Below are 114323 nucleotides of genomic sequence, written 5' to 3'. Positions count from 1 at the left end.
CGAATCCGTTCTCGACCTTCAGCTTGAGCGTGGCCGCCTCAAGGTCTAGCGTGCCCCCGACAAGGGCATCGAAGAGGCCGAGGTCCTCCTCCGTAGGGCCGGTGCTCACTTCGCGCTGCCCGAAGAAACCGCGCGCGAATTCCGGCACGAGGCCGAAGTAGCGCGCCTCAAGGATCAGGCTGTCCTGATCGGTAACGGTGGCGCCCTGCCCATTGGGATCGAGCTGCGCGCCGACTATGGTCTCCAGGGTGTTCACGGCATTCAGCTGCGGCCCACGCAGGTCGAATCGGGCGCCTGCCAGCTCGCGCGTGGCATAGGAGATGGTGGGTTGCGCGGGCGTACCGGCATCCGCTTCGGTGTTAAGCGTGTTGCTGCCGTTGGCGAACTGCGCCGCCGGGATCTGGATCGAGCCCAGGATCCTGCTCTGCACCATGTTGGTCATCTTCAGCTCGAGGGTTCCTTCACGCAGGATCAGCTCACGCAGCGCAAGGTCCTCCAGGTCGAATTCCTGCACATCAGCCTGGTTGAAGAAATTCACGCCAGCCGGGAAATCGAGCGGTCCAGGGAACGGAAGCGCATACCGGTAGAAGAAGGTGGTATCAGGGGCCGTGAGCACCGTATCCAGGTTCAGGTCGAAGAGCTCGCCGCTGTACACGAGCGTCACCGATCCATCGGGGTCGGTGACCAGGAGTGAATCGGGCAGCAAGTCGCGCAGGGTGAAGGTGGTGCGCACCAGCGGGGCCAGGAGGTCGATATCCCACGTGGGCTCCTCACTCACCTTGCGGCAGCCCGGTACGGCGGTGAGGAAAACTGCCCCCAGCAACAAGGCAACCGTCCCGGTCCTGCGCTCGTTCTCCATGCGTGTGGCAAGGTAGGACTAGCATCCGTCAACCCCGTGGCGGAGCGCTTCCGTAACATTGCCTGTGGCCTAGACGCATGAATCCGCTCCAACGCTTCATCCTGTTGCCCACGTTGCTCGCTGCGGTGGTCATGTACGGGCTGTCGTACCTGTGGCATGGAGTAGTCTTGAGCGATATGGACGATCTCTCGATACCGAAGTGGCTCTACTTCACGCTCGCGGCCGTGGTCTATCTGGTGCTCGGATTCGGTCTGACGATGGCCACGCATAAGGCTGTCCAGTACGAATGGATTTCCTTGAAGAAGGCCTTCCCTTTGATGGCCATGCTGCTCTCGGCCGTCATCGGATTCTTCGTATACCTCGTGATCTTTGTGCTGGGTATGAGCTTCGCGAAGCATGGCATGGCGCACGTGGTGGTGGACATCATCTGGCAGATGCTCGAACAGGCCATTGGCGGATTGATGGTGAGCCTCGGCATCATCTACGACATGCACCAGCGCTTCATAGAGCAGGAGCGGGCAGGGTGAGCCAGCTCAAGCAAATGCAAAGGCTGAAAGTCGAAAGCTGGAACAAAGCCTCGGGCCAACCGGCGATTCAACTTTCAGGTTTCAAGTTTCAGCTTTCATGTTTCAGATTTCCCCAAGTACTTGCCTTTCCACAGCCGTTCCAGCATGCGCGCGTATTCCTGCTCCTTCGGATTGTCCCCCGGTGCATAGAATGACTTCCCGCTGATCGCTTCGGGCAGGAATTCCTGATTCACGAAGTTGCCGGCTCCGTCGTGGCTGTATTGGTAGTCCGAGCCGTAGCCGAGGTCCTTCATCAGCTTGGTTGGTGCATTGCGAAGGTGCAAGGGCACAGGCAGGTCGCCGCTGCGACGCACCTCGGACTGTGCCGCACCGATGGCCATGTAGCTCGCATTGCTCTTCGGCGAGCAGGCCAGGTACACCGCGCATTGGCTCAGGATGATGCGGCCCTCCGGCCAGCCGATCATCTGCACAGCCTGCATGGCGGTGGTGGCCATGAGCAGCGCGTTGGGATTGGCATTGCCGATGTCCTCGCTGGCCAGGATCACCATGCGGCGCGCGATGAAGAGCGGGTCCTCGCCGCCCTCGACCATGCGCGCTAGCCAGTACACCGCCGCGTTGGGATCGCTGCCGCGCATGCTCTTGATGAAGGCGCTCACGATGTCGTAGTGCTGCTCACCTTGCTTGTCGTAGCGGGCGGAGGTGCGTGCCACCTCGGCCACCAGCGCATCCGTGATCACGGCCGGATCACCGGCGGCCTTCACGCAGAGCTCGAAGGTGTTGAGCAGCCGCCGTGCGTCGCCGCCGCTGGCGCGCATCAGCGCCGCTGTCTCGCGGAGCTCGATGCTGCGCGCTTTCAGTTCCGCATCGGTTGCCATGGCGCGCTGCAAGAGTTCCATGAGCTGCTCTTCGGCCAACGGCTCCAGCACGTACACCTGGCAGCGCGAGAGCAGCGCGCCGATCACCTCGAAGCTCGGGTTCTCGGTGGTGGCGCCGATCAAGGTGATGGTGCCTTTCTCCACGGCGCCGAGCAGGCTGTCCTGCTGCGCCTTGCTGAAGCGGTGGATCTCGTCGATGAAGAGCACGGCGCTGCGCGCGAAGAGGCCCGCACCGCCGGCCTGCTCGATCACCTCGCGCACATCCTTCACGCCGCTGTTGATCGCGCTCAGCGTGTGGAAGGGCCGCTTCAGCCCTTGGGCGATCAACCGGGCGAGCGTTGTCTTGCCCACGCCTGGCGGACCCCACAGGATCATGCTCGGCAGCATGCCGCCCGCCAATGCCTTGCGCAGCACGCCATCCCGCCCGATCAGGTGCGACTGGCCCACCACCTCATCGAGGGTGCGCGGGCGCATGCGCTCGGCCAAGGGCGTGTTCTCCTGCATGCGGCGAAGTTGCGACGTGATCGGCCTCTCTCGAAATGCAGGATGGATCCGGCTGGCGCTTGAGCCCGACTGAATCAGCAATCAGGAATCAACAATCACGATCTACAAGTCGGGCCCTCTGTTTCGCGCGCCATCAAGCCTCCTCCAACGAATACACGACCATCCCGCTCCGCAGTTTCGGCTCGATGTAGGTGCTCTTCGGCGGCATCGTCCCGCCCTCATCCGAGACGGCCTTCAGTTGCTCGAAGCTCACGGGATGCAGGTGGAAGGCGACTGCAGCCTCACCCTGCTCCACGCGCCGGTCCAGTTCGGTGGTACCAGCGGTGCCGGGCACGAAGCCCACGCGGGGATCGGTGCGCAGGTCGTGGATGCCGAGCACCGGGCCGAGCACCAGCGAGCTGAGGCGTGCGGCATCCAGGCAATCGGCCGCTGCGCATGGCGCGGCCTGTGGCGGGAGCGTGAGCGCGTGCCAGCCGCTGGCCGTGCGCACCCCGATGATGCCCGGCGCGGCGAAGGGGCCTCGTGCGGGTGCGAGGGCGCCGATCCGTGATAAGGACATGAGGAATGCGCGCTCATCCGATCCGCCGAAGTCATTCACCACGCGATCGAAATTGAACACGTAGAGTTGCTTGCGCGGGACGATGAACGCCAGGCACCAATAGGCGGGATCCACATCCGTGAGGCCGCGCGACTCGGCCAGGCGCGCGCTGCTCGCCAGGCGGTGGTGGCCATCGGCGATGTAGAGCGCGGGCACTTCAGCGAAGGCGCGCTGCAATCGCTCGTGCATGGTCCGGTCGGTGATGGGCCAGAGGCGGTGGCTCACGAGGTCGCGCGTGCGATGGGCATAGGCGGACCGTGTGTTCAGCAGGGGGTCGAGCAGCGCCTCCCAGGCGGTGCCATCGGGCGTGGCCAGCAGCACCGGCTCGGCGTTCATGCCCGTGCTGCCCAGGTACTCGGCGAAGAGCTGTTCGCGTGCCGTAAGCGTTTGCTCATGCACCTTGATCCGGCCATCGCGGTACGCCTGCGTGCTCACGCCGCAGACGATGCCGCGCGTGATATTGCCGCGCGATTCCTGCTCATAGAGGTAGATCGCGGGCTGCTCTTCGCGCACCATGGTGCCCGCGTCGCAAAAGCCCTTGAAGGCCATGCGCACGCGATGGAAGCGCTCGGCGCGAGGGAGCTTCACGGTGCTGTCATCATCGGGGCGCAGCACGTGCAGGAAACTATGCGGGTTATCCGCGAGGCGCTGCGCGAGTTCTTGCTGCGGATACGTGACGTAGCTGCGGGAGCCCACGAGGTGCGCCTTCTCCGGCACCGGCCGCCAGGCGCGGAATGGCCGCAGCTCGATCATGGCCTTCAGATCACCGTGGCAGCGCTGCGCCAGGCGAGGATCCGTTCCACCAGCTCATCGCCCACGCGGCCCTGGGCTTCGGCCGTTGCGGCACCGATGTGCGGGCTCAGGCTCAAGCCGGGCTCGGCGAGCACATCAGCGCGCGGTTCGGGCTCGTTCACGAATACGTCGAGCGCGGCTCCGCGAAGGCGGCCTTCCTTGATCGCCGCGAGCAGTTCATCCTCATCCGCGCTGCCGCCTCGCGCGGTGTTCACCAGCACGGCACCGGCTTTCATCAGGCCCAGCTCGCGCTTGCCAAGCACCGGGCGGCCATCCTTCTGGGCGGGCACGTGCAGGCTCACGGCATCGCTCTGCTTCAGCAGCTCATCCAGCGGCACCATCTTCACCGGGACACGCACGGGCACGCCGCCTACCTCGAGCTCGATCGCATCGGCGGTGGCGTGGTTGTCGGCGTAGATCACCTTCATGCCGCAGCCCAGCGCATAACGTGCGGTCCACTGGCCGATGCGCCCGAAGCCGATGATGCCGAGCGTCTTGCCGCGCAGCTCGAAGCCCTTCTCGTACTCCTTCTTCAGCTCCTTGAACTTCGACATGCCCTCGCCCGGCATGCGGCGGTTGCTCTTGTGCAGCGAGCGCATAAGCGTGAAGAGGTGCGCGATGACCAGTTCGGCCACGCTGATGCTCGAGGAGGCCGGGGTGTTCACCACCGGGATGTTCTTGTTGCGGGCATGCGCCACATCGATGTTGTCGAGGCCCACGCCGCCGCGGCCGATGAGCCGGATGCCCGGGCAGGCGTCGATCAGGTCCCGACGCGCCTTGGTGGCGCTGCGCACGAGCAGCACATCAACCTTCTCCTTGTTCAGGTAATCGGCGAGCTGCTCCTGCGGCACATGCTCGGTGGTCACGTTGAAACCCTCCTCCTGCAAGCGGGCCTTGGCTGCTGCCGAGATGCCGTCGTTGGCGTGTATGCGCATGGTATCTGCCGAAGCCTTCGGCGAAGGTTGATGGTCTATCCGTTCTTCTGTGCGAAATGCTCCATCACGTCCACCAGCACCTGCACGCTCTCGATGGGCAGGGCATTGTACATGCTGGCGCGGTAGCCGCCCACGCTCCGGTGCCCACGGATCCCGCTGATGCCGGCTTCCTTCCAAAGGGCATCGAAGGCGGGTTCCAGCGCAGCGTCGCTCATCACGAAGCACGCGTTCATGGTGCTGCGGTCCTCGGCGGCGGCGGTGCCTTTGAAGAGCGGCAGTCGGTCCACCGCATCGTAGAGGAGCCTGGCCTTCGCGTTGTTGCGCCGCTCGATCTCGGCCACGCCGCCAATCTTCTTCATCCACTCCAGGGTGAGCATGCTCACGTACACCGCGAACACCGGTGGGGTGTTATACATGCTCTCCTTGCTGCCGTGGTTCTTCAGGTCGAGCATGGGGCTCAGCTTGCGACCGGTATTGCCGGTGCGCTCCGGGTCGAAGAGGTACACCGTGGCGCCTGCAGGGCCCATGTTCTTCTGCGCGCCTCCGTAGATCAGAGCGAAGTCGGCCACGTTCACCGGACGGCTGAAGATGTCACTGCTCATGTCGCAGACAACCGGCACGGGCGACTCGGGGAATCGCTTCCACTGCGTGCCGAATATGGTGTTGTTGCTGGTGAGGTGGAAGTAGTCCGCGTCCGATGGGATCCCGAAGCCCTTGGGGATGTAGCTGAAGTTCCTATCCTCGCTGCTGGCCACCACGAGGGTCTCGCCTGCGAGCTTGCTCTCCTTGATGGCGCGCGAGGCCCACTCACCGGTGTTCGCGTAGGCACTCTTGCCGCCGGGCTTCATGTAGTTGAGCGGCACCATGTGGAAGCCCAAGCTGGCGCCTCCGCCGAGGAAGACCACTTGGTAATGGTCCGGCGCGCCGAGCAATTCCTTCACCAGCGCTTGCGCTTTGGCCATCACGGCTTCGAAGGGCTTGCTGCGGTGGCTGATCTCCAGGATGCTGAGCCCGCTGCCCTCGAAGTCGAGCACCGCTTGCGCGGCTTGCTCAAAGACCTCTTGCGGCAGGATGCAGGGGCCGGGGCTGTAGTTGTGGACCTTCTTCTTGGTGGCTACGGTCATGGCGTTGGGATTCGGCGGCCAAATGTATTGGCGCTAGGGGAGCCGAACATGACAAAGCTCGCCTACAGCATACCCCTCGCCTTGATCTCCAGATACCGGTTGATCACGTTCACGGTGAGGTCCTGCGGGCGGCAGAGTCTGTGAGCGTCATTCCAACACCAGCTTCCCACCCGTTAGCCACTTGCCCTCATCGGCCACATGAACATAGTACATGCCCGATGGTTGCCTATCCAAGGCCAGCCTATGCTCGACATTGCCCGCGATGCGTTCGCGGCGCACCACGCGCCCATCGGTGGCCATAAGTGTTAGCTCGAATGGCCCATTACCAACGCCCGGCGGAAGCGTGAGCTGCAAGGTGGCTTGCCCCTGCGCGGGGTTGGGGAAGATGTGGAGCGCTCCCAGCAGGTTGGTGGCCTGCTCGGTGATGCCCACGTTGTTGCAGCCAGGCACGATGCAGCCCATGCTATCCACCTTCACCACCCACGTGTCTTGGCTGATGCCCGGCGGGTTGTTGCCGCTGGCGCTGAAGTAGGCCGCGCCCGCTGCGATGAAGCCGCCATCGGCGGTGGGCAGCACATCGTAGAAGCGGCCGGTACCGTCGGTGAGGCCATCGGCCACCGAGAAGTAGGCGAACATCCACAGGCTATCGCCCTCGCTGGTGGTGCGGCACAGCAGACCCTTCTGCCCGCTGCCCATGCCCATATTGGCATAAGTGGCACCGGTTGCGATCAAATCCCCGTTGGGACATTCTTTCCCGGCAAGGAAGAGCGTGGATGGTGCTGTTGGTCCGAATTCATTTTCCCAAATGATGCTGCCATCTGTGCTGTCGAGCTTGGCGATGTAGCAGCGCATGGCTTGGCTGTTGGCGGCATAGCCCCTGGCACTGAAGACCAGCACGTGCCCATCGGCTGCGGTGATGATCTGGGTGCCGGCATCTGAAAATGGGCCGCCCCATCGCACACGCCATTTCAAGTTTCCCAAACTATCGGTGCGCTGCACCCAATGATCCGTATTGCTGATGGTGATGTTATGCGAACCCGCCATGAACAATTCGCCAGCACCTGCAAGCGAGGAACTCAAGAAGCCGCAGAACGGATTTCCCGGCCAAGAGTAGGTTCGGCGCCAAAGCTCATTGCCGTTCTCGTCCGTGCGAATGGCGAATGCCTGATAGGAGGCCAGCCCTTCCGTTCCGGTGAAGCCGACAATGAGGAAATCACCATCGGTGGTGCGCTTCACTTGATAGCCGATCCAGAAGTCATTTCCATTGGGATCACCGAACACCTTGGTCCAGAGCGTATCGCCGTTGGCATCGAAGCGCATGAGATAGACCTCATCGAAGCCGGTGGTGTCCTCGCTGGCGCCGCCCACCACGTAGCCCCCGCCGGGAATGGTGTCGCAGCAGTTGCTCCAGCCTGCGGTTGTGCCATGATATGGCCTGTAAGCGCGCTTCTCCCATTGCTTTGCACCATTGAAGTCGAGCTTGGTAAGCAGCACAGAATAATGGCTGAGCCAAAAGTCCGGGCCAAGACTGTCCACATCCGCACTCGTTGAGGTTACCATGTAACCATCCTCAAGCAGTTCAATGTTGAATGCACCCTGGGCGAATCCCCACCCAAACGCATCGTAGCGTTCATTGAATCCCTGGCCCATTGCCAAGGATTCAATGAACGCTGCCGCTCCAAACAATAGCGAGCGCATGGCCGCTTATTGCACTACCAAACGCGCTTGCTGGCTCGGCTGGTCTGGTCGCAACACCTCGATGAGATATAGACCACTGCCTAATCCATCAAGTGGTATGGTAGCGATGCCTTGGTTACCGCTGAGCACAAAGCTGCTGAGTTGGCGACCATGCACGTCGAGGACACGAAGCTGTGCTTGGTCGCTCCCTCCAAGATCGAATGCCACATAAGCGGCGTTCCGCGCAGGGTTCGGGAAGACTTCGAGAAGTTCATCATCATGCCATTGTACAGGTTGCACCTGTAGTGCGCGACTCGCAGACTTCGGTCCGGTTTCCGGTAGCACAATCACTTCTTCTGGCAATTCTTCGCCTAAAGCGTGCAGCCAGGCATTCGCCCAAGTGCTGCCTTGTACATCGCGCTGTTGGCCCAAGTTGGCCAACCAAGTGCGCAGGGCCTCATCGGGTTCTGCCAAACCTTCTTGCTGTTCCAGTTGTGCGTAGCGCTTCAGCAGGGTGTAGCGCTCCGGGGAATCGCTGGCGCTCTCTTCGGCCAAGGCCAGGGTTTCCAAAGCACTGTAGTCGCCCTTGGCCGTGAGCACACCGCTCACGGCGAGCGCATGGTTCTCAGCGGGCAATTCTCCGTGCAATGCGAGCAAGGCATCCAACGATGCGGCCAGATCCTCTTCGTCCAACCAGCTCATGCGGCCCAGATCGGCGAGGGCCTCGGCTTTGTTGCCGCCGTGCTTGGCCATGGCGCTTTCTAGTAGTGTTAGCACGTTCAATCCGTTCTGCGCGGCATGCACCAGGCTCGCATAACCTGCGGGCAGGCCGTAGTCATCAACCATCAGCAAGGCTTCTGTTTGCAGCGGGCTGTTGCTCAGCAGGGCTTGCGTGATGTGCCAGGCGCTCATGGCGGGGCTGCGCTCGAAGGCGGCTTGCCATACATCCAGGCTCACCTTGGGCGCTACGCTCTGCAGCGCATTGCGCACTTGCGTGCTGCTCTTGGTTGGGTCGTCCACGTAACCCAGCAGGCTGTAGGTATCGCCGTTGTCCTTGGTGGCGTCGTAGGCGTCTTTGCTGCTCTCGTAGTCGGCATGCTCGCCTTCGGCCAGGAGGCGCTTCACTTCCTTGCCACCATCGTCGAGCAAACTGGGGCAGTGTTGTTCTTTGCTCGTCCAGCCGACAAGTTGATCACTCGTGATGATCTCAATAGGATTATCCGCGTAATTCGGTTTGGTGCGATCGGTCGCTGTTGGGAAATGATGGAAATACTCTACCACCGTCGCCGTCACCTGCACGTGCCAATCCTCTTCGGGGTCTCCCGCACCGGTATGATCCAAGCTGAAGCGGTTGCCGGCGGGGTTCTTCCATTCCGTTTGGTCAAGGGGATTGTTAATCGGACCACCCTGTGTCTTCTGCACTCGCACATCGCCACCTGTGAGAGCATTGTCGAAGAAGTTGGCATCGGCTAGGCCGTAGTCGTTGCACTTCACCTCCAGGCCAAGGGCATCGTCCTCACCGGCGTTCTGGCCTTGTATGATGCTGCCGGTGTAGAGGTTGTCGAACGTGTTGTTGTAGAACGTGTTGTAGTCGGGGCCGCTATCCTTGATCACCAGACCCACCTTGCGCGGCGCGCCGGGCTGGGTGGTACGGAAGCTGTTCTCCTGGATGCGGTAGCCGGTGCATTGGTCACTGTACACGCCGTAGGTGGCGCCCACGATGCCGGGCGTGAAAGGTGTGGGCACATCGAAGCTGCACCGTGTGATGCTGGCGTCTTGGGCGCCCTCCATGCGGATGCCGAAGTTGGTGCCGGTGAAGGTGGCGTTATCCACGCTGAAGGTGCGATCGGTCTTGTAGGTAACGGCAAGGATACCCCTGTGCAGATTTGTGAAGCTGCTGGTGGTGACGTCTTGCGGCGGGCATGGCGTGCCTAGGGGCACTAGGCTGGCACAATCATCGGCCACGGTGAAACTGCTGCTGTTGTTGCTGATGCCGGCGCCTTGGTGGTAGGGCATTTCCAGCTGTTGGCCAAGTAGCGTATTGCGCCAGGAGCAGCCCCGGAAGGGGATTCCGCGCACTCCTTCCATGGCCACGTGGCTGTTGGGATAGAGCCCCTCCACCGGTATGCCGCCGTCGGTGACGAAATCGCAGCGCTTGAAGATGCTCACGTTGGGTATCACATCGCCGTTGCTCAAGCGGTTCTCGAAGGGTCGGAACACCACATCGTGGATGTTGTTGAGGAAGCGCGAATCCTGCGCACTGACGATGCCGCCGGTGCTCTCCTTGATGATGGCGCCCAGTGGATCGTTGAAATCGCCACGCGCGGTGAACACGCCGGTGCGCGCGTTGGAGATGGTGCTGTTATTCAAATCCAGGTAGCCTTGGTTCGCTTGAGTTTGCTGTGCGAAGTAGTTGCCACGCAGTTCAATGCCGTCCCACAGGCTGTTGGGGCATTCGTCGATGCTGGTAAGCGTGGCATCCTCTACGATGAGCTTGCCGCCACGCTCCACCACGATGCGCGTGGGCCACGCCAGCTGCTCGGTATCGGCGAAGCGGATGGTGCAGTTGGAGATGGTGAGGGTGATGCCGTCGGGGATGAGGATCGTGCCTACGATGTTCTTGTCAGAGTTCCATGTTTCATCGCCTTGCAGAGTGTAGGTGTGCGTGTCGTCGCTGAGCGCTTCCATCACGGTGAAGTCGTAATCGATGCGGCTTTGGCAATCTGGGAGGAGCTTCACGAGATAAGCGTCGTCGAAGTTGTGGCTGGTGTTGCCGGATACCACCAAGCCGCCGTCGGCGGATTCGGTGATTCGGTACATGCACTCTTGCTTTCGGATGTCACCCGGGAAGCAGGTGCCTTCGTCACCGGGCTCAGAATCGAATTTGGTCTTCCACATTATACTGCCATCTGCCAAGCTCAATTTATTGACGTAGGTGTCCGTACTCCAATAGTCGTATTGATTGGTATTCGGCCAATCATGATTGAACTGTTCCAAACAGGTCTGCAAGGTGCCAGAGAGGTCGGAATAGCCGAAAGCGTTGGAAATGGAATAAGGGTCTGGCCAGGATGAACTGACGATGGCTAGGTTTCCATCGCTGGTTTGGATGACGCCTGCTTGCAGATCATAGGCGCGGACCTCGCCCAATGGGCTTACCCAATCCGGCACTGAATTGTTCAGCGAGAGTCGGTAAACACGCAGATCCGCAATGCTTCGTCCACTATAGGTCTCCGTGGTGATCTCGTAGTCGCTGAGCACCGGCCAGGCAATGCCTATGACTCCTTGGTCATCAACTAATGTCGCATTCGTGGAGAACTGATGCAAAGCGCTCGAGTGGGTCTGCGCGAACCAAGGGTCAGCGGTAGTCCAGGATTGAGATATGGTGAAAGGCGCGCTTTCGGCATCCTCCACATGCGCGACAAAGGCGCCCTGCTTGCCATTCGGGTATGTTGTCCCGGCGAGGACCGCGTGCGTGAGTCCGTTGATGACCTTGGTGCGCACCGAAAGCGTGCGCATACCTGCGTTGGGCTGCACCCCTGGAATGTTCGCCCTATCCACCACATGTCCATCGCTTCCACGAACGCGCATGTACATCTGACCTCCGGCGTCCATTGCCACATAGAACCCGCTCCCCTGGCCGCCCGGCAGCATCATGGGAGCTAAGCTCCAGATGCGCGAGGTTTGCCCCCATGCTGTATAGGCATCAGGAGGGTTGCCATAGGCGTTCTGCCAAATCAAGTTAGCATCAAGGTCAACTTTCACCATGTATCCCTTAAGGCCAATTTCGCCATAAGGCGGCAGCCCTCCACCCGGCGAATCATCGCAGTCAATCCCAGAAATGTCCTGGCTTAATCCAACACCCGGATTGTATGGCAACGACGTGTATGGGCCTTGTGCGCTAGTGCCCTTCCGAGGTGCACCAACCTCTCCTGCCGCAACAATGTTCCCGTCGATGTCCTGCGCGACATCGTAGAACGTCCCGATCAAGTAGCTGCGGCACCAGAGCTGCTGCCCATTCATGTCGTACCGAGCAAGCCAGCAGCGTGGTTGGCCCTTTCGCTCCTCTAAAGTTTCCAGTTCATTCCAGCCAGGTGTGTTGCCCGGCACGTAGCCAAAACAGCCCGTTTCATCAAGAGGGAACCAGTTGCGCGCCTTGTTGTAACCGGCTGCGGCATACCCGATCTGCTGGCCGTTCTCATCGTACAGATTGCAGTGTGAGTACCACCAATCCTCACTGCTCTCCTCCCTGCTAATGGCACCACCGCTTTCCGGGCCTTCAACCAGCGTATTGCCGATCCAGGTGTATCGGCTTCCATAATCCGGCCTGAATGGTGGATGCATGAAGTCGCGCCATTCCACGGTTGGTGGCGGCTGTTGTGCCTGCGCGTTCGCTCTCATCCCTCCGAAACCCTTATCAGACAAGGGGTTCAGTAGGGGGGGGGGGAATGAATGCCTCGACCAGCACAAGCTTCAGAAGGTATTTGGTGAACATGGCAGGGAGTTTTGGTGAGGTGAACCTAGCATGCCTTTATCCTCCTTCTTCAACAATGATCTAACAAAACGAGGAGCGGTATTTGGAGGGCTTCGCCACCTCTACAGCATCCCCCTCGCCTTGATCTCCAGATACCGGTTGATCACGTTCACGGTGAGGTCCTGCGGGCGGCAGAGGATCGCGGGCAGGCCGTGCTGCTCCAACTCGCGCGCGATGAGGCGCTTCTCGTGCACCATTTTCTCGGCGATGGCGCGCACGTACACCTGCTCCGTATCGGTGGGCAGGTGGCGCAGGTCCTCTTCGAGATCGGTGTTGAGGAAGAAGATGGGCACCACCAGGTGCTGGCGCGCCAGCCGCTGCAGATAGGGCAGCTGGCGGTGCATGGCCTGCGCGCTCTCGTAGTTGGTGTAGAGCAGCAGCAGGCTGCGCTGGTGCAGTTCGCGGCGTACGGCCATGAACAGCGCCTCGAAGTCGGTCTCCTTGTAGTCGGTGCCTTGGGCGTAGAGGGCTTGCAGGATGTGCTGCATGTGGCCGCGCTGCCGGCTGGCGCGCACGAAGTCGTGGGGTGTATTGCTGAAGGTGAGCAGGCCCGCGCGGTCCTCCTTGCGCATGGCGATGCTGCTGATCACCAGTGAGGCATTGATAGCGTAATCCAGCAGGCTCAGTCCCTCGAAGGGCATCTTCATCACGCGGCCGGTGTCGATCAGTGAGAAGACCTGCTGCGCCTTCTCGTCCTGGTACTGGTTCACCATCAAGCGGCCGCGGCGCGCGCTGGCCTTCCAGTTCACGGTGCGGCGGTCGTCGCCGGGCACGTATTCCTTGATCCGCTCGAATTCGCTCTGGTGCGCCACGCGGCGGATGCGCTTGATGCCCGCGAGCGTGAGCCGGTTGCTGATGGCGAGCAACTCGTACTTGCGCAGTTGCAGGTAGCTCGGGTACACGGCCACTTCCTTATCCGCATCGAGCACGAAGCGGCGCTCCATCAGCCCGAGCACGCTGCTCACCAAAATGTTGATGTCGCCGTAGCGGTAAACGCCCCGCTGCACAGGACGCACATCGTACCTGAATGCGCGCTTCGACCAGGCGCCGATGCTTCCTGTGAATTCAAGGTCGCGCTTCTGGAACTGGTGCGGCAGCTCATCCAGCACGCGCAGCCGCATGGGGATGCCGTAGCCGCTCTCGAGTTCGATGGTCACCGGATTCTGATCGCCGTTGCTCCAGCGGTCGTAGGTGCGCCGCGCGCCGTGCAGGCCGGAGCGGGGGCCGAACAAGAGGAAGAGCTCGGCAACCAGCGCGAGCGTGAAGGTCAGCGCGCAGAGTTTCGCCGCCACCAGCAGTGGATCCCACGCCCAGCCCAGCACGAAGAGCAGCACCAAGGCCCAGCTGATCCCGAAGAAGCGGCGGGTGAGGAAGATGCTGCGCAGCCGATGGAGCATTCTAGCGCGGCACTTCAATCTGCTTCACGAGCTGCTGCACCACCTGGTCGGGGCTGAGCCCTTCCATCTCGCGCTCGGGCGTGAGCTGCACGCGGTGACGGAGCACATGGGGGGCCATGGCCTGCACATCCTCTGGCGTCACGAAGTCACGGCCCGAAACGGCAGCGCTGGAGCGTGATGCACTGAGGATGGCGAGCGATGCACGCGGCGATGCGCCGAGCATCAAGGAGCCATCGTGGCGCGTGCGATCGACGATGGCGGCGATGTAACGCAAGAGTTTCTCCTCGCAGCGCACCTGGCGCGTGAGCCAGCGTGCGCGTTCCAGTTCATCGGGGCCGATCACCGGGATGATGGCATCGGCGCTGAGCAGTTCACGGCCTTGCTGCGCACGCATGAGGATCGCGGTCTCGTCCTCCACGGTCGGATAGCCGACATTCAGCTTGAAGAAGAAACGGTCGAGCTGCGCTTCCGGCAAGCGGTAGGTGCCTTCCTGCTCGATGGGATTCTGCGTGGCCACTACCATGAAGGGCGGTGCCAACGGATAGGTGCGGCCGTCCACGGTGACCTGCCGTTCCTCCATCGCCTCGAAGAGCGCGCTCTGCGTCTTGGCAGGCGCGCGGTTGATCTCATCCACGAGCACGATGTTGCTGAAGATGGGGCCGGGACGGAACTCGAAGGCGGTGGTTCGCGGGTCGAAGACGCTGGTGCCGATCAGGTCGCTGGGCATGAGATCAGGGGTGAACTGCACACGCGAGAAACCGGTGCGCACGCAGCGCGCGAGCAGTTTCGCCATCAGCGTCTTCGCCAGTCCTGGCGCGCCCTCGATGAGCACGTGTCCATCGCTGAGCAGCGCGATCAGCAACAGCTCAACGACTTCTTCCTGGCCCACGATCACCTTGCGCACCTCCTGGCGCAGGCGGTCGGTGGCGAGCTGCAATTCGGTGAGCGGCACATGCGGGGCGAAGGAGGCGGGCGCGCTGCCATCGGCGCTGGCAGTGATCGGGCCGGGATCGGCCGGCGGCAGGTAGGGGGCGTGTTCGTCGGTCATGGTTCAGGGGATGCGTTTGCGGAGATCGTGAAGTTCGTTGCTCAAGGCGAGGAGATCGGCTTCGCTCAGGTGCGGCGCGGCCTCGACGCGCTCAAGCGCTCTCAGGCGACGGCCCATCTCATCCGTGGGCATGCCGGCCTTGGTGGCCAGGTGCCGGATGGACTCATCATCGTACGTGAAGGCGCGCAGGTAGGTGCGCGCGCGCATGTCCTCCTTGAAATGCTGGATGAGCGAGCGCGCGATGCCGGCATGATCGCCCTTGTGCCAGTACAAGCGGCCGATGGTATCCGCGAGCTCGCGGCTGGCGTTGCGCGGCGGCTCGATCACCGGAATGGCACGCTGCTGGCGGCGCACATACACCAGTGCGAAGAGCAGGAGCAGGATGAGCGCGAGGTAGTAGGCCCATTTGAGCCCTGGCTGGCTCAGGATGAAGCGGAAAAGCGAGGTGTTCTCCCTGCGGCCGGCCTTCTGATACTCATCCCACCACAGCGGACGCGGCGGCAACAGGCTCAGCGCCGCAGCAGCGAACTGCGCGTTGCGGTCCTTCAGCAGGTTGTAGTTGGTGAAGGCGAGCGGTGCGCTGCAGAGCACGATGCGGCCATCGCCCCAGGTCATGTGCAGCAGCACGGGACGAGAGGCGCCATCGACGGCCACCACGCGCGTGCGTGCCGTGTCGTAGCTGGTGAAGTGCGCGCCGGGAAAGCCGCGCGCGAAGCGGAACACGCCGTTAGCCATGCGGTGCTCGCCCACGAAGCGGATGTCGCAGGTATCCTCCCGGATGCCGAAATCCTGCGCCACCCCGACTCGGAGCGTATCAGCCAGGTCATTGCCGAACCAATGCGCTGACAGGAACATGTGATCGCCCAGTTCCACCATGGCCAGCAATCGCTCAGCGGCGTATCCATCGATGGCGATGTGGTCGTTGATCAGCACATGATTCACCGGTTCACTCACTGGAAGCTCATCGTACAAGCGGCCATCCGCCGTGGTCACGAGCGGGTCGGTGAGGGCGCGAACCTCGGGGAAGAGGTCGGGCAGGCGCTCGTAGAGATGCTTGGCGCCGTATGGCGACTTGTGGTGCCTCGAGAACGACCATGACCAATCCATCGGCTTGGGGGCGAGCGATTCGAGCACGGCCAGCAGCAGGATCAGCGTTCCCAGCCCGATCAGCAGCCGTTTCTCGAATCGGTTCATCGCGCCGGTGCTTGCTCGAATTCAACGAAGGGCCGCCGGAACGAGGCGTAGCGCTCGCGGTCCACTTCGGCATGGCCGTACCAAACCCATTGGAAGATGAGCGCGGCATTCGCGAAGCGCGCGCGCATCGCAGGATCCTTCAGCTGCCGCATGTAATCGCGGTCGGTGCGCTCAGGGCTCCAGTTGAGCAGGCCCTGATCCACCAGCTTGCGCAGCACCTGCAGGTAATGCAGGCGGATGGCGCCGCGCCAGTCCGCCGCTTCCTCGGCCTGAGCGATCAGCGCCGGAAGGTCCATCTCCCTGATGTCCTCATCGGCACTGGTCACCTGCCCAACGCTTCGCGGCGCGCCGTGGAAGATGTTGCGCAGGCCGTTGCGGCTCAGCACCACGATGGCGGTGATGATGGCCAGGAGGCTGATCAGGTAGATGAGGTTATCGATGACGAAGCCGCCGGCCTTGGTGCCCAGGATGCGCTGCAGCCAGTCGAAGAGCCATTGCTTGAAGCGGTCCCAGAGGCTCGGTGCCCGGCGCAGGTCGGTGTCGTAGTCGATCTCGGCGCGCAGCGCATCGATCCGCTCAGCGCTGAATGACCGCATCTCCGGGCGCTCATCGGGTGCCAGGCTGTCGGCAGGCGCGTTGGCGAAGGCCGGGGCAACCGCCAGCAAGAGCCCGATGAGCAGCGAGAGCGCCCGCATCCGCTACACCTGATCGAAGCCCGCGATCTTCTCCTTGAGCCCGATGCCCTCGGTCTCTTCCACGCGGCTGAAGTACTTCAGCATATAGGCGACCGCGATCACCGGGTAGGTGAGCATCTGCACGCACCATTGCACCGCCGTGCTGACCGCATTGAAGGCGCTGATCCACGCCGGCAATTCCAAAGGGCCGCCGCCCGTGGCCGATTCCAGTCCGGCATTCACGCCGATCACCAGGCCTGCGATGGTGAAGGGCAGGACCAGCACTTGATCAATGATGGACTTGATGATGACCATCACGATCGCGAGCCCCAGCGTGGGCCAGAAATCACCGCTCACCAATTGATTCGACCGGCTCAGCGACCCTGCCCCTCCGGTGCGCTCAATGGCATGCGCGGCCAAGACGAGCGAGAGCACGGTGGCTGGATAGATCGCAGGCAGCACGCACAGGATCAGGCCGAGCAGCACGAGCAGCCCGGAGAGCGGGCTCGCGCCGAGGTAGGGGCCGATCTGCGCGAGGCCGCGTTTGATGATGTCGCCTGAACTGAGCACCTGATGCTCGCCGAGGTGGTACGCGCGCAGGTATTCATGCGCCATCGCTACCACGAGGGCCCAAGCGGCCATCAAGAGCAGCATGCCGGGCACCAGGCCGATCATGCTGGATCCGAGCAAGGCCAATGCGCCTTCCGGATCGCTTTCGGCCCTGATCTGGAAATGCTGCACGCCAGCAAGCGCATCGCCGGACAGGAAGCCGCCGATCAATCCAACAGGCAATCCGATCAGTGCGATGGCACGAAGCAGCGGCCGCCACTCCTGCCGCAGGAAAGCGAAGGTGTCCGAGAAGATCTGTCCGAAATCACGCGCCTTGCGCAGCTGAAAGGGTTCGCCGGTGTGCATGGTAAGGAAGGATGATGAAATACCAGATCACCCACGCGAGCGATCCTAGGATGATGGTACTGGCCACCCAAGGCCGCAGGGTGAGCGCATGCCGGGTGACGAAGCTCTCGAGGAATCCGGCGAGGATGAAGACCGGCACCAGGCCCAGCACCACCTTCAATCCGGTCTTCGCACCGCGCCGGAAGCTCTCGCCGCGCGTGTAGGTGCCGGGGAAGAGCCAGGCGTTGCCGATGCAGAGACCCGCTCCGCCCGCGATGATGATGGCCGAGATCTCCAGCGTGCCATGCACCCAGATGGTGAGCACGCTCTCGCGCAGCACCCCTTGCTCGTGGAAGAAATACTGGAATGCGCCGAGCATGATGCCGTTGCGCAGCAGGATGAAGATGGCCCCGACGCTCAGGAAGATCCCGGCCACGAAGGCCGTGAGAGAGACCTTGATGTTGTTGATGGTGATGTAGATGAACATCAGCGATCCGTCCTCATCGGCATATACGTGCATCGGGCGGCCTTGGCGGATGTTATCGAGGGTCATGTCCACGTAGTAGTCGCCGAGGATCAAGCGCGGGAAGGTCTCATCGTGCGCCGTGCTCACCGCGCCGATCAGCACCGCCACGGCGAATACCGCGAAGGAAAGCAGGAGCTCGCGCCGTGCCGCGTACACGGCTGAAGGCACTTCCTCGGTCCAGAAGGTGATGAAGCGCCCGCGCGGCACGCGCTTGTTGCGATAGATGTGGTGGTGCAGCCGCAGGGCGAGCCCATTGAGGTAGCCCACCACGGCGCTGCGCGGATAGAAGGTGCGCGCGTAGCTCAGGTCGTCGCTCAGCTCGATGTATAGCGCGCTGGCCTCATCGCCGCTGAGCTGCGCAAGGCCATTGACGCTCTGCTCCAAGCGTTGCCATTTCGCCTGGTTGCGCTTGATGAATGCCGCTTCGCGCATGGGTGGGCGAACATACGGGGAGCCGGGCATGGGATGGACTGCCGACCAGGCGACCGCTGCACCATCGAGGACCATTCGTGCCTTCGCATGCGCCAACTTTGCACCGTGCTCCAGCGTGCTCCTCTCCTACCCCTGTCCCTGCTTCTCACCCTGGCCGCGAGCACGCCATCCAAGGCCCAATCGAGCGACACCCTCTCCTGGCGCCATCGGCACTCGCCGCGCACGGCGAGCATCCTCAGCGCGGTGGCCCCCGGCGCCGGGCAGATCTACAACCGCAAATACTGGAAGGCCCCGATCGCTTGGGCCGGGCTGGGCACCTGCGTGTATTTCATCCAGGAGAACACCCGTGAGTACCGCCGGTACAAGGATGCCTACATCGCCATCGTGGACGGCGACCCCACAACCACCGACGAATTCAACGGCCGCTTCAGCTCCAGCCAAGTGCTGAAGGTCAGCGATACCTACCGCCGCTGGCGCGACCTCAGCTACATCGCCTTCGGGGCGGTCTATCTGCTCAACGTGGTGGACGCCAGCGTTGATGCCCACTTCGTGCGCTTCGACGTGGGGCGGGACTTGAGCGCGAGCATCAGCCCCTCGCTCTCCACAGCGGCTATGGGCGCTCCGGGCATCAGCCTTTCCCTGGCCCTGCGCTGAAGCTGGGCACCGTTCACACTTGTTTGGCATGGCCTCGCCTGCGTCCGGTTACTTTCGGCGCCTGACCATGCGCATCGCACTCTACGGCTACGGGAAGATGGGCAAGGCCATTGAGGCCGCCGCTCATGCACGTGGGCATGAGGTGGTGCTGCGCGTGACCAAGGCGAGTTCGGGTGCGGCGCCGAGCGGTGCCGATATGGCCATCGAGTTCAGCAAGCCCGACCAGGCGTTGGCGAACATGCGGCTCTGCTTGGAGATGGGCGTGCCCGTGATCGTGGGCACCACAGGCTGGTACGACAAGCTCCCTGAGGTGCGCCGCCTCGTGGATGAATACCAAGGCTCCTTGCTATGGGCCAGCAACTTCAGCATCGGCGTCAACCTCTTCTTCCGCGTGAACCGGCAGCTGGCCGCACTCATGGATAAGCAGTCGGGCTACGCCGCCCGTATCGACGAGGTGCACCACATCCACAAGCTCGACGCGCCCAGCGGCACGGCCATCACCCTCGCCACCGACATCGACCTGCGCACGCAGCGCTACAGCGGTTGGGAGCTCGATGGCAATCACGCTCACCGCGAGCCTGCCTTGCCGAAGAACAGGCAGAGCGAATCGGTCTCGCCAGCCCCGCTCCTTATTTCCAGCGAACGCACCGGCGAGGTCCCCGGCAAGCACAGCGTGACATGGGCCAGCGCCAACGACCGTATCACCATCACGCATGAGGCCTTCAACCGCAACGGCTTCGCCTCGGGCGCGGTGATCGCGGCTGAATGGCTCCGGGATCGCAAGGGCCTCTTCACCATGGACGATGCGCTGGATCTGAAACAATGATCGGAATACGGCAGTTCGGCCCGGAAGGCCAACGCTTGATTTCACGACCCGCAACCATCAGTAAACCTTCAACCTCTCCACATTGATCCCCTACCTCTTCCTCTACGGCTATTTCCTGGTGCTGATGGCCAGCCTGTGGAAGCTCTTCCAGAAGGCCGGTAAGCCTGCGTGGGCCGGATTCGTCCCGGGATACAACATCCTTGTGTGGCTGAAGATCACGGGCAAGCCCTGGTGGTGGATCGTGCTCTTCATCGTGCCGGGCGTGAACCTGCTCATGTTCATCATCATGAACGTGAACATCTCCATCGTGCTCGGCCGGCGCAATTACAAGGAGTATGCGCTCATGACCTTCCTGCCCTGGTGGAAGGTGCCGGAGACCATCTTCTCGAAGGACGCCTACATCGGCCCGATACCGCCGGAGAAGCGCAAGCGGAATCTCTTCGAGCAATGGGGCGATGCCATCCTCTTCGCGGTGATCGTGGCCACGGTGTTCCGCACCTACACCTTCGAGGCCTTCACCATCCCCACGCCATCGATGGAGAAGAGCCTGCTGGTGGGCGACTATCTCTTCGTGAGCAAGCTCAGCTACGGCCCACGCCTGCCCATGACGCCGCTCACCTTCCCTTTCACGCACCACACCATGCCGCTCACCGCGAGCACGCCCTCATTCGTGAACTGGTTCTCGCAGCCCTACCGCAGGCTGCCGGGCTTCGGCAAGCCCCAGCGCGGCGATGCCATGGTGTTCAACTTCCCCGAAGGGGACACCGTGGTGGCCAACGTGCAGAACCAGAGCTATTACCAGCTCGTGCGCGACATGGGGCGCAAGAAGGTGAGCGACCCGAACACTCGGATCGCGAACCGCGTGGATGGCGGCGTGGTGAACATGCCCATGGGCGGCCTGCTCGTGCGGCCCATAGACAAGCGCGAGAACTATATCAAGCGCTGCGTGGCCATCGCCGGAGATTCACTGGAGGTGCGCAATGGATTCGTGCACGTGAATGGCGTGAAGGAGACCTGGCCCGAGCAGGCGCAGTTCAGCTACAACACCACCTTCAAGGTGAACTACGGTGAGCGCACCCAGACGATGATGAAGGAGCGCGACGACATCGGCATCGGCGACATGGGATCGTTCTCCTTGCAGAATGGCGAGCGGCCCGTGGCTGGTGAACCCGTGAACGTGGCCCTCTCCAACGCACAGGTGAAAGCGCTAGAGGCCAACAACCCCTACTTCACAGCCCTGGAGCGGCAGGACAATCCGCGCGGTGCCGCACGCGGGAACAAGCTGCCCATCTTCCCGAACGATAAGCGCTTTGACTGGAGCGAGGACAACTTCGGCCCGATCTGGATCCCGAAGCAAGGCGCCACCGTGCAGCTCACGCTGGAGAACCTGCCGATCTACCGCCGCATCATCGATGTGTATGAAGGCCACGACCTCGAGGTGAGCGGTGGCCGGATCCTCATCGACGGCCAGCCCGCCAGCAGCTACACCTTCGCCCAGGACTACTACTGGCTCATGGGCGACAACCGGCACCGTAGCCAGGACAGCCGATTCTGGGGCTTCGTGCCCTTCGATCACGTGGTGGGCAAGGCGGTGCTGGTGTGGTTCACCAAGGATCCCGAGACGGGCATACGCTGGAAGCGGCTGTTCTCGGGTGTGCGGTAGCATCGACGCATCACGGTGACCGATGATTGAGGGGTTGAGGCTCGCAGGTTGAATGCAATGCAGGCTAAGGGCTGAAGAGATCCGGCAGCGCATGTTGCGGAATGAATGGTCCCGCGCATTCCTCCTCGCGCTTGGCGTGCTCATCCTGCTGCACCTCTTCGTCATCCGGTTCGTCACGGTGCGCAGCACGAGCATGTTCGCCACGCTGCGGCCCGGCGACCTGCTGCTGGTGCAATGCTGGACACGCTGGACCGGGCTTCACCGGGGAGACATCGTGGTATTCCGCGACCCGCTGAAGGATGCGGAGCCCATGATGCGCAGGCCCCTGCTGGTGAAGCGCCTCGTGGGAAGGCCAGGCGATACCGTGGAGATCGAGGCAGGCCGCGTTGCGGTGAACCGTGAGCCCTTCACCGAAGCACCAGGAGTGACCATGAGCCACTTGGTGCACCTCCGCGAGGGCGCCGACCCGAGGGCATTCGCCGAAAGGCACGGACTGCCCGTTGCGCTCATCATCCCCGGAAGGACCAATCTGGAGACCGCGCTGAACGAGGTGCTCGCCGAGGCCATCGCAGATGACGAAGAAGCAGTGAGCATCACCCCGATGCGCCTTGCCGATGGAGCGCGCCTTCATGTGTTCCCCTTCAGCCCGCGCTATCCGTGGAACGGCGATGCCTATGGCCCCGTCACCGTGCCTCGACGCGGTGATACGCTCCGCATCAACGCGGACAACCTGCCCCTCTTCGACCGCATCCTCACGGCCTACGAGGGGCACCGCCTCAGCAACAGCGGTGACACCCTGCTGATCGATGGTCGGCCCTTGACCACCTATGTGGTGGAGCAGGACTACTGCTTCGTGCTGGGCGATTGCCGCCACTTCAGCGCCGACTCGCGCTACTGGGGATTCGTGCCGATGGATCACGTGGTCGGCCGGGCGGTAAGGCTCTTCTGACCGTATGGCACAGCCTTTGGCAACGGCGACCGAACTTCGCACCGACATGAAGAACGCCTTGATACTCGCCACCGCGCTCCTGCTCGCACCATCCGCTTCCACGGCACAGGACGACCCCAAATCGAAAGCCATCGTTGACCGGCTGATGGCTCAGGCCAAGGGCTGGACCAGCTTCGAGGCCGACTTCACCAGCCGCCTGCAGAGCACCAAAGACAAGCTCGATGTGAAGCAGGAGGGCAACATGAAGGTGAAGGGCAAGCGCTTCCGGCTGGTGCTCGACAAGAACACCATCATCAACGATGGCAAGGTGCTCTACACGTACAGCAAGGAAACCAACGAGGTCACCCTGAACGATCCCGCTGAGATGGATCAGGAGCTCGACCCGAGCACCATGTTCACCCAGTACGAGAAGGGCTTCAAGAGCCAGTTCGTGGAGGAGAAGGCCGATGCCAGCGGCGCCATGACCCAAGTGGTGAAGCTCTTCCCCATCGACCCCGCGAAGAAGCCCTTCCACACCGTGCTGCTCACCGTTGAGAAGGCCAAGGGAGACCCGCGCAGCGTGCAGGTGCTATACAAGGACGGCAACGTGGTCACCTACACCGTGAAGAAGTTCACGGCCAACCCTGAACTGGCTGACGCGCTATTCACCTTCGACAAGAGCAAGTACCCCGGCGTTGAGGTGAACGACCTTCGTTAGGCGGCTGCGTTACGCCTCGGAGCGCCATGCATTCACGCGCCATGCGCACGCTCCTCGCCCCCGCCCTGCTCGCTTGCCATTCACTCCTCGCCCAGCAACCGCGCGTGGCGCACGTGCTCGTGGCCCTCTGCGACAACGAGTACCAAGGCATCGTGAAAGTGCCCGCCGGCATCGGCAATGGGCAGAATGCAGGGACCAACCTGTACTGGGGCGCCGGTTATGGCGTGAAGACGCACTTCGACCGCTCCGCGGAATGGCTGCGTGTTCCATGCGAAGCGGCCAACGAGCCGCATATCCTTGACCGCGCCGTTTGGAAGCACCGTGATAGCGCCGTTTTCATCGTGGCCGAGGCCTACGATGGGCGCAACATCCGTGAAGCCACCGTTGATCTGCTCCGCTATTCCAGTGGACAGGTGCCGCGCACAATAAAGGCCGGTAACACCTCGATCCGCGCGGGTGGCGATGCCGCACTGGTGGCTTACGCCGGCCACGATGGCCTCATGGACTTCAGCATCGAGGAGCGGTTCACCTCATCCAGCCGGAACAGTCGAGAGGCCATCATCCTAGCGTGCATCAGCAAGCGCTTCTTTACGGAGCATCTTCGCCCAACCGGTGCCTATCCGCTGGTTTGGACCACCGGGTTGATGGCCCCGGAAGCGTACACCTTGAAGGCCGCGCTCGATGGTTGGGTGCTCCGGGAGGGCCGGGATGCTATCCGTGTGCGCGCGGCCGCAGCCTACAACAAATACCAGAAGTGCGGGATCAACGGGGCGCGTCGCCTGCTGGTGACGGGCTGGTAGCCCGTTCGCCCTTGAAATGCCCGGTGCCAGCCCCTTGCCGCCCGGTGATGTGCACGTAATCGCGCAGCACCGCCTGCAGGAACTCCACATCGCGCATGCCATCGCCGGTCACGCTCATCGCGGCGCGCACCTTGGCAGCCACCTCGCTGATCATCGCGTGCCGGTTGGTGACACGTGTGCTTCCGAGCACCTCCTTCACCAGCGCGGCCTGCGCATCGGTGAGGCGCGCAGCCTGCGGGAAGCGCACCACATGCGTATCGCGAACTTCTGTGAGCAAGGTATCGGAGAGCCTTGTCCGTTGCTTGAGCGATACCACCGTGGTGCCGCCGGCCAGATCGCCAAGGCGCTGCCCCTTGCCGTTGATGAGCACCACCACAAGGCCGAGCCCATAGAGGCTGTCAAGCGGGCGTATCAGCCAGCGCAAGAGGAATTGGCCCAAGGTGGGCTGTCCGCCATCCAGGCGAGCCACCTTCACCTTCATCACGTTCTTACCCACGCTCCTGCCGTCCATGAGAAGCTCGCTGGCCAGGTGGTAGAAGGACATGGGCAGTTGCACCATCGTGATGTAGATGTACACGGCGATGTCGTCCCACTCATCCGGCTCGAGGATGAACAGCAGCATGAACCAGAACACGTACCACGCGAATTTCACGAGGCCGTCGATGAGCCAGGCCACCAGGCGGTCGCCAAGGCTGGCCACTTCGTGGTGGATGACGACGTTCTGCGCCGTCTCGATGTGGATGCTGCTCATGCCCGCTCGACCTGATCGCTCCCTTAGCCCTCAGTTTCGCGCGTCCAGATGGCCTCGGTGATGCTCTGGCCATTCTTGAAGTAGTAGATGCCCCACTTCGCGATCACCTTGCTGTATTCATCGGCGCGGTTGCCGTTGACCACGATGCGGCGGATGATCACCTTGTTGCCTTCGGTGTAGCTCTCCTCCGTGACGCCGGGCGGGTACTCTTGGGCGAGCTTGTTCCGGTTGTAATTGGCGAAGTCGCGCGGTTGGTCCACTGGGGTTGCATCGAGCAGCGCCTTGTTCCGCGCGCGGGCGGCTTCACTGGTCTGTGTGTAGCCAGCCTCACGCGCAATGTTGCTACGTTTCTGGTCCTCGATGGCTCTGAGCCGCTCTTCATTGAGCGCGGCACCCTTGAGTTGGCGTTCGGCCTCCTGGTCGATTACCTGCTCTACCTGGCCCCGTTGCTCGCTTGAGCGCTGCGCACTGGCCACGGCCCTTTGTGCATCGGCGGCGCGGATACGCTCGGTCTGCTGTGCCACGGATCCCGCGGCCTGCACCTGCTGCTGGGCGAGAGCCTGCTCCTTCTGGATCACGCGTTCCTCCGTGGCCACCTTGAGGTCGTATTGCTGGGCGATCACCTGTCCGGACCGGTCGCGCCTTCGCCCTTCCTCATCCGCGAGGCGCTCTTTCATGGCCTGCATCTCCGAAGCGCTGAGCTCGCGGCGGGTCTCATCCCCTCGATAGAGCCCAGCTTGCGCCTCCTGGACCTTCTCCTTGCTGCCCACCACGCCGTCGCGCCGCTTGGCAGCATCGGCGGCCTTGGCCGCCTCTTCCGCCATCAGGTCGTCGCGATGCTTGCGGATGCGCTCCCACTTCTCCCGCTCCTCTCGCTCACGCGCCTTGCGCATGAACTCCTCGGCCTGTTGCTCATTGCTGCGGTCGATCGTGGTTGATGTCCGCGCGCGCTGGGCGGTGTCGTCCTCTCGGGATTTGCGTGCTGCGATCTCAGCCTCCTGCCGTTGCCGCTCCAGTTCAGCAAGCAGCATATCGATCTGGCCGATCTTGGCCAGCGGATAGGTCTCCTCAGGCCTCAGGTCGCTGGCTTCGGCATAGAGACCTCGTGCCAGGGTGTAACCCTTTGTGGCCATCGCCTCATCAGCGTCAACGATCGCCTTCCGGTAGCGCTCTTCGAGGGCCTTGGCGCTTTCCCGCTCCAAGCGGTCGCGCTCGGCCGCGAGCCTGCGGGCCTCCTCCTCCTGTGCTTCCCGCGCCAAGCGTTCAGCCTCCAGGCGGTCACGCTCTTCCATGGCGGCTAATCGCGCACGCTCGGCTTCCTCATCGGCGAGTCGCTTGCGCTCCTCTTCTTCACGGCGGCGCTGCTCCGCCAAGCGCTCAGCCTCACTGCGGTCCTTGTCCCTTCTCTCCAATTCGGCATCGATGGCAGCCAGGCGGTCCTTCGGGTACTTCTCTGAAGGCTTAATGCCGAGGGCTTCGGTGAACTTCTGCCGTGCGCGATCGAAATTCTCCTGACTGAAGGCGAGGTCGGCGGCAGCAACGGCTTCCCGGTACTGGCGGTTGACCTCTTCTTCCTCGGCTTTGAGCCTGCGGGCCTCTTCCTCCGCTTTGGCCTTCTCGGCTGCCGCGAGCTCTGCGGCGAGCCTGTCGGCGGCTTCCTTGGCTGCGCGCTCTGCGGCAGCGCGTTCAGCGGCCTCACGGTCGGCGGCATCCTTCGCGGCGAGGTCCGCGAGGATCCTTTCAATTTCGGTCAATCGGTCCTTGGGCCGCTGCTCATCGGGCTTCATGCCCAAGGCATCCGCGTAGGCGGTGCGTGCAGCATCGTACTTCCTCGCACCGAAATCGCGGTCGGCGGCAGCCATGAAATCGTTGTAACGCTTGTCGCGATCCGCCATCTCGCGAGCGAGCCGTTCCTCCTCGGCCTTGGCCTTTGCGGCGGCGCCGAGCCGTGATTCGATGTCGGCGATGCGCTCACGCGGATGCGCTTCGCTCGGCTTGATCGCAGCGGCGTCCTTGTAGTCGCTGAGCGCGGCCGAGAGCTTCTCAGCGGCATAGGCCTTGTCCGCGCGAACGATCAACTCCGCGTAAGTGGCCTCCAACTCGCGCGCCTTGCGCTCTTCTTCCTCGCGCTTGGCCTTCTCCGCGAAGCGCGCATCGCATTCGGCCATGCGGTCCTTGGGGTAGCGCTCGGCAGGCTTGTGCCCGGATGCCTCCTCATACTTCGCCTTGGCACCGGTGAAATCATCGCTGCTGAAGGCGGCATCCGCATCGGCGATGGCCTTGTCGTACTTGGCCTGTATTTCCTGCTGCTTGACGCGCTCCGCAGCCTCGGCCTTGCGCTGGGCCACCACCGCGAGCTGGTCCTTCGGGTACTTTTCCGCGGGTTTCAGCGCGCTTGCTTCCGTGTACTTGGCCGTGGCGCCATCGAACTCCTCCTTGCCCAGTGCCGCATCGCCTGCCTGGATGGCCGCATCGTACTTGTCCTGCAGTTCTTTCGCCTTGCGCGCCTCTTCGTCCTTCTTCGCCAACTCCTCCTTCTTCTTGTTGATGAGCGCGATCTGATCCTTGGGGTATTGCTCCTTCGGCTTCAGGTTGCCTGCCTCGGTGTACTTCGCGATGGCTTCATCGTACTGCTCACCGGTGAAGGCCTTCATGGCGTCGGCGAGCAGCGCTTTGTACTGCTCATCGAGTTCCCTGGACTTGCGCTCTTCCTCGGCCTTCTGGGCCAACTCATCACGCTTGCGGGCGATCGCGGCCAATTGGTCCTTCGGGTATTTTTCCTCGGGCTTCAGGGCGCTGGCCTCGTTGTACTTGCCCTCGGCCTCATCGTAGCGGGCGGCGGCGAAGGCCACGTCGGCGGCAGCAATTGCGGCTTGGTATCTCTGCTGAAGCTCCTTGGCCAGCTTCTCCTCGTCGGCCTTGCGCTTCTCCTCCTCCTTCTTGGCGGCGATGGCGGCGAGCTGGTCCTTCGGGTACTTCTCCTCGGGCTTGTGCCCGCTGGCCTCGCCATACTTCGCGGCGGCGATGTCCCAGTTGCTGGCCTTGAATGCTGCATCGCCCGCCGCGATAGCGGCATCGTACTTCTGCTGAAGCTCCTTGGCCTTCTTCTCTTCCTCGGCCTTCTTCGCCAATTCTTCCTTCTTCTTGGCGATGGCGGCGATCTGGTCCTTCGGATAGCGCTCCTCGGGCTTGATGCCGCTGGCCTCGTTGTACTTGCCCGAGGCCTGGTCCCAGTTCTCGGCCTTGAAGGCGGCATCTGCGGCGGCAACGGCCGCATCGTACTTCTGCTGTTTCTCCTTGGCCAGGCGCTCTTCCTCGGCTTTCTTGGCCAGTTCGGCCAGGATTCCATCGATCTCCTTGATGCGCGCCTTGGGGTGCGCTTCGTCCTCTTTGATGTCCAGCGCCGCTTCATACTTGGGCTTGGCGGCCTCGTAATTCTTCTTGCCGAAGAGCGCATCGGCCTCCTTGATCAGCGCGGCGTACTCCTCCGTTCGCTTCTTCTCGCCATCGGCGGCTTCGAGCCGCATGCGGGCATCGCTCAGCTTGGCGGTGGCCACCGGGTCGTTGGCCTTCAAGGTGAGCGCCTCGGTGAAGCTGGCGACGGCTTTCTTGAAGTCATTGGCCGTCATGGCGGCGTTGCCCGCCGTCATCAGCTTCGCGAACTCGGCCTCGGCGTTGGCCTCACGCTTCTTGCGCTCCTCATACTCCTTCATCAACTGCACCTGCGCTTCGCGCATGCGGTTGGTGTACTCCATGTCCCATTCGAAGTTGCCCGTGGCTCCCACGTACTTGGCCTTGCCGAAAGCCTCTTGAAGGATGCTGAAATCGATGCCCTGCAGTTCCTGGAGCATGGTGAAGTCGATGTTCATGCCGTGGCCGCCCTGCCGCTCCTCTTCCGGGATGTTGCGGGTATCGATGACGATGTTCTTGCTCACATAGCCCTTCTTGGAGCACATCACCTTGTACTCCGCGCTGTAGTCCAGATTCACCTCGTACTTGCCGCTGGCGTTGGTGGGAACCTCCACGAGCTTCGCTCCGTTCTTGAACACGGTGACGGAGACCCCATCGATCTTCTTCGAGGTTGATAGGTCCTTCACAGTGCCGTAAACCATCACCACATCGACCTGGGCCGAGGATGTTGAGGAAGCGAGCGCGAAAAGGACCACCGCGAGGAGCCGAGTGGCGATGGTGCGCAAGGTGCTGATCATCAGGCTGTGCAAAGCAATGGCCGGTTCCAAGCCGCGGCAATTTAGGACATCTTTGCCGCCCGCTCCACGCCCCGCATGCAGAGCATTTGGGAACGCTCCTCTTTCGCCAACCAAGCGGACCTCGTGGTGGTCGGTTCGGGTATTGTTGGGCTCTTTGCCGCGATCTTTTACCAGCGCAGGAAACCGAAGCAGCGCGTTGTGGTGCTGGAGCGCGGCCCCCATCCGATCGGCGCCACGGTGCGCAACGCGGGATTCGCATGTTTCGGCAGTCCGAGCGAATTGCTGCATGATATCGAGGCAGAAGGAGTGGACCATGCCATGCACCGGGTGGAAGAGCGCTGGCGCGGCCTGCTGGAACTGCGCGCTGAAATGGGCGACGCCGGCATCGGATTCGAGGCGACAGGCGGGCATGAGGCGTTCCGGACAGGCGATGCGCTGTACCCGCGGGTAGCCGAAAGGTTCGATCAGCTGAACGATCTGCTGCGCGCCATCACCGGACAAGTGACCTTTCGCTGGGACGATTCACGGATAAGGGCCTTCGGGCTGCAGGGCATCAGCCATCTTGCACGAACCGACCTCGAAGGCGCCATCGACAGCGGCAAGCTGATCAAAGGCATGCTGCGAATGGCGGCTGAGAGCGGGGTTGAAGTACGATTCCATTCCGAGGTGTCCCGTCTCGATGATGCACCTGATCACATGGGGCTGCTCATGAAAGAGGGCGCACCTTGGAGGGCGCAGCGCGTGCTGGTGGCCACCAACGGATTCACGCCAGCCCTGCTCCCGAAGCTCGATGTGGTGCCTGCGCGCGGTCAGGTACTGGTCACCGGACCTGTTGACGGGCTTGCGCTGCGCGGCACCTTCCACTTGGAGGAGGGCTTCTACTACTTCCGCGATTGCGCCGGCGGCGTGCTCCTGGGCGGCGGGCGCCACCTGGATCTTGAAGCCGAGCGCACGGCCGCCGATGGCCTGAACCCCATGATACAGGCCGAACTGGAACGCCTGCTGCATGAGGTCATCCTTCCTGGAAGGTCGTACACCATAGAGCAGCGGTGGAGCGGCACCATGGCATTCGGCCGGACCAGCAAAGAGCCATTGCTCGAACGGATGAGCGATCGCGTGGCCGTAGCGGTGCGTTTGGGCGGCATGGGGGTGGCCATCGGGATCCGGATAGCGCGCAAGGCCGTGGATTTGCTTGCTTAGCGCCATCGATCGACCAGGAGCTTCTGACCGTCGTCAGCGCATCAACCACCGGGCCGTCGTCAATTCGCGCATCAACCAACCGTCCCCATGAGCACCACCACCGCATCCACCACGAAAGCCCGTATCGGCGACCTCCACTTCGACCATATGGAATGGATCAATTCCTTGGGATTCTACAAGGACGAGATCAGCATCTTCGAGCACCGTTTAGAGGATATCGTGCGCAGGAACACCAAGCAGGAGGTCATGGCCGAACTGGAGCATTTCCAGAATCAGTTCATCCGTGAAAAGGAGGTCATTGACGAACTGCGGCACGACATCAAGCAGGCCGAGAACGAATTGGAGCGGGAATCGAAGGACCACCCGGTGGCCATTGACCATCGCTGGTTCGCGGACCACACCTCCCTGCGTGAGCGCTTCCTGACCTTCGAGAAACTCCATCGGGACCTCAAAGGAGAGTTTCACCAGTGGTTGGTGAAACGCATGTGATGCCCCACGGTCCGGCGTTCGGACCGGCGTTTACCTTTCGCCCGCAATAAACCCATGCACATGAAGAAGATCATCGGCCTTGCGCTCTGGCTCCTCGCCTTCCTCATCCCATTCCGTTTCGCGATCCTGGATACGGACGATGTGATCGTGCAGGAGACCGGAAGGGCGAACAACACCTTGGGCCTGATCAGTTTCATTGCCATGCTGGCCCTGCTCTTCATCGGGTACTGGATGGTTGACAGCGCCGCCAAGCAGCCCGGCAGCGAGGGGCACGGCCATTGACCACAACCATGGCGCGGATCCTCATACCAACGGATTTCAGCTCCGGAGCGCTGCGCGCCGCGGCGCATGCCGTCCGTCTTTTCGGCCCGGAAGGCAATCGGTTCGTGCTGCTCAATACCTACATGATGCCGGCCGGCGGTACGAGCACCATGTGGAACATGAATGAATTGCTCGCACGCGAGTCCCTGGCAGGGCTGGCGCAATTCGAGTCCGAACTGCGCAAAACCCTGCCCGGGCTGGATCCGGTGTTCGACACCATCAGCGAGCACGGCGATCTGCCCAACGTGATCGACCGATACCTCACCGACGACGAGAAACCGGCCTGCGTAGTGATGGGCACACAGGGCGCTAGCGGATTGAAGGAGACGCTCTTCGGCAGTAACACGGCCAGCGTAATCAAGCACGGCAGTTTCCCGGTGCTCGCGGTCCCCGCCGGTGCCGATTACCGGGTGCCCAAGCGCATCGTGCTGGCCGACGATGGAGGTCCGGCTTCGAAGGAATCGCTGACGCTGCTGCTGGACATCGCGCGCTGGAGCCAGAGCGAGGTGCGCGTGGCCCGCGTGGTGAACGAGCAGGTCACCACCGACGATGCCGGGCACAACGCCTACGATGATCTGCTCGGCGCCATCCCGCACAGCCAGCAATACCTCAGCGCCGAGAACGTGGGGGCGGCTTTGAACGACCTGGCCGAACAGGGTGATGCGGACATGCTCGCCATGCTGCACCGCAAGCGCGGCCTATTCAACGGGCTCTTCCACCGCAGCACCGCCGCCAAGCTGGCCATGCATACGCACCTGCCGCTGCTGGTGCTGCAGCAAGCCGAGCGCTGATGGCCGGCCTGCTCGATCGCGGATCCCTCCCGCTCTTCGTATTCAAGGGCATCGCGGTGCGGCTGCACTGGAGCTTCGTGCTGCTGCCGGCGTACATCCTGATCTCGGGCCTATCCGACGGGCATTCCTGGGAGATGATCGGCCTTCGCCTCGGTATGGTGGCCATCGCCTTCGTCTGTGTGGTGCTGCACGAGTACGGCCATGCCCTCACGGCGCGCCGCTTCGGTGTGGGCACGCGCGACATCACCCTGCTCCCGATCGGCGGCGTGGCCTCGTTGGAGCGCATGCCCGAGGAGCCGCGCCATGAGTTCTGGATCACCGTGGCCGGCCCCGCGGTGAACCTGGTGATCGCCGTGCTGGCCATCATCGCCATGGCGGCTCTGGGACTCATGGGCTTCTTCACGGACCTGCTGCTCGGCGGCGCCTCGCTTTTCAGCAACGCGCTTCTCTTCCTCGCGGGCCTCAACATCTGGCTCTTCCTCTTCAACCTGATCCCCGCCTTCCCGATGGATGGCGGCCGCATCCTGCGCTCTTTGCTGGCCATGCGCATGCCGCGTTGGAAGGCCACGCGGATCGCAGCCGGCCTGGGCCGTGGAGTGGCCATCATCGGCATCGGATACGGATTGATGTCGGGCCAACCCTTCCTCGCGCTCATCGGCTTCTTCATCTTCATGGCAGCGGGCGCTGAAGCGCGCAACGTGGAGCAGCGCGAGCAGCTGCGAGGGATCGCCGTGGGGCAGGTGATGCGCACGCGGTTCTGGAGCATGAGTGTGGCCACCACGGTGCGGCACGCCACTCAAGAGCTATTGCAGGGCGGTGATACCGCCCTGGTGGTGATCGGCCTGGACGGGCTCCCGATTGGCGTGCTCAACAAGCACGATCTGATAGGGGCCGTGGAGAGCGGCCGTGCCGATGCACGACTCGTGGACCTTCCGCCGCGAGAGGCACCGATGCTCTCACCAGATGCCGACGCGCACGAATGCACGCAGCAGATGATGATGCTGGGCCTGCCCTTGCTGCCGGTGGTGCAGGACAAGCGGCTGATCGGGGTGCTCGAGGCGGCCAACCTTCAGGAGTTCATCGCGCTCAAGCGAGCGGAGGCTGCCCGGCCCAGCGGCACAGTCGGCTAGCCTTTCGGGCGCTTCGGCTCGTGCAGCGTGAACACGCGCGAGATGTTGAAGCCGAAGTGCACGCCAGCTCCATCCTGGGCGGGTGAGAAGGCCTTGGCCCAATCCCCGGTGCTCTCCGTGATGAAGGCCCGATCGAACATGCCCGCGCTGTTGCTGAAGTGAAGCTGGAACACGTGGCCGCCGGTCTCGATGTCGAATCCTACGGAGAGGGATTGCTTGAAGCCCTCATCAAGTCCATCAGGCAGCACATGGAAATACTCGGCGTTGAAGGTGAGCCGCTTGGTGAGCTTCACGCGGCCGGCGCCGCTCACGTGGAACACATCATTCGGCGTGCTGGCAGCAGCCACCAGGTTGCGGTGCACCACGCCCGGATTCAATTGCAGGCTGATGGCCTCGTTGAACTTGCGTCCCACGATCACGGTCCAGGCGTACGAGAGGCGGTGGGTGAAGTAATCCGTGCGGTCCGGGTTGTACCAAGGCACTTGATCGGCAGCCAAGGTGGTCATGGATGACGCAGCCACCACCGCCACGGTGAGCGGCGCCTTGCATCCCGCATCGCATTGGCGCACGAGCTTGTACTTCACGAATCCATCCACGGTCTTCTGGTAGCCGCTGCGCCCGATGCCCACCATCAAGCGATCGCTCACGCCGTAGTCGAATCCAAGGCGGACCGTGGCGCCATCGAGGCCGAAGGCTTCGCGCGCGCCGCCATTTGCGGGCCCGAAGCGATGCCCGATGCGGAAGTCGAGCACGCCAAGCGCAGTGTTCTCCAGGCTGTGGCCGTTGATCACACGCGTGGTCTTGAAAGCTGCGCTGGTGTACTCTGGTCCTTGTTCCTCCGCACCCAGCAGCCCGAGCAGATCATCTTGCGCATGAGCGTTTGGGGGCAGCAATAGTGCTGTGAAGAGGATCGGGACGAAGCGCATGAATCAAGGGGGATTGTCGGAATGGCAGAAGGACTGCAACGGGAATTTCAGGGCATCTTGGTGAAGTCCATCCGCACCGAGACTTCCATGGCCTCAGCGATGTTCTTGCGCACCGCTCCGGGGATCTTGACGCCGTGATCCTCGGGCTTCACTTGGAAGTTGCTCTCCGCACGGATGCCGCCTTTGCCATCGATGGTGATGGTGCCCGCAGCCTTGGCCGGTTGATCCACACCATGTATGCTGATCGTGCCGTCCACCGTAACCGGATAGGTGCCCGCCATCGATAATTGATCGGCGGTAACGCCCTTGAGCGTGCCCTTGAACGTCGCCTTAGGGAATTTACTGCTCTCCATGTAGTTCTCGTTGAAGTGCTCCTGCATCAGAGCTTTCTCGAACGTGAACGCCTTGATCAGGACGGAGAACTCGATGGCGCCGGTGGTGACGTCCCACACGCTGGTCACCTTGTCGTTATCTGCGTGGATATCCTCCAAAGGCGTGGAGGAATGGAAGTCGATGTGGCCCGTGCGCGTCATGTAGCGGTCTTGCGCGGCGAGGGCGAGCGGTGAGAGCGCGAGGCTCAGCAGGGAGATTGTCAGCAGGTTCATGGTTGTTCGTTTCAATGGGTCAGGCAAGCATCATTCCACCGCTACGCATCGCTGCAGGATCACGTTGCCGGGGAGAAGTTCGCCACCGAGGTAGCCAGCGCAGATGCCCTTCACGGTCACGGCGGCGCCAGCTGCCCAATCCTTCGGCAAATCCGCTTCGTTGAATTCGCAAAGGATGCCGGCCATGGGGTCACCGCTATCGAGCATGAGGTTCACGGGAGCGTCGCCAGCACCGGTTTCAATGCCGGCGATCACGCCCTTCACCTGCAGCACCTTCTCCACGTACTGCGCGTTGGCGGCGGTTTCATCATTCACGAAGGCTGCAAGGAGCTCGGGAGCTGCAATGGCATGATCCGCCTTGCTCGAAGCGAGATCGTCATGGCCGCGATTGAATTCCCGGAGGCCGTATGCGCCACCTGCCGCGAGGGCAACGACCCCAATGATGATCCACGAGCGTGCTTTCATCGTCTTCAGTTCTGCGGCGCACCGGCATCGAGCCACGTCTGCACCTTGTTCTGGTCACATGCGGGCAGCTTGCCGCTGGGCGGCATGAAGTAAGGCGACCCGGCGACTACGACCCCGAGCAATTTCCCTTCATCGGCAATGGCCTTTACGGCGGAATAACTCGTCAAGGCAGGCGACTGAGCGCCTGGAACATGGCACCCAGGGATCGCGCAATTCCCTTGCACCATAGGTTCAATGGTACCGCTCCACGTAACGGCGGAGGTATCACAGAATGTGTCCGGATAAAGCTCCTCTTCATTATCGTAATAGCAGCCAGGCAGCAGCAAGAGCGCAGCCAGTGCCAAGAGGAATGCGAATGCGCGGTGATCCATGCCCTTGCGATGTGAATGCCCCGTTCCAATCACGGCGCCTTCGCGAACATACGGGCTAACCGGGCGTCCGGCATGCTTGGAGCGGAAGTTCACCGAAGATCAATTGTTAGGTGCGCCCTGCGCGATCCAGAGTTGAACCTGGCGGATGCGGCAATCGGAGAGTTGCGGTCCCGAGGGCGGCATGGGTTCGAAGGTGGGCAGGCGGCGGATGGCGCCCTCCAAGGTGCCATCGGCCGCGCGCTGATTCACCACGCTCCATTGCGTGAGGTTGATTCCGCCTGATGGCGTGGAGCCGCTGTGGCAGCTGGTGCAGCGCGATTGGAGAAGCGGCGCGATGGTGCCGCTGTAGGTGACATTGAGCGTGTCGCAGGCCGAAGGCTCGCAGCTGTTGTTCTGCGCGCCCTGGTTGATCCACTGCTGGATCAGCGCGATCTGATCGGCCGTGAGCGGGGCGAAGGGCGGACGCGGCATGATCTTGTCCGGGTCATCGTCCGTAAGGGCCTCCATCAGGTCACCATCCTGCACGATGCCGCTGGCCATCAGCGTCTCGTAATTGGTGATCTGGATCTCGTCGTTGTCGTCGTTGGCTGTGTGGTGGCAGTTGAGGCCCTCCCCAGGATTGGTGCAGCTGCTGGTGAGGATGGGCAGCACTTGCTGCTGGAACCAGATCGTATTGGGGTCGCACACGGTGCCTTCGTCGGGGTCGTCTCCGCCCCCACCATTCTGCCCATTGTCAAAACCGGGCCCAACAAGAGGTTCATGCTTGCAGGAATCGGCGAGCAGCATCGCCATGACCAAGGCCGAGCCCCAGGCTACCCACCTTGCCAAACCCTTGGTTCCCTTCCTGATCATGGCGATGCTTGCTTGCTGGTCCAAATGAAACGCGCGTTCCATGCACTCCTCCTTACGAAGCTGACAAGCCGGGAGAAAAGGGTGATGAATCGGACTTCGCATTCTTCTCGGAGAGGTCAGCCAAGGCTACCATCAACTCCACCACGTTGAGCCTGTTGCCATACCGGGCAGCGCCATTCAGCCGGATGATCATGCCCAAGCGCTCCTCGGGAGGCAGGGCCAGCAGGCGTTGCCGATCAAAGCGGCTGAGCAGGTTGAGTGATGGCATGGCTGGTGATTTTCTCGCTCGTTGCGCAGGTCTCGCGAACTGTACCGTTACCTGACAACTATGACCGGACGAACGTGGATAGGAACCCCCTCGTGGTGCACACTGCACACGTAACGGCCAGGAGCAATATCGGTGAAGCGAGCCGAATCCTGGATCAACCCTGTTCGGCGCACTAAGCGGCCTTGGGCATCCAACAGGTCTGCCGTCAGAAGGCCGGCAAGTGCGGCATCGGTGAGCGTCAGCACCAATTCGCCGTTACACGGAACCGGCCCGAACCGGATGGCCTCTTCAGCCACCAGATCCCCCACCCCGGTGGTGCTGGTGCCCAAGCGGATGATGGTGCCCGTTGCTCCTACCGCGAAACCCGTGCTACCCGCCAGCATGAGGTCAGTGAGCTCCGCGAGCACCGGCGTGGTCATCGCCGTCCAAGTCAAGCCCGCGTCGGCGCTGGTGCGCACGATACCGCCCACACCGCACGCAAAGACCGATGTCGCATTAGTTGACCAAAGCGCGTTGAGCTCATTGCCCGTTCCGCTTGCAACAGGCAGCCAGTTCTGGCCGCCATCGGTGCTGCGCAGCATCACGCCCTCCTCGCCGCAGATGAGCCCTGTTGCCGCACTCGGCAAAGCCACGTCGTTCAGGTCGGCCGTAGTGCCCGATGCCGCAGGAGACCATGACATGCCACCATCCATGCTGCGCAACACGGTCCCGCTCTTGCCCACCGCTATCCAGGTATCAGCATCCAGGGCTGCAACGGCCTGCAGGTCCTGCAACGCGCCGGACGCCACCACGCTCCAAGCAATGCCCAGGTCGGTGCTTCGGATGATGGTGCCCTCCTCCCCTACGGCCACGATCACATTCGCATGGCGAGCTGCGCTGATGAGCTCGCTAACCGTGGCGGTCGCGTTCATGGACCAGCTTGTTCCGCCATTCACGGAACGGAGCACCACACCACCATCGGCGAAGACCAAGAAGGTGCCCGCATCCAATTGCATGATCTCATTGAGGTCGTCGCCATAGCCGGAAACGAGCGGCGCCCAGGAGGTGCCTCCATTCACGGAATGCACGAGCTCACCGTCCTTTCCGCAAGCAAGGATGTTCTGCGCGTCGATGATATGCACGGCTTCCAGCTGGGTGATGGTGCCGCTGACCACCGAGGCCCACTGCGCCGAAATCGCACCGCTGAGCAGGTAACCGATACTGAGGAGTGTTGATCGCATGGCGTTTTGTGTTTGTGCATCGAAGGTGGATGAACGGCCAGGCGGAGAACCAATCGATTCGGACGGAACGGGCAACGGATGCGACCAGGCGGCAAAGCAGCTTACTCGCCTGCCAGCCAGCGCTTGAAGGCCGCGCTGCGCTCACTGCTCACGATGGCATCATCGCCGTAGGGCGGATCGAGCACCACCTTCACGCGGCTCTTGCTGTAGGCCAGCAGTTCCTTGATGCTGTGCAGATGCACGATCAATTGCCGATTGAGACGGATGAAGCGCTGCGGGTCGAGCTGCTTCTCCAAGCGGTCGAGGCTCTCTTCCATGGGCAGGTCGCGTCCTTCCCGCGTCCGCAGGAAGGTGTTCTTCAGCAGCGAATGGAAATAGGCGATCTGCTCAGGCTCCACCACCTTGAAGTGCTCACCATAGCGGATGAGGAAGCGCTTGGCATAGGCCTGCGGATGACCTTGAGATTGGGTCGAGGCCAAAGAGGCGTGATCGCGCACAAGGCCCAGCTTGCGCACCCGTTCGATCGCGGCCTTCAGCTCGTCCGAATTCACCGGCTTCAGGAGATAATCGATCGCGTTCACCTTGAAGGCCTGCAGGGCGTGCTGATCATAGGCCGTGGTGAAGATCACCGGGCAAGCGACCTCCACGCGCTTGAACACCTCGAAGCCATCGCCATCGGCCAGCTGCACATCGAACAGGGCTAAGTCGGGCGCTGCATTCGCCTTGAACCAATCCACGGCCGCAACGATGCTCGGCACATCGGCCACCACCTCAACACCGCCATCGATGCCTGAAAGGATCTTCCGCAGCCGCTGCACGGCGGAGCCCTCGTCTTCGACAATGAGGATCTTCATGGTTGGGGATCGATCAAAGGTATCCGCACACGAAAGACCCCATCCGTTGCACTCACCACGATGGGACGACTGGTGAGCGCGGCATAGCGCTTCGTGATGCTCTCCAATCCGAAGCCCGTGGACCGTGCCGGCGTAGTGCGTGGACGGATCGGGTTGGTCACCACCAGCGATTCGCCTTCGGATGCAATGGTGATCGTGAATGGCTCGCACCCGATCACCACATTGTGCTTGAGCGCATTCTCAACGAGCAATTGCAAGGTGAGCGGTACAATGGCCCGTGTGCCGCAGGCGCCATCCACATCGACCTCCAGCGCGATGCTGCTGCCGAACCTTCGTTGCTCCAGCGCGAAGTAGGTATCCAGCAAGCGCAGCTCCTCCTCTACGGCGATCCGTTCCCGTTCGCGCACCTGCAGGATGTTTCGGAAGAAGGTGCTCAACTGTTCCACATGCCCCACGGCTTTGGTCGGCTCGCTCTCGATCAGCTCAACGAGCGCATTGAAGCTGTTGAAGAGGAAGTGCGGATCGACCTGTGAGCGCAGCGCCTCGAGCTGGAAGCGCACCTTCTCCTGCTCCATGCGGTCGCGGAAGCGCAGCCGACGGTCTCTCGCGCGCAGGAGCGAGAATGCCAATGCGATCACGGCCAGCGTGATCAGCCCGATCACCCACGATATCTGCCACCAAGGCGGATCAACAGTGACGGCCAACTCGGTCCAAGGCGCATCGGGGCTAGGGGCCCCCACTGCTGCGCGCACCTGGAAGGTGTAATGCCCGGGAGGCAGCGCGGGGAATGCGGCCTGCCGGTCGCGCGTATCCACGATTCCATCGCTGAACCCCAGGAGCCGGTATTGGAAGCGCACGGCACCGGGATCGGGCCAATGCGGGGCTGCGAAGCGGAAGGCGAGCGCGCTCCGGTCGTGCCCGAGTTTCATGCGTTGCCCGTGATCGATCGTTATGCCCGCCGCCTGTGCCAGGACAATCGCCACCTGCAAGGACTTTCGGAAGTGGGCGGGTTTGGGCCTGAGGCGTGCCAAGCCCTTGCTGCAAGCGAACCACAAGGCGCCCTGCTGATCCGAGGCAGCGCAATTCAGTTCGGCGGTGATGTCGTCGAGCCCGAATGCCCGCGTGACATCGATTAGCTCGCCGCGTTCCGGATCAAGGGCAAGCACGCCCGTGCTGCCGAAGGCGATCACATGGCCCGCGGCCTCGCCGAGCGCGTGCACGTCGCCGTCGAAAGGCGGGAGCTCCATGCCCACGCACGGTTGCGAAGCATCGTCGGCGCGGCAGAATCCGGTGCCCGGTCCCACCGCCCAGCAGCGTCCCTTCGAATCGCGCAGCAAGCTGTAGAAGGTCCCTGGCCGCATCTCGGCGCTTGCTAGCTCCCGGCTTCCGCCTGAACGAACGCCCTTTCCATCGGTGGCCACCACAAGCTCATCTCCGCGCAGGAGCGCATCGAAGGTGAACCCCGCGTCATCTGCGGCCTGGTGCAAGGCGCCCCGGCTCGAAAAGGTGACGCCCTGGAGCGTAGCGAACACGGCCCCGTCGGCGGTGGCGCGCACACCGAGCACATTGTTGTTCGAGAGGCCGTTGGCCGTGCTATAGCGCGATAGCGATCCGCCAGGCCCCAGCACGAGCACGCCTGCTCCAAAGGTGGCGGCCCATACCGTGCCATCGGAGGATGCCGCGAGCGACACCACGGGTGCGCGTGGATCAGGCTCCAGCGGAAGCCGCTCCACGGTGCGCTCCTCGGAGAACCAAGCCGCATGCTGGTACACGCCTTCTGCGGTCGCGAACCAGATGCTCTGGCGGGCATCGGCGCATAGCGCCGAGATGTGCCGCAGGTCAAGCCCCTCGTGCTCGGGGACGAAAAGGATCGATGGGTCGGCTCGATGCAGCGCCTCACTGCCGTCGCACCACCAAACGGCGCCATCCGCATCGCGCATCATCCTCAGCGCCGGCATCGACATTCCACCCCGCCGATAGGTGCCATGATCAAGCGCCAGATCGATGACCACCGGCCCGTGCTCTTGGGTGCCGGCCCAGACCATGCCCGTGCTCACCGCCATCTGCGTGACCGCGCCGAAGATCCAAGGCTGCGCCACCTGATCAACAGCCTCCCCCGGCTTCCAACGGAACACCCCCTTGCGATCGGTGCCGGCCCAAACTGCACCGTCCTCATCGGCAGCGATGGAGAGCACGAGATTGTCCGGTGCGCCTTCTGCCTCACCCAGCACGGACACGATGCGCGTGCCGTCGCAGATCGCCAGGCCTTGATCGGTGGCCACGGCCACACCGCCTTGAGGAAGTCCTGCAACCGCATTCACATGGTCATCGGGCATGCCTGAAAGCTGGTCCCATTTCACGGTGCCTTCGGTGCTCCAATGCCACAGGCCCAAGCCGTGCGTTCCGATCCAGACGCCACCACCCGGATCGGCGCAAAGGCCGGTGACGCGCACGCGGGCGAGCACCGTGTCGACCACGAGCGTATCGCAGCCGCGATCACCGCATCGCAGCAGCAAGCCGTTGCTCAATGCCGCGATCGCATGCGCCCCATCCGTTGCAAGTGCGCTCACGCGCTGGCCTTCCAGTCGGGCCATCACATCAACCACTTCGCCATCGGTGCGCATCAGCGCGGTCGCGCTCGCGGCCCAGATCATTCCGCGCGCATCCTGGGCGATCAGGCTGATGCGCGGGCGCTGCTGTCCGGGCCGCACATCGATGGACCGCACCAAGGGGTATTGGGCAACCGCGGCGCAGGCGTGCAACAGGGCCAGGCTGCCCATGATCGTCCGGCGCATCTCAGGGGACCAGCTTGAGTTCAATAACCACCAGGGTGACGGCCGCGACCTTCTGCTGCACCACGCGCGGGATCCGGATGCCGTGGTCGGCCAGCGGCACCTCGAAGCGTGCGCGCACCGTGACCCCTTCGCCGTCCACGTCGATCGCGCACGGAATCACACGCTCCACCGGCTCGCCGCGGATGGTGAGCACGCCTTTGGCCCGCACCTCGTGCGAGCCGTGCTCGCGCAGGTCGATGCCTTCGATGATGCGGCCCGTGAAGATGGCGTTGGGCCAGTTCCGGCTCACCAGGTAATTCTCGTTGAAATGCTCGCGCTGCAGCGGGGCATTGAAGCCCGTGAACTCCGCGATCGGCACTTGCACGGCGAAGCTGCGGTCGTTGCGGTCCAGCACCCCTCGCGCACGGTCGTTCACGGCAGTGATGGTCTCGAGCGGAGCTGAGCTCGTGAACCGCACCTCCGAGCGTGACACGCGGAGCAGGTCCCGATCCTGCGCCGCCACGATCGCGGACACGAGTCCGGCGATCAAGAGCAGGGAAGTCCGACGCATGGCGTCGAAGGTAGTTGGGCGCTAGCGCGCAATCACCAACCGGTGGGCCCGTCGCAGGCCATCCGGATCGACCACTACGCAATACGTGCCGGGCGGAAGCGCATCCACAGCAATGGCTTCTCCAGTCGATCGCAGGCTCATGCTCATCACGCGCTTGCCATCTGCGCTATGGATATCGACCCTCGCGGGCGCCGGAATGCGCAGGTGGAAGCGATCATCGGCGACCGTGGGCCAAAGGGCCGGCTCAACGGTCCGCGAATCGGCCATCGATGTGGTAAGGGCACAGGTGGTGGTGCCGGTCACGCGCGTGCTCATCGACACGCTGTCGATGAAGGCCGTGAGCGCGGGCTCATCGCCCTTGAGGAAGTGATCGAGCCAGAGGGAGGCGAAATCGTTCACGGCGTCGTGCTGTTCCGCGCGCGAGATCGCTGGAGCGGGCGTGCAGGTGAGCTCACCGAACGAACAATTGAAATTGCTCTCCGCGAAGTAGCAATGGCCGCCGCCGGTGATGCTGACGAATGCGCGGCAAGGCACCGTAAGGGCATCATACATGGGCAGCTGATGCTGCGGTATCGGCGTCACGCAATCGTTGCTCCCAGCGAACACGAGGGTGGGCACCTGCACCTGCGCGCAGGCGGCCACTGCGCTGGGGTTGGTCTCCGCAGCTGCGAAATTCACCACAGTGGTGATGGCGGTGTTATCCGCCGCTCCGAGGAAGCTTGCGCCGCCGCCCATGCTATGCCCCATGAGCGCGCTGGTGGGCGCCACGCGCTGGAAGAATGGCGACGCACCATCGTCATTCGCCGCTTGCAATGCAGTGGCCACGAAGGCGATATCGAGCCCGAAACTGCCGTGGTTGGGCGCGAAGCCGCCTTCGGTGGCGGGCAGGGCAACGATGTACCCGCGCGGGACGAAGTGATTCCACAGGTTCGCGTAGGCATCGGTGCCCATCACGAAGCCATGCCCGATCACGAGCACCGGCCATTCACCGGCCAGCACCGCTGCATTGCTGCCCGCCGTCTCGCCCGGGTAATACAGGTTGGTGGCGATGTTGCGGTTGCGGCTCGCATCGAAGAAGGTGATCGAGCGGTTGCCGATGAGGTAAGGCTGCGCCTCGGAAACCAGGGGCAACAGAGCAAGGGCTAGCAGGAGTTGGCGCATGGGTGCAAGCTAATCGACGGCAGAACAAGCTTCCGCCACGGTGGTTCGCACGATTCCAGCAAAAGCGCGCCCGGCTATCTTCGCCGCCCTGCCGACGGCAGGAAATCCCTGTTCGGAGAGGTGCCAGAGTGGTCGATCGGGTCTGTCTCGAAAACAGATGTGCCTTCACGGGTACCGGGGGTTCGAATCCCTCCCTCTCCGCCAACGCAACAGCCCGGCTGCGAAAGCAGCCGGGTTCTTCATTCAAGGCCAAGCCGAGCAGCGCTCGGGCGCAGGCCGAGGAATGAAGAACCCGATCGCGCGAGCGATCCGGGTGATGCGTTGAAGCCCTCCCGCAATGGGAAAGGCCGACGTAGGAGGCCAATCCCGACCTTGATACCGTAAAGCGCTCGGGCGCAAGCCGAGGAATGAAGACCGATCGCGCGAGCGATCCGGATGATGCGTTCGGGCCCTCGATGCCGCAAGGCGCAAAGGCCGATAGGAGGCCGCTCCTTGTGTCGCTGCACAGCACCTGTCGTTGGGGGGAAGCAAGTTGTTCATGCCCCCTCCCCTTAGTTCCACGGACCCTGCTTACCCACCGCCGTGAACTGGGATGTCTTCCGGTCGAATCGGAAGAGCCCACCGAAACCGCCGAACCAGAACCGGCCTTCCCGGTCCTCGTTGATGGCCAGGATCCCGCCCGAACTCATGCCGTCCTTTGGACCGTAGTTCGTGAAGCTCGTTCCATCGTAGCGGAAAACGCCCTGGTGCTCCGCGGCGAACCAGATGTGGCCCGTCCGGTCTTCATAGAACGCACCTGCTTCAACCCCTTGGATCACGCCGTCCTTCGTGAAGTTGGTGAACGCCTTGGTCCCTTTTTCTTCCACCGCTGAGGGATCGAAGAGGCTCACACCGCCGAACATGCTCCCCAGCCAGAGCCTGCCCTTGCTGTCCTCCATCAGGCCGGAGACGCTGCTGTCGGGCAGGCCATCTTCCACCGTGTAGTGCTTGAGTATCCTGCGGGGTCCGGTCTCCTTCGGATCGATCATCAATAGCCCATCCCCTTCGCGCCCGAACCAGATCTTTCCTTGACTGTCCGCCAGGACGCACGTGATGCGTGTGGGCGATAGTCCGCTCACAGAGTCCACCGCACTGTTCGGCGGCAGGTCGATCGCTGTGAATGTGCGGCCGTCGTAGGTGCACAGCCCGTTCATCGTTCCCACCCACAGCAAGCCATCGCGGCCCATGGCCATGTTACCGACCTCGTTGTGCAGCAGGCCATCCTTCGTGGTCAACTGACTGAACCCATGGCGCGCGTTGTAGCGCGTCGATGGATCGTACTTGAACAGCCCTTCACCATCCGTGGCAATCCACAAGATCCCGTTCGCGCCTTCCACGATCCCGTTGATGCGGCCCGTGGTGATGCCAGCGCTATCCGCCAGGTACTCCAGCGTATCGTTCGCGTAGCGGATCAGTCCGTAGTGGTTGGTGCCGAACCACAGCGTTCCGCTCCTGTCCTCGCGCATGTGACGCACCCAGTGGCAGAGTTGCTCTGGGTAGTCGAGTTTCAAGAACCATTCGGTCGGGATCGGCACCGTATCGTTCATGATCAGCACGGGTGCCTTGCTCGTGGGTTGGCCGTTGCACGAGAGGAGCAGGGTGAGCGCTCCCAGCGTAAGGAGGGTGGGGGGCGCACAAGGGGTGTGGGAGCTCAGGGGCCGGGGTATGTGTGTCGATCGGTGGTGATCGTACACTGCAAAGGTGCTGAACGAACTGGTTGGTGGTCGCCAATGCCAAGAGGTGTTTTACGGATATTTTGCGGCTATTTGCGGATATTCACGGATATCACCTGACGCGCAGATCGAAGTGGATGTGCGGTCACTTCTTCCGGCCTTTAGCGATCGCCTTCTTACCGCTCTTGTCCTGTGCGGTCCTCTTCGGTGGCAGAAAGTTGCTCCCTGATACTACCGACTTTCCGGTCTTCTCCTCCAACTCCAGCCGCGCCTTCTTTGCAATGCCGCCACCTTTGCGTGCGGCCACCTTGTTCTTCGGCATGCCCACGGCCTGCTCGGTCTCCGCGATCTGCCGCGTACTCATCTCCGCTAGGGCGGTGAAGATCAGTTCGGCCTCTGTCATATGATCCCGCAGGTTCTGGGTCTTCAGGCCCTTGATGGCCTTGTGGTCCTTCACCGTCACCTCGCTCCACTCCTGGTGGATGATGTTCGTAAGGATCGCGAACTCGTCACCTTCCTGCACGCCGTGGTTCTTCCAATAGTCGGTGAGTTTGTTGCGTGTCTCCTGACCCATCATCCGCTGTTGGATCCACTTCTCGCTGCGGCCGTGCTTGCGCCAGAGCTCGCGGGCGCGGTCCAGACCCAAGCTGGGATCGGCCATTTCTTGCATACGCTGGTAGCCCACCTTCGCCAACCAGAGTTTAATGGGTTCAGCCTTCGGGCTGGGCACCGCCTGAACGAGGCGCAACAGGGTCTCGGCGGTCGCTACATCGGTGAGGCGCATTTTGCCGTCTTCAGCCGGCATTTTCAACTGGTGACAGTTTGTCACCAGTTGACTTCCTTCCTTGGCCAGCCGCTCTTTCAGTTTGTTCCAATACTTGCGCGCGGTCTGGTAGTCCGGCTGCTGGGTCAGGGCTTGGATGATGTCGTTGATGGAGAACCACCACGTCTCCGTCGCTTCATCGTAGAGTCTGCGAATGTGATGCTGTTCAAACAGGGTGGAAGAGGGAAGCAGGGCGCTCATGGTCTTGGCCTTTGACGGTTTCCCCGTCGCTTGGCATTTTACAACATACAACAGGAAGACGAAAGGTGGAGCGCCTTACTCCACCAGCCCCTCCATCCACCGCACCAACTCCCGCTCATCCACGATGCTCCACGCATGCGGATGCCGGTTGCCATGCTGCACGCCGCGCCCTACCGTAGTGATGTATTCAGCCCGCACATTCCCCGCCGCCACCAGCGTGTCGTGGATCCGCTTCAGGCCGTAGGCGTTCAGCTCCTCGTAGCGGTCGTCGCGGTTGGTGCGCCACCAGGCCGTGTCCGGCTCGGTGTAGAAGCGGATGGGCAGGTCCTTCAGCGACGCCACGCTCGCGGACGAGTTGAGCAGGGGAGCAGCGCGTTCGTAGTTGGCCAGACTGTCCGCGGGCGAACCGAGGGCGCTGTCCAGGAGTGCGATCAGGTAGCGCGCTTCGTCCTTGTATTCGGGGAAGCTGGTCTTCGCCAGGTCGCGTTGCGCGCTTTCGTACAGGAGCACCAGGTCCAGCGGACTGTCCACGGCGAACACGCCTTTCAACTGCACCGGTGGCTCGGCCGACCGCAGCAGCGCCTTCGCCAGCAGCACGCTCACGTTACCGCCAGAGGAGAAACCGCCGATGACCGTGTTCGACGCATCCACGCCGTGCTCCTGCACCGCGCCCGCGATCGTGCCTATCACCTCCTGCTGCTCGGCCTCGCTCATCAGGATGTGCTGGTTGAAGTTCAGCATCAGCACCGCGATGCTGTTCGCCGCGGCCGTGTCCGCAATGCGCGACTCCGCCCGGGTGTCCGCCGCATCGCAGGGGAAGCAGGGGAAGAGGATCAGCAGGGCTTTCTGCTCAGCGGGGAGGAGGAGGTCGTAGGCGGGGGTGTGGATCTCTTTCGGCCTTAGGTTCTTGATGGGAGCGGGCGGCTGACAAGCGCTTAGGAGCAAGATCGGCACGCACGCGAATGCGAGATTGGTGGAGGAGTTCATGGCACGATCATCACTTTCTGCGATGCATGGATGACCGTACCGTCGACATGCAGGAGGTAACTGCCAGAGGCGAGATTTCGAAAATCGATTGTCATTGAGCCACAAGGAACGGCGCGGCCTTTCATCAAAACTCGTCCAATAGGGTCAAGTAATGTCCAGTCGAACATTCCTGAACATGGGACATCCACGTGAATGAGGTTCCTTGCAGGATTCGGGAATAGGCCAAAAGAACTCGTTGAGCGGTCTTCGATCGATGTATTTGTTCCATAGCACAGCAGCACGAGAGCGCCAGTTCCTCCGATCCCGCTGTTCTCTTGCGCCCCGGCCACCAACAACTTGCCTTCGACTTCTCTCGAAGCGGAATTTCTCCAGTTGGGCCGATACCATCCAGCGCCATCCTCATTGTACACATCACTCCACGTCAGGTTGCCCTCTGTATCGTATTGAAGTGTGGCGATCGAAGCCAGCACGGAAGATGAATTCTGTCTGCTCCTACCTGCGACGAATACGTTTCCTTGTTCGTCAACGGCAACACCATACCCGTCATCGTGACCTGTACTTCCATTGTAGCTCCTTGCCCAAAGCAGTTCACCGGTCGAACTGTATTTCACTGTCAGGTAGTCGTCAAGTATGCCGCTACCGTTGAACTGCGTCCCGGTGAGCAGGACTGTTCCGTCCTCCCCAACAGCAATGTCACGGAACCAATCTGTTCCCTGCCAATCGCCCGGAGCGTTGTAGGTAGCTGACCATTGGAGTGCGCCTGTAGTGTCTAGCACATCGCACAATAGATCCCCTTGACCATCCAAATAGTAGGCGCCGCCTATCGCTATGGTCCCATCCGGACGCCATTTAGCGCGGCGGCCATCGGTGAAGGTTTCTCCGGGGTGGAGGTATTCCCACAGCAATGCTCCACTGCTCGAGTACTTAAGGGCGAAGAGATAGTACTGCTCAGCCGAGAGTTCATGTGTTTGACCGATTACATAGACGTTACCTGAAGCATCGGTAAGTAGGTCGTTGCCTTGCTCGCTTGTGCCAGCGCCTTGCACATGATCATAGTATACATACCAAAGTTCATTTCCTAGGCTATCGTACTTCAGAGTGACCGCGTTGTGCTGGAAGGGCACCACCTCCGACCATCCCGTAACGAATACAGAGTTGTCGGGGCCGACAGCGATCGCATACGGACGATCCCAGCCATCTGGAATTAGCCCTCCGTCGAAATCTGCTGTCCAAAGTACCACCCCGTCGGGACTGATTTTCATTGTCCGATAGTGCTCGCCGATGGATGGAGCACTTCCGGAGGTTGCGATCAGAATGTTCCCCGAATGATCCACGCTCATGGATCCGTAGATGTTCTGAACCGGAAGTTCCAATGACCAGACCCACTCCCTTTCGACATTCTTGAGTAACACACCTGTATTCACGCCTGCATCACTGCGTGAGTATCCATAGAGGTAAACGGTGCCGTTAGGATCTACATGCATATCCAAGCCGGTGTGTATCTGTTCGGGGGCATGGACATATTCCGCAGTCCATTCCATTTGGAATTGGCCTAATGACAATAGAGGAGCCGCGGACAGGACCAGGATGATTGCGGCGTGAAAGAATGTGCAACGTGGTAAGTGTTGCACGCCATTAATTATGTCACGCCACCAGTTCATGGCTCAATTCAACAACTCAAAAACACTCGCCGCCCCCTGCCCCGTCCCCACACACATCGTCACCACCCCATACTTCTGCTTCCTTCTCCGCATCTCATTGAAGAGCTGCACGCTCAGCTTCGCACCCGTGCACCCCAGCGGATGCCCCAGTGCGATGGCGCCGCCGTTCACGTTCACCAGCTCCGGGTCGATGCCCAGCTCGCGCACCACCGCCAGCGATTGGCTCGCGAAGGCCTCGTTCAGCTCGAACAGCCCGATGTCGCTCAGCTTCAGCCCGGCCTTCTCCAGCGCCTTGGGCACCGCCGCCACCGGACCGATGCCCATGATGCGCGGCTCCACGCCGGCCACGTGGTAGGAGAGGAGGCGCGCGATGGGTTTTACATTCAGTTGCTTCAGCATGCGCTCGCTCACCACCAGCACGAAGGCCGCGCCATCGCTCGTCTGGCTGCTGTTGCCGGCCGTCACGCTGCCCTTCGCATCGAACACCGGCTTCAGCTTCGCCAGCGCCTCCAGGGTGCTCGCGCGCGGACCTTCATCGGTGTCCACCACGTACTTCTCCACTTGGCGCTTCTCCTTCGCATCCAGGTACACGCGCTCCACGGTGTAGGGTACGATGTCGTCGGTGAAACGCCCGGCGGCGATGGCGGCCAGCGCCTTCTCGTGGCTGCGCAGGCTGAAGGCGTCCTGGTCCTCGCGGCTCACCTTGAAGTCGCGCGCCACGGCCTCGGCGGTGAGGCCCATGCCCCAGTAGTACGTGGGGTTCGCCTTGCCCACCTTGGCGTTCGGCACGATGCGCCAGCCGCCGAAGGGGATCGGGCTCATGCACTCCACGCCGCCCGCCACGATCACGTCGGCCTGCCCGCTGTGGATCTTGGCCGCCGCGATGGCGATGGTCTCGCTGCCGCTGCTGCAGTAGCGGTTCACCGTCATGCCCGGCACCTTGTCGGTGTTCAGGCCCATCAGGCTGATCATGCGGCCGATGTTCAGGCCCTGCTCGGCCTCGGGCGTGGCGTTGCCCACGATCACGTCGTCGATGCGTTCGATGTCCAGGTTGGGCACGCTGGCCACCAGGTGCTTCACCACGCCAGCGGCGAGATCGTCGGGTCTGGTGAATCTGAACTTTCCACGAGGTGCCTTGCCGACAGCACTTCTGAATCCTGCTACGATGTATGCATCCATGGTTGAGTGCGTCTATGGTCGTTGGTCTATGGTCGGTGGCCGGACAAGCTAACGTCGCTTGCCGGGGGTGAGTGTTTGTTGAAGTTTGTTCACGCGGTTGGCTAGGCTGTCGATCTGCAAGGACAGCTCCTTCACTGTGTCTGCTTTGAAGTAGCCGAGTTCAACGCCGATGGTCATCTGGGTATCCACCTCGAACGCTGAGCCGATGGCGATGCCAAGGAATTGGTTGAACTCGCCGTTGTTGTTGCGTCCAGCTCCTTCAGCAATATTGCTGGCAATAGAAACGGCCGCTCTTCGCATCTGACTCTTCAGGCCGTAGGTCTCTTCTTTGGGTAGGCTTTCGCTCAGGACATGCACCGCCTTCGCGAGCTTGATCGCGTCCTTCCAGATCTCGAGGTTCTTGTATCGGTTCATGATCGAATGCGGTCTATGGTCATTGGTCTATGATCTTTGGACCCGCATTCGACAACCAACACACCTCTCACTCCCTGCCATAGACCACGGACCATAGACCATTGACGTCCTCAGTTCCTCAACACCTTCCCACTTGTAATGATGCTCTGCAGCCGCTCCAAGGTCTTCCGCTGCATGCACAGCTCCACGAACGCCTTTCGCTCTAGGTCCAGCAGGTATTGCTCGCTCACCTCCGTCGCCTCGCTCAGGTCCCCCCCGCATAGCACGTAGCCCAGCTTCTCGCTGATCAGCGCATCGTGCTGGCTGATGTAGTTGCCGCTGAGCATGCTGTTGGCGCCCACGTACACGATGCCGAGGCCTTCCTGGCCGAGCACCTTGATGTCCTTGCGCGGCGCGGGTTTGGTGTAGCCCTTGTTCCAGAGGTCCAGCGCGCATTGCTTGGCGTAGGCCAGCTGGTGGGCGCGGCTCACGATCACCTCGTCCTGGCCCTTGCGCAGGTAGCCGAGCGCAAAGGCCTCGTGCCCGCTGGTGGCCACCTTGGCCTGGCCGATGGTGAGGAAGCGCTCGCGCATGGCGTTGATGCGGATGTCGCCCTCCTTCAGCTCGTCGGCGAGGCGCAGGGCAAACTCCTTGGTGCCGCCGCCGCCGGGGATCACGCCCACGCCGAACTCCACCAGGCCCATGTAGGTCTCAGCGTGCGCCACCACCTTGTCGGCATGCAGGCAGAGCTCGGTGCCGCCGCCCAGGCACAGCTGGTGCGGGGCCGCCACCACCGGGATGCTGCTGTAGCGCATGCGCATCATGGTGTTCTGGAAAGTGCGCACGGCCATCTCCAGGTCGTCGTACTCCTGCTCCACGGCCATCATGAAGATCATGCCCACGTTGGCGCCCGCGCTGAAGTTGGCGCCGTCGTTGTAGACCACTAGGCCCTTGTAGCCCTGCTCGGCGAGGTCGATGGCCTTGTTGAGGCCCTGGATCACCTCCGCACCGATGGTGTTCATCTTGCTCGTCCAGCTCACGCTCAGGATGCCATCGCCCAGGTGACGCACGGTGGCGGCGCTGTTCTTCCAAACCACGCTGCTCTCGGGCAGGTCGCTGAGGACGATCAAGCCTTCCGCTCGCGGCACCGGCTTGTAGCTCTTGCTCGCGACATCGTAGAAGAGGCGCTTGCCGTTCTCCACCTTGTAGAAGGACTCGTGTCCTGCGGCCAGCATTTCGCCGATCCAACCGGCCACCTTCACCTCCTTCGCCTTCATATCCTCCATCACCTTCTTGACGCCGATGGCATCCCAAGTCTCGAACGGACCCGCTTCCCAGCCGAAGCCGGCGCGCATGCCGTCGTCGATCTTGTAAAGCTCGTCGCTGATCTCGGGGATGCGGTGGCTCACGTACGCGAACATCGCTTGGAACGAACGGCGGTAGAATTCGCCCGCCTTGTCCGTGCCGTTGTACACAAGCTTCAGGCGCTCGCGCAGGTCATCCACCTTCTTCGCCTCGTCCAGCGTGGCGAATTTGGGCTTCACCTGCGGCTTGTACTCCAGCGTCTTCAGGTCGAGGGAGAGGATCTCGCCCTTGGGGGAGTTGCGGTCCTTGAAGAAGAAGCCCTTGCCGGTCTTGCTGCCGAGCAGGTTCTTCTCGACCATCTTCTGCAGATACTCCGGAATGCTGAAGAGGCTGTTGCGCTCGTCGTTGGGGCAGTTGTCCTTCACGCCTTGGGCCACTTTCACCAGCGTATCCAGGCCCACCACATCAGCGGTGCGGAAGGTGGCGCTCTTCGGGTGGCCGATCACGGGGCCGGTGAGGCGGTCCACTTCCTCCACCGTGAGGCCCATGTCGGTGACGAGGTGGAACACGTCCATGATGCCGAACACGCCGATGCGGTTGGCCACGAAGGCGGGTGTGTCCTTGGCCATCACCGTGACCTTGCCGAGGATGCGTTGGCCGTACTCTTCCAAGAAAGTGAGCACCGCCGGGTCGGTATCCGGACCGGGAATGATCTCCAACAAGGGCAGGTAGCGCGGCGGGTTGAAGAAGTGCGTGCCGCAGAAGTGTTTGCGGAAATCCTCACTGCGTCCTTCGGCGATCGCATGTATCGGAATGCCGCTGGTGTTGGTGGTGATCAGTGTGCCGGGCGTGCGATACTTCTCCACGTCGGCCAGCACCTGCTGCTTGATGTCGAGCCGCTCCACCACCACCTCGATGATCCAGTCGCAATCCTTGATCTTCGGCAGGTCATCATCGAAGTTGCCGGTGCTGATGCGGCTCGCGAAGCGTTTGTCGTAGATCGGCGAGGGATTGCTCTTCAGCGCGAAGGCCAAGGCATCGTTCACGATCTTGTTGCGCTCGGCAGGCACCTTGCTTTCGGTTGATTCCTTCGGAACGATATCGAGCAGCAGCACTTCGGTGCCGATGTTAGCGAAGTGACAGGCGATGCGGCTGCCCATGACGCCGGAGCCGAGGACGGCGACCTTACGGATGTTCCTCTTTGCCATCTAGAAAAGTTGTTCTTGTTCGAGAATGCGGTCGAGCTCCGACATCACCTGCCGGAAGTTGTTCAGCTGTGCGGGGGTGAAGCGGCTCTGCACCGCCTCGTTGAATCTGATCACGGTGTTGCGGCTCACGTCGCGCATCTGTTTGCCCTTCGCGGTGAGGTGGATGCGCACCACGCGCTTGTCGACGGTGTCGGTGATTCGCTTGATGAGCCCGGCCTCCTCCATGGTCTGCAGGGTGCGCACCATGCTTCGGGCCTCCATGCCCATCTTGGGACCGAGCTTGGTGCTGGGCGTCCCCTCTGGTTCGATGTTCAGGAGTATCTGGCCGATGGCCATGCTGCCTCCGTACTTGGCCGCCTCGGTGTTGTAGATGCGGGAGATGCGGCTCCACACGCGGCGGATGGGAAAGTCGATCGTTTCTTCTGGGGCCATTGGGCATCGGCTTCGGCGCCAAGTTAGCCGCACTTGTTATGCGCGCATACCAAGGGGGTGGAAATTTCTGAACACAATCTCGCGTTCTTTGCGCAACAAGCCCATCGTCATGCGCGCTATCCTCATCGTCCTTTTAAGCCTTGCAGTGCTCGCCTCCTGCCGCAAGGAGGAGCCCGTCAACACGCCTGCGTCGCAGCTGGAGCCTCCACGGCTGGTGATGAAATTCCGGTTCGACAGCACGCAGGCCCGTTTGGACAGCATCGGGCAGCCAGCCGTGCTCGCCCCTGGCCGCGCGGCGCAGAATCCGCGCTTCAATAAGATGAGCGCGCATTACATCGAGTTCGCGCCGACGATGCTCACCGCCCTGGGGGGCGGTGAAGTGGTATACCACGCCCCTGAGACGAGCGCCGGAGGCGACACCGCGATCCATTTCGCGCAGAGCGTGAAGGCGGGCGAGGGAGAGACCTTCTTCAGCATGCCCATCGCCGACATGGCACCCGGCACCTATGAATGGCTGCGTGTATCGCTCGCCTACCAGAACTATGACATCAAGTTCCGCTACACGGATGCCACCTGGGGCACCTTCAACCTGTGGGGCACGGTGGCCAGCTTCATCGGCTACAACACCTACATCACCAGTTTCCCGGTGCGCAACCAGAGCGTTGCCGTGAACGCGAACAAACTGCAAGGCTTCTGGGCCTTTGAGGTCATCAATCCGCCCATCTCTACGGCCCCGGTTACCGGTCAGGCGCCTCCGGGAGCCACCACGGTTCCCAACCCGCTCTTCGCTACTTCACCCATTCCGGCTGGATCATGCGTGGTCACGGGCGCATTCGCCACGCCGCTCACGATCACCGGTTCGGAGACGCAGGATGTGGTGATCACCGTTTCGCTGAGCACGAACAACAGCTTCGAGTGGATTGACAACGGCGATGGGGTCTATGAGCCTGCCGCCGGCGATGCGGTGGTGGACATGGGCGTGCGCGGTATGATCCCGATAGTGCAGTAGGCTCAACCAGGCTGACGCAGCGGGCGCTTCTCCTCATCGACCCAAAGGCTGAGCCCTTCTTCAGGCGCATGCAGGAAGCGGATGCGCGACGTGGCTAAAACGATATCCTGATGGCCGTTCTGATCGTCGTATAGGTAAACGCTGTCGCAGGAGAAGCGGATCCAGGTTGAATCACCGCTGAATTCCAACCGCGTGAAGGGCCCGATGTTGCGGCGCTTGCGCACCCGGCCGTCCGATTCATCCACCCACTCGATGGCCGTGGCATCCAGGAATCCGAGGTCGTGGAATGCGGAATCGAGCCGCATGAGCTTCTGGCCCCAGCTCTCGCGTTCGCCGAAGTTGGCCATTACCCAGAAACCGTCCCGTCCTGTGCTATCCACTGCGAAGAACGCAGGCAGCATCGTCCAACTATCATAGGCCGGATTCGATATGGCAAGCAGGTGGGCCGAGCTGTCCGGCCGGGGTCGGTAGCGGTAGAGCCTGAGCCCCTCCCAGGTGTCGTCTTTGTTCGAGGCGACCATCACGAAAGTCCCATCGCGCAGGTCGAAGGTGGTCTGGATCAGCAGTGTATCGTGCGCAATGTTGTCCTCAACGGCTTCAAAGGCGATTGCTCGGGCACTGGTGGTTGGATCGGCCAAGGGCTGCACCGGTGTGGTGGGGCTGTGGCACGCCAGACCTACCACTAGGAAGCCAAATGGCAAGCATACCCCACTGTCAATGAGCGGTTTGCGTGGAATGACGCTCACCTTGTCGGGTAACGCTCGGGGCTTATTCACGCTGCGAATATGGCCGACGCCGTTGCATGGCCCGGAACGCCCACTCCAGAACCGGGTCGATTGGTCCCCGTGGATCCCGAAACCGTCGAGCCCTTCGTCCCGTATATCGAACCTCGAACTCGCTGGTCGCCTTCAAGAGGCCAAGGCAAGAGACTCAAACCGTGAATCCTGGGAATCCCATGCAAAGCCATCCGAATCAGGGCCATTGGTCGCAGGATGGAAGTTTCGAGGTTCCAAAACCGGCCTCTGGCCAAATCATATTGCGCATGGTGGGCGAGTTCAGCCATGCTGAGCTCGAGCGCTTCATCATGGACGCCGAGGCCTGGAGCCTAGAAGCCGCCGATGGCGTGGTGACACGCAAGCGCTTGCTCAATGTATTGGTAGAGGCTATGGAGAACCTGCGCCTGCACACCGAGCCTAGGCTGGCACCCACCTCCTTCGTTGAACTGCACGCCGATGAAGGCAGGTACACGCTGCTCGCGGGAAGCGCCATTCCATCGGCCAAAGCAGAATTCCTCAAGCAGCGCATTGAGATCCTCAACGAGATGACCGAAGCCGACCTGAAGGAGCATTTCCTGAGGCTGCTCAGCAATCAGGGGCGGACCGAGCATGGGGGCGCTGGCCTTGGCTTGCTCACCATTGCCCGGAAATCGAATAGGCCGCTACGGGTGCTCACAGCGCCTTGCGATGAAACCACGCAGTTCCTGGTGCTGGAGGCCAGGATCCTACGGGATGCTTGATCCCGACAGGCCCGCGTATTCAGCCAGGTGCTCAAACCGCTCGCTCAACCGACCCTCAGCAACAAGGGTTGCGCGATCAATCATCCGTTCATCATCATCGCCGATCAGGGCCGGGAGCACACGCTCGATCAGGTCCAATCCGAATGCTTCCGAAGCATCGCGCGGCAATTCGCAGGGAAGATTATCAACGGCCATGACCGTGAGAGATCCCGGATCGCCAGCCGGAACCTCACGCGCATTCACTGGATCATAGCCGAAGAACGGGTGATCGATGCTGCTGGCGCGCAGGGTGCTATCGATCGGACCGCCCACATCGCAGCTGATGTCGGCGATCACCTGCAGGGCCAGATCGGGATCGCGCAGATCCGTCGCGCTCAGGATCTTCGGGCCGCGCGGGTCCCAGAAATGGCAGGCCATGTACAATTGGGCTCGGCGCGCATAGGGCAGGAAGCGCGCGCGATGGTCCGATGGGTCGCGATGGAATGCCGCCTTATCGAATGGCCGGCCGTCCTCGCGTTCGTACAGGTCTTGCGAATTCAGAACGGTGTACACTGGTTCGTTGAACGCACGAATCAGGAACTCGTCGGGCTTCACGCGAGAGACTCCAGCACGCTCCAGTACGCCCATGGCCCCCTTCCCTACCCTGCCGCCGCCAGTAAGCACGATCCTGAGGTCCTTGGGCAATGGGAACGCGTGCAGGTGCCGCTCGAGCTCTTCCAGGTCATGGCACGCATACGCCGGTTTCAATGGCGGACCTCCATGGGCCAGCTGCCACGCCCGGAACCCGTTGTAGGCGCCGACCACGCCTGCCCAATAGCCGAAGGCCAGCACACGGTCTCCGTGCTGATCGGTGAGCAACTCGTGATCGATCAAGGTGATGCCTCTCTCGACCACGGCGCGCATGAGCTTGCGGTTATGCGGCTGCTGCTTGATGGTGTGGCTGAAAAAGAGATAGGCCTTGCCCGGGATGAGCGCTTCAAGCGAGACCTCCTTTACACCAATGATCAGGTCGCGGTCGCTGAGATCCTCCGTCAGGCGCACGCCTTCGGCCTCATATTCCGCATCGCTGAAAGCGCGCACTGGGCTGCGCTGCACTACCAGGTCGATCTGCGGGAAGCGGAATGCGAGATCGCGGCATTGGGCTGGCGTCAATGGAACGCGGCGGTCGGCGGGCAACTTGCCTTCGCGGATGATGCCGATCTTGCGGTAAGGAGGCTTCATGCAGTGGGCGGCAAACTTAGCCGAAGCCCTCGGAGCGCTTGACCACGATCAACGGCGGGCCGTCGGCCTACCTTTGCGCGGTTCATTGAAAAATCCTGGGGCCGATCTGGTTTCGACAGCGGCATCATGGGGTGTGTAAGCATGCCGGGCGTGATGTGCGGCCCGTATCCCAGTGCATCAACGCCATAACTGGCGAAGTAGACTACGCTCTCGCTGCTTAATAGCCCAAGGCTATGAGGCTTAATCCACGTGAATAACAGTAGCGTGGACGAGTACCTCTCAGGGAGGCCCGTTCTCCTCCTTCCTGGATCCGAGGTGTCATCATGGGGAACTGGCTCGCGCGGTGGTCCGTAGCGCGGGTGAGAAACAGGACCTAAGTCCATCGTGGGGTGCCCTTCTCCAGCGGCGGATCGAAAACCAATGAGGCGGCTAAGCATGTAGAAAGCTCATTCCACGGTCGTTTGGACGAGGGTTCGATTCCCTCCGGCTCCACAGGGGACTTAGCGGCGGCGCAAGTGCGATTCCGTTGCGCGCGGCGGATCAATCGAGTTTCACCCCGGTGAATGCTGTGGATTCCTTCCGGCTCCGCCTTCGCCTCACCGAAGCATGGCCTGATTACGATAGCCGCTGGGACGCGCGATGGCGGGCTTCATCACTGCCGGAACCCGTTCCGAGGGCCTTGCTGGGCCGGGACTTTCGTAGAAGACTAGGCCACCACCGGCTCGTTCTGCGGGTACCTCGCTCGCCCGTATTGCTTCATGTACAGATCGTAGATGATGCCATCGGCGAGGCCCACCTTGGGCACGAAGACCTCGTCCACATCGGCGAAATCCATCACCCGCAGGAAAATGTCGGCGGCAGGGATGATCACGTCCGCGCGGTCGGGGCGCAACCGGAGCAGCTTCACGCGGTCATCGAAGGAATAGTCAGCAATGCGATCGCGCTGGGCTTGGATATCGGAGCGGATCAAGGGCTCGCCGAAGGCGTTGCCATTCTCCTTGAAGATCCGGTTGATGTTGCCGCCGGTGCCGATGGCCATGAGTTGGCCGTGCTGCGCGCGCAGCTCCTCGAGGAAGGCCTGCATCTCCACCCACGCGCTCAACGGCACCTTGTTCTTGAGCGAGCGCACGGTGCCGATCTTGAAGCTGGCGCTCTTCACGCGCTTGCCGCCTTCGAGCCAAGTGAGCTCCGTGCTGCCGCCGCCAACATCAATGTACAGGTAGGGCCGGTCCTTCAGCAGGTCCTGCGTCCAGAAGGTGTTGGTGATGAGGTCCGCCTCGAGCTTGCCAGAGATCGTCTCGATGTGAACGCCGCTCTCCATCTCCACCCGGGCGAGCACCTGATCCCGATTCTCGGCTTCGCGCATGGCGCTGGTGGCGCAGCAGCGCAGGTAGCCCACGCCATATACCTCGGTGAGCAGGCGGAAGGCCTTGAGCGATTTGATCAGGTAATCCTGCTTCGCCACGGTGATGGCCCCCTGATCGAACACATCCTCGCCGAGGCGGATCGGCACGCGCACCAGCGTCTGCTTCTTGATCACCGGGTGATCGTCGCGCTCGATGACCTCACCCACCAGCAGGCGCACAGCGTTGGAGCCGATATCGATGGCGGCGTAGGTGAGATCGCGGTCCACGGTGCGAAACTATGTTCCATCCGATCGCGGCAACCGCTTTCTTCGTCGGCCACAACCAGCCCCCCATGAGCAAGCAGAAGCGCAGCGGCGTTGACCGATTCCTGGCCATCATCGAGCGCGCCGGCAACGCGCTGCCGCACCCGGCCACGCTGTTCGCCATCCTGGCATTGGCCGTGGTGCTCATCAGCTGGATCGCCGACCTGAGCGGCATGAGCGCCATACACCCAGCGACTGGCGAGCCTGTGACGCCGAAGAACCTGCTCAGCGCCGAGGGCCTGCACTTCATCCTCACCAAGATGGTGGTGAATTTCACGGGCTTCGCGCCGCTGGGCACCGTGCTGGTGGCGCTGCTGGGCATCGGCATCGCCGAGGGCAGCGGACTGATCGGCGCCGTGCTGCGCGCTGTGGTGCTGGCCTCGCCCAAGAAGCTGCTCACCTTCGTGATCGTCTTCTCCGGGGTGATGAGCAATGCCGCGAGCGAGGTGGGTTATGTGCTGCTGGTGCCCCTCGCTGCCGTGATCTTCCTCGCCGCCGGACGGCACCCGCTTGCCGGCCTGGCTGCTGCATTCGCAGGCGTGAGCGGGGGCTATAGTGCCAACCTGCTCCTGGGCACCATCGACCCGCTGCTAGCAGGCTTGAGCCAGGAAGCCGCGCGCATCATTCAGCCCGATTACCTGGTGAACCCCGCCTGCAACTACTACTTCATGTTCGTGAGCACCTTCGTCATCGCCGGTCTGGGCACATGGGTCACCGAGCGCATCGTGGTGCCGCGCTTGGGCGAGTACAAGGGCGATGAGAAGCCGGAGGAGATCCGCAACGCCACGCCACAGGAGCGCAAGGGCATGCTTTACGCGATGCTCACCGTGCTCGCCGTGGTGGGAATCATCCTGTGGGGACTGATCCCCGAAGCTGGATTCCTGCGCGACCCCAAGACCGGTGAGATCCTCCATTCGCCCTTCATGAGCGGCATCGTGGCGCTGATCTTCCTGAGCGCATCACTGGCGGGCATCGCCTACGGCATCGGCGCGGGCACATTCAAGAGCGACAACGATGTGATGAAGGGAATGGCAAAGAGCATGGAGACCCTCGGCAGCTACATCGTGCTCGTGTTCTTCGCAGCGCAGTTCGTGGCCTATTTCAACGAGACGCGGCTGGGCCTCATCCTCGCGATCAAGGGCGCTGATATCCTGAAAGCTGCGAACCTCGGCCCCATCCCGCTCATGCTCTGCTTCGTGCTCATCAGCGCCACGATCAACCTGATCATGGGCAGCGCCAGCGCGAAGTGGGCCATCATGGCGCCGGTCTTCATCCCCATGTTCATGCTGCTGGGCTATTCGCCGGAGTTCACGCAGATGGCCTATCGCGTGGGCGACAGCGTCACCAATATCATCAGTCCCATGATGAGCTATTTCGCACTCATCGTGGCCTTCATCGCGCGCTACGACAAGAAGGCGGGCATCGGCACCGTGATCAGCACAATGATCCCCTACTCCATCGTCTTCCTCATCGGCTGGAGCGTGATGCTGGTGGTCTGGGTGCTGCTCGAACTGCCCATCGGCCCCGGGGCGAGCATGTTCATCAAGTAGAGGGTGACGGCGCTTGATGCGTCACGGTGCATGCCGCAGCACCGGATACTTCCTGAAGCCCGGCTCGAACCACGGCGAGCGCTTGTACACGAAATAAAGCTGTGCGAATGCGTCCATGGCGAACGCGGGATCAGCGGCCCGCTTGGCACCGAGTGCCTTTCTCACTTCCGGGTTCTTCATGAGCCAATCCGCAGCCAAATCCTCGAAGACATAATCGCTGAACCACTCCTTCTGCTGCAGCACGCTGTCGAAGAAGCCCCAGGCGAAGAAGCTGTCCTCGCCTTCGGGCTCGAGCGCCTCCATCACATAGCGATCCGTGGCATATCCCATCGGTATGAACCAGCTGCCCTTCGCGACCTTCATGCGCACGCTCTTGGAACTCGTGCTGATTGCGCTGTGGAGGTAATGGCCCTCATAGGGTGAGCGCGAGGTGCTCATCTCACCGATGCTGTCCTGATCCACGACGAGCATGGTGTCGCGCGCCAACGCACGCATCCGAACGCCATTCGCCTTCAGCCTCACGATCACTTCGTGCCACGACGCGGGCACGATGTAGGCCTTGGGCTTGCGCTTCACCAGCGCGGCGGCGTACGAATCATTCCAGGGCACCTGCGTTTCGGTGGGCCTGGTGCGATCGTATCGCGCGCGCTGCAGTCCGGTCACCGCACTCGAGACACGCTCCGCATGCCAGCCCTTCCACGGTAACGTGGCCCACGCGGTGGTGTCCAGGCGCCAATTCATGCCGAGCTCGGTCATGCCCGCTGTGAAGCTCTTGGCCTCGCTCCTGCGCTTGAGCAGTTCATCGCCGTGCTCATCCAGCATGGCTAGTGCCGCCAGCATCAACTGGAAGGTGGCATTCACCCGGTCGGCGTAGGGCTTCAGCATGTGGCTCTCACTGAGGATGCTGATGCGATCGAAGAGCGCATTGAACCCGGAGCTGTACCGAGGGCTGTCGTTGAATCCATAAAGACCATCCTCGGGGACCTCGCCGCGCGTCTCGAAGTAGGGGCACATCAGCATGCCCTTGCGCTCCATCCAAGCGTGCAGCCCCGGGATCATGGTCCGCGTCATGAAGTCGCTGAGCCCACCGCTGAGCTTGTCCTTCTGCGTGGTTAGCAGCTCCATCACGTACTGGTGATCGGCGCCGTTGCTCACATGCGTCTCGAAGTACACGTCAGGATCCATCACGGCGATCGCTTCCACCAATGACCAGGTGCTGCGCGAATCCATCTTCATGAAGTCGCGGTTGAGGTCAAGGTTGCGTGCATTGCCGCGGAAGCCGTACTCGGCCGGACCGTTCTGGTTGGCACGGCTGGTAGCGCTGCGCTGCTTCGCCCCGCTCACGTTGTACAAAGGCACGATGCAGACCGCTGTGTTCACCAGCAGCCCCATGTACTGGTCGCTTTCGAGCAGCGCTTGCGCCAGCAACAGGCTGGCATCGATGCCATCGGGCTCGCCGGGATGGATGCCGTTCGTGATCCACAGGATGCTCTTCCCGGCCGCACGGATGCTATCTGGCGAGAAACCACTGCCGTCGCTGATCACGAATAGATGAAGCGGTGAGCCGTCATCGTCCTCGCCGAACTCGAACAGGTGCGCGCCGGTGTGCTGGCGATCCAATTCCTGATAACGCGCGATGGCCTGCTCCCAGGTCACGGTAGAATCGCCGGTGAATGTCCATTGGCCATGAATTCCGATGGACAGCAACGCCGTTATTGCCACAAGGGGATTCCGCATGGCGCCGAAGATGAGAACGAAGGAGCCCTGCCGGTGCAGGCAGGGCTCCCTCGATACAACGACTCGCTACTGCAGCACGAGCCGCTGCCAGCGCGGCACGCCCTCGATGATAGCGCCCACGTGATACACGCCGGGCGCGGCATCGGGCATGACCAGTTCCATGCGCCGCTGCTGGCGCACGCGCTGTTCGATCACCGTGCGGCCTGCCCCATCCAGCACGCGGATCAGCGCATCGCTCACCGCGCGGTCGAACAGCACGGTGAAGCCTGCATCGCCTCTGGTCGGATTCGGCGAGAGCCGCATGCCCTGGGATTCCTGGTCCATCACCCCCACCGTTCCGGTGATGGTGGTATCGATGTTCACCACGATGCCGAAGCTCGGGCCCCAGCTCTCGTTCACATCCTTCGCTCGGAGCCAAAGCACGTTCACGCCAGCCGTCACCGGCGCGGGGATGCCACCGCCCTTGATCGCCTCAAGCGCGCTGCTGAAGCTCCCATCCACAGCGAGCATGGGAGTGCCCTGACCGAAGCCGGGATCATCGTTCACATAGTACTCGGCAGCGCTTACGCTGATCTCCGGGAAGCTCACCGCGCCGTCGAGCACTTCCACCACCACGCTGAACGGCAGGCTCCATGCGTCATTCACATCCTTCACGCGAACGCTGAGCACATGGACCCCGATTGATGGCAGAGCGCTGGTCTCCATCGAAATCGCTTCCAAGGCACTGTTGAAGTCGCCATCGAAAGCGACCATCGGAGTGCCGCTGCCCTCTCCGGGATCGCTGTCCCAATAGAACTCGGCTTGCGCTACGGTGATCTCCGGCACCGTGGCCACCGGCGGCTCGATCACCACCACGGTGGTGAACGTTGGCCCCCAATTCTGCGCCTGATCCTTCACCCGGACACCCAAGGTGTGCGCGCCGAGCGAAGGCAGCGTGGCAGTCTCGAGGAAGATGGCTTCCACCGCTTGGTCGAACGCACCGTCAAGCACGCTCATCGGATACGCGCTGCCGGCGCCGGGATCGGCATCCCAGAAGTACTCGGCATTGTCCACGCGCTGCGCGCTGGCCGTGAGTGCCGCCAGCAGCGAGCTGGACAAGAGGAATCGTGCGATCGTCATCGTGCGCGGATCAGCGGTCGAACGCCGTGGCCTTCACGCGCAGGGTGCTTCCCTGGCGCACGTTGAAGGGGTGGCCGGTCATGTACACGCGTGCCGCACCGCTCTGAAGCGGGAAGAAATTGGTGAGGGCATAGCTGCCGCCATAGGCACCTGCATCGCCGATGGATAAATCGAGGTCATAGAATGGTGCCGCCGGGTTGCCGCCATCGATGGCCGCGCCGTCGGCGAGGAAGGTGCCATCGGCGTTGAGGGTAATGGCCTGATCGATGGTGTTGTTCCCCGCGAAGGTGAAGCCCGCATCGATCGGGAAGGTGATTCCCGTGGAGACATGGTTGAAGTACACGTTGATCTGCCCCAGGTTGCCGCTGTCGTTATTGATTCCGCGGCATTCGCCGGCCCAGGTGCGGGTCACCGCATTGTTCATGATCTCCCAGATGCTTCCCGCGTTGGTGTTCGCGAGGTTGATGCCGTAGGTGGTGAAGTTGCCGGTATAGGCCGTCACGGTGTTGTTCCAAACCAGGTTGGCTGCATTGGTCACAGGTCCTTCATACAACTCGATCCCCATCCAGCCATGCTGCACGTAATTGTTGCGGATGTGGAACACCTGGCCGAAGCTGCTTCCGAAGATGCCTTCGTAGCCAATGCGGCCCTTGACCTTGTTGCCGATGATGGCACAAGTATCGATGGCGGTGCCGGACGAGGTGGTGTTCACGCTTATCGCCTCGTCGTTGATCTGGCTGCAATCCACATCGTTGCCCACCACATTGCCGAAGTTGATGGATACGCAGCCGTTCACCAAGGTGCAGCCTACGATATCGGCATCGAACCAATTGCTGGAGAGGTTGAGGCTGCCATTGACGAAGTAGCTGTCCACCACCCGGACGCGCGTTCCGCGGATGCTTGAGGTGCCTGCCCCTGCGCCAATCCCGCCTGCGGTGTTCCGCATGCCGTTGATCAGCACCACGCGGCCGTTCGCAGGAACGATGTTGTACGTGCCCTGCACCACGAAGTAACCGTCGTTCGCATAGCTCAGGAACTCGAGGCTCTTGTCGATGGTGATGTTCTCGATCCAGGGAATCTCGCCCGCGCGGTTCTTGACGATGATCCGATCACCATCGGCCGCAGCCGCGACGGCGGAGGCGATGTTCGGGTAGGTGGGCGGCACGCCGAATTCCTCAACGATCCGGTCAACGGCGGAGGCATGAATGGCGAAGAAGGTGAACGCAGCGACGGTCAGGTGCTTCATGGTCAATTGGTGAGGCGGCGAAGCTAGGCCGTGACCGCTATGATAAAAGTTGACCCCGGCACCTGGGCAGGTGGCACCGGGGTCGTCGTACTCGGCCCACCTTGCGGCAGACCGGGTCCGGGGTAGGCTTGGCTCAGGCTTCGGCTTCTATGGAAAGCACGAGAGCGTTCTCGATCGGCTCTTCCTCTGGAGCCGTCACTTCAATCGTGGCCGGGACCGCTTCATGCGGGATCTGTTGGGCATAGAGCTGTTCTTCGTCGGTAAGGCAGAGCAGGAGCGTGAGTGTCTGTACTGGCCACATGCGTGTTGGGTTATTCGTTGGGGTCTGTTGCCAGTCGGAAAAGTGGCCGCAAGATTTCAGGTGCAATGGGCGAAAGTCAAGACGAATGCTGATTTTCTTTAGACGAACCGCCTTGACATGGGAACTGACGATCTTGTATGCCGAACGCCCAACTTCGCCGGCACCATGACCGATTACCGCATACGCAGCATGGCCGAGTATGAGGCTGCGCATTCTGAAAGCCTCCTGGATCCAACGGCCTTCTGGGCAGCGATCGCGGAGCATTTCAGTTGGCTTGCGCCCTGGAGCAAGGTGCTCGAAGGGGATTTCATCAAGCCCGATGTGAAGTGGTTCATCGGGGGCAGGCTCAACATCACCGAGAACTGCCTCGACCGACATCTGGCCGAACGCGGATCGAAGACCGCGCTGCTCTGGGAAGCGAACGACCCTGAGCAGGAAAGTGAGCGCATCACCTATTCCCAATTGCACGAGCGCGTTTGCCGCATGTCCAACGTGCTGAAGCGGAATGGCGTGAAGAAGGGTGACCGCGTGTGCCTCTACATGCCCATGATCCCGGATCTGGCGATCGGTGTGCTTGCCTGCGCGCGCATCGGGGCCATCCACTCGGTGGTCTTCGGCGGCTTCAGCGCGAATTCACTCGTCGACCGCATCAACGATTCGCAATGCTCCGTGGTGATCACCAGCGATGGCATCCGGCGCGGCGCGAAGTGCATTCCGGCCAAGGCCGTGGTGGATGAGGCCCTTCCCTCCTGCCCCAGCGTGCGTGTAGTGCTGGTTGCGAAATGCACGGGCGAGGACGTGCCGATGAAAGCCGATCGCGACCGATGGATCGAGGATGAGTTGAAGCACGTGAGCGGCGACTGTCCCGCCGAGCCGATGGACAGCGAGGATCCACTCTTCATCCTGTACACAAGCGGCAGCACCGGGAAGCCGAAGGGTGTGGTGCATACATGCGGCGGCTACATGGTGTACGCGGGGTACTCCTTTGCCAATGTCTTCCAATGCGAAGAGAACGACGTGTTCTGGTGCACGGCCGACATCGGCTGGATCACCGGTCACAGCTACATTGTTTATGGTCCCCTACTGAACGGCGCCGCGAGTGTGATGTTCGAGGGCGTGCCCACATGGCCAGACCACACGCGATTCTGGCAAGTGATCGAGAAGCACGGCGTGACGCAGTTCTACACCGCGCCAACGGCGATCCGTTCGCTTATGGCAGCCGGGCATGACCTGCCTTCGCGCTTCGCCATGCCCAGCTTGAAACTGCTCGGCAGCGTGGGCGAACCGATCAACGAAGAAGCCTGGCACTGGTACCATGAGCAAGTGGGCAAGAAGCGCTGCGCCATTGTTGACACCTGGTGGCAGACCGAGACCGGCGGCATCATGCTCAGCGGCTTGGGCGGCATCACGCCGATGAAGCCTGCGCATGCTGGGTTACCTCTCCCTGGCATCCGCACCATCCTCGTGGATCAGCAGGGCAAAGAGCTTCACGGCGAAGCCGAAGGCTACCTCTGCATCGACTTCCCCTGGCCCTCGATCATCCGCACCACCTGGGGCGATCACGAGCGCTGCCGCATCAACTACTTCGCCCAATACCCCGGTCGCTACTTCACCGGTGATGGCGCCAAGCGCGATGCCGGTGGCTTCTTCCGCATCATCGGTCGCGTGGATGATGTGATCAACGTGAGCGGCCACCGCATCGGCACCGCGGAAGTTGAAAACGCAATCGATGAGCACCCCGATGTCGTGGAAAGCGCCGTGGTGGGCTACCCGCACGACATCAAAGGGCAGGGCATCTATGCCTTCGTGATCTGCGACCACGTGCGCACCGACAAGGACGCACTGCGCAACGAGGTCATCGCGACGGTGGAACGCATCATCGGCAAGATTGCGCGACCGGACAAGATCCAATTCGTGAGCGGCCTGCCGAAGACACGTAGTGGGAAGATCATGCGACGCATTCTGCGGAAGATGGCCGAGGGCGAAATGAACAATCTAGGCGATACGAGCACCCTGCTGGACCCGGCGGTGGTGGAGGAGATCAAATCCGGCCACCTTTAGCCAACTTTACCCCATGGCACAGCTCAACGACGCCTTCGAGGATGGCAAGCGCATCAGCCCAAGGCTGCCCGAAGGGAAGAAGAACTTCCTCATCGACATCGACGGCACCATCTGCGAGGACATCCCCAACGAGGAGCCCGAGCGCATGGCAATCGCCTCCATTTACGAGGGCGCGCTGGAGATCTGCAACGGCTGGTTCGATGAAGGGCACATCATCACCTTCTTCACCAGTCGGACCGAGGAGCACCGCGAAGTGACCATGGCGTGGCTCGATGCGCACGGCTTCAAGTACCACGCGATCCTCTTCGGCAAGCCGCGCGGCGGCAACTACCATTGGATCGACAACCATATCGTGCGCGCCACGCGCTACGATGGCAAGTTCACCAAGCTTGTGGAGCGCCAGGCCACGATCGAGGCGTTCGAGGAGTAGCATAGCCGCCCAATGCGCCATCTGTTCCTCCGCTGCTGATTTGCCAATCGCCCGTTCCTAAGACTCCAACGCGTGGCTCCGCCATTGGAGCTAGCCGTATGACAGTACTTGGCAAGACGGACCTGAGTTTACCTGCCGTTCGCTATGTGCGTGCCTCAATCGCCCTTCTGGCCAACGAAGTGGTCCTCCTTATCCTCAAAGAGGATGTTGAAGGTGGTGAGCGAACCGTAGCAGCGCGTGATGTACTGCTGCAGTTCCACCTTGTCTGCCTCGCTGAGCTTCTCGTGCGCGTTGATCTTCTGCTCCAGCACGCGGAAGCGGTCGCGGATCATCACGATCTTGTGGAAGAAGTCGTCGATGGGCATCTCCTTGCTCTTGAGCGAGGGGTCCTTTGGCTTCAGTTCCAAAGTACCGCCTTCGTAGCGCCGTGCCATATCCACCGGTCGTTGCGGCTGCTGCAACTCCTCGAGCACCTCCTTGAGGCAATCCCGCACGGCATCAAGGTCCAGCGGCTCCTGACCAACCTCAACACCCGGAGCGATCGTAACGAGGCCTTCGAAGCTCCGGCTAACGGGTTGCTCACCATGCTCCTTGAAGAAGATGTGCACCGTGCGCGGATCCATATCGTACACCACGCCCACGCCCATGGTGGGGTGCTTCACGCGCGCGCCGATCGCGATTTCATAGAGTTCCATCCTTGACGGGTTCTTTCCGCCAAAGAAAGTGCGGCTCAGCAGATTTCCTGCACCGTATAGCGCACACCGTTCACCACGGCGCTCTCGCCCACCTTACGCCCATAGAGCGCCTGCACCAGCGGCGCCTTCGGCGTTACACCAAGGTATTGCCGGCCCGCTGCGCCGAATTCCTCCAAGCTGAAGCCAATGAGCAGGTTGCGCACATCGGTATGCACCACCGCCCCGAACTGAACGGTGTCCATGCATGCATCGGGCGCCACGATGCCTAGCCGGTCGAGGTCCTGCTGCACATGCTCCAATTGCACGCCGATCGAACGCATGAGGTCCAGATCGTTTCCATGCGTGCTCTCGGATTGGCTGGCACTATCGGCGTTGTCGTCGCCGATGGTGACGGCTTTCAATTCCTCGATGCGGGATCGCAATTCCGCTGCAGTGGTTTCCAGGCGGGCACGTGCGGCCTGCAGCACAAGGCGTTTGGTGGCGATGCGGTCCATGATTCGTAGGGTTGTGCAGCGAAGGTACCCGGTGCCGCGCGTTTGGAATTGACGGAGGTCATGGCCTTTCGCCGATCCAAGCTATGCGAGTTTCCAGCGGCGTCTTGCGGTGTATTCGACCAGCGCGAAGGCCAACGCCCCCAGCATCGCGATCATCCAGCGCCCGCCCATGCCTCCTGGGCCATTGAATGGCACCGGTGGCGCGACCGTGTTGCGTCGCTCCGGGCTCATGCGACGCCTCACCTCATCCGCGTAGTCGCGGTGCTTGTCCACGTTCCATCCGGTGAGTGAATGGAGCTCTTCCAGTTCACGATGGCGGCGGTAGTAGAGCTGCTCCAGGTAATCCTGTCCATCGGAGCAGGTAAGGTCGCCCTGGGCCGGGTGGGTGAGGACGTAGCGTGCTTGGAAATGCTCGGTGTTGGGCGTCACTTGAAAAACGAGGTCCTGCGGGAAACGATCGCGGGAGTAGCGCACATGCAGCCGTGTGTAGAAAGTGGGAGCGCCCTGCTGGCTCCAATCGGCTCCGGCCTGCGCGAATTCGCGTGGCATGGGCGGCGGGCCCACGCAGGGGTCGCACTTCATGCCATTGAAGCTGGGCGTCACGTTCCACGCGTACTCCAGGAAGACCGTGTTGCGGCCCTCACGGCGATGCGCCCGCGCGAAGAGATCCTTGTAGAAAGGACCGAATCGCTGCTTCGCGAAGAGCGGGATGTTCCGGTCGCTGGGCACTTTCACCGTGCGATAGTTCACGCACTCCACACGGCCCGTGCGCGTGAAGGCATGCACGATCATGTCCTGCGAGCCGTTGCTGTTGGCCATGCCCAATCGGATGGGCAACATGAACTTGTGGCTCTCATACCGGATCTGAATGGGCCGCAAGGTGCTGTAACCCGATGCCTGGAGTTCCTTCAGGTTCACCTTCACCACGAAGAACTTCAGGTTGCTCCTGATGTAGGGGTCCAGCACTTCGTGCGCCGTCTGCGGGATCTTGTACCCATTCTCCATCAGCCATTCCTTAAGGCCCACGCTCTCCTTCGCGCTCAGGATCAGGATGTCATACTCCCCTACCGTGTAACGCGCCTCGATGGTGACGCCTTTGTCCTTGGCTTCACGTTCCTCTTGCTTCATGGCCGAGGCGGACCTCGGAGCGGCCACGCTCTCCTGCATGTCTGCATTGCTATAGAGCCAGCGCTGGCACGGATTCTCATCATAATACTCCACCAGCCGTGGCGCGCTGTAGGCATCGAGCGCATCGAATACACGGCGCTCCACCACCTTGATGTCGTCGCGCAGAAGCACGGTGGGCACGGGCACCACCAAGGCAAAGCCCTTCACGTCGCCCTTGAAGTCATTGCTCATGGTGAGGATGGTGCGCTGGCCGTCGCGCACGAGGATCACCTCGCTGCGGTCGTTGAAGAGCGTGGCATCGGCCTTGGCCACATAGAAGCCGCAGAAGGCACCGGCTTGGTGCGCCATGAGCGCAAGGGCGGGAAGCAGAAGGGTTCTCATGTCTATTGAGGTTGAGGGTTATTGGAGCATCCGGTCAATGCGAGGCCTGCTTCCTGGCGCAACCGTGGAAGTAGGGCGAAGCAGGCTCAGTGCCTGTGTCTCGGATTCACTGCTGGCTGGTCGGTCGACCGCATTCTTCATCCACCGGAACGCATCGCCCTTCCAGAGCCGGTCGATCAATGGAGTGAAGGCGCTGACGATGAGCAAGGCCCAGATCGGCGTGGCATTCACCCACCATTTCCAGCCGAGCACGAAGGCCAGCAGCGCGATGGCGATGCTCCATCCGATGCGCGCGCCTTGGGCCTTGGGCGTGGTCATGGGGTCGGTGATCATGAAGAAGGTGAAGAGCAGCACCGATCCGTTGCTCATGCGGTGCAGCCACACATCGGGCTCCCAGCCCAGATAGAGCACCTGCCGCGCGAAGTCCAGCGCTGCGAATACGCCGAGGAAGGCCAGGCTCGTATCGATGCGCCCCACGCGCAGCACCACCATGAAGCCAGCTGCGCCCACCAGGAAGGCGAGCGTGGCGCCGCTGCCCCATTGCCCCGGACTAACCCACCCATCGCCTGTGAGCAGCACCGCGGCGGCGATCCCGAGATTGCCGGGATTGAACACATGCTTGCCATTGCTGCGGATCAGGAACTTGCTGGCGATCGCCACCGTTGCGCCCAGCACGAGCACCCAGGGCGATCCTGCGTTCAAGAGCAGGCTCATGCCCAATCCGGTGACCATGGCGCTCTTCATCGAATGCCAAGGCAGCTTCAACCAACGGATGAACAAGGCTTGCACCGTGAGACAAGTGGCGAGGAGGACCAGGTACCGGCGCCACTCGGCATCCCATTGCAGCATCGCGATACCATAAGCAAGGAAGGCCGATAGGAAGAGGATCTGGAAATGGCGCGCATCACGGCGGAGGAAATCAATCACGGCGTTCATGAGGGGTGTCTTCGGGGAGCGGTACCCGCCCGTGCAGCCGAGGTTCGATCCCGAAGGAACATTCGATCCTCGAGCACCGTTTGAGGCGCCTTATCCCAGCATTTGGAATGACCCAAGAGACCCTCCAGCACACCGCCGTGCGCCACATCATCGTGGTGGACGATGAGGAAGACTGCAACTTCGTGACGAAGCTGGTGCTGAAGAAGGCCGGCTATACGGGCCAATTGACGTGCTACACCAGCGCCACCGAAGCCCTGGAGCATTTCCGCAAAGGGCAGGACCTGCCTGACCTGCTCTTCGTGGACATCAACATGCCGGCGGTGACCGGCTTCGAGTTCCTGGCCACCTGCGAATCCGAGGGCCTGCTGCCCAACGGGCTCACCAGCGTGGTGATGTTCAGCAGCAGCAACCGCCCCAGCGACCTGGAGCGCGCGCTATCCTTCCGTAGCGTGATGGGTTATGTCGAGAAGGCCCTCTCGGTGGATAGCTTCGAGCGCGTATTGGCTGACCGCCTCGCCAGGCGGAAGTGAAGTTGGTCGCCGCAAACCTCTCCCACGGACCAACCATGAAGAAGATCCTGATCATCGAGGACGAGGCCATCATCTCGTTCAGTTACCGGCTCCAGATGGAGCGCATGGGCTTTGAGGTCACCGGCACGGCCAAGAGCGCAGAAGAGGCGGAGGCCCTGCTGCGCGCCGAGCGCCCGGACCTGATCATCATGGATGTGTACCTCAAAGGGCCGAAGACCGGCCTTGAGCTCGCCCAGGAGATCCATGCCAGCGACCCCATGCCGATTCCCATTCTATTCCTCACCGCCAGCACCAAGCCGGAGGTCGTGGAGGCCATTCGAGCGCTCAAGGGCTGCCACTACCTCCCCAAGCCCATCAACAGCGATAGCTTGGAGGACACGCTCCAGCGTTTCGCCCGCGAATGAGCCATGGTCATGAAGGCTTCGCCTGAGCAGGCAGAGCGGTTGCACCGGTTCGCGCACGACTTGCGCAATCGGTTGGCCGCCATCCAGCAAGTGCTCGGTCAGCTGGATGGGAGCTCGGAGGCGGATCGCACAGAGCTAATCGCCTTCGCGGAGCAGCAATACTTCAAGGCCATGCGCGCCTCAGAGGACCTGCTCGATGAATTCAAGGTGGAACGCTCCCCGTCCATCGCAGCACCCGCTCCGGTTGATCTGGGTGAATGCATGGAGCACGCGATCGATTCCTTGAGCCACCGGTTCGATCGCAAGCGGCAATCGGTTGAGCGGCGCATCGCAACTGGCCTTATGGCCCAAGGCGATGCACGCCTTCTCGAGGAGCTCTTCGCCGCCCTGCTCAGCAACGCCTCGAAATTCAGCCCGGCCGGCACCTCCATCGCGGTGGAAGCGAATCACGATGGCAAGCACGCCGTGATCACCGTTCGCGACCGCGGCATCGGACTCGACGCCGAGGATCTCGCCCATGTGTTCACGCGCTATGCCATGCTGAAGGGCCGCTCCACCGCTGGCGAAGCCCAAGGTCGTTCATCCCTGTCACGCGCCAGGCAATGGGCCGAGGCCCACGGGGGCACCCTGACCGGGCATAGTGATGGTCCGGGCGCCGGCTGTGCCTTTACCGTGCGCTTGCCGATGGCCTGATCAAGCGGCTCCCTCCGCCGGCCAGGTGATGTTCTTGGCCACGCGCTGACCACGGTGATTGATCGCCACATTGAATTCCACCTCATCGCTCACGGACAATTCCTCGAAGCTGATGCCCTGCAGGTCGTCATGGCGGAAGAAGAGGTTGTTGTCCGGGTAGCGGATGAAGCCATAGCCGTTCATCAGGCTCATGATGGCGCTGCGATGGCGCTCCTCGTCAACCAGTGTAGGGGCCGGCCGGTCTCCCTCAGGCTCGGCATCGCGGGCATCGCGCGTCACGAACATGTCGCGCACCACCTCATCATCGTCCTTCAGCCCTTCCTCGATGAGGTCGTGCATGGGCATGGGATAGCTCACCTCGTTCCACAGGTCCGTGCTGGTCTTGGTGGTCTGAACCTCGCCGGTCTCCTGATCCGTGAACTCAAAGTCCCATCCCAGGAGCATGGTCTTGCAGCCCAAGGCGTGAAGCTTGCGCACCAGGGGCATGTGATCGCTATCGCTGGCGATGATCACGGCCACATCGAAGCGCTTGAGCATGCACAGCTCATAGGTCTCGAGCGCCATGAGCACGTCGATGCCCTTCTCGCGCTTGCGGCCCATCAGGTCCTTCACGGGCAGATAGTGCGTCTGCACGCCGTTGTACATGAGCACATCGTCGAACACGCGGTCATAGTATAGCTGATTCGTCTTCTCCATGGCATCGCGCGCGCTGAACCGGCCACGGAAGAAGTGCGCGTCGATGATATGGCACAGGCTGGGGCGGGTGCCCTCGCGCTCGGCCAGGCTGTGCTTAATGAACTCATGGACCCCGCCGATGTGCAGCCTTCGGCGGTGCGGATGGACGTAGTTGTAATAGTTGCTCACGTGGGTGAAGTAGCTGCCGTCATAGAACACGCCCACTTTCAGGGCCACGCTTCCTGTGCTGCTCATGCTTGAAGTGAATAAGGTCGCCAAATGTAGGCCCGCTGCGGAGCCCGGCTAACTTGCCGCCATGTTCGCGCGCTGGTGCGTCAGCCTGATCATGTGCTGCTCCTGGGTTGCTGATGCCCGCGGCCAGGATCCGGAGCCAGGACAGCCCATCTCCTATGCCCGATCGATCTCAGTGCCGCTGAATGCGGTTCTGCTATTCGACAAGGCCCATGATGCGTGGACCTGGACCTTCGGCAAGGAGCCGGGTGCGAAAGTGCTGCGGTCAGACCGCGAGAACGGCGTGCTGGAAGGCATGGCACGGGTGAATTTCCGCTCCGAGGGCATGTGGCTCAGACAGGAGAGCATGGGGGTGGTGCAGTACCATGTGACCTTGACCGCGCGCGCGGGCGAATGCACCGTAAGGGTGACCCAGTTCTCCCACACCGGCAACCGGACCTCGCCGCGGGGTGGGGTCCACTTGGGCCAGCTTACGCGCTCCCCGGACCCGCCCACGCGCATCCGCGGCGCGAGCATCCCTTCGCGTAGGCGTCTCTACGCGGAAGTGAAGGATGTCGCCGAATCACGGGTGCAGGCGCTCCTTGGCGCATTCGAGGCCAAGCTCCGCGCCAGCGCTGAGCCCTGAACGCGGCGCAACCCGTGGGGCGCACCGCCGTTGAAAGGCGGCGCATGTCCCATTCTCCATTCCACGCATGGCGCCGATGGCCCGTCGCCGCCGGATTGCTCGCCCTTCTCTTCATCGGATATGGGATCAGCCTGGTATCCCGTTCACGGATGGTGCAGGAACGCATCACCAAGGAGGTGCGCCTGCTCGATGCCCTGAGCCAAATAGGCGACGAACTCCATCGCTTGAACGTGGTGCATCGCGTCGACGTGAACAGTGGACAGCACCAATGGCCCGCCGGCCTGGATGAGTTGCAGCGCCGCGCACTGAGCATTGATGCTTCATTCGCAGGGCTGCCCGGCGTTGAGCGCCTGGTGCCCGACCTCCTACCGGCGCTCACGCAGGCCGATTCGCTGCACGCCCAGGCCGTGCTCCGCGGCGACCACATCACGGACCTGAGATCCGTGGAGGCCGTGTTCCAGATCATGATGGGCCGTGCGCAGAAGGCCATCGACCGCAACGCACGCGCGGTCCACGAGAAGGGCCTGAGCGCGCACTCAAGCACGCTCAGCCAGCAATGGAACGAAGCCCAGGTCCTGCTCATCGCAGCTTGCCTCCTGGCCGTGGCCATGGCCTGGCTCGTGGGTGCAAGGGGCAAGCTGCTCGCGGAGAGCCGCTCGCGCGCGGAGCAGCTCGATGCGGCGCGGCAGAGCGTGGAACGAGCCAACCGCGAGCTCCGCGAGACCATGCTCAGCAAAGAGGAGAAAGAGGTGATGATCAAGGAGATCCATCATCGCGTGAAGAACAACCTTCAGATCGTGAAGAGCCTCATCCGATTCCAGATGGACCAGGTGAAGGATCCGCGCACGAATGAACTCTTCAATGAATGCGTGAACCGCGTGAGCGCCATGGCCCTGGTGCACGAACAGACCTACCTCACCAAGGACCTGGCGAACATCCCTGTTGATGGCTACCTGAACAGCCTGGTGCGCGACCTCGTTTACGCCTATTCCGTGAACATCAAGCTGAAGATGGACATCGATATCAGCGTGAAGACCCTTACCGTGGACACGCTGGTGCCCCTCGGCCTCTTGGTGAACGAGGTGATCAGCAACAGCTTCAAATACGCCTTCCCCGGGCGCAGCAGCGGCACCATCACCTTCCACCTGCATGGCAGTGAGGCCGATGGCTTGCGCATGCGCGTGGGCGATGACGGGGTGGGACTCAAGAGCCGCGATGGCTTCCATCGGCCCAACAGCCTTGGCATGGAGCTGATCCATACCCTCGCCGGACAACTCGATTGCGACATCCGCTTGCTCGACGAGCCGGGCACGCAATTCGAACTGGCCAGCCAGAAGCTGTCCCGCCGCAAGGTGGCCTGAGCCAACCGCTGGTCACTCCCTCCCTTCCGCGCGCATTGCATTCTACTGGTAGCTTGGCCGTCCTTCATCGCGAAGCACCATGCACAAGCCTCTTATCCTTGCCCTGCCCTTGGCTCTTCTCGGCGCCTGTGGCACAACCGAGCAGCCCGTGGAGCGAATCACCTACCCGGAGACCCGCAAAGACTCAACCGCTGGCGACGAACTGCATGGCACCTGGGTAGCCGACCCCTACCGCTGGCTCGAGAACGATACCAGCGCCGAAACAGCCGATTGGGTGAAGCGGCAAAACGCGGTCACCAACGCCATCCTGGAGAAGGTCCCCTTCCGCAGCGCACTGGCCAAGCGCTACGAGGAACTCTACAACTTCCCGAAGGTGTATGGCCCCATGCGCGTGGGCAATCTGTATTTCGTGTGGAAGAACAGCGGCTTGCAGAACCAAGCCGTGATCCATGTGCGCGAAGGGCTCGAAGGCCAGGACAAGGTCTTCATCGACCCGAACCAGCTCGATCCCGCGGGCACCACCACCTACAATCCCATCGGCACCAGCAAAGACGACCGATACATGGCCGTGAGCGTGCAGAAGGCCGGCAGCGATTGGCAGGAGATCATGGTGTACGACCTCATCACCCTGCAGCCTACCACTGACCTGATCAAGTGGAGCAAATTCAGCGGCGCCTCCTTCTATAAGGACGGCTTCTTCTATAGCCGCTACCCCACGCCGGCCAAGGGCACCGAGCTCAGCGCGGCCAGCAAATTCCAGAAGGTCTATTACCACAAGCTGGGCGATGCGCAAGAGAAGGACCAGCTCGTTTGGGAGAACAAGGACAACGGAGACCTCTACGTGGGCGTTGGCGTCACAGAGGAAGAGGAATTCGCGACGCTCTACATCAGCACGGGCACCAACGGCTTCGAGATGCACTTCCATGATCTGCGCAGCGGCGGCCTGCCCTCACCTGCCACCAAGTGGGTGCCCCTGCAGACCGGATTCGACCACAAGACGAGCATCATCGACTTCGTACCCGCCACCGGCAGATTCTTGGTGATGACCGAGGTGGATGCGCCCAACTACCGCTTGGTGGAGGTGGATCCGAAGAACCCCGCCAAGGAGAACTGGAAGGACATCATCCCCGAGGCCAAAGAGCTGCTGCAAGGCGTGAGCACCGGCGGCGGGAATCTCTTCGCCGAATACCTGAAGGATGCCACCAGCCGCTTCTACCGCTTGAAGCTCGATGGCAGCGGCAAGCAAGAGATCGCATTGCCCGACATCGGCAGCGCGGGCGGCTTCGGCGGCAAGCGAAACGATACCTATAGCTTTTACAGCTTCACCAGCTTCACCGATCCGGGTAGCATCTTCAAGTACGATTACGCCACCGGGCAGAGTGAAGTGTGGTTCCGCCCTGAGCTGAAGTTCGACCCTTCACAGTTCGTCACCGATCAGGTCTTCTATCCCAGCAAGGACGGTACGAAGGTCCCGATGTTCATTGTGCGCAAGAAAGGCGTGGAGAAGAATGGCCAGAACCCCACCCTGCTCTACGCCTACGGCGGATTCAACATCAGTCTCTCCCCCAGCTTCAGCACCAGCCGAATGCTCCTCCTGGAGCAAGGCGGCGTGTTCGCGCTGGCCAATCTGCGCGGCGGCGGTGAGTACGGCGAGGACTGGCACAAGGCCGGCATGAAGGACAAGAAGCAGAACGTGTTCGATGATTTCATCGCTGCCGCTGAATACCTGATCAAGGAGAAATGGACCGACAGCGCGCACTTGGGAATCAACGGCGGCAGCAACGGCGGCCTGCTCGTGGGTGCCGTGATGACGCAGCGCCCCGATCTCTTCGGGGTGTGCTTCCCGGAGGTGGGCGTGCTCGACATGCTGCGCTACCAGAAGTTCACGGCCGGCTTTGGCTGGGTGCCCGAGTACGGCAACGCCGAGAACAGCAAGGAGGAGTTCGACTACCTGATCAAGTACTCGCCCTTGCATAACTGCAAGCCCGCGAAGTACCCCGCTACCTTGGTGATGACCGCCGATCACGACGACCGCGTGGTGCCCGCGCACAGCTTCAAGTTCATCAGCGCGCTGCAGCCCGCGCAGCAAGGTGATGCGCCAGTGCTGATCCGCGTGGAGACGCAAGCCGGACACGGTGCTGGCAAACCCACCAGCAAGATCATCGAGGAGCAGGCGGATAAGTGGGCCTTCTTTTTCAAGAGCGTGGGGATCACGCCCACTTTCGCTGGGGAGGCGAAGCATTAAGTCGCGAACAAGCCAAGGCAGCGCCCGGTCCAGCGATGGATCGGGCGTTTACTTTCACCCCATGTCCGATATGCACCTTTATGCGGTGGAACTGCTGTGGCGCGGTGACCATACGCGGAACTATGAGGAATACACGCGCGAGCATCTCATCCGCATCAATGGCAAGAGCGAGATGCGCGTCACCGCCGACCGTGCATTCCGCGGCGACGGGAGCTTGCACAATCCGGAAGACCTCCTGCTCGCCGCGCTCAGCAGCTGCCACCTGCTCACCTACCTCGCGCTCTGCGCGCGCGCGCGCATCAACGTGCTCAGCTATCGCGATCAAGCCGAGGGCGCTCTCCTGCTCACCAAGGATGGCGGCGGGCATTTCACCAAGGCCGTGCTTCGGCCCCAGGTAGTGGTGGAGGGCATGGGCATGATGGAGAAGGCCCGCTACTTCCATGGTGAGGCGCACAAGTACTGCTTCATTGCGCGCAGCGTGAATTTCCCGGTGAATTGCGAGCCGACTGTTTCCGCAGCCTGAATCAACCCTTACTTCAACCGCTCCCGGTACAGCGTCCGCTTCTGCGTTGACCCATGGGGCCGGTACACGTAGTACGCGTGGCCTTCATGCACCTGCACATCCTCCGGGAACGGGTGCACGAGCATCGAAGGCGCGCCCATCGATCCATCCCGCGCATCAACCGCACGCAGCCAAGTGCGCGGCCCCTGCCGGAAGAGCGCGTACACCTGCCCGCCGTGTTGATCCTGGATCAGGGCCTTGGCCCAATGCCGCTCCCCGGCATGGCGCATCGCGACTTCCGTGATCGCGGTTCCATCGGGCAGGAACCGGCGGATGCGCTCCCTGGCGTGGTCGAACACGCATAGTGTATCGCGAACCACGAATAGCGGAGCATAGGGTACCTTGAAGTAGAGGTCCTTGTGGAAGCCGGTCATGAAGCCCGCGATGATCTCGCGGTCGATGCCGGTCTCGATCTCAAGGTCCATGGCGATCACCTTGTCGGGGCCGCTCATGTACTTGTACTGGCTGCGGAAGAGCTCCATCATGAAATCATCCTGCACGGTGCAGAGCAGCCGATCCTTGCCAGCCTTCAGGTCGCGCGCGAAATGCTCGAATGCCGGATACGCCTCATTGCGGTTGTTGCCGAGCAATCGGCCGCTGATGCTGTCGGTCCAAGGCAGCACGGCTTCACGCAGCAGCTCCTGGTCGATGCGGCCGAGCACCATCCCGTCCCCATCTCGGCGCGCCATCCAACCTTCGTCGCGGCCCTCCACCACGGGCCTTCCAGCATGGTCGCGGTGCATGGCGCGCGCATCCGCGGGCAAAGCCGCCGTGGCCGTTTCGCGCAGCATCGTATCGAGCAGCACGAGGCGTGGCGCACGCATCACGCGTTGCCCCGCATCGGCCTGCGCATGCCAGAGCTGGGGCTTATCGTAGGCCAGCACCCAGAGCCCTTCACCATTGGCGAGGAAGCCGCCGACGTGCAGGTCAGGCCGTTGGAACACCACTTCGGGCGCCTGCCTCGCGCGCACTTCAGCGGGATCGAGCAGGATCACGGCACGCTGCAAGCGTGCGATCAGCGTCTCACTGGTTTCCAGCTCAAACGCGAGCACCTTCAGCTTGAGCTCCGAATACCCCGTGAAGCTGATGCGCAAGGACGCATCCTCGCCGCTCATCACGGACATCTGGAATCTGCCGGTGGCATCGGCGACGGCGCCCTTCACAGAGCCCGCCAAGCGCACGTGGGCGCCTGGGAGTGGCAGGTTGGTCTCCGCATCGAGCACGATGCCATTGAGCGCAACGGGCTGCGCCGACAGGCACATCGGTGCCAGGGCCAGGACAGAGAGGGCAAGGATCCCGGTGCGCATGCGTTGCCGTGGTAAGATAACTTGGCGCTGCCGATCGCATAGAAGGCGGCCGGAATCCGATCAAGACTGAACCAAGAAGGCATGCAGCGATCGTTGCGCTACGACCATTACAAGGTGCTCGGCGTGCCGCGGGATGCCACCACGGATGAGGTGAAGCGGGCCTACCGGGAGCGCGTCAAGCAATGGCACCCGGACCGCAACGATTCCATCAAGGCCAGCGAGGTCTTCCATGCCTTGCACGAGGCCTACCTCACACTGAAGGATCAAGGCCTCCGCACCGCCTACGATGAGCAGCTCCGCTTCTATCGTTCGGCCGAGGAGGCCGCTGCGCCCCGTAGGCCCACCTTTAATACCCGAGCACGTCGAACTGCGGTGGAGGATGGGCCGGCAACACGCGCCGACCGAACGCTCTTCCACAGCTTGCACCTCACAGGCCTGGCCTTCGGCGTGCTCCTGGTGAGCGGCATCTGCATCGGCTGCGGTTTCTTCGGCTGGCCCTCTTACGTGCTTCTGTTCACCCTGCCAGGCCTTGCCGTGCTGCCGGACAGCATCGCGGGCCTCAGGGCCAAATGATGGAAGCCGCCAAGAGGCGGCTTCCAAAAACATGCTGCGTATGGCTCACACCGGCACCACCCATCCGTATGGATCAGCGATGCGCCCGCGCCGGATGTCATCGAGCTTCTTGCCGATCCGGTTGGCGAGCTCCCGCGTTTCCACACCCGGGAGGTCGTAAGTGGCACCATCGAAGGCGATGGTCTGGATGTGCGCGATGGTGGCAGCGGTGCCGGCCCCGAAGGCCGAGCGCAAACGGCCATTGCGCGCTGCGACCTCCACTTCCTCAACGGATACGCGGCGCTCCTCCACCTTGATGCCCTCATCCTTGGCGATGCGGATGATGCTGTCGCGCGTGATGCCGCGGAGGATGGTGCCATCGAGCGCGGGGGTCACCAGCGTGCCGTCGATATTGAAGAACACATTCATGGTGCCGCTCTCCTCAATGTATTGATGCGTGAGGCCATCCGTCCAGACCAGCTGGTGGAAGCCCTGGTCCTGGCCCATTTTGGCCGGGTACAGCGCTGCCGCATAGTTGCCACCGCACTTGGTCTCACCGGTGCCGCCCGGGAAGGCACGGCTGTAACGGGTCTCGATCTTCACGCGCACGGGTTCATTGTAATAGCCGCGCACCGGGCATGTGAAGATGATGAAGCGGTACCCGTCGCTCGGACGAACGCCGATGAACTCATCACTGGCGAAGAGGAAGGGCCGGATGTAGAGCGACGCATCCTCGTCATCCGGGATCCATGATCGATCGGTGCGGATGAGCTCGATGAGCGCTTCGAGGAAGATCTCCTCAGGCACGGGCGGCATGCACATGCGCTCAGCGCTATGCTTCATGCGCGCGATGTTGTCCTGGGGCCTGATGAGGTTGATGCTTCCCTGAACGCTGCGATACGCCTTGAGGCCCTCGAATATGGTCTGGCTGTAGTGCAGCACCAGCGATGCCGGGCTCATGCTCAGGTTCGCGAACGGCTCGATGCGCGGTTTGCGCCAAGCGCCATCGGCGAAGTCCATCACGAACATGTGGTCGCTGAAGACCCTGCCGAACTTGATGTTCTGCAGGTCGGTCTGCGGCAGCCGCGAGGCCTTGGTGCGCTCGATGGCTATCTTTTCGCCGGTGGTGATCATGCGCGTCGTCTTTCTAAGGGCCAGTGCCAAATGTAGAGGGCCTGCCTTATGTGAACGGCGCAATGTAGCCCCCTGCCACGAAGGAACCGTAACGACATGCTAGGCGCTAGAGCACGCAGGCAGCCTTTGGATGTTCTCCGTCAGCATTGGGGCTATGACGGCTTCAGGCCAGGGCAGGAAGCGATCATCGCACGCGCGCTCGAAGGGAAGGATACGCTTGCGCTGCTGCCCACAGGCGGGGGCAAGAGCATCTGTTACCAGGTGCCCGCCTTGTGCATGGGACAGCTCTGCGTGGTGGTCTCGCCCTTGATCGCGCTGATGAAGGACCAGGTCGAAGGCCTGAAGCGGCGGGGCATCACGGCCCGCGCGCTCATCGCAGGCATGAAGGCAGCTGAGATCGATAATGCGCTCGAGGCGGCAGCGATGGGCAAGCTCGCCTTCCTCTACCTCTCGCCCGAGCGATTGGTCACAGACCTGCTCAAGGCCAGGCTTGCACGTCTTCCCATCGGCCTGCTCGCGGTTGATGAAGCGCACTGCATCTCTCAATGGGGGCACGATTTCAGGCCTGCCTATCGGCGCATCGCCGAGACCCGGGCGCTGCTGCCCAAGGTGCCTGTGCTCGCGCTCACCGCCTCGGCCACGCCGGCCGTCGCGGCTGACATCATGCAGCAGCTCACCTTCACGGAGGGGCGGCTCATGCGCTCCTCATTCGCGCGCCCGGAGCTGGCTCTATGGGTGAGCCGCGGCGAGGACCGCACCGGCCGCATGCTGCGCATCCTGCGCGAAGTGACGGGCAGCGCGATCGTGTACGCCCGCGAGCGCAAGGCCACGGTGCGCATCGCGCAGCTCCTTTCGGAGCATGGCATTCCTGCCGCCGCCTACCATGCCGGCCTCGGCACGGCGGAGCGTGATCGCGTGCAGCGCGAATGGACCGAAGGGAGGATCCGCTGCGTGGCCGCCACCAACGCCTTCGGCATGGGCATCGACAAGGCCGATGTGCGCTGCGTGATCCACCTCGAGCCCCCTCCGGACCTAGAGAGCTACTACCAGGAGGCGGGACGCGCCGGTCGCGATGGCCAGGAAGCCTGGGCATTCCTGATCACCGGGCCCGGCGATGCGGACCGAGCGCTGGAGCGGCTGCGCAACAGCTTCCCGCCGCTCGAAACGGTCCGCCTGGTGTATCAAGCCTTCGCGGATATGCACGCCATCGCCATGGGTTCCGGCCTGCATGAATCCTATGCAGTGGACATCAGCGCACTTGCACAGCGCACGGGGCTGCGCGCCCCCGTGGTGGCTAATTCACTGAAGGCGCTGGAGCTCGATGGCCGCATCGCATTGAGCGAAGGCGCGCACAGCCCGTCGCGCGTGCTCATCACGGCCGACCATGCAAGCGTGCACCGGCTGCGCGTGAGCGATCAGCGCCTCGGGCCGGTGATCGAGATCCTGTTGCGCTTGCATGGCGGCTTGTTCGAGGAAGCCACGCTTATCGACGAGGCCCGCATCGCACGGCTGCTCGGCAACCCGGTTGAATCAGTGAACAAGCGGCTGAGGGACCTCGATCGGCAAGGCATCCTATCCTATCAGCCCCGCATCGATGCGCCCCTGGCCACCTTGCTCCAGCCCCGCACCGATGCCGCCAAGCTCACGCTCGATCCCGCCGCACTGGCCGATCGACGGAAGCGCGCCGCAGAGCGATTGGCTGCGATGCTCGCCTTCGCGGATGGCACCTCAGCCTGCCGCATGGGCAGCGTGCTCGACTATTTCGGCGAGCATCTCCAGAGCGATTGCGGCCGATGCGACAGTTGCCGACGCCATGCGAAGAAGGCCGCTGCATCCGGGGCCGACGCATCATTGTCCATGGAGCCGTTGGCCGGATACGCGCGCGTAACCCCTGCCGAACGGGCGCTGCGCGATGAGTACGGCGATGGCCCTGCGACGCCATGAGCACCTTGCTGCCACGCGCATTCTATACCCGGAGCGCTGCGGTCCGCATCGCGCACGAGCTGCTGGGCAAGGTGCTGGTGACCGCATTCGAAGGCGCTCGCACCAGTGGCATCATCACGGAGACCGAGGCTTATGCCGGCGTCAACGACCGCGCTTCGCATGCCTTCGGCGGAAGGAGGACCGCCCGCACCGAAGTGATGTACGCACAGGGCGGCACCGCATACGTTTACCTGTGCTATGGCATTCATCATCTCTTCAATGTGGTGACCCACGGGCGCGGAACCCCGCACGCGGTGCTGATCAGGGCGATGGAGCCGCTGGAGGGAGTTGAGCGAATGCGCGCGCGCCGCAACGGCCGTGTGCTCCGGACGCATGGGCCGGGCCTGGTGAGCGCAGCGCTCGGGATCCGCACGTCGCATACGGGTTGCGACCTCATCGCAGGACCGATCACCATCGAGGATCACGGCATCGTGCCCAAGCGAAGCGCGATCGTCATAGGCCCGCGCGTGGGCGTTGACTATGCCGGCCCGGACGCACTGCTGCCCTATCGGTTCCGCGTAGCACCTTCGCACCCTTCACCGTGGAAGGGATGAACCAGCGCATCGCATTCATGGGCACGCCCGATTTCGCCGTGGGCAGCCTGCGCGCGCTGCTGGGAGCGGGCATCGAGGTGGCAGCCGTGGTCACGGCGCCCGATCGCCCTGCTGGTCGCGGGCGGAAACTCCGCATGAGCCCCGTTAAGCGATTCGCGATCGCGCAAGGGCTGCCGGTGCTCCAACCGGAGAAGCTGCGCGACCCGGCTTTCCTGCAAGCGCTCGATTCCCTTGGCGCCGACCTCTTCGTGGTGGTGGCCTTCCGCATGCTTCCTTCCGCGGTGTGGCAGAAACCGAAGCTGGGCACCATCAACCTCCATGGCTCCTTGCTGCCCGCTTACCGAGGCGCCGCACCGATCAACTGGGCCATCATCAACGGTGAACAGCGCACCGGCACCACGACCTTCTTCATCCGTGAAGAGATCGACACCGGTGATATGCTCGATCGCACGGAGGTCGCCATCGGCCCGGAGACCACCGCTGGCGAACTGCATGACGCGCTCATGCTGGCGGGCGCGGCATTGCTCGTGCACACGGTGCAACGCGTGCTGCGAGGCGATCGCAACTGCACCCCGCAACCCGATCCGGAAGGCCTTCCTACGGCGCCGAAACTGACTCCGGAGAACTGCCGAGTGCGTTGGGACCAACAAGCGGCCCGTGTGCATGACCTGATCCGCGGGCTCTCCCCGTACCCCGGAGCCTGGACCATGCTCGAGCGCCCCGATGGACGGCACGAACGCTTCAAGGTCCTGCGCACAGCCCGAAGTGCCACCGGCCCTGTGAATTCCGCCCCTGGTGCGGTGCTGGTGCAGCAAGGAATGATGATGGCCGCATGCGCCGATGCCTGGCTCACCATCCTGGAACTGCAGCCTGAAGGCCGCACGCGCATGAGCGCGGCAGACTTCCTGCGCGGGGCGGGATCGCTGGACAACTGCCGATTCGCATGACCGCTTTTCGCATCACGATGATCATCGCAGCCGCGTCTGCAAGCATGGCGGCGGCGGCCCAGCGCTTCCACATGGCCTTGGCACCGTGCGGCAACGGCCCGGCGAACAGCGTTGTGCCGCTGCATAGCGACAGCCTCTGCTCCTCGTTCCTGATCTGCGTGCCGTTGGAGGTGAAGGCGCACTACCATGCACGGCATACGGAGCACGTAGTGGTGCTCGAGGGCGAAGCGGAGATGCTGCTCGGCGACTCGGTATTCACGGTGCGGGCGGGCGATGCCGTGGCCATCCCGAAAGGCACGGTGCATGCGGTTTCCACGCGATCAGACGTTCCATTGAAGGTGGTGAGCGTGCAGTCGCCGCACTTCGACGGGAGCGACCGGGTGCCCGTGGAACGTTGAATCAACGCTTTCGGCGAAGCCACCGGAGATCAACAGAGTGCGATTCCTGAAACCCTTGCTGGCAGCGGGATACAGGGCGACTTATGAACAAACCCCCTGATTTTTCAACATTCTCCGGCTATCCGCTCGGAAACCGTTGACAGGCGCGGGTTCCCGGATAGCTTTGTACGCGAGTTCACAAACCAACAACTCACCAACACAACACGACCATGGGTAACAAAGCAGAACTGATCGAGAGCATCGCCAACGACGCGAAGATTTCCAAGGCCGATGCGAAGCGCGCACTCGACGCCTTCGTGGGCAACACCACCAAGTCCCTGAAGAAGGGCGAGCGCGTGACCCTCGTGGGCTTCGGCACCTTCAGCATCACCAAGCGCGCCGCTCGCAAGGGCCGCAACCCTCAGACCGGCAAGGAGATCAAGATCGCTGCCAAGAAGGTGGTGAAGTTCAAGGCCGGCGCCGACCTCGCCAACCGCGTGAAGTAATCCCCTTCCGCTACCGGGAAAGCCCCTCGCATCGCGGGGGGCTTTTCTTTTGCGGCGCTTCCATGATCTCCGACCGCGACCTGTACGAGCGCCTATGCGCGTTCATCACGCCCAACAAGCGCGCGCTCTTCGAACGCATCTCAGCGGAGCGCACGCGCCACATCACCTGCGTCCTTGAGGACATCTATCAGGCGCACAACGCGAGCGCGGTGGTGCGCACCTGCGACCTGCTCGGCATCCAGGACCTGCACATCATCGAGAACCGCAACAAGTACACGGTGAACCCCGACGTGACGCTGGGCTCATCGAAGTGGGTGGACATGCATCGCTGGCGGGAGCAGCCCGACAACACGGCGCGCTGCATCGCCCACCTGAAGGCGAAGGGCTATGCGATAGTCACCACATCACCGCGCGCCACTGAATGCACGCCCGCCACCATCCCGCTTGAACGGCCGCTCGCCTTCTGCTTCGGGACGGAGCTCACGGGCGCCAGCGAAGCGCTCATCGGGCAATCGGACCTTACGCTGCGGATCCCGATGCATGGCTTCACCGAGAGCTACAACATCAGCGTATCGGCCGCCATCACTTTGTACACGGTGATGGAACGGCTGCGCGCGTCGAGTGTCCCATGGCGGCTCGACGAAGCGGAGCTTGATGCGCTGAAGCTGCGGTGGGCGCGCAAAGTGGTGCACAGCGCGGCGCACCTCGAAGAGCGCTTCAGGCAGGAGCCAGGCGCCTGATCCTTTTCGACATGCGCGGGTTCACAAGGGCAGCGGCTCACCACGGGCCAATCTCAGCCGCACGATACTTTCGCCGCGCAACCAACAACCTCGAAGCACAATGGGAAAAGGTGATCTCAAGACGAAGAAAGGCAAGCGCCGTATGGGCAGCGCGGGCAAGACGCGCCCCAGCCTGCGCAACAAGCGCCGCGCCGCGCGCAAGGCAGCAGGCAGCGCCAAGCCGGCCAAGAAGGCCGCACCGAAGAAGGCCGCCAAGAAGGCTCCTGCTGCGAGCAAGGCCGCTCCGAAGAAAGCCGCCGCCAAGAAGGCTGCGCCGAAGAAGGACTGATCGCGCAATGCTGATCATGCAGAGCCCCCCGGCGATCCGGGGGGCTCGCTATTGAACGCCTTCAGGGCTGCAGCCTGACACGCAGCCATTGGCCATCACGGAGGGCCTCGAAGGCGATGCGGTCGTGCAAGCGGCTGGGCCGGCCCTGCCAGAACTCGATGCGGGCGGGGCGCACGCGATAACCGCCCCAATGCAGGGGCCTGGGCACCGCTTCTTGATCCTTGAAACGGTCGGTCCAGCGCTGGTAGCGCTCTTCCAGGGATGCACGGTCGGCCACGGGCCTGCTCTGGTCACTGCTCCATGCGCCGATGCGGCTCTCGCGCGGCCGAGATGCGAAGTAAGCGTCGCTCTCCTCGGCGGTCACATGCTCGGCTCTGCCTTCGATGCGCACCTGCCGCTCGTGAGCGGCCCAGAAGAAGGTGAGCGCCACGCGCGGGTCGCGCTCAAGGTCCATGGCCTTGCGGCTGTTGTGATTGGTGTAGAACACGAAGCCCTGCGGATCGAAGGCCCGCAGCAGCACCATGCGGCAACTGATGGTGAGCGTGCCCATGCTGGCCATGGCCATGGCGTGGGGCTCGGGCAGCCCATCACCGATCGCATCTTCGAGCCAGTGGCCGAAGAGCGCGATGGGATCCTGGCCGGCATGCTCCTCCAAGAGCTCGGCCTTTCCATACTCCACGCGATGATGCAAATGCCGTTTCTCGCTCATGGCTCCGTGTTTGGCGCGGCGAAAGATATCCGACGGTGAACGCTGCGCACCAGACGGAACTCATGCACTCACGAGGCATTTACCTTGCCCGCATGTTGCGCATGCCATTTGTGGTTCTCCTGATCGCAGCACATGCTGCAGCGACGGCCCAGCTGCAGGATGGCAGGGACGCATTCAACAAGGCCGATACACTCAGGGGAAGCCTCGGTCCGTATCGAGCGTGGTGGAACGTGGTCGGCTACGATGTCACAGTGAAGCCAGATTTCGTGGCTCGCTCCGTCGAAGGCCGCACCATCATCGCCTTCGATGCGGTAAAAGATGGCCAGCGCTTGCAGATCGACCTGCAGCAGCCGCTCCTCATCGACAGCATCCTCACGGACGTGGCTACCTATAAGGATGGAACCATCGGCGTGAGCTACCGGGCCGTTCCATTCCATCGCGACGGGAACGTGGCCTGGGTGGAGCTGCCGCAGCCCATGAAGAAAGGCGAGGCCTCCACCATCACCATCCACTACCACGGGATCCCGCGCGCCGCGAGGAATCCGCCGTGGGATGGCGGCTGGATCTGGAAGACCGACGCGCGCGGGAACCCGTGGATGAGCGTGGCCTGCCAGGGCCTCGGCGCCAGCGTATGGTACCCCTGCAAGGACCACCAGAGCGATGAGCCCGAGCAAGGCGCCAATCTGCGCATCATCGTGCCCGACAGTCTGCAGGCTATCGGCAATGGGGGGTTGCGCAGCACCGTGAGGAATGGCGATGGCACGAGCACCTGGCATTGGCAGGTGAGGAATCCGATCAACACCTACAACCTGGTTCCCTACATCGGGAAGTACGTGCAGCTATCCGACACGTTCGCAGGCACGGAGGGAAATCTCGACCTGGCCTTCTGGATCCTGCAGCACCATGCTCCATGGGGCCAAGGTGAATTCCGAGGGAACCGCGAAGAGGATGAGCAATGGCTGCGGAAGGCCGCGACCCAATTCAAGCAAGTGCCGGAAATGCTGGGATGCTTCGAGGAGTGGTTCGGCCCCTATCCGTTCTATGCCGATGGCTACAAGCTGGTGGAATCGCCGCACCTCGGCATGGAGCACCAGAGCGCCATCGCCTACGGCAACGGATTCATGAACGGATACCGCGGCAGCGACCTGAGCGGCACGGGCCATGGGCTGAACTGGGACTACATCATCATCCATGAGAGCGGGCACGAGTGGTTCGGCAACAGCATCACCACGGCCGACATCGCCGACATGTGGGTGCATGAGGGCTTCACCGATTACAGCGAGACCATCTTCACCGAGTGCCAGCAGGGCAAGCAGGCCGCCGAGGAATACGTGATCGGCCTGCGCAGGAACATCCGCAACGACAAGCCCATCATCGGCCCCTATGGCGTGAACGAGGAAGGCAGCGGCGACATGTACTACAAGGGCGCCAACCTGATCCATATGATCCGCCACATCGTTGGCGACAGCACCTTCAAGGCCATGCTGCTGGAGATCAACCGGCGATTCAAGCACTCGATCGTCACCAGCGCGCAGATCGAGGAATTCATGATCGACTTCAACGAGCGGACGAAGTCGCTGCTGAATAAGGGCATCTTCGATCAATACCTGCGCACGAACAAGGTGCCGGTGCTGGAGTGGGGGCGGTACAAGAACCGCGCTTATGCGCGATGGTCCAACTGCGTTCCAGGGTTCAGTCTGCCGGTACGCCTATCATGCTCAGACGGTGAGCTACTGACGCCGCTCTCCACATGGCGAAGCCTTCCCTGCGACCGGTTGGAAGGAATAGAGCAAGCCGACCGCAATTGGTACGTCATGAGCCGGGCAGTCGGCAAGCGCGCGCTGAAGCGGGAAATCAGCCTGCAGAAGCGGAGGATCCCTCACATCAAGCCATAGAGCAAAACGCACGTACTTTCGGAACCATGCGTTCGGTACTTCTCTGCATCGCGGCGCTATCTCTAGGGACCTCCTCCCCCGCCGCCACCTTCACCATCACCCATTTCGGCACGCCGGCCAATGCGCAGCCCGCCATCGAGCGCGCGGCGGAGATCTGGGGCAGCATCCTGGTGAGCGATGTACCCATCAAGGTGGCCGTGAGCTGGTTCCCGCTCGGGGCTTCGGCCCTGGGCGTCACCTTCCCGAATGGGCGCAAGGATTTCCTGGGAGCGCCGGCCGATTCAACCTGGTATGCCACCGCGCTGGCCAATAGCATCGCGGGCGTGGAGCTCAATCCCGGCGAGGATGACATCAACGTCTATCTCAACAGCGGCACCAATTGGTACTTGGGCCTCGATGGCAACACGCCAGCCGGCCAGCACGACCTGGTGACCGTGGCCATGCACGAGCTCGGGCATGGCCTCGGCTTCGTCGGCCTCGCGAAGAAGGTGGGCAGCGAGGGTTCCTTCGGCCAAGTGCTGCTCGCCGATTTCGCGCCCCTGATCACCACCTTTCCATGGCCGGAGCAAGAAGGGCTGCCTGGCATCTTCGACCGCTACCTGCAAGCCCCCACGCTCGAGTTGCTCGTTGATGCGCCGAATCCTTCGGTGGCGCTCGGCTCCTACTTCACCAGCAACCAATTGCGCTGGAACGGCGCCCATGCCCTCGACGCGAGCGGCGGCGCCGATGTGCGCATTTACTCCCCTTCCTCCTTCGCCCTCGGCAGCAGCTGCGTGCACCTCAATGAGAGCACCTACCCGGTCGGGAATCCGAATGAGCTGATGACCCCATTCAGCAGTGCCGGCAATGCCAACCACTGGCCAGGACCCATCGCCATCGGGGTAATGCGCGACATCGGCTGGATGGTGAACGCGGTAAGCGTGCCTGAGCGGCAAGCCGAACCATCGTGGGGCTTGGCCCTCATGCCTGATGGCCGCCTGCATCCCTTCGGGCTCGGAGCCGGCGAGCGATTGGTCATTCTGGATGCCCTCGGCCGCAGGCTGCTGGAAACACCTGGCAATGGCCCTATCGTGCCGACGGGCTGGAGCAGCGGCCACTGCATCGCGTTCCGCATGGCCACACGCGAAGCCCGGCGCTTCGTGGTTCCTTGATGCGCTTGCCGCCAGTGGCCATTCCTCTACTTTAGCGGGCCATGATGCGCTCCCTGATTGCATTCATCCTCCTGCCAGCGCTGCTAGCCGCGTGCAGCACCCACAAATACGTGGCGGCCAGTCATCCCAATGGCAAGCCCGAAGTGATCGTGTACATGAAGGGCAAGGGCGAGGAAGCGGTGAAGGTGATGGAGAAGGTGTACTACCCGAACGGCAAGCTGGAGTACATCGGGCAGTTCCAGAACGGCGTGGAGCATGGCTTGTGGACCTACTACTATGAGAGCGGCACCAAGAAGTACGTGGAGCATTGGGAGAATGGCGTAGAGCATGGCATCCACTACGACTACAGCCCCGATGGCCAGGTGTACCGCGAACTGCATTACGACAAAGGGCGCTTGGTGAAGGAGGTGGACCGGAGCAAGCCGCAATAGCGCCACGAAGCCGGGGAATGCGGCGAAGGAGGTGCACGCGGCGAGCTGCGCTGACGCGATTGAACCTTGAGGCCCGGTCCGTGTCGATGCCCCTGAACCACCGCCCCATGAGAATCACCTGCCTACTCGCCGGCGCCGCCGTCGCAAGCGCCATCAACGCGCAGACCTATTACCCGCCGCTTGCGGGCAGCACGTGGGAAACCGTTGATCCCGCTGCGCTCGGCTGGTGCACGGACGAGGTACCCGCGCTCCTCGATTTCCTGGAGCAGAGCAATACGAAAGCCTTCATCGTACTCAAGGATGGCCGTATCGCCATCGAGCACTACTTCGGCACCTTCACGCAAGACAGCCTCTGGTACTGGGCCAGCGCCGGCAAGAGCCTCACGGCCTTCCTGGTGGGCAAGGCCCAGGAAGAGGGCTTCCTCGATATCGATCAGCCCAGCAGCGAATTCCTCGGTGCGGGCTGGACCAATTGCACTGCGCAGCAGGAAGAGCAGATCACCATCCGGCATCAGCTCACCATGACCTCCGGGCTCGATGATGCTGGCTCGGACAACGACTGCACCGACCCCGCCTGCCTCGAATGCCTGGTGGAGCCCGGAACGCGCTGGGCGTACCACAACGCACCTTACACCCTGCTCGATGGCGTGATCGAGGGCAGCACCGGTCAAACCCTTAACAGCTACCTCTTCAACAAGCTCACCCTTCCCACGGGATTGCAGGGCGCGTTCGTCCAGCTCGATTACAATAACGTGTTCTTCAGCAAGGCGCGGGCATTGGCACGCTTCGGCCTGTTGTGCTTGGACCAGGGCAACTGGAACGGAAACGCCGTGATGGTTGACGCCGACTACTTCAATGCCATGGTCACGCCTTCGCAGTCGTTGAACCAGTCCTATGGCTACCTGTGGTGGCTCAATGGCCAGAGCAGCTACATGCTGCCCGGCTTCCAGGTGCAGCTGCCCGGCATGCTCTGCCCCGCCATGCCCGCTGATGCCTATTGCGCCATGGGCAAGAACGGCCAGCTCTGCAACGTATCGCCCTCCACCGGCCTCGTGGTGGTGCGCATGGGCGACCTGCCCGGCGGGATCTTCGTTCCCAACGTGTACAACAACCAGATCTGGGAGCAGCTCAACAACGTGATCTGCACCAGCACCGCCACGGCCGAATCGATCCGCACAGGCGACGTGCTGCTTTCCCCGAATCCGGCATCGGACCGGATCAAGCTCCCAGCAGCAACCGGCATTGCTGAAGTGATTGGCGCGGATGGCCGCAGGCATGCCATCACCTTCGTGAATGGAAGCGCGGATGTGACCGCGCTTGCTTCCGGCAGCTACGCGCTGCGATTCGTCAATCAGTTCGGGTATCCGTTCGTAGCCCGGCTCATCATCGCGCATTAAGCGAAAGGCCTGTTGCCGGGCGCGATGATGGCACAGGCCATGGGGCGGCAGGCTTCCTGATCGGACACGGCGCATACCTAGGCCTGCCGGGTGGACCTTCTCAGGATCATTGCGCATTGAGCCGCGCAACAGCGTCCAACAGCGAATGACCACCGCTTATAGGCAGCACGCGGCGCAGCTCATTTGCCTTCGGATTTCCTCACGCGAACTGTCGTACGCTGAGCGCAATGATCGCGCAGGCCTCCAGCACTTGCTCTTCGGTGATCACCAGCGGCGGCGCGAAACGGATGATGTCGCCGTGGGTGGGCTTGGCCAGCAGGCCATTGTCGCGCAGCAAGAGGCAGAGCTCCCAAGCGGTCTTCGGTGAGCCATCGGGCGCGGTGCGCGATTCGATCACGAGCGCGTTCAGCAGGCCCTTGCCGCGCACCCCCTTCACGAAGGGATAGGCATCCACCAGCTTTTGCATCTCCGCGCGGAAGAGCTTGCCGAGGCGCTCCGCATTGGGCGTGAGGCCTTCGTCCTTCACGATGGCGAGCGCTTCCATGGCGATGCGCGCGCCCATGGGATTGCCGCCGTAGGTGCTGCCGTGCGTGCCGGGCGTGAACACGCCCATGACCTCGTCGCTCGCGAGCACGGCGCTCACCGGGTACATGCCGCCGCTGAGGGCCTTGGCCAGGATCACCGCATCGGGGCGGCGGGTAGGATCCTTCTCTTCATCGGGCACGCTGCAGAGCAAACGCCCGGTGCGCGCGATGCCGGTCTGGATCTCGTCGGCGATGAAGAGCACCTTGCGGGCCTTGCACGCAGCGATGGCCTTCGGGATGTAATCGTCGGCCGGCACGTACACGCCCTTCTCGCCCTGGATCGGCTCCACGAGGAAGGCGCACACGTTGGGGTCTTCCAGCGCTCGTTCAAGAGACGGGATATCGTCATAGGGGATCACCTCGAAGCCGGGGGTGAACGGTCCGAAGCCGCCTTGGCTGTCGGGATCGGTGCTCATGCTCACGATGGTGATGGTGCGCCCATGGAAGTTGCCCTCGCACACCAGCACCTTGGCCTGTCCGGCCGGGATGCCCTTCTTCTCGTAGCCCCACTTGCGCGCCATCTTGATCGCGGTCTCCACCGCCTCGGCGCCGGTGTTCATGGGCAGCATCTTGTCGTAGCCGAAGAGCTCGCAAACGGTCTTCTCGTATTCGCCGAGCACGCTGTTGTAGAAGGCGCGGCTGGTGAGCGTCATGCGCTCGGCCTGCTCCTGCATCACCTTCACCAGGCGCGGGTGGCAATGGCCCTGGTTCACGGCACTGTACGCGCTGAGGAAGTCGTAGTAGCGCTTGCCGTCCACATCCCACACGAAGACGCCCTTGCCGCTGTCGAGCACCACGGGCAGCGGATGGTAGTTGTGGGCGCCGTAGCGCTCCTCGAGGTCAATGGCGCGCTGCGACTTGGAGAAGGTGCGGGTGAGTTGGGGCATGGCCCGCGAAAGTAACGGGACCGCTGCTGCTACATCTCAGGTGCGAAGCCCCGCAAGCGCTCGGCAATGCGCCGCGCGGCGAGGTCGGTGAGGCGGGCAGCGCCCTCACGCGCCAGATCGGCCTTGGCGGCGCGCACCTGCTCGCTGAGGTGGATGCGCCCGGTCTGCGCGTCGATGAGCTGAACCTGCACCTCGAGGTCGCGCTTGAGCAGGTCGTCGTACTTGGTCACGCGGCCCGTGAGCAGGTAGCGCGCGCCGAGGAGCTTGCCGGCCTGCGCCATCTGCTCGTTGTAGTTGCCGCTCATCTGGCGGCGCTGCTCGGCCAGGACCACATCGGTGCTGCCGCGATCGATCAGTTGCAGGAAGGGGTCCTTCAGCGCGAGCAGTTCGCGCTGCACGAGGCCGGCCAGCTCCGTGTCAACCGGTCCGCTGCCGATTTCGAAGCCCATGATGGTGCGCTTGGCTCGCGATTGCTGCACCGGCAGGTAGGCCAGCGTGAAGCGTGCTTTCTGCCGACAGGCCTCCATGCGGGCCATTACATCGCGGTGGGCGGCATCGATGGCGGATACGGCGGTGTAGCGCTCATGGGCCTGGCGCCAGAGGCCGAGTTCCTCGGCACGAAGTGCCTCGCGGTACAAGGGTTCGGCTTCGGCCATGCGGATCAGGAAAGGCGCCTGCTTGTGCGCGGGATTCAGCTGCAGGCATTGGCGCGCCAGGGCGATGGCCTCTGGGAATCGGTCCGCGCGCAGCTCGGCTTCGGCTTCTTGGTAGCGCGCTTCGGCCTCGCGGTTCTTGGCTTCGTTGCGGGCATCGTCCACCTCTTGGTTCCAGCGCAGTTCAATCCCCTTGAGGGCGATGCGCTGACGGAAGTCCACGGCGGTCTGGCGGTCGCGGTCGCCTTCGGCCAGGCCAGCCATGCGGTAGCTCATGATGGCAGCGCTCATGCGATCGTCGAGCAGGCGTTGCGCGGTGCGCGCATAGCCTTCGCGGGCCTGCAGGCTATTGGGCTTGCGGTCCCAGGCCTCGAGGTAAGCGGAGGCCGCCGATTCCAATTGCGCGGACTGCTCCAGCACTTGCGCCTGCTGCAGCGCGCGCTTCGCGGCACAGCCGCAGAGCAGGAGGGCGAGGGCAAGGATCGCGGGGCGCATGGCGGCGAATGTATTGGCCAAGCATCGTGCCGATGGAAGGGCGAACGGGCCTTGAAAGCAACGAGCCCCGCCGTGGTGGCGAGGCTCGCGCGGGAAACGGAGAGCGGTTACTTCTTCAGCGCGTCGCGGATCTCCATCAGGAGCATCTCCTCGTTGGACGGACCGGCGGGCGCAGGCGGCGGCTCGGCCTTCTTCATGCGGTTGATGGCCTTGATCACCATGAACATCACGAAGGCGATCACGAGGAACTCGATGGCCACGGTGACGAAGGAGCCCCATTTCACGGCGACCTCGGCGACAGCCGGCACCACGTTGCCAGCGGCGTCCGCTGATTCGGCCGTTGCTTTGGTGAGCACGAACTTCTTGTTGTTGAAGTCAACGCCGCCGGTGAGCTGGCCGATAATAGGCATCACCATGCCGTCGATGAACGCCGAGGTGACCTTGCCGAAGGCCGCGCCCATGACGAAGGCCACGGCCATATCGACCAGGTTGCCCTTCATCGCGAACTCTTTGAATTCCTTCATCATGCCCATGTCTCAGTTGGTTTTGGTTCGGGTCGAAAATAGATGCAGCGCCGGTTAAGAGCCGTGCAGTTGGGGCGGCAGAAAAAAAGAGGGGCAAGCGATCCGCATCGCACCGCTACAACCGCCTGCCCTTGCTGCCTTCCGGCCCTGGGGGATTCGGCGGGAGCTGGTCGTACGGGACTTGCCCCGGCGCGAATGTAGGGAGCATGGCAGCAATCGGGTCCGCGCGGCGAACCATTCAATCACCCGCTTCTACCTTGCCCCGCATGGGGAGCTACGCGAAGCGCGTGCTGGTGACCGGCGCGAGCAGCGGCCTGGGCAAGGCCATGGCCGAACGCTTAGTGGCGCAAGGGCATTCCGTAGTGGGCACTGGAAGGCGCGTGGACGATGGCGCGGTCGCCAACGGGGTAACGCTGGTGCGCATGGACATCACCGATGAGGCCTCGGTGCGGCACGGCGTGCAGGAAGCGCTCACACGACTGGGCGGCATCGACGTGCTGGTGAACAACGCCGGGCTCGGCATCCAAGGCCCCGCGCAGGACATTGAACCGGGATTGGCCATGCGGCTGCTCGACACCAACGTGCTGGGCGCTCATCGCCTCTGCCGTGCCGTGCTGCCCGGGATGCGCGCGCAGAAGAGCGGGCTCATCATCAACATCACCAGCGTGGCGGCCAACTTCGGGCTGCCCTACCGCGCCTTCTACAGCGCGAGCAAAGCGGCCCTGGAGCGCTACGGCGAAGCCTTGGCCATCGAGGAGGAGCGCTTCGGCATCACCGTGGTGAATGTGCAGCCCGGCGAGTTCCGCACGCCGATCGCCGAAGGCCGATTGAGGCCCGAGCGCATCAGTCCGGAGCACGAGCCGGGCTACGCGCGCGCCATGGAACTACTGGGCGGAAGCATGCATTACAGCCGCGACCCCGACGAGCTGGCCCGCGTCGTGGCGCGCATCATCGCCGCGCCGAAGCCCAAGGCCACCTACCTCGTGGCGCAAGGCGTGCAGCGCATCAGCGTGCTGGCGAAGAAGCTGCTGCCGGGCCGGATGTTCCAACGCATGGTCGGCAAGCACTATCAATAGCCGATGGTCTCCTACGACCCCTCCGACTGGTTCAAGGCGCTCGCCCTCCATAAGGCCGACACCTTCCGCAAGCTCTGGCCATGGCTCATCCTGGTGGGGGCCTTCACCTACGGGATCGGATTCATCGAGCTGCGGCGCATGGGCCTTGGCGATGAGAGCCTGGTGAAGAACCTGCCCGTGATGCACAGCCTGCTGGGCTTCGCGATCAGCATGCTGCTGGTGTTCCGTACCAACACCGCGTACGACCGATGGTGGGAGGGCCGCAAGCTCTGGGGCCAGCTGGTGAACGCCAGCCGCAACCTCGCCGTCAAGCTCGATGCGCTGCTGCCCGAGGACAAGGACGCGCGCGCCTTCTTCGCCAAGCTGATCCCGCTCTTCGCGCATGAGCTGCGCCTTCACTTGCTGCGCGAGAAGACGCGTCTGGAGCTGGATTCGAAGCCGCACCCGGAGATCCCCGACTTCAACCGCAGCAAGCATGTGCCCGCACAGATCGTGCAGCTCATGACCGCGCGCGTGCGCCGCATGCTGAAGGAAGGCGTCATCAGCGGCGAGCAGCTGCTCACCGTGGACCGCGAGCTGGCGCAATTGCTGGAGATCTGCGGCGCCTGCGAGCGCATCAAGAACACACCCATCCCCTACTCCTACAGCAGCTTCATCAAGAAGTTCATCGTGATCTACGTGCTCACCCTGCCCTTCGGCTTCGCGTTCACGCTGGGCTGGATCGCCGTGCCCGTGGTGATGTTCATCTTCTACGTGATGGCCAGCCTCGAGATCATCGCCGAGGAGATCGAGGACCCCTTCGGCAAGGACCAGAACGACCTGCCGATGCAGCGGATCGCGGCCACCATCAAGGGGAACATCGAAGAGGTGCTCGAATCAGGAGCCTGAGGCCACGGCCTCCTCATCCGGGAAGAGCTTCTCGCCTTGGCTGTGCGCCACGATGCTGCAGCAGGCGGCATCGCCGGTCACGTTCACCACGGTGCGGCACATGTCGAGCAGGCGGTCAACCGGCAGGATGATGGCGATCCACGCCGGGTCGAGGCCGAGCCCCGTGAGCACGATGAAGAGCGTGATGAGGCCCGCACTGGGCACCGCAGCGGCCCCGATGCTCGCGAGCGTGGCGGTGAGGATGACGCCGAGCTGCTGGCCGATCGAGAGATCGACCCAATGGAATTGCGCGAGGAAGATCACGGCCACGGCCTGGTACAGGCTGGTGCCATCCATGTTCACCGTGGCACCGATGGGCAGCACGAAACTCGCCGTGCTCTTGCTCACGCCGATGCGCTCCTCCACGCACTCGATCGTGGCGGGCAAGGTGGCGGCGCTGCTGCTGGTGCTGAAGGCGAGCAGCTGCGCCGGGCTGATGGCCTTGAGGAAGCGCGCGAACACGTTGCGGCGCATCAGCAGCGTCATCACCACGGGATAGACCAGGAAGACCATGAGCGCCAGCCCGATGAGCACGGTGAGGCTGTAGCCGGCCAGCGACTTGAACAACTGGAGCACGGCCGCCGGGTCATCGCCCGCGATGCGCGACACCACGCCGGCCATGAGCGCGAACACGAACCAGGGGGCCGCGCGCATCACCACGTCCACCATCTTCATGAACACCTCGTTGAGGCCGTTCACCAGCGACACCACGGGCGCGGCAGCTGCCGCCGGGACCATGAGCAGCACGATGCCGAAGAAGAGCGCGAAGAAGATCACCTGCAGCATCAGGGCATTGTTGAAGCTGAGGAAGATGTTGCTGGGCACCATGTCCACGAGGAACTGGAGCGGACCGCCCTGCACCTGTTTCGCCTGCTCCACCTTGCCCATGAGCGCGGGATCGGGCGGCGAGGCCTTCCGAGCCGCGAGCACCTCGGCCACCAGTGCGGCATTCGCAGGGTCGCAGCTCACGCAGCGGCCATCCTTGGGCTTCTCCACGCTGGCGGTCTCCTGCACCCAGAGCTCATAGCCGATGCGGTTGCGCAGGCGCTGGGCATCATCCGACCATTCACCGGGCTTGATCACATTCACCAGCAAAAGGCCCACGCTGATGGCCATCACCGTGGTGGCGAGGTAGAGCGCGAGCATGCGCAAGCCGGTGCGCCCCAGCTTGGCCACATCGCCCAATCCGCTCACCCCGCTGATGATGCTGAAGAGCACGAGCGGGATCGCGATGAGCTTCAGCAGATTGATGAAGATGTCGCCGAAGGGCGCGATCCAATCGAGGGTGAATTCGCTGAAGCCGAGCGTGCTGCTGGTCACGGCCCAGATGATGCCGGCACCGAGGCCGATGAGGATGCGCAGCGGGAGCGATGCCTTCATGGGGCCAAGATGGGGAATCCTCGAATGATCGATGACAGCCTCAAGGGTGGCCGTCAATTCACACTTGGCGCGATTAGGTCTCATCGGGCCTTCAGCCCTCCAATACCCTTTCGCGTCCATTGGCTCGCGCCACTGGCGCAAGCCGCTATCTGGTCGGGCTTTCAGCCCTCAGATTCCCTGTCCTCGTTATCCACTCGCTTCGTGGCGCATGCCGGGAGCTCATCGGGCCTTCAGCCCTCCAATACCCTTTCGCGTCCATTGGCTCGCGCCACTGGCGCAAGCCGTATCTGGTCGGGCTTTCAGCCCTCAGATTCCCTGTCCTCGTTATCCACTCGCTTCGTGGCGCATGCCGGGAGCTCATCGGGCCTTCAGCCCTCCAATACCCTTTCGCGTCCATTGGCTCGCGCCACTGGCGCAAGCCGCTATCTGGTCGGGCTTTCAGCCCTCAGATTCGCTGTCCTCGTTATCCACTCGCTTCGTGGCGCATGCCGGGAGCTCATCGGGCCTTCAGCCCTCCAATTTCCTATCGCGTCCATTGGCTCGCGCCACTGGCGCAAGCCGCTATCTGGTCCGGCTTTCAGCCCTCAGATATTTCCCCGTTAACGCAGCATCCGGCGCTGCCAGAAGCAACCAGCAGTTCCAATTCCACGGACGTGACATATGGAAGGCTTGAAGGGCCGACCACATCCCCGGCGGCACCCGTGGTACGGCCGTTTCACCAGCATAAGCATCAGGAGGGCTGAAGGCCCGACGAGACCTGATCAAACCTAAATTCACAGCAATAACCCCCTGCTCCATGCCCCAATCACTCGGCAACATCATCATCCATGTCACATTCAGCACCAAGCACCGAGAGCCCTTCCTCCACGACGGAATCAAGCAGCGCATGCACGAGTACCTCGCCAGCATAGTGAGGAACCATGGGTCTGAGTGTTATCGGGCCGGGGGCATCGAGGACCATGTGCATCTCGCGATTCGTCTCGCACGGACCATGTCGGTTGCTGATCTGGTGGAGCAAGTCAAAACGGGGTCCTCGCGCTGGGTGAAGACCCAGGACGAACGATGCCAGAAATTCGCTTGGCAAACGGGGTATGCTGCGTTCTCAGCCTACTATATGGATGTTGACCGACTGCTCGCGTACATCGATGGACAAGTCGAGCATCATCGTCGTCAATCCTTCCAGGACGAGTATCGGAGCCTACTCATCGATAATGGCATTGACTTCGATGAGCGGTACGTCTGGGATTGAGTTCATCGGGCCTTGCGTGAACTAAGGCTTGCACCACGGGCGCAAGCCGCTTTCTGGCCAGGCTTTCAGTCCGTTGCTATTTCCCCGTTAGCAAAGCATCCGGCGCTGCCAGAAACAACCAGCATTTCCAATCCCATGAACGTGACAAATGGTAGGCCTGAAGGGCCGACCACATCCCCGGCGGCACCCGTGGTGCCGCCGATCCACCAGCCCAAGCATCGGGAGGGCTGAAGGCCCGACGAGACGCAGGGAATGAACTTCAATCAGCTGCGCTCAACAAGACGCCCTGTCCCTCGCGCAACGCGCTCCAGGATCGCCTGCAAGCCCGCGATGCTGTCCTCCACGCGATGCTCGCGCTCGGCCTTCGCACGGCCAGCGCGGCCCAGTTCACCTGCGAGCTGCGGATCACGCGCCACGCGCTCCAGGTTCATGGCCATGGCCTCCACATCGTGCTCATCGCAGAGCAGCCCGTGCTCCTCATGCACCACCACATCACCGATGCCCGCATGCCGCGTGGCCACCACGGGGATGCCCGAAGCCATCGCCTCGAGCACGGCCACCGGCGTGCCCTCACAATCGCCATTGAGCGCGCGCACGCTGTGCAGCACGAAGGCACGTGCACCGCGCAGCAGCGAAGCGACCTCATCAGGGCTCAGAATCCCAGGCAACTCGACGCGTCCGGCCAAGGGCGATGAACGCACCCGCTGCGCGCAACTCTCCCACAACGGACCTTGACCCACCATGGTGAGCTTGGCCTCGGGCACGCGCTCCACGAGGCGCTCGAAGGCGCTCAGCGCGAGGTGCGGCGCTTTCTTATCGACGAAGCGGCCCACGAACAAGAAATGAGGCGGCGTGCGGGCTGGATCGCCCATGGCGAAGCGCTCGGCATCGACTCCGCAACTGTTGCGCACCACTTTCTCGCGCAGCGCGCCCAAATCCAATAGCTGCTGTTCCATGCCGCGGCTCACCACCACCAATGCGCTGGACTGCGCGAAGAGCGCGCGGTAGTCGTGGTGGGCCTTGATCACCGCATCAACATGCGCATCGAAGCCGTGGAAGTGCGCCACGAGCGGCACGCCCGCCAAGGCGCATGGAGCGAGCATGGCGTGGGCCGTGGTGCCGTATTCGGCGAGCACCACATCAATGCGCGCCCGCCGCAGCACGGCCGCAATGCGCCGCACCAGGATGCCATCCTGATCCGTGCGAAGCGCGCGTGCAGCAGCCTGATCGCGCAGATAAGCGAACGCCCCTTTCCCGCGCAGCACCTTTCCATTCACCACATGCGTGGGCAACTCACCTCCGGCAAGCACCAGTTCCACGCCTTTCAATCGTTCGATGTGCGCGGCGATGAAGGTCTCGCTCCAAGCATTCTCCTTCGGCGTTACAATGGCCAGTCGGATGGGTGCTGCCGTTGCGCTCATGCCATTTCGCTTTCAGGACCTACGCAGCGCTGATGGCCACGGACCACGCAGTTGAACGGAGAACCATCCAATGCGGACTGCGGGCTCATAAAGTTGGCACTCATCCGGGCGTTCATTTCACAGCGCCTTCTAGCACGGACTGCAAGCGAGCGATGCTGTCCTGCACCCGATGCTCCTGTTCTGCCTTCGCGCGACCGGCCCGTCCCATCCGGCCCGCCATATCCGCATCGCGCGCGATGAGTTCCATGTTCCTCGCCATGCCCTCCACGTCAGCTTCGTTGCAAAGCAGCCCATGCACCTCATGCTGCACCACGTCGCCTATGCCTGCATGACGCGTGGACACCACCGGGATGCCCGTGGCCATGGCTTCGAGCACGGCCAGTGGCGTGCCTTCGCAATCGCCGCTGAGGGCGCGCATGCTGTGCTGCACGAAGGCCCGCGAGCCGCGCATCAAGGCGGCGATCTCCTCGGGGCTGCGCACACCAGGCAGATCAACACGACCGGCCAATGGCGCGGATGCCGTGCGCTGCACGCAACTCTCCCAAAGAGGCCCCTGCCCCACCATGGTGAGCCGCGCCTCGGGCACGCGCTGTACCACCCGCTCGAACGCGCTCAGGGTGAGGTGCGGCGCCTTCTTGTCGACGAAGCGGCCCACAGCCACGAAATGCGGCGGAGCTTGAACGGGATCACCGGCGGTGAAGCGCTCCACATCGATGCCGTAGCAGCTGTATACCAGCTTCTCGCGCGGGGCGCCGAGGCGCAGGAGCTGTTCCTCCATAAAGTGGCTCACCGCAATGATCGCCTTAGCCTGCGCGAAGAGCGCTCGATAACCACCCTTCTCATCGATCACCACCTGCTTGTGCGCATCGAATCCGTGGAAGTGCGCCACCATGGGGACCCCTGCCCGCTTGCAGGCCTCGCGCATGGCATCAGCAGTGGAGCCGTACTCGGCCAGCACCACATCGATGCGTGCCTTGCGCAGCTCGGCGGCGATCCGCCGCGAAAGCAACCCGCGTTGATCTGTGCGGAGCAGCCTGGCCATGAACTGATCGCGCGCGAAGGCGAAGCCTCCATGATGGCACAGCTCGGGACCATTCACCACCCGCTTGGGCAATTCGCCGCCGGAAAGCACGAGCTCCACGCCGGCAAGCCGCTCAATGTGCGCAGCGATGAAGGTCTCGCTGTACACATTGTGGCTGGGTGTGGCGATGGCGATGCGCAAGGGCATTTCAGGTCGGCAAAGGTGCGCATCCAACCGATCTCCATGCTGCGTCCGTTTGAGCCGGTGTATCCCGGCTCGCTTTCTTCGCGCCGCTGTAGCGGCGACCAGGCATGCTGTTCAACTCGATCGAATTCGCGGCATTCCTGCCTTTGGTGCTGCTGCTGTTCTGGCCCCTTGATCGGCGCTCGCACCGCTTGGGCAACCTCTGGCTGCTGGCGGCCAGCATGTTCTTCTACGGCTGGTGGGACTGGCGCTTCCTTGGGCTGGTGTTCTTCAGCGGCGCCTTGGATTACGTGGCCGCACTCGGCATCGCGCACGCGAAAAGCCCTCGTGGCCGGAAGCAATGGCTCGCAGCAAGCCTGATCGGCAACCTGGGCTCATTGGGCTTCTTCAAGTACTGGGATTTCTTCATCACGGCCTTCAGCGATGCCTTCACCCTTTTCGGACAGCCATTCAGCCCAACCACGCTGGGCATCGTGCTGCCGGTGGGAATCAGCTTCTACACCTTCCAGAGCCTGAGCTACACCATCGATGTGTACCGCGGGCAGCTGCGCGCCGAGCGTGACCCTGTGGCCTTCGGCGCATACCTGATGTTCTTCCCGCAGCTGGTGGCGGGCCCCATCGAGCGCGGCACAGCCTTGTTGCCGCAATTCCAGAAGAGGCGGGTGTTCGATTACACCCAGGCCATCGATGGCTCCCGGCAGATGCTCTGGGGCTTCTTCAAGAAGATCGTGATCGCCGACCAATGCGCCCCGATCGTTGACCGGATCTTCAACGACCATGCAGCGAGCGGCGGCGGTGAGCTCGCCTTCGCCGCCATCCTCTTCGCCTTCCAGATCTACGGTGATTTCAGCGGGTACTCCGACATCGCCATCGGAGCGGCCCGGCTCTTCGGCATCTCGCTGATGCGGAATTTCGCGTACCCCTATTTCGCACGGGACATCGCTGAGTTCTGGCGACGGTGGCACATCTCGCTGAGCACCTGGTTCCGCGACTACCTCTACATCCCCTTGGGCGGGAGCCAAGGGTCGATGAGCAACCGCGTTCGAAACACCTTCATCATCTTCCTGGTGAGCGGCTTCTGGCATGGCGCCAACTACACCTTCGTGGCATGGGGCGCGCTCCATGCCTTGTTCTTCCTTCCGCTGCTCCTGCAGGGAACCAACCGCAAACGATTGTCCGCGCCCGAAGGCTGGCTACCCTCCCCGGGCGATGCACTGCGCATGATCATCACCTTCGCCCTGGTGGATTTGGCGTGGATCTTCTTCCGCGCCCCTGACCTATCCACAGCATTGGAGATCGTTCAACGGATCCCGACAGGCCTGGCCACCCACCCCGGCCAATTGGCGCTGCTTGCCCGGGACCTTCTCACCCGTGGGCCCATGCCTTTCGTTTGGGCGATGCTTGCCGTCGAATGGTTGCAGCGAAGCCACGCGCATGGGCTGGCGGCGATTGAACGTACGCTTCCGCGCAGCATCCGGTGGGCCGTGTACTATGCGCTCGCGATCGCGTCGCTCGTGCACACCGGCCGTGAGGTCTCCTTCATCTACTTCCAGTTCTGAAGCATGAAGCAGTACCTGCGCCGTGCCTCGCTATTCCTGCTCCCCCTGCTGGTGGTGATAGCGCTCACCGAGATCGCCTTGCGGAGGATCCCGAACGATTACCGGTACACGCACGACCTCCTGACCCAGCGCGGCGACAGCATCGAGCTGCTGATCCTGGGCAACTCGCATGCATACAACGGCATTGATCCCCGGGGATTCAGCAGCCCTGCCTACAATGCCGCGAACATCAGTCAGGACCATCGGCGCGATCTCGCGATCGCGGAGCAGTGCATCGGTCATCTGCCCCAACTGCGGTCCATCATCATCCCGGTCTCCTATGCCTCCATCGGCGCCAGCATCGAGCATGGCCGCGAGCCGTGGCGCGTGAAGAACTATGTGATCCACATGGACATGCCCGAGCAAGCCTCCCGGCTCGACCATCGCTTCGAACTGCTCAACAACCGCAAGCCGGTGCTGCTGGCCATGCTGCGCGATCACCTATTGCATGGCTTGGACAACCGCAGCTGCGGGGATCTCGGTGGCGCATTCAACCGGCCGAAGCCCGGATTGGATCTCCTTGCCGACGCCAAGAAGACCGCTGACCGGCATACCTGCAGCGACCATGAACGGATCCTGCGGAATCTGAACCACTTGGAAGCCATCATCGCGCTCGCGGCCTTGCACGATGCGCGGGTCCACCTGTTCTTCCCACCGATGCATCCAGCCTACCTCAAGGAAGTGGATGATCGCCAGCTGCGGTTGGCCCGGGCCATCGGCCGCGATCTCGCGCACCGGCACGGCCATGTCAGCTACCACGACCTGTCCGATGACCCGCGCTTCCTCGAAGGGGACTTCAGCAACAGCGATCACGTGAGCGCTGCGGGCAACCGCAAGCTCACCGCGATACTCGCCGATACCCTCGGCCTTTGATCGCCTGCGGAGTCCCGAAGCACCATTCAGTGACCCTTGCGCCAAGCACCATAGGCGCGCATCAGCCTCGGAAAGTGCAGTTGCAACCACCAGCGCGCGCGAAGGCGGAGGCTGATATGGCCATGCGGCACGCGCCCGGCATGCGCAAGGAACCATGCGGCGTTCTCGCGATCGCCGGCGTGCATCGCGCGATCGAAGCCATCGGTGATCTGCTTGGCCCAGCGGACCAGGGCGGCTGGCGCGAGCCGGTCGCCGGCCTGCCCATGCATCACTTCATACGCCAGCGCGATGCCGCGCATGGTGCGCAACTCGCCCATCACGCTCATGATCCCGCCTTCGTGCACCCGGCGCACGCTCATGATCCGGTCAACGTAACCGATCGGGCCCTTCATCGCGAAATGCACGTTGAGCGCCCAATCGCCGAAGGGCGCGGTGCGAAAGGCTTCCGGGAACGCCTGCATTCCCTCCCAGCGCCAAATCACACCGGAGGTCGGGATGAAGTTGGCCTCGGTGAGCTCTTCGAGGGTGAAGCGCGGCTTGGCCTTGGCGGGATCGAAGTAGGGCTGCTCCCGTCCATCGTCCCACACATTCATCGCATTGTGGAAGGCCAGTCCCAGGTCGGGCTCCGCCTCCATCTTCTCCACCATGATGCGCAGCCGCTGCGGATCGGGCCAGTAGTCGTCGCCGTCGATGTGGCATAAGTAGCGGCCGCGCGCGTGGCGCAGGTTGTTGAGGAAGTTGTGCCTTCCCGTAGGCCGCCCATCGATGCGGATCATCTGATCGCGCCGGTGCAGGAAGAGGCGGATCCTGTCCGGGTGCTCCGCGGCATAGCGCTGGGCAATGGCGCGCGTGCCATCCGAACTATCGTCCTCGCCCAAGAGCACCTCGTAAGCGAATGGGCATTGCTGCGCGAGGATGCTGTCGAGGCATTGCGCGAGGTACTCGGCGTGCTGGTATGTCGTGATGGAGATGGAGACCAATGGGGCCTCGGCGGAACGGCCATCGATCGCATCCATGATCGATCAGATGCTCGGATAAGCGCCCTCGAGCCATTTGCACGCCTCCATGATCCGCGCCCGCATGGCATCATCCACTCGGACGCGATCACTGACCTCGAAACGCGCAGGGCCCGTGTATGCATCCGGCCATTCGCAGCCCCATTGCTTGAGCTTCGCACCAAGCGCCGCATGGAAAGCCGCGGGGTCGGCGCAGAACGCTTCGTGGTCAATGGTGAGCACATGCTCCGCTGGCATGCTGGCCAATTGTTCCTCGATATGGCGCTGCGTCAGGATCACCTGACCGGCCACTTGCTCCACCGGATCACGCTTGCGCAGCTCTTCGTACTCGCGCGGCTTCACGCTGAACCAGGTGTCGATGCTGCCATGGTACTTCACCCTGGCCTGCAGGAGCGATTGCGTGTTGAAGAACGCATTCCGCCGGGTATGCACGAAGATCACCTTGCCCAAGGCCCGTCGCAGCGCCTCCAGATTGTATTGGAGGATGATTCCCTTGGTGGCGAATGGCTTTCCGAAAGCATGCTGGATGTGCGCGATGCCGCGACGGAAGCCAGCGCCATCGATCAAGTCCTCCTGCTCGGGCGTGATCCATTCCGGATCGACGTTCGGTATGAAGCGCCGCCAGAAGTACCAGAACTCGTTGGGCTGAAGCGCGCCTTTGGTCTTGCCCACTTCGCTCGCGAATTCCGCAGGAGCGCCCAACAAGCCACTGAGCTCGTCCTTGTAATTGAAGCGCGGATCGGCAATCAGCTGCTGGATGCGCGCGCCGAGGTAAGGTGCTTGGTAGAATCGCGAGAGGAGATTGCTCGGGAAGGCCACCAGCCCGCTGGCCGCCAGCCATTGCATGAGCAAGGTGGTGCCGCTGCGCGGCGCGCCGATGATGAGGATCGTGGGGTAGGGCGGCTCATCCGGCAAGGCCGCCAACCGTTCCTCCGCACCGCCAAGCGCATCATTCAACTCGCGCAGCAGCGCCTCAAGGCTGTCGTTGCGCTGGAAGGCCTCCGTGCGGATGGGGTCCATGTTCAGTGGGAAACGGATGGCGTCCGCAGGCTTTCATCCACATGGATACGCTCCTGGAAGAACGACTGCTCCTCGCCGCCGAGGATGTGCAGCTCCTTCATCATCACCACGCCTGCCTTGTAATCGCCTTGCTTGATGGTGACCGGCTCGCCGGTGATCATCTGCATGATTGCTTTCGGGAAGGCAGCGCCCGCCAGGTGCGAGGTGGGATAACCGCCGCCGAAGCGCAGGTTGATCTCAAGCACGTAAACCTTGCCGTTCCAGAGGAAGAGATCGGCATCCAATGGGCCAACGAAGCCGAGGGTATTGGCCAGACGCAGGCCGACCTCCGTGATCTGCTCATCGTGCACCGTGACGGCCTGCTCGGTCTCGCCCATGCGGCTGAGCGATTTCCGCCAGCACACCACGCTGATGGCGCGGCCATTCAGGTCGTTGAGGATATCGAAGTCGTAGGCGTCGCCGCCCAGCGTTTCCTGCACGATCATGTCAGGCTCCAGGTCGAAGAAGACCTCCAATTCCTTCCAATTGCGGGCCTTGAAGGTGTTGCGGCTGCCGAATCCGGAACGCGGCTTCACGTACACCGGGAAAGCGAGTGCGCCTTCTTCCATGGCGCGCTTCACGCTCACAAGGTCGAGCCAGGTCTCTGCGGTCTCGAATCCATTGGCGCGCAGGAATTGGAAGGTGCGCCACTTGTCGAAGCAGATATCAGCGGCCTCAGCGCGCGGGATGAAGCACTTCACGCCGATCGCCTCGAACTCGTGGACGTGCTTGCTGAGCCGGTGCACATCCATGTCGAAGAAGGAGAGCAGGCCATCGATGCGCTCGCGCCTGCAGAGCTCGAGCACGGCGGGGATGTACTCCGGCGAATTGAGGTCGGGCATGAGCACGCCCTTGTCGCAGGCGTTGAAGCCGGGCGTCCAGCGCGTGTTGCTGGTGCCGATGATGCGATCATCTGGCCCGAGCTGCTCACGGAACAGGCGCGCCATGTAGCCGCGCTTGCCGATGCAGGAGAAGAGCAGGTTCATGCCGCGAAGATGCGGCGCGCGTTCCGACTACCAGCGGTAAGTGCTCAGCACGTCATCGAGCGTCTCGGCAGCCTTCACGCACGTGGCTGTCCCGTCGGCGTGCAGCTCAACGATGGCGGGCGCTGCCTTGATGAAGGGCGGCTTGAGCACCACCGTATAGGCGCCTGCGTTGCCGAAGAGCAGGATGTCACCTTCGGCGAGCGCGCCCTTCCAGCCCTTGTGGATCACATCGATCTCCATGCAGGTGTAGCCGCTCACGCACCACTCCCCCTTCTCGCGCGCCACGCCGGGCTTAGGCAGCACCGTGAAGGGCAGGTCGAAGGAATTGAGCGTGGGCTTCAGGTTGTAGATGCTGCCCGTGACGATGGCATGCAGCTGATCCCCGATGCGCTTGGTGCTGGCCACTTCGCAGGCGAACCAGACCACATCGGCCAGGATGCCCATGCCGGGCTCCACGATCAACTCGGGACCATCATCGGGGAATGAACTGGAGAAGGAACCTGCTATGGCCTCAGCATAATAATCGAGGCTGGGCGGCTCTTTGGCCAGCTGCGACTTCAATTCGTCGGGCATGCGACCCGCCAGCCCACCGCCTACGTCTATGTAGCGGGGCTTCGTGCGGTGGAAGATCCACTTCGACGCTTTTATCATGCGATCGGTGCGCTCGGCGTAGCTCGCGGCGCTCCGATCTCCGCCGATGTGGCAATGGATCCCTTCGATCGCGAGGTTGCTCCGCTCGCGTATGGCAGCGATCAGGTCCGGCAAGCCTCGGGCATCCACATCGATCCCGAAGCGCGAGCGCGGGCGTCCATCCATGGGCAGGTTCATCCGCAATCCAAAGGCGATCTGCTTTTCCGGATGCGCGTCGGCGATGGCCATTACGCGCACCGCCTCACCTTCGCTGTCCACATTCACCATGCACCCAGCGAGCAGGGCATCGCGCAGCAGTGCGTCATCCTTCACCGGCCCGTTGAGAATGATTCGTTCGGGCGCCGCACCGAAACGCAAGGCCATGTCGAACTCCATGCGTGAGACCACTTCGGCATACGCTCCTTCCGCATAGGCGGCCTTGCAGAGCTGCGGGATGTAGTTGGTCTTGTATGAATGGCCGAGGCCGATGCGCGGATAGCGTTTGCGGAACTGCGTGAAGAACTCGCGGATGTTGCGACGGTAGGCTTCGGTATCGAGCAGGTAGATGGAATCGCCGTGCCCTGAGAGGAGCTGGCACAGGCGATCACGGCCCAAGTCGTCAGCGATCGGCATCAATGCGCGTGGATCAGGTTATCCGTGCGCCATCGTCCATCAAGCATGGCTTCCACGCTCTGCGCGGCGCTCACCTGCACCGGTGGATCGACCCAACTGATCGACTGGTTGCGGAAGATGAGGGTGTCCATGAACAAGAGTTCCTGCTCGAAGAGCAGCGTATTGAGTTCACCGGCCTGCTGCGTGCTGAGCACGATGCGGTCCGGGAATGATCGAGGCTCGTCACGGAGCTGCTGCACGATGATCTCCTGCTGCGGCGTAAGACGTTTCGCTTCCGACAGGTCGATGAGACCATCGGGGCCGCGGTGCGGGAACACGGATTTGTTCGGCCGCTGTCGCAGCAGCCCTTTGAATGATCCCATGCGCATGGAATAGATCCGCTCGAACTCAGCGATGCCGTCGTCCACCCTTTGCCAGCGCGCCGGGCTCCGCTGAGCGGGCCAATCGAGCGCCGCAACGGTATAGCGCACCCGGTCGGGCACCATGAGCGCTCCGGGCTTCAGGAATCGCTTGAGGCCGTGGACGAGCTTCGGCCGATCCTCGTCGCGGCGCGGGTCGTTCAGGTACACCATGGCCAGCAAGGCATCGAAGCGCTGTTCGCCGAGATCCACTTCGAAGAGGTCGCCCTGCATGATCCGCACGCGGTCGGCCAAGCCGTTCTCCGCGACTAGCATACGCGCCAAGGAGATGTCCGCAAGGTCCACGCCGACCACTTCGGCACCGGCCTGCCCTGCCCAGATGCTCAGGATTCCGCTGCCGCATCCGGCATCGAGCACGCGCATGCCGGGCTTGATCCGTTCCTGGATGATGGCCTTGAGCGCGAGCGCGCGATGCGTGCGCCGGAGCAGATCGTAATGCAGGTATGGATCCATGGTCAATGCCTCACCCGTGCAGGCGAAGCGGTGGTTGCTTGCGGCCTTCCAGCCACTTGACGGATGAGCTTGGCGATGCGCTCCGCATCCGAATGCTCCAATCCCGGATAGAAAGGCAGGCAGATCGCGCGGTCGGCGGCGTCCTCTGAGACCGGCATGGCCGTTCGCTCGACATAAGGCAGCGTGTTCAACGAAGGGTAGAAGTAGCGGCGCGCGTGGACGCCATGCGCCGCCAAGGCCTCGATCACGCCTTGCCGCTTGGCACCATCACGGAGCAGGATCGGGAAGTAGGCGTGGTTGTATTCGGTGCCGGCCGGAACCACCGGGCGCGTGATGTCGGCATCGATGAGTTCCTCCGAGTACACCTCAGCAAGCGCCGCCCGGCTGCGCAGCACCTCAGGCATGTGCGGCAGCACGGCCAGGCCCATGGCGGCGTGCACCTCGCTCATCTTGGCGTTCATGCCCAGCGTGAAGTGGTCGTCGTTCACATGGCCGAAGCTGCGCAGCAAGCGGGTGGCCTTCTCCAGCTCGGGCGTATGCACGATGGTAGCACCGCCTTCAACGGTGTGGAAGAGCTTGGTGGCATGGAAGCTCAAGGTGCTGGCATCACCGTAGGAAGTGATGGGCCTGCCCTTGTAGCGCACATCGAAGGCGTGGGCGGCATCGTAGATCACCTTCAGGCCGTGGCGCTTGGCGATGGCATCGATGGCCTCCACGTCGCAGGGGATGCCGTACACATGCGTTGCGAGGATTGCCGAAGTGCGGGGCGTGATCGCCGCTTCGATCCGTTCCGGGTCGATGCAGAGTGTGTCGGGCTTGATGTCCACGAACACCGGCGCGCACCCTTCCCACAGGATCGCGCTGGTGGTGGCCACGTAACTGAAGGGCGTGGTGATCACCTCGCCTTTCACGCCGAGCGCACGCATAGCCAATTGGATCGCGAGCGTGCCATTGGCCATCAGCAACAGATGCGGTGCTTCGAGCCGTTCGCGCAGGGCGCCTTCCAAGCGGCGGTGCAAGGGGCCGTTGTTGGTGAGCACGTGGCTCTCGTAGGCCTCATGGAGCAAGGCCATGTATTCTTCCTGCGGAGGAAGGAAGGTGCGCGTGACGTAGATCGGGGTGTCCGCCATGGGGGTCGTGCAAGTTACCGTCCGCCTCTGGATCAGGGCCTCACCTGGCGCGTGATCGGCGAGGACCAGATGCGCTTAAGCGCCCGAAGCGACTCCCCAAGGCGCACGCGCAGCGGGAACAGGGCCATACGCAGGCGATCGGCCGAAGCGATTGCCCACCAGCCCTCCTTGGCGTAGCCCCAATGGCGCAGCTGGGCCCCGGCGATGGCATCGATCCAATAGCGATCGATCAGGGTGAAGTGCTGCCGCCAGGTCCGCCGAACAACCGATGCATCGCCCTTCCCTTGCGCAACAAGGCCCTTCTCGCGATGGTGATTCGCAGCGATGGACCCGCAAAGCGCTTCATTGTTGTCGATCCCAAGAAATGCGAATAGCGCCGCCAGTTGGCCGGGTGTTCCGGATACCAGTTCCTCGTAGCGCACGGTGCGGAAGCGGGGGCCGAACCCGGCGCCGTGGACTTGCGCCATCGCAGTGCTCTGTGCCCATTCTTGTGCAGCGGCTTGCACTGAAGTGCCCGAATGCCCCATGAGGTCGGGAGCGGCAAGCATGCTGGAAATGGCAGCGCGCCCATCGCGGACAAGATGGATGCACCTGCTGCCCGGCATCAGCGCCGCGATCGCGGAGAGATGCCGCACGTAAGCCGGATGCTTGTCGAGGATGAGCGTGGCGCCGGGCCTGCGGGCCTGCACGCGAGCATAGACCTGGGCGGCAACTTCATGCAAAGCGCTCATGAACTCTTCGTTGGAGAAGAGCGCTGGCATGCCGAAGGGCCGTTGCGTTCGCTCCAAGCGCCCGGCTTCCTTTGACCATGCGCTGAGGACCGGCGCGAGGTAGGCTGAGAACAAGGTGAGCTCATGATCCAGCGCTGCGACCTGCGGGTGATCGCCCAGCATGCGGCTCAGCCATGTGGTTCCGCTGCGTGGTGAACCCACGATGAAGACCAGTCTCGACGGATCCAGGATCGGGTGGTAACGGGCCGTGCTCATGCGCCCCTACGGCTTCGGGTCTTGTTGTGGCGCCGCATCCACGATGTCCAAGGCATGACCGACCGTGCGTTCCAAGGCGCGAAGGTCAGGCTCGAAATGCGCATGCAGCAGAGCGGCGAGGTCCGCAGGAATAGCCGACGGATACGCACGTGCATTGCTGCGGGTGGCGAATGCCGGATGGCCTGCGGGGAAAGTCTCGATCCCCAGCCGGGTAAGCACATCGTTCACGAGGGCCTGCGGATCACGGGTGAGTTCATGGAAACTTCGCACGAGCAATGCGCTTGCTCCGATATGGTCGATGAAGCGCTGCACTTGTGGCGCGTAGGTGCTGTTGGCCAGATAGGCATGATGCGCGTAGCATGGCTTGCCTTCAAGTTCATCGGCAACGGCCTGCTCAAAGGTCCTTGGATCGTGGAAGCGGTGGTGCTTGCCGCCTTTGAACTGGCGGTACATGTTCCACGCGGAGTAGGCCCTGGACACGGGATCGCGGAGCACTGCCAGGCACAAGGCCTTCGGCAGGTGCTGTGCGATGCGTTGCGCCGCCACCGGCGACATGAGGTAGCTGGGCGATGCTTCAAGGGTGATGTGCCTGCTCATGGCCACGGGCCTGCGCGGGAAACTCTTCCAATACGCGGTAAGGCCTGCCCCGTACCGTTCATCGCTGCTGAAGAAGTCAATCTCCTTCACGGCTGGAGGAATCACCTTCGGATGCTGGCTCAGCAGGTCGAACAGTGTCGTGGTACCGGCTTTCTGGGCACCGATGATGATCAGCTTCGGCGACATGCGCGGCATCAGCGGCTGCAATGGCCGCGTGATCGTCAACAGCGCTTTGCCGAGCATGGCCGCCATCACCGCTGCCAGGTGAGCATGGGCCTCACCGCACCGGGCATCTTGCGGAAGGTGGAGCCCGAACGGGCGCCTTCGTGCACATCGATGCTCAGCACATCCTCCGCCTTGAAGAGGACCCGTCCTTGACGGAAGAAGACCAAGTGGTAACGATAGGTATTGGAGTTGAGCAGCTGCGCGGGTATGGTGCAGGCCACTTTGCTGCGTCCAAGATTCCAGAACCGGGCCGGTTGGCTGGCAGAGAGGTCGTTGCTGAAGGCGATGGCATCGTTGCCCGTGCGCACTTGCAGCCGGATATCGAGGTCGGCATCGGCGATGCCCAGGTTGTCCAGCTCGATCTCGATGCGGACGGCCGAATCGGTGGTGAAGGCTCCCGAAGGATCATCGCTGATCGCGCGAACGGAGACCAGGCGAAGGTCCTCCGTTCCAGGGCCCTCCCCTTCGGCCCATTCCTGGGCACTGTGCTGATGCGTGCTCACAAGCAGGTAATCACGCACCAGTTCATCCGTTGGGCCTTCCGCTCGGAGCCGTCCTTTCTCAAGCCAGATGGCCCGCGTGCAGAGGCTCTGCAGGCTCACCAGGTTGTGGCTCACGAAGAGGATGGTGCGCCCGCTGGACGCCACTTCACGCATGCTGCCGATGCATTTGCGCTGGAACTCGGCATCGCCCACGGCGAGCACTTCATCGACGATCAGGATCTCCGGATCCAGGTGCGCGGCCACGCTGAAGCCCAAGCGCACTTTCATGCCGCTGCTGTACCGCTTGATCGGTGAATCGAGGTGATGCTCGATGCCGCTGAAGGCGATGATCTGGTCGAGCTTGCGGTTGATCTCGGCCTTGCGCATGCCAAGGATGGCGCCGTTGAGGTAGATGTTCTCGCGTCCGGTGAGCTCCGGGTGGAAGCCCGTGCCCACCTCGAGCAAGCTGCTCACCTTGCCGCGCATGCGGATCACGCCTTCGGTAGGCAGGGAGATCCGGGAGAGGAGCTTGAGGAGCGTGCTCTTGCCCGCGCCGTTGCGCCCGATGATCCCGAGCATCTCGCCGCGCTTCACCTCGAAGGACACGCCTTGCAGCGACCAGAAGTAATCGCCCACGCGCTGCTCACCCTCCGGCGCGCGCCGCTTCTTGCCCGCATTGGCCCGACCGCGCATTCGGCCCCAGAGCGCAGCGGCCTCATCGGCAAGCAGGTCGCTGCCCATCACGCCCAGCCTGTATCGCTTGCGCAGGTCCTCGACCTGGATCACCAAATCACTTCGCCCGCTCATATCACATCAGCGAATGAGCGCTCTACGCGCTGGAAGAGAAGCAGGCCGAGCACCAGCACAACGACTGCCACCCCTGCGCTGTACCAAAGGGTGCCCCATTCCATGGGCATTCCGAGCAGGGCT

Annotated in this window: 106 protein-coding genes, 1 tRNA gene and 2 other RNA genes (2 of these 109 running past the window's edge); 43 read left to right on the top strand and 66 right to left on the bottom strand. The window is 62.5% G+C overall.

All coding sequences use genetic code 11. The features are described 5' to 3' along the window. On the bottom strand, positions 1 to 859 hold the 5' portion of the coding sequence (locus tag IPM12_10540) for a hypothetical protein (GenBank protein ID MBK9148236.1). Its footprint begins 755 nt before the window's first position; only the first 859 of its 1614 coding nucleotides appear in the window; the start codon lies at positions 857 to 859; its stop codon lies beyond the left edge, outside the window. Positions 860 to 936: 77 nt separating this feature from the next. Here IPM12_10540 and IPM12_10535 point away from each other — a divergent pair, with 77 nt between their 5' ends. Then, positions 937 to 1386: a hypothetical protein gene (locus IPM12_10535; protein MBK9148235.1), complete on the top strand. Its 450-nt coding sequence runs from the start codon at positions 937 to 939 to the stop codon at positions 1384 to 1386. 95 nt (positions 1387 to 1481) lie between these two features. Here IPM12_10535 and IPM12_10530 read toward each other — a convergent pair whose 3' ends face one another. The 12 genes from IPM12_10530 to IPM12_10475 form a co-directional block, all read right to left on the bottom strand. After that, positions 1482 to 2765, bottom strand: coding sequence for a replication-associated recombination protein A (locus tag IPM12_10530; protein ID MBK9148234.1), 1284 nt, complete (start codon positions 2763 to 2765; stop codon positions 1482 to 1484). A gap of 133 nt (positions 2766 to 2898) precedes the next feature. Continuing rightward, positions 2899 to 4116: a DUF1015 domain-containing protein gene (locus IPM12_10525; GenBank protein MBK9148233.1), complete on the bottom strand. Its 1218-nt coding sequence runs from the start codon at positions 4114 to 4116 to the stop codon at positions 2899 to 2901. 5 nt (positions 4117 to 4121) lie between these two features. Further along, entirely contained in the window at positions 4122 to 5090 is a 969-nt protein-coding gene (locus tag IPM12_10520; protein ID MBK9148232.1) for a D-2-hydroxyacid dehydrogenase, read from the bottom strand. Positions 5091 to 5125: 35 nt separating this feature from the next. Beyond that, entirely contained in the window at positions 5126 to 6214 is a 1089-nt protein-coding gene (gene serC / locus IPM12_10515; protein MBK9148231.1) for a 3-phosphoserine/phosphohydroxythreonine transaminase, read from the bottom strand. Between the two features lie 147 nt (positions 6215 to 6361). After that, positions 6362 to 7912 (bottom strand): T9SS type A sorting domain-containing protein, encoded by a 1551-nt coding sequence (locus IPM12_10510; protein MBK9148230.1) that lies wholly within the window; start codon positions 7910 to 7912, stop codon positions 6362 to 6364. A gap of 6 nt (positions 7913 to 7918) precedes the next feature. Beyond that, positions 7919 to 12232: a T9SS type A sorting domain-containing protein gene (locus tag IPM12_10505; GenBank protein MBK9148229.1), complete on the bottom strand. Its 4314-nt coding sequence runs from the start codon at positions 12230 to 12232 to the stop codon at positions 7919 to 7921. 252 nt (positions 12233 to 12484) lie between these two features. Further along, on the bottom strand, positions 12485 to 13819 hold the full coding sequence (locus IPM12_10500; protein MBK9148228.1) for a DUF58 domain-containing protein: 1335 nt from the start codon (positions 13817 to 13819) through the stop codon (positions 12485 to 12487). 1 nt (position 13820) lies between these two features. Further along, positions 13821 to 14867 carry a MoxR family ATPase gene (locus IPM12_10495; protein MBK9148227.1) on the bottom strand — a complete coding sequence of 349 codons (1047 nt, stop codon included), beginning with the start codon at positions 14865 to 14867 and terminating at the stop codon, positions 13821 to 13823. 3 nt (positions 14868 to 14870) lie between these two features. Next, positions 14871 to 16061 (bottom strand): hypothetical protein, encoded by a 1191-nt coding sequence (locus IPM12_10490; GenBank protein ID MBK9148226.1) that lies wholly within the window; start codon positions 16059 to 16061, stop codon positions 14871 to 14873. After that, on the bottom strand, positions 16058 to 16756 hold the full coding sequence (locus tag IPM12_10485) for a DUF4129 domain-containing protein (protein ID MBK9148225.1): 699 nt from the start codon (positions 16754 to 16756) through the stop codon (positions 16058 to 16060). Before IPM12_10485 ends, IPM12_10490 begins: the two co-directional genes overlap by 4 nt. 3 nt (positions 16757 to 16759) lie before the next feature. Continuing rightward, positions 16760 to 17650 carry a hypothetical protein gene (locus tag IPM12_10480; protein ID MBK9148224.1) on the bottom strand — a complete coding sequence of 297 codons (891 nt, stop codon included), beginning with the start codon at positions 17648 to 17650 and terminating at the stop codon, positions 16760 to 16762. Then, on the bottom strand, positions 17610 to 18587 hold the full coding sequence (locus tag IPM12_10475; GenBank protein MBK9148223.1) for a stage II sporulation protein M: 978 nt from the start codon (positions 18585 to 18587) through the stop codon (positions 17610 to 17612). Before IPM12_10475 ends, IPM12_10480 begins: the two co-directional genes overlap by 41 nt. An 87-nt stretch (positions 18588 to 18674) precedes the next feature. Here IPM12_10475 and IPM12_10470 point away from each other — a divergent pair, with 87 nt between their 5' ends. The 6 genes from IPM12_10470 to IPM12_10445 all read left to right on the top strand — a co-directional run bounded on the left by IPM12_10470 (position 18675) and on the right by IPM12_10445 (position 24176). Beyond that, positions 18675 to 19241: a hypothetical protein gene (locus IPM12_10470; GenBank protein ID MBK9148222.1), complete on the top strand. Its 567-nt coding sequence runs from the start codon at positions 18675 to 18677 to the stop codon at positions 19239 to 19241. A gap of 67 nt (positions 19242 to 19308) precedes the next feature. Beyond that, the gene (gene dapB / locus IPM12_10465) at positions 19309 to 20067 is read left to right on the top strand and encodes a 4-hydroxy-tetrahydrodipicolinate reductase (GenBank protein MBK9148221.1); all 759 of its coding nucleotides are present in this window, start codon (positions 19309 to 19311) and stop codon (positions 20065 to 20067) included. Positions 20068 to 20149: 82 nt separating this feature from the next. Next, a complete protein-coding gene (locus tag IPM12_10460; GenBank protein MBK9148220.1) occupies positions 20150 to 21730 on the top strand; it encodes a signal peptidase I in 1581 nt (526 codons plus the stop codon). Between the two features lie 91 nt (positions 21731 to 21821). Next, the gene (lepB, locus tag IPM12_10455) at positions 21822 to 22679 is read left to right on the top strand and encodes a signal peptidase I (GenBank protein ID MBK9148219.1); all 858 of its coding nucleotides are present in this window, start codon (positions 21822 to 21824) and stop codon (positions 22677 to 22679) included. 46 nt (positions 22680 to 22725) lie between these two features. After that, entirely contained in the window at positions 22726 to 23376 is a 651-nt protein-coding gene (locus IPM12_10450; GenBank protein ID MBK9148218.1) for an outer membrane lipoprotein carrier protein LolA, read from the top strand. 41 nt (positions 23377 to 23417) lie between these two features. After that, positions 23418 to 24176 (top strand): hypothetical protein, encoded by a 759-nt coding sequence (locus IPM12_10445; GenBank protein ID MBK9148217.1) that lies wholly within the window; start codon positions 23418 to 23420, stop codon positions 24174 to 24176. Here IPM12_10445 and IPM12_10440 read toward each other — a convergent pair. Together IPM12_10440 and IPM12_10435 are read right to left on the bottom strand one after the other, a co-directional pair. Further along, on the bottom strand, positions 24139 to 24927 hold the full coding sequence (locus IPM12_10440; GenBank protein MBK9148216.1) for an RDD family protein: 789 nt from the start codon (positions 24925 to 24927) through the stop codon (positions 24139 to 24141). The two genes, IPM12_10445 and IPM12_10440, sit on opposite strands and share 38 nt — an antisense overlap. A 23-nt stretch (positions 24928 to 24950) precedes the next feature. After that, on the bottom strand, positions 24951 to 29135 hold the full coding sequence (locus tag IPM12_10435) for a hypothetical protein (protein MBK9148215.1): 4185 nt from the start codon (positions 29133 to 29135) through the stop codon (positions 24951 to 24953). A gap of 75 nt (positions 29136 to 29210) precedes the next feature. Here IPM12_10435 and IPM12_10430 point away from each other — a divergent pair, with 75 nt between their 5' ends. From IPM12_10430 to IPM12_10410, 5 genes are all read left to right on the top strand, one after another. Continuing rightward, complete coding sequence (locus IPM12_10430; protein MBK9148214.1) at positions 29211 to 30335, top strand: FAD-binding oxidoreductase; 1125 nt, start codon at positions 29211 to 29213, stop codon at positions 30333 to 30335. An 87-nt stretch (positions 30336 to 30422) separates the two neighbouring features. Next, positions 30423 to 30824, top strand: coding sequence for a hypothetical protein (locus IPM12_10425; GenBank protein MBK9148213.1), 402 nt, complete (start codon positions 30423 to 30425; stop codon positions 30822 to 30824). 60 nt (positions 30825 to 30884) lie between these two features. After that, positions 30885 to 31106, top strand: coding sequence for a hypothetical protein (locus IPM12_10420; GenBank protein MBK9148212.1), 222 nt, complete (start codon positions 30885 to 30887; stop codon positions 31104 to 31106). Positions 31107 to 31114: 8 nt separating this feature from the next. Further along, positions 31115 to 31936: a universal stress protein gene (locus IPM12_10415; GenBank protein MBK9148211.1), complete on the top strand. Its 822-nt coding sequence runs from the start codon at positions 31115 to 31117 to the stop codon at positions 31934 to 31936. Next, complete coding sequence (locus IPM12_10410) at positions 31936 to 33066, top strand: site-2 protease family protein (GenBank protein MBK9148210.1); 1131 nt, start codon at positions 31936 to 31938, stop codon at positions 33064 to 33066. The genes IPM12_10415 and IPM12_10410 overlap by 1 nt, the downstream gene beginning before the upstream one ends. On the opposite strand, the gene IPM12_10405 is transcribed toward IPM12_10410, so the two are convergent. The 11 genes from IPM12_10405 to IPM12_10355 form a co-directional block, all read right to left on the bottom strand. After that, on the bottom strand, positions 33063 to 33992 hold the full coding sequence (locus IPM12_10405; protein ID MBK9148209.1) for a hypothetical protein: 930 nt from the start codon (positions 33990 to 33992) through the stop codon (positions 33063 to 33065). The genes IPM12_10410 and IPM12_10405 overlap by 4 nt on opposite strands. Before the next feature lie 47 nt (positions 33993 to 34039). Beyond that, a complete protein-coding gene (locus tag IPM12_10400; protein MBK9148208.1) occupies positions 34040 to 34597 on the bottom strand; it encodes a YceI family protein in 558 nt (185 codons plus the stop codon). 30 nt (positions 34598 to 34627) lie between these two features. Beyond that, positions 34628 to 35062, bottom strand: a complete 435-nt coding sequence (locus IPM12_10395) for a hypothetical protein (GenBank protein MBK9148207.1) — start codon at positions 35060 to 35062, stop codon at positions 34628 to 34630. 5 nt (positions 35063 to 35067) lie between these two features. Continuing rightward, positions 35068 to 35433, bottom strand: coding sequence for a hypothetical protein (locus IPM12_10390; GenBank protein MBK9148206.1), 366 nt, complete (start codon positions 35431 to 35433; stop codon positions 35068 to 35070). A 99-nt stretch (positions 35434 to 35532) separates the two neighbouring features. After that, the gene (locus IPM12_10385; protein ID MBK9148205.1) at positions 35533 to 36285 is read right to left on the bottom strand and encodes a hypothetical protein; all 753 of its coding nucleotides are present in this window, start codon (positions 36283 to 36285) and stop codon (positions 35533 to 35535) included. A gap of 52 nt (positions 36286 to 36337) precedes the next feature. Further along, complete coding sequence (locus IPM12_10380; protein MBK9148204.1) at positions 36338 to 36553, bottom strand: hypothetical protein; 216 nt, start codon at positions 36551 to 36553, stop codon at positions 36338 to 36340. A gap of 47 nt (positions 36554 to 36600) precedes the next feature. Then, the gene (locus IPM12_10375) at positions 36601 to 37773 is read right to left on the bottom strand and encodes a hypothetical protein (GenBank protein MBK9148203.1); all 1173 of its coding nucleotides are present in this window, start codon (positions 37771 to 37773) and stop codon (positions 36601 to 36603) included. A gap of 101 nt (positions 37774 to 37874) precedes the next feature. Further along, positions 37875 to 38627: a response regulator transcription factor gene (locus IPM12_10370; protein MBK9148202.1), complete on the bottom strand. Its 753-nt coding sequence runs from the start codon at positions 38625 to 38627 to the stop codon at positions 37875 to 37877. Further along, positions 38624 to 41422, bottom strand: coding sequence for a histidine kinase (locus IPM12_10365; protein ID MBK9148201.1), 2799 nt, complete (start codon positions 41420 to 41422; stop codon positions 38624 to 38626). The genes IPM12_10370 and IPM12_10365 overlap by 4 nt, the downstream gene beginning before the upstream one ends. A 1-nt stretch (position 41423) precedes the next feature. Beyond that, positions 41424 to 41972, bottom strand: a complete 549-nt coding sequence (locus IPM12_10360; protein ID MBK9148200.1) for a YceI family protein — start codon at positions 41970 to 41972, stop codon at positions 41424 to 41426. A gap of 21 nt (positions 41973 to 41993) precedes the next feature. Then, entirely contained in the window at positions 41994 to 43133 is a 1140-nt protein-coding gene (locus tag IPM12_10355) for a hypothetical protein (GenBank protein MBK9148199.1), read from the bottom strand. A gap of 114 nt (positions 43134 to 43247) precedes the next feature. Here IPM12_10355 and IPM12_10350 point away from each other — a divergent pair. Beyond that, positions 43248 to 43337 (top strand) — tRNA-Ser (locus tag IPM12_10350). Positions 43338 to 43684: 347 nt separating this feature from the next. Here IPM12_10350 and IPM12_10345 read toward each other — a convergent pair. From IPM12_10345 to IPM12_10310, 8 genes are all read right to left on the bottom strand, one after another. Further along, a complete protein-coding gene (locus IPM12_10345) occupies positions 43685 to 44719 on the bottom strand; it encodes a hypothetical protein (GenBank protein MBK9148198.1) in 1035 nt (344 codons plus the stop codon). 271 nt (positions 44720 to 44990) lie between these two features. Next, positions 44991 to 45869, bottom strand: a complete 879-nt coding sequence (locus IPM12_10340) for a Bro-N domain-containing protein (protein MBK9148197.1) — start codon at positions 45867 to 45869, stop codon at positions 44991 to 44993. A 75-nt stretch (positions 45870 to 45944) separates the two neighbouring features. Next, the gene (locus tag IPM12_10335) at positions 45945 to 46856 is read right to left on the bottom strand and encodes a hypothetical protein (protein ID MBK9148196.1); all 912 of its coding nucleotides are present in this window, start codon (positions 46854 to 46856) and stop codon (positions 45945 to 45947) included. Next, positions 46853 to 48517: an SBBP repeat-containing protein gene (locus tag IPM12_10330; GenBank protein ID MBK9148195.1), complete on the bottom strand. Its 1665-nt coding sequence runs from the start codon at positions 48515 to 48517 to the stop codon at positions 46853 to 46855. Before IPM12_10330 ends, IPM12_10335 begins: the two co-directional genes overlap by 4 nt. A 3-nt stretch (positions 48518 to 48520) precedes the next feature. Then, positions 48521 to 49696, bottom strand: coding sequence for an acetyl-CoA C-acyltransferase (locus tag IPM12_10325; GenBank protein ID MBK9148194.1), 1176 nt, complete (start codon positions 49694 to 49696; stop codon positions 48521 to 48523). A 48-nt stretch (positions 49697 to 49744) separates the two neighbouring features. Next, complete coding sequence (locus tag IPM12_10320) at positions 49745 to 50110, bottom strand: four helix bundle protein (GenBank protein ID MBK9148193.1); 366 nt, start codon at positions 50108 to 50110, stop codon at positions 49745 to 49747. Between the two features lie 110 nt (positions 50111 to 50220). Continuing rightward, positions 50221 to 52602, bottom strand: coding sequence for an enoyl-CoA hydratase/isomerase family protein (locus tag IPM12_10315; protein ID MBK9148192.1), 2382 nt, complete (start codon positions 52600 to 52602; stop codon positions 50221 to 50223). Next, complete coding sequence (locus IPM12_10310; protein ID MBK9148191.1) at positions 52603 to 53034, bottom strand: winged helix-turn-helix transcriptional regulator; 432 nt, start codon at positions 53032 to 53034, stop codon at positions 52603 to 52605. A 109-nt stretch (positions 53035 to 53143) separates the two neighbouring features. On the opposite strand from IPM12_10310, the gene IPM12_10305 reads away from it, so the two are divergent. Continuing rightward, a complete protein-coding gene (locus IPM12_10305) occupies positions 53144 to 54043 on the top strand; it encodes a hypothetical protein (GenBank protein ID MBK9148190.1) in 900 nt (299 codons plus the stop codon). Positions 54044 to 54045: 2 nt separating this feature from the next. Here IPM12_10305 and IPM12_10300 read toward each other — a convergent pair whose 3' ends face one another. Then, positions 54046 to 54819, bottom strand: coding sequence for a hypothetical protein (locus tag IPM12_10300; protein MBK9148189.1), 774 nt, complete (start codon positions 54817 to 54819; stop codon positions 54046 to 54048). A gap of 266 nt (positions 54820 to 55085) precedes the next feature. Between IPM12_10300 and IPM12_10295 the strand changes: the two genes are divergently transcribed. Next, positions 55086 to 55559 carry a hypothetical protein gene (locus IPM12_10295; protein MBK9148188.1) on the top strand — a complete coding sequence of 158 codons (474 nt, stop codon included), beginning with the start codon at positions 55086 to 55088 and terminating at the stop codon, positions 55557 to 55559. Here the strand turns inward: IPM12_10295 and IPM12_10290 are convergent. Next, positions 55545 to 56780 carry an alanine dehydrogenase gene (locus tag IPM12_10290; GenBank protein MBK9148187.1) on the bottom strand — a complete coding sequence of 412 codons (1236 nt, stop codon included), beginning with the start codon at positions 56778 to 56780 and terminating at the stop codon, positions 55545 to 55547. The two genes, IPM12_10295 and IPM12_10290, sit on opposite strands and share 15 nt — an antisense overlap. A 97-nt stretch (positions 56781 to 56877) precedes the next feature. Here IPM12_10290 and ssrA point away from each other — a divergent pair. Next, positions 56878 to 57275, top strand: a transfer-messenger RNA (tmRNA) gene (ssrA, locus tag IPM12_10285). Between the two features lie 211 nt (positions 57276 to 57486). Here ssrA and IPM12_10280 read toward each other — a convergent pair. Beyond that, positions 57487 to 58413: an exopolyphosphatase gene (locus IPM12_10280; protein ID MBK9148186.1), complete on the bottom strand. Its 927-nt coding sequence runs from the start codon at positions 58411 to 58413 to the stop codon at positions 57487 to 57489. 65 nt (positions 58414 to 58478) lie between these two features. On the opposite strand from IPM12_10280, the gene IPM12_10275 reads away from it, so the two are divergent. Next, positions 58479 to 59999 (top strand): AbgT family transporter, encoded by a 1521-nt coding sequence (locus IPM12_10275; GenBank protein MBK9148185.1) that lies wholly within the window; start codon positions 58479 to 58481, stop codon positions 59997 to 59999. A 21-nt stretch (positions 60000 to 60020) separates the two neighbouring features. Here IPM12_10275 and IPM12_10270 read toward each other — a convergent pair whose 3' ends face one another. From IPM12_10270 to IPM12_10255, 4 genes are all read right to left on the bottom strand, one after another. Beyond that, complete coding sequence (locus tag IPM12_10270; protein MBK9148184.1) at positions 60021 to 61736, bottom strand: hypothetical protein; 1716 nt, start codon at positions 61734 to 61736, stop codon at positions 60021 to 60023. 66 nt (positions 61737 to 61802) lie between these two features. After that, positions 61803 to 62855, bottom strand: a complete 1053-nt coding sequence (locus tag IPM12_10265) for a hypothetical protein (GenBank protein MBK9148183.1) — start codon at positions 62853 to 62855, stop codon at positions 61803 to 61805. A gap of 10 nt (positions 62856 to 62865) precedes the next feature. Then, complete coding sequence (locus tag IPM12_10260; GenBank protein MBK9148182.1) at positions 62866 to 64101, bottom strand: hypothetical protein; 1236 nt, start codon at positions 64099 to 64101, stop codon at positions 62866 to 62868. Positions 64102 to 64234: 133 nt separating this feature from the next. Then, on the bottom strand, positions 64235 to 64402 hold the full coding sequence (locus IPM12_10255) for a hypothetical protein (protein ID MBK9148181.1): 168 nt from the start codon (positions 64400 to 64402) through the stop codon (positions 64235 to 64237). A 165-nt stretch (positions 64403 to 64567) separates the two neighbouring features. Between IPM12_10255 and acs the strand changes: the two genes are divergently transcribed. Further along, complete coding sequence (gene acs / locus IPM12_10250) at positions 64568 to 66463, top strand: acetate--CoA ligase (protein ID MBK9148180.1); 1896 nt, start codon at positions 64568 to 64570, stop codon at positions 66461 to 66463. A gap of 13 nt (positions 66464 to 66476) precedes the next feature. Further along, positions 66477 to 66893: a phosphoheptose isomerase gene (locus tag IPM12_10245; protein ID MBK9148179.1), complete on the top strand. Its 417-nt coding sequence runs from the start codon at positions 66477 to 66479 to the stop codon at positions 66891 to 66893. Positions 66894 to 67048: 155 nt separating this feature from the next. On the opposite strand, the gene IPM12_10240 is transcribed toward IPM12_10245, so the two are convergent. The 4 genes from IPM12_10240 to IPM12_10225 all read right to left on the bottom strand — a co-directional run bounded on the left by IPM12_10240 (position 67049) and on the right by IPM12_10225 (position 70527). Next, entirely contained in the window at positions 67049 to 67588 is a 540-nt protein-coding gene (locus IPM12_10240; GenBank protein ID MBK9148178.1) for a hypothetical protein, read from the bottom strand. A 35-nt stretch (positions 67589 to 67623) separates the two neighbouring features. Beyond that, positions 67624 to 68082: a hypothetical protein gene (locus IPM12_10235; protein ID MBK9148177.1), complete on the bottom strand. Its 459-nt coding sequence runs from the start codon at positions 68080 to 68082 to the stop codon at positions 67624 to 67626. 81 nt (positions 68083 to 68163) lie between these two features. Beyond that, positions 68164 to 69591, bottom strand: a complete 1428-nt coding sequence (locus tag IPM12_10230) for a DUF2330 domain-containing protein (GenBank protein MBK9148176.1) — start codon at positions 69589 to 69591, stop codon at positions 68164 to 68166. Positions 69592 to 69609: 18 nt separating this feature from the next. Next, the gene (locus IPM12_10225; protein ID MBK9148175.1) at positions 69610 to 70527 is read right to left on the bottom strand and encodes an RnfABCDGE type electron transport complex subunit D; all 918 of its coding nucleotides are present in this window, start codon (positions 70525 to 70527) and stop codon (positions 69610 to 69612) included. Positions 70528 to 70634: 107 nt separating this feature from the next. On the opposite strand from IPM12_10225, the gene IPM12_10220 reads away from it, so the two are divergent. Genes IPM12_10220 through IPM12_10210 form a run of 3 tightly spaced genes read left to right on the top strand, consistent with a single transcriptional unit; the run spans position 70635 to position 72154 of the window. Beyond that, complete coding sequence (locus IPM12_10220; GenBank protein MBK9148174.1) at positions 70635 to 71057, top strand: response regulator; 423 nt, start codon at positions 70635 to 70637, stop codon at positions 71055 to 71057. Positions 71058 to 71092: 35 nt separating this feature from the next. Then, the gene (locus IPM12_10215) at positions 71093 to 71461 is read left to right on the top strand and encodes a response regulator (GenBank protein MBK9148173.1); all 369 of its coding nucleotides are present in this window, start codon (positions 71093 to 71095) and stop codon (positions 71459 to 71461) included. 9 nt (positions 71462 to 71470) lie between these two features. Beyond that, positions 71471 to 72154, top strand: a complete 684-nt coding sequence (locus IPM12_10210; protein MBK9148172.1) for a HAMP domain-containing histidine kinase — start codon at positions 71471 to 71473, stop codon at positions 72152 to 72154. On the opposite strand, the gene IPM12_10205 is transcribed toward IPM12_10210, so the two are convergent. Further along, positions 72155 to 73084 (bottom strand): NYN domain-containing protein, encoded by a 930-nt coding sequence (locus tag IPM12_10205; protein MBK9148171.1) that lies wholly within the window; start codon positions 73082 to 73084, stop codon positions 72155 to 72157. Positions 73085 to 73145: 61 nt separating this feature from the next. Between IPM12_10205 and IPM12_10200 the strand changes: the two genes are divergently transcribed. From IPM12_10200 to IPM12_10185, 4 genes are all read left to right on the top strand, one after another. Continuing rightward, entirely contained in the window at positions 73146 to 73706 is a 561-nt protein-coding gene (locus IPM12_10200) for a hypothetical protein (protein MBK9148170.1), read from the top strand. 44 nt (positions 73707 to 73750) lie between these two features. Next, the gene (locus IPM12_10195; protein ID MBK9148169.1) at positions 73751 to 75067 is read left to right on the top strand and encodes a sensor histidine kinase; all 1317 of its coding nucleotides are present in this window, start codon (positions 73751 to 73753) and stop codon (positions 75065 to 75067) included. Positions 75068 to 75146: 79 nt separating this feature from the next. Then, positions 75147 to 77312, top strand: a complete 2166-nt coding sequence (locus tag IPM12_10190) for a S9 family peptidase (protein MBK9148168.1) — start codon at positions 75147 to 75149, stop codon at positions 77310 to 77312. A 61-nt stretch (positions 77313 to 77373) separates the two neighbouring features. Beyond that, entirely contained in the window at positions 77374 to 77835 is a 462-nt protein-coding gene (locus IPM12_10185) for an OsmC family protein (protein ID MBK9148167.1), read from the top strand. An 8-nt stretch (positions 77836 to 77843) separates the two neighbouring features. Here the strand turns inward: IPM12_10185 and IPM12_10180 are convergent, their stop codons facing one another. Continuing rightward, positions 77844 to 79181 (bottom strand): carboxypeptidase-like regulatory domain-containing protein, encoded by a 1338-nt coding sequence (locus IPM12_10180; GenBank protein MBK9148166.1) that lies wholly within the window; start codon positions 79179 to 79181, stop codon positions 77844 to 77846. Positions 79182 to 79262: 81 nt separating this feature from the next. Between IPM12_10180 and IPM12_10175 the strand changes: the two genes are divergently transcribed. After that, a complete protein-coding gene (locus tag IPM12_10175; GenBank protein ID MBK9148165.1) occupies positions 79263 to 79754 on the top strand; it encodes a J domain-containing protein in 492 nt (163 codons plus the stop codon). Between the two features lie 45 nt (positions 79755 to 79799). Here IPM12_10175 and IPM12_10170 read toward each other — a convergent pair whose 3' ends face one another. Next, positions 79800 to 80867: a branched-chain amino acid aminotransferase gene (locus IPM12_10170; protein MBK9148164.1), complete on the bottom strand. Its 1068-nt coding sequence runs from the start codon at positions 80865 to 80867 to the stop codon at positions 79800 to 79802. A 96-nt stretch (positions 80868 to 80963) separates the two neighbouring features. Here IPM12_10170 and IPM12_10165 point away from each other — a divergent pair, with 96 nt between their 5' ends. From IPM12_10165 to IPM12_10135, 7 genes are all read left to right on the top strand, one after another. Continuing rightward, complete coding sequence (locus IPM12_10165) at positions 80964 to 82811, top strand: RecQ family ATP-dependent DNA helicase (protein ID MBK9148163.1); 1848 nt, start codon at positions 80964 to 80966, stop codon at positions 82809 to 82811. Further along, positions 82808 to 83404, top strand: coding sequence for a DNA-3-methyladenine glycosylase (locus IPM12_10160; protein ID MBK9148162.1), 597 nt, complete (start codon positions 82808 to 82810; stop codon positions 83402 to 83404). Before IPM12_10165 ends, IPM12_10160 begins: the two co-directional genes overlap by 4 nt. Positions 83405 to 83421: 17 nt before the next feature. Further along, positions 83422 to 84351, top strand: a complete 930-nt coding sequence (locus IPM12_10155; protein MBK9148161.1) for a methionyl-tRNA formyltransferase — start codon at positions 83422 to 83424, stop codon at positions 84349 to 84351. Continuing rightward, on the top strand, positions 84348 to 84749 hold the full coding sequence (locus IPM12_10150) for a cupin domain-containing protein (protein MBK9148160.1): 402 nt from the start codon (positions 84348 to 84350) through the stop codon (positions 84747 to 84749). Before IPM12_10155 ends, IPM12_10150 begins: the two co-directional genes overlap by 4 nt. A 209-nt stretch (positions 84750 to 84958) precedes the next feature. Continuing rightward, entirely contained in the window at positions 84959 to 85234 is a 276-nt protein-coding gene (locus tag IPM12_10145; protein MBK9148159.1) for an HU family DNA-binding protein, read from the top strand. A gap of 62 nt (positions 85235 to 85296) precedes the next feature. Continuing rightward, positions 85297 to 85974 (top strand): RNA methyltransferase, encoded by a 678-nt coding sequence (locus tag IPM12_10140; protein ID MBK9148158.1) that lies wholly within the window; start codon positions 85297 to 85299, stop codon positions 85972 to 85974. 100 nt (positions 85975 to 86074) lie between these two features. After that, positions 86075 to 86302, top strand: coding sequence for a 30S ribosomal protein THX (locus tag IPM12_10135; protein MBK9148157.1), 228 nt, complete (start codon positions 86075 to 86077; stop codon positions 86300 to 86302). A gap of 61 nt (positions 86303 to 86363) precedes the next feature. On the opposite strand, the gene pdxH is transcribed toward IPM12_10135, so the two are convergent. Beyond that, complete coding sequence (gene pdxH / locus IPM12_10130; GenBank protein MBK9148156.1) at positions 86364 to 87011, bottom strand: pyridoxamine 5'-phosphate oxidase; 648 nt, start codon at positions 87009 to 87011, stop codon at positions 86364 to 86366. Positions 87012 to 87103: 92 nt separating this feature from the next. Here pdxH and IPM12_10125 point away from each other — a divergent pair, with 92 nt between their 5' ends. The 4 genes from IPM12_10125 (at position 87104) to IPM12_10110 (ending at position 91885) form a co-directional block, all read left to right on the top strand. Continuing rightward, positions 87104 to 88906, top strand: a complete 1803-nt coding sequence (locus IPM12_10125; GenBank protein ID MBK9148155.1) for a M1 family metallopeptidase — start codon at positions 87104 to 87106, stop codon at positions 88904 to 88906. 26 nt (positions 88907 to 88932) lie between these two features. Then, a complete protein-coding gene (locus tag IPM12_10120) occupies positions 88933 to 90057 on the top strand; it encodes a hypothetical protein (protein ID MBK9148154.1) in 1125 nt (374 codons plus the stop codon). A gap of 41 nt (positions 90058 to 90098) precedes the next feature. After that, complete coding sequence (locus tag IPM12_10115; protein ID MBK9148153.1) at positions 90099 to 90488, top strand: hypothetical protein; 390 nt, start codon at positions 90099 to 90101, stop codon at positions 90486 to 90488. Between the two features lie 107 nt (positions 90489 to 90595). Then, positions 90596 to 91885 carry a beta-lactamase family protein gene (locus IPM12_10110; GenBank protein MBK9148152.1) on the top strand — a complete coding sequence of 430 codons (1290 nt, stop codon included), beginning with the start codon at positions 90596 to 90598 and terminating at the stop codon, positions 91883 to 91885. A gap of 199 nt (positions 91886 to 92084) precedes the next feature. Here the strand turns inward: IPM12_10110 and rocD are convergent, their stop codons facing one another. The 4 genes from rocD to ffs all read right to left on the bottom strand — a co-directional run bounded on the left by rocD (position 92085) and on the right by ffs (position 95215). Next, positions 92085 to 93356, bottom strand: a complete 1272-nt coding sequence (rocD, locus tag IPM12_10105) for an ornithine--oxo-acid transaminase (protein ID MBK9148151.1) — start codon at positions 93354 to 93356, stop codon at positions 92085 to 92087. Positions 93357 to 93385: 29 nt separating this feature from the next. Continuing rightward, a complete protein-coding gene (locus IPM12_10100) occupies positions 93386 to 94504 on the bottom strand; it encodes a hypothetical protein (protein MBK9148150.1) in 1119 nt (372 codons plus the stop codon). A 107-nt stretch (positions 94505 to 94611) separates the two neighbouring features. Next, positions 94612 to 95037, bottom strand: a complete 426-nt coding sequence (gene mscL, locus IPM12_10095) for a large-conductance mechanosensitive channel protein MscL (GenBank protein MBK9148149.1) — start codon at positions 95035 to 95037, stop codon at positions 94612 to 94614. Between the two features lie 79 nt (positions 95038 to 95116). Beyond that, an RNA gene (gene ffs, locus IPM12_10090) (signal recognition particle sRNA small type) lies at positions 95117 to 95215 on the bottom strand. 79 nt (positions 95216 to 95294) lie between these two features. On the opposite strand from ffs, the gene IPM12_10085 reads away from it, so the two are divergent. Together IPM12_10085 and IPM12_10080 are read left to right on the top strand one after the other, a co-directional pair. Then, positions 95295 to 96104: an SDR family oxidoreductase gene (locus IPM12_10085; protein ID MBK9148148.1), complete on the top strand. Its 810-nt coding sequence runs from the start codon at positions 95295 to 95297 to the stop codon at positions 96102 to 96104. A 3-nt stretch (positions 96105 to 96107) separates the two neighbouring features. Continuing rightward, positions 96108 to 96992 carry a hypothetical protein gene (locus IPM12_10080; protein ID MBK9148147.1) on the top strand — a complete coding sequence of 295 codons (885 nt, stop codon included), beginning with the start codon at positions 96108 to 96110 and terminating at the stop codon, positions 96990 to 96992. On the opposite strand, the gene IPM12_10075 is transcribed toward IPM12_10080, so the two are convergent. Beyond that, a complete protein-coding gene (locus tag IPM12_10075) occupies positions 96981 to 98411 on the bottom strand; it encodes a dicarboxylate/amino acid:cation symporter (GenBank protein MBK9148146.1) in 1431 nt (476 codons plus the stop codon). The genes IPM12_10080 and IPM12_10075 overlap by 12 nt on opposite strands. A 796-nt stretch (positions 98412 to 99207) precedes the next feature. Between IPM12_10075 and tnpA the strand changes: the two genes are divergently transcribed. Continuing rightward, positions 99208 to 99660 carry an IS200/IS605 family transposase gene (gene tnpA / locus IPM12_10070; GenBank protein MBK9148145.1) on the top strand — a complete coding sequence of 151 codons (453 nt, stop codon included), beginning with the start codon at positions 99208 to 99210 and terminating at the stop codon, positions 99658 to 99660. Between the two features lie 263 nt (positions 99661 to 99923). Here tnpA and IPM12_10065 read toward each other — a convergent pair whose 3' ends face one another. Both IPM12_10065 and IPM12_10060 read right to left on the bottom strand, forming a co-directional pair. Next, positions 99924 to 101081 carry a glycosyltransferase family 4 protein gene (locus IPM12_10065; protein MBK9148144.1) on the bottom strand — a complete coding sequence of 386 codons (1158 nt, stop codon included), beginning with the start codon at positions 101079 to 101081 and terminating at the stop codon, positions 99924 to 99926. A gap of 112 nt (positions 101082 to 101193) precedes the next feature. Beyond that, entirely contained in the window at positions 101194 to 102309 is a 1116-nt protein-coding gene (locus IPM12_10060; protein MBK9148143.1) for a glycosyltransferase family 4 protein, read from the bottom strand. Between the two features lie 104 nt (positions 102310 to 102413). Between IPM12_10060 and IPM12_10055 the strand changes: the two genes are divergently transcribed. Continuing rightward, on the top strand, positions 102414 to 103865 hold the full coding sequence (locus IPM12_10055) for an MBOAT family protein (protein MBK9148142.1): 1452 nt from the start codon (positions 102414 to 102416) through the stop codon (positions 103863 to 103865). 3 nt (positions 103866 to 103868) lie between these two features. Beyond that, positions 103869 to 104777 (top strand): hypothetical protein, encoded by a 909-nt coding sequence (locus IPM12_10050; GenBank protein MBK9148141.1) that lies wholly within the window; start codon positions 103869 to 103871, stop codon positions 104775 to 104777. Positions 104778 to 104803: 26 nt separating this feature from the next. Here IPM12_10050 and IPM12_10045 read toward each other — a convergent pair whose 3' ends face one another. The 10 genes in view from IPM12_10045 to IPM12_10000 are tightly spaced (at most 32 nt apart) and all read right to left on the bottom strand, a layout consistent with a single transcriptional unit that may run on beyond the window. After that, positions 104804 to 105793 carry a glycosyltransferase gene (locus tag IPM12_10045; GenBank protein MBK9148140.1) on the bottom strand — a complete coding sequence of 330 codons (990 nt, stop codon included), beginning with the start codon at positions 105791 to 105793 and terminating at the stop codon, positions 104804 to 104806. Positions 105794 to 105799: 6 nt separating this feature from the next. Beyond that, entirely contained in the window at positions 105800 to 106813 is a 1014-nt protein-coding gene (locus tag IPM12_10040) for a sulfotransferase (protein MBK9148139.1), read from the bottom strand. Positions 106814 to 106815: 2 nt separating this feature from the next. After that, positions 106816 to 107838, bottom strand: coding sequence for an ATP-grasp domain-containing protein (locus IPM12_10035; protein ID MBK9148138.1), 1023 nt, complete (start codon positions 107836 to 107838; stop codon positions 106816 to 106818). 27 nt (positions 107839 to 107865) lie between these two features. Next, positions 107866 to 109101, bottom strand: coding sequence for a hypothetical protein (locus tag IPM12_10030; protein ID MBK9148137.1), 1236 nt, complete (start codon positions 109099 to 109101; stop codon positions 107866 to 107868). Next, positions 109101 to 109973, bottom strand: coding sequence for a class I SAM-dependent methyltransferase (locus IPM12_10025; GenBank protein MBK9148136.1), 873 nt, complete (start codon positions 109971 to 109973; stop codon positions 109101 to 109103). The genes IPM12_10030 and IPM12_10025 overlap by 1 nt, the downstream gene beginning before the upstream one ends. 2 nt (positions 109974 to 109975) lie before the next feature. Next, positions 109976 to 111103, bottom strand: a complete 1128-nt coding sequence (locus tag IPM12_10020) for a DegT/DnrJ/EryC1/StrS family aminotransferase (protein MBK9148135.1) — start codon at positions 111101 to 111103, stop codon at positions 109976 to 109978. 32 nt (positions 111104 to 111135) lie between these two features. Further along, positions 111136 to 112089, bottom strand: a complete 954-nt coding sequence (locus tag IPM12_10015) for a sulfotransferase (protein MBK9148134.1) — start codon at positions 112087 to 112089, stop codon at positions 111136 to 111138. Positions 112090 to 112095: 6 nt separating this feature from the next. Continuing rightward, on the bottom strand, positions 112096 to 112938 hold the full coding sequence (locus tag IPM12_10010; protein MBK9148133.1) for a sulfotransferase: 843 nt from the start codon (positions 112936 to 112938) through the stop codon (positions 112096 to 112098). Beyond that, the gene (locus IPM12_10005) at positions 112938 to 114200 is read right to left on the bottom strand and encodes an ABC transporter ATP-binding protein (protein MBK9148132.1); all 1263 of its coding nucleotides are present in this window, start codon (positions 114198 to 114200) and stop codon (positions 112938 to 112940) included. Before IPM12_10005 ends, IPM12_10010 begins: the two co-directional genes overlap by 1 nt. Then, positions 114197 to 114323, bottom strand: partial view of an ABC transporter permease gene (locus tag IPM12_10000; GenBank protein ID MBK9148131.1) — the 3' portion only. 755 nt of this gene lie beyond the right edge of the window; 127 of the gene's 882 nt are visible here — the last part of the coding sequence; its start codon lies off the right edge, out of view; it ends in the stop codon at positions 114197 to 114199. The genes IPM12_10005 and IPM12_10000 overlap by 4 nt, the downstream gene beginning before the upstream one ends.

The sequence above is a fragment of the Flavobacteriales bacterium genome, assembly GCA_016716605.1.
Taxonomy (GTDB): Bacteria; Bacteroidota; Bacteroidia; order Flavobacteriales_F; family PHOS-HE28; genus PHOS-HE28.
Note: the sequence above shows the minus strand (reverse complement) of the source record. Positions and strands in the feature narration are given on the sequence as shown.

Bases quoted from the DNA above. Each gene is read 5' to 3' on its own strand.
- IPM12_10535 (MBK9148235.1), top strand. From the start codon at position 937: ATGAATCCGCTCCAACGCTTCATCCTGTTGCCCACGTTGCTCGCTGCG.
- IPM12_10530 (MBK9148234.1), bottom strand. From the start codon at position 2,765: ATGCAGGAGAACACGCCCTTGGCCGAGCGCATGCGCCCGCGCACCCTC.
- IPM12_10525 (MBK9148233.1), bottom strand. From the start codon at position 4,116: ATGATCGAGCTGCGGCCATTCCGCGCCTGGCGGCCGGTGCCGGAGAAG.
- IPM12_10520 (MBK9148232.1), bottom strand. From the start codon at position 5,090: ATGCGCATACACGCCAACGACGGCATCTCGGCAGCAGCCAAGGCCCGC.
- serC (MBK9148231.1), bottom strand. From the start codon at position 6,214: ATGACCGTAGCCACCAAGAAGAAGGTCCACAACTACAGCCCCGGCCCC.
- IPM12_10510 (MBK9148230.1), bottom strand. From the start codon at position 7,912: ATGCGCTCGCTATTGTTTGGAGCGGCAGCGTTCATTGAATCCTTGGCA.
- IPM12_10505 (MBK9148229.1), bottom strand. From the start codon at position 12,232: ATGCATCCACCATTCAGGCCGGATTATGGAAGCCGATACACCTGGATC.
- IPM12_10500 (MBK9148228.1), bottom strand. From the start codon at position 13,819: ATGCTCCATCGGCTGCGCAGCATCTTCCTCACCCGCCGCTTCTTCGGG.
- IPM12_10495 (MBK9148227.1), bottom strand. From the start codon at position 14,867: ATGACCGACGAACACGCCCCCTACCTGCCGCCGGCCGATCCCGGCCCG.
- IPM12_10490 (MBK9148226.1), bottom strand. From the start codon at position 16,061: ATGAACCGATTCGAGAAACGGCTGCTGATCGGGCTGGGAACGCTGATC.
- IPM12_10485 (MBK9148225.1), bottom strand. From the start codon at position 16,756: ATGCGGGCGCTCTCGCTGCTCATCGGGCTCTTGCTGGCGGTTGCCCCG.
- IPM12_10480 (MBK9148224.1), bottom strand. From the start codon at position 17,650: ATGCACACCGGCGAACCCTTTCAGCTGCGCAAGGCGCGTGATTTCGGA.
- IPM12_10475 (MBK9148223.1), bottom strand. From the start codon at position 18,587: ATGCGCGAAGCGGCATTCATCAAGCGCAACCAGGCGAAATGGCAACGC.
- IPM12_10470 (MBK9148222.1), top strand. From the start codon at position 18,675: ATGCGCCAACTTTGCACCGTGCTCCAGCGTGCTCCTCTCCTACCCCTG.
- dapB (MBK9148221.1), top strand. From the start codon at position 19,309: ATGCGCATCGCACTCTACGGCTACGGGAAGATGGGCAAGGCCATTGAG.
- lepB (MBK9148219.1), top strand. From the start codon at position 21,822: ATGTTGCGGAATGAATGGTCCCGCGCATTCCTCCTCGCGCTTGGCGTG.
- IPM12_10450 (MBK9148218.1), top strand. From the start codon at position 22,726: ATGAAGAACGCCTTGATACTCGCCACCGCGCTCCTGCTCGCACCATCC.
- IPM12_10445 (MBK9148217.1), top strand. From the start codon at position 23,418: ATGCGCACGCTCCTCGCCCCCGCCCTGCTCGCTTGCCATTCACTCCTC.
- IPM12_10440 (MBK9148216.1), bottom strand. From the start codon at position 24,927: ATGAGCAGCATCCACATCGAGACGGCGCAGAACGTCGTCATCCACCAC.
- IPM12_10435 (MBK9148215.1), bottom strand. From the start codon at position 29,135: ATGATCAGCACCTTGCGCACCATCGCCACTCGGCTCCTCGCGGTGGTC.
- IPM12_10430 (MBK9148214.1), top strand. From the start codon at position 29,211: ATGCAGAGCATTTGGGAACGCTCCTCTTTCGCCAACCAAGCGGACCTC.
- IPM12_10425 (MBK9148213.1), top strand. From the start codon at position 30,423: ATGAGCACCACCACCGCATCCACCACGAAAGCCCGTATCGGCGACCTC.
- IPM12_10420 (MBK9148212.1), top strand. From the start codon at position 30,885: ATGAAGAAGATCATCGGCCTTGCGCTCTGGCTCCTCGCCTTCCTCATC.
- IPM12_10415 (MBK9148211.1), top strand. From the start codon at position 31,115: ATGGCGCGGATCCTCATACCAACGGATTTCAGCTCCGGAGCGCTGCGC.
- IPM12_10410 (MBK9148210.1), top strand. From the start codon at position 31,936: ATGGCCGGCCTGCTCGATCGCGGATCCCTCCCGCTCTTCGTATTCAAG.
- IPM12_10405 (MBK9148209.1), bottom strand. From the start codon at position 33,992: ATGCGCTTCGTCCCGATCCTCTTCACAGCACTATTGCTGCCCCCAAAC.
- IPM12_10400 (MBK9148208.1), bottom strand. From the start codon at position 34,597: ATGAACCTGCTGACAATCTCCCTGCTGAGCCTCGCGCTCTCACCGCTC.
- IPM12_10395 (MBK9148207.1), bottom strand. From the start codon at position 35,062: ATGAAAGCACGCTCGTGGATCATCATTGGGGTCGTTGCCCTCGCGGCA.
- IPM12_10390 (MBK9148206.1), bottom strand. From the start codon at position 35,433: ATGGATCACCGCGCATTCGCATTCCTCTTGGCACTGGCTGCGCTCTTG.
- IPM12_10385 (MBK9148205.1), bottom strand. From the start codon at position 36,285: ATGATCAGGAAGGGAACCAAGGGTTTGGCAAGGTGGGTAGCCTGGGGC.
- IPM12_10380 (MBK9148204.1), bottom strand. From the start codon at position 36,553: ATGCCATCACTCAACCTGCTCAGCCGCTTTGATCGGCAACGCCTGCTG.
- IPM12_10375 (MBK9148203.1), bottom strand. From the start codon at position 37,773: ATGCGATCAACACTCCTCAGTATCGGTTACCTGCTCAGCGGTGCGATT.
- IPM12_10370 (MBK9148202.1), bottom strand. From the start codon at position 38,627: ATGAAGATCCTCATTGTCGAAGACGAGGGCTCCGCCGTGCAGCGGCTG.
- IPM12_10365 (MBK9148201.1), bottom strand. From the start codon at position 41,422: ATGCGCCGGACGATCATGGGCAGCCTGGCCCTGTTGCACGCCTGCGCC.
- IPM12_10360 (MBK9148200.1), bottom strand. From the start codon at position 41,972: ATGCGTCGGACTTCCCTGCTCTTGATCGCCGGACTCGTGTCCGCGATC.
- IPM12_10355 (MBK9148199.1), bottom strand. From the start codon at position 43,133: ATGCGCCAACTCCTGCTAGCCCTTGCTCTGTTGCCCCTGGTTTCCGAG.
- IPM12_10345 (MBK9148198.1), bottom strand. From the start codon at position 44,719: ATGAACGATACGGTGCCGATCCCGACCGAATGGTTCTTGAAACTCGAC.
- IPM12_10340 (MBK9148197.1), bottom strand. From the start codon at position 45,869: ATGAGCGCCCTGCTTCCCTCTTCCACCCTGTTTGAACAGCATCACATT.
- IPM12_10335 (MBK9148196.1), bottom strand. From the start codon at position 46,856: ATGAACTCCTCCACCAATCTCGCATTCGCGTGCGTGCCGATCTTGCTC.
- IPM12_10330 (MBK9148195.1), bottom strand. From the start codon at position 48,517: ATGAACTGGTGGCGTGACATAATTAATGGCGTGCAACACTTACCACGT.
- IPM12_10325 (MBK9148194.1), bottom strand. From the start codon at position 49,696: ATGGATGCATACATCGTAGCAGGATTCAGAAGTGCTGTCGGCAAGGCA.
- IPM12_10320 (MBK9148193.1), bottom strand. From the start codon at position 50,110: ATGAACCGATACAAGAACCTCGAGATCTGGAAGGACGCGATCAAGCTC.
- IPM12_10315 (MBK9148192.1), bottom strand. From the start codon at position 52,602: ATGGCAAAGAGGAACATCCGTAAGGTCGCCGTCCTCGGCTCCGGCGTC.
- IPM12_10310 (MBK9148191.1), bottom strand. From the start codon at position 53,034: ATGGCCCCAGAAGAAACGATCGACTTTCCCATCCGCCGCGTGTGGAGC.
- IPM12_10305 (MBK9148190.1), top strand. From the start codon at position 53,144: ATGCGCGCTATCCTCATCGTCCTTTTAAGCCTTGCAGTGCTCGCCTCC.
- IPM12_10295 (MBK9148188.1), top strand. From the start codon at position 55,086: ATGGTGGGCGAGTTCAGCCATGCTGAGCTCGAGCGCTTCATCATGGAC.
- IPM12_10290 (MBK9148187.1), bottom strand. From the start codon at position 56,780: ATGAAGCCTCCTTACCGCAAGATCGGCATCATCCGCGAAGGCAAGTTG.
- IPM12_10275 (MBK9148185.1), top strand. From the start codon at position 58,479: ATGAGCAAGCAGAAGCGCAGCGGCGTTGACCGATTCCTGGCCATCATC.
- IPM12_10270 (MBK9148184.1), bottom strand. From the start codon at position 61,736: ATGCGGAATCCCCTTGTGGCAATAACGGCGTTGCTGTCCATCGGAATT.
- IPM12_10265 (MBK9148183.1), bottom strand. From the start codon at position 62,855: ATGACGATCGCACGATTCCTCTTGTCCAGCTCGCTGCTGGCGGCACTC.
- IPM12_10260 (MBK9148182.1), bottom strand. From the start codon at position 64,101: ATGAAGCACCTGACCGTCGCTGCGTTCACCTTCTTCGCCATTCATGCC.
- IPM12_10255 (MBK9148181.1), bottom strand. From the start codon at position 64,402: ATGTGGCCAGTACAGACACTCACGCTCCTGCTCTGCCTTACCGACGAA.
- acs (MBK9148180.1), top strand. From the start codon at position 64,568: ATGACCGATTACCGCATACGCAGCATGGCCGAGTATGAGGCTGCGCAT.
- IPM12_10245 (MBK9148179.1), top strand. From the start codon at position 66,477: ATGGCACAGCTCAACGACGCCTTCGAGGATGGCAAGCGCATCAGCCCA.
- IPM12_10240 (MBK9148178.1), bottom strand. From the start codon at position 67,588: ATGGAACTCTATGAAATCGCGATCGGCGCGCGCGTGAAGCACCCCACC.
- IPM12_10235 (MBK9148177.1), bottom strand. From the start codon at position 68,082: ATGGACCGCATCGCCACCAAACGCCTTGTGCTGCAGGCCGCACGTGCC.
- IPM12_10230 (MBK9148176.1), bottom strand. From the start codon at position 69,591: ATGAGAACCCTTCTGCTTCCCGCCCTTGCGCTCATGGCGCACCAAGCC.
- IPM12_10225 (MBK9148175.1), bottom strand. From the start codon at position 70,527: ATGAACGCCGTGATTGATTTCCTCCGCCGTGATGCGCGCCATTTCCAG.
- IPM12_10220 (MBK9148174.1), top strand. From the start codon at position 70,635: ATGACCCAAGAGACCCTCCAGCACACCGCCGTGCGCCACATCATCGTG.
- IPM12_10215 (MBK9148173.1), top strand. From the start codon at position 71,093: ATGAAGAAGATCCTGATCATCGAGGACGAGGCCATCATCTCGTTCAGT.
- IPM12_10210 (MBK9148172.1), top strand. From the start codon at position 71,471: ATGAAGGCTTCGCCTGAGCAGGCAGAGCGGTTGCACCGGTTCGCGCAC.
- IPM12_10205 (MBK9148171.1), bottom strand. From the start codon at position 73,084: ATGAGCAGCACAGGAAGCGTGGCCCTGAAAGTGGGCGTGTTCTATGAC.
- IPM12_10200 (MBK9148170.1), top strand. From the start codon at position 73,146: ATGTTCGCGCGCTGGTGCGTCAGCCTGATCATGTGCTGCTCCTGGGTT.
- IPM12_10195 (MBK9148169.1), top strand. From the start codon at position 73,751: ATGTCCCATTCTCCATTCCACGCATGGCGCCGATGGCCCGTCGCCGCC.
- IPM12_10190 (MBK9148168.1), top strand. From the start codon at position 75,147: ATGCACAAGCCTCTTATCCTTGCCCTGCCCTTGGCTCTTCTCGGCGCC.
- IPM12_10185 (MBK9148167.1), top strand. From the start codon at position 77,374: ATGTCCGATATGCACCTTTATGCGGTGGAACTGCTGTGGCGCGGTGAC.
- IPM12_10180 (MBK9148166.1), bottom strand. From the start codon at position 79,181: ATGCGCACCGGGATCCTTGCCCTCTCTGTCCTGGCCCTGGCACCGATG.
- IPM12_10175 (MBK9148165.1), top strand. From the start codon at position 79,263: ATGCAGCGATCGTTGCGCTACGACCATTACAAGGTGCTCGGCGTGCCG.
- IPM12_10170 (MBK9148164.1), bottom strand. From the start codon at position 80,867: ATGATCACCACCGGCGAAAAGATAGCCATCGAGCGCACCAAGGCCTCG.
- IPM12_10165 (MBK9148163.1), top strand. From the start codon at position 80,964: ATGCTAGGCGCTAGAGCACGCAGGCAGCCTTTGGATGTTCTCCGTCAG.
- IPM12_10160 (MBK9148162.1), top strand. From the start codon at position 82,808: ATGAGCACCTTGCTGCCACGCGCATTCTATACCCGGAGCGCTGCGGTC.
- IPM12_10155 (MBK9148161.1), top strand. From the start codon at position 83,422: ATGGGCACGCCCGATTTCGCCGTGGGCAGCCTGCGCGCGCTGCTGGGA.
- IPM12_10150 (MBK9148160.1), top strand. From the start codon at position 84,348: ATGACCGCTTTTCGCATCACGATGATCATCGCAGCCGCGTCTGCAAGC.
- IPM12_10145 (MBK9148159.1), top strand. From the start codon at position 84,959: ATGGGTAACAAAGCAGAACTGATCGAGAGCATCGCCAACGACGCGAAG.
- IPM12_10140 (MBK9148158.1), top strand. From the start codon at position 85,297: ATGATCTCCGACCGCGACCTGTACGAGCGCCTATGCGCGTTCATCACG.
- IPM12_10135 (MBK9148157.1), top strand. From the start codon at position 86,075: ATGGGAAAAGGTGATCTCAAGACGAAGAAAGGCAAGCGCCGTATGGGC.
- pdxH (MBK9148156.1), bottom strand. From the start codon at position 87,011: ATGAGCGAGAAACGGCATTTGCATCATCGCGTGGAGTATGGAAAGGCC.
- IPM12_10125 (MBK9148155.1), top strand. From the start codon at position 87,104: ATGTTGCGCATGCCATTTGTGGTTCTCCTGATCGCAGCACATGCTGCA.
- IPM12_10120 (MBK9148154.1), top strand. From the start codon at position 88,933: ATGCGTTCGGTACTTCTCTGCATCGCGGCGCTATCTCTAGGGACCTCC.
- IPM12_10115 (MBK9148153.1), top strand. From the start codon at position 90,099: ATGATGCGCTCCCTGATTGCATTCATCCTCCTGCCAGCGCTGCTAGCC.
- IPM12_10110 (MBK9148152.1), top strand. From the start codon at position 90,596: ATGAGAATCACCTGCCTACTCGCCGGCGCCGCCGTCGCAAGCGCCATC.
- rocD (MBK9148151.1), bottom strand. From the start codon at position 93,356: ATGCCCCAACTCACCCGCACCTTCTCCAAGTCGCAGCGCGCCATTGAC.
- IPM12_10100 (MBK9148150.1), bottom strand. From the start codon at position 94,504: ATGCGCCCCGCGATCCTTGCCCTCGCCCTCCTGCTCTGCGGCTGTGCC.
- mscL (MBK9148149.1), bottom strand. From the start codon at position 95,037: ATGGGCATGATGAAGGAATTCAAAGAGTTCGCGATGAAGGGCAACCTG.
- IPM12_10085 (MBK9148148.1), top strand. From the start codon at position 95,295: ATGGGGAGCTACGCGAAGCGCGTGCTGGTGACCGGCGCGAGCAGCGGC.
- IPM12_10080 (MBK9148147.1), top strand. From the start codon at position 96,108: ATGGTCTCCTACGACCCCTCCGACTGGTTCAAGGCGCTCGCCCTCCAT.
- IPM12_10075 (MBK9148146.1), bottom strand. From the start codon at position 98,411: ATGAAGGCATCGCTCCCGCTGCGCATCCTCATCGGCCTCGGTGCCGGC.
- tnpA (MBK9148145.1), top strand. From the start codon at position 99,208: ATGCCCCAATCACTCGGCAACATCATCATCCATGTCACATTCAGCACC.
- IPM12_10065 (MBK9148144.1), bottom strand. From the start codon at position 101,081: ATGAGCGCAACGGCAGCACCCATCCGACTGGCCATTGTAACGCCGAAG.
- IPM12_10060 (MBK9148143.1), bottom strand. From the start codon at position 102,309: ATGCCCTTGCGCATCGCCATCGCCACACCCAGCCACAATGTGTACAGC.
- IPM12_10055 (MBK9148142.1), top strand. From the start codon at position 102,414: ATGCTGTTCAACTCGATCGAATTCGCGGCATTCCTGCCTTTGGTGCTG.
- IPM12_10050 (MBK9148141.1), top strand. From the start codon at position 103,869: ATGAAGCAGTACCTGCGCCGTGCCTCGCTATTCCTGCTCCCCCTGCTG.
- IPM12_10045 (MBK9148140.1), bottom strand. From the start codon at position 105,793: ATGGATGCGATCGATGGCCGTTCCGCCGAGGCCCCATTGGTCTCCATC.
- IPM12_10040 (MBK9148139.1), bottom strand. From the start codon at position 106,813: ATGGACCCCATCCGCACGGAGGCCTTCCAGCGCAACGACAGCCTTGAG.
- IPM12_10035 (MBK9148138.1), bottom strand. From the start codon at position 107,838: ATGAACCTGCTCTTCTCCTGCATCGGCAAGCGCGGCTACATGGCGCGC.
- IPM12_10030 (MBK9148137.1), bottom strand. From the start codon at position 109,101: ATGCCGATCGCTGACGACTTGGGCCGTGATCGCCTGTGCCAGCTCCTC.
- IPM12_10025 (MBK9148136.1), bottom strand. From the start codon at position 109,973: ATGGATCCATACCTGCATTACGATCTGCTCCGGCGCACGCATCGCGCG.
- IPM12_10020 (MBK9148135.1), bottom strand. From the start codon at position 111,103: ATGGCGGACACCCCGATCTACGTCACGCGCACCTTCCTTCCTCCGCAG.
- IPM12_10015 (MBK9148134.1), bottom strand. From the start codon at position 112,089: ATGAGCACGGCCCGTTACCACCCGATCCTGGATCCGTCGAGACTGGTC.
- IPM12_10010 (MBK9148133.1), bottom strand. From the start codon at position 112,938: ATGGCGGCCATGCTCGGCAAAGCGCTGTTGACGATCACGCGGCCATTG.
- IPM12_10005 (MBK9148132.1), bottom strand. From the start codon at position 114,200: ATGAGCGGGCGAAGTGATTTGGTGATCCAGGTCGAGGACCTGCGCAAG.